Annotated in this window: 127 protein-coding genes, 1 tRNA gene and 1 pseudogene (2 of these 129 only partly in view); 100 read left to right on the top strand and 29 right to left on the bottom strand. The window is 41.8% G+C overall.

Annotation, left to right across the window (positions count from 1 at the left end; all coding sequences use genetic code 11):
- From NYR25_09505 to NYR25_09450, 12 genes are all read right to left on the bottom strand, one after another.
- On the bottom strand, nt 1–625 hold the 5' portion of the coding sequence (locus NYR25_09505; protein UWF33801.1) for a toxin Cry1Ac domain D-VI-related protein. It extends 329 nt beyond the left edge of the window; only the first 625 of its 954 coding nucleotides appear in the window; its start codon is at nt 623–625; its stop codon lies off the left edge, out of view.
- 209 nt (nt 626–834) lie between these two features.
- Nucleotides 835–2148 (bottom strand): FtsX-like permease family protein, encoded by a 1314-nt coding sequence (locus NYR25_09500; GenBank protein ID UWF33800.1) that lies wholly within the window; start codon nt 2146–2148, stop codon nt 835–837.
- Nucleotides 2145–2870: an ABC transporter ATP-binding protein gene (locus NYR25_09495; protein UWF33799.1), complete on the bottom strand. Its 726-nt coding sequence runs from the start codon at nt 2868–2870 to the stop codon at nt 2145–2147. The genes NYR25_09500 and NYR25_09495 overlap by 4 nt, the downstream gene beginning before the upstream one ends.
- Nucleotides 2871–2901: 31 nt before the next feature.
- Nucleotides 2902–3819, bottom strand: coding sequence for a DUF4097 domain-containing protein (locus NYR25_09490; GenBank protein UWF33798.1), 918 nt, complete (start codon nt 3817–3819; stop codon nt 2902–2904).
- A gap of 10 nt (nt 3820–3829) precedes the next feature.
- Nucleotides 3830–4453, bottom strand: coding sequence for a DUF1700 domain-containing protein (locus tag NYR25_09485; protein ID UWF33797.1), 624 nt, complete (start codon nt 4451–4453; stop codon nt 3830–3832).
- Nucleotides 4446–4766, bottom strand: coding sequence for a PadR family transcriptional regulator (locus NYR25_09480; GenBank protein ID UWF33796.1), 321 nt, complete (start codon nt 4764–4766; stop codon nt 4446–4448). Before NYR25_09480 ends, NYR25_09485 begins: the two co-directional genes overlap by 8 nt.
- Nucleotides 4767–4989: 223 nt before the next feature.
- Nucleotides 4990–6177, bottom strand: coding sequence for an acetate kinase (locus NYR25_09475; protein UWF33795.1), 1188 nt, complete (start codon nt 6175–6177; stop codon nt 4990–4992).
- 82 nt (nt 6178–6259) lie between these two features.
- Nucleotides 6260–7630 carry an NAD-dependent succinate-semialdehyde dehydrogenase gene (locus NYR25_09470; protein ID UWF33794.1) on the bottom strand — a complete coding sequence of 457 codons (1371 nt, stop codon included), beginning with the start codon at nt 7628–7630 and terminating at the stop codon, nt 6260–6262.
- Nucleotides 7631–7933: 303 nt separating this feature from the next.
- Entirely contained in the window at nt 7934–8356 is a 423-nt protein-coding gene (mscL, locus tag NYR25_09465) for a large-conductance mechanosensitive channel protein MscL (protein ID UWF33793.1), read from the bottom strand.
- A gap of 194 nt (nt 8357–8550) precedes the next feature.
- Nucleotides 8551–8871, bottom strand: a complete 321-nt coding sequence (locus NYR25_09460; GenBank protein ID UWF33792.1) for a multidrug efflux SMR transporter — start codon at nt 8869–8871, stop codon at nt 8551–8553.
- Between the two features lie 254 nt (nt 8872–9125).
- Nucleotides 9126–9512 carry a DUF805 domain-containing protein gene (locus NYR25_09455; protein ID UWF33791.1) on the bottom strand — a complete coding sequence of 129 codons (387 nt, stop codon included), beginning with the start codon at nt 9510–9512 and terminating at the stop codon, nt 9126–9128.
- Between the two features lie 128 nt (nt 9513–9640).
- Nucleotides 9641–9946 (bottom strand): hypothetical protein, encoded by a 306-nt coding sequence (locus tag NYR25_09450; protein UWF33790.1) that lies wholly within the window; start codon nt 9944–9946, stop codon nt 9641–9643.
- Between the two features lie 433 nt (nt 9947–10379).
- On the opposite strand from NYR25_09450, the gene NYR25_09445 reads away from it, so the two are divergent.
- Genes NYR25_09445 through NYR25_09435 form a run of 3 tightly spaced genes read left to right on the top strand, consistent with a single transcriptional unit; the run spans nt 10380 to nt 12145 of the window.
- Entirely contained in the window at nt 10380–11075 is a 696-nt protein-coding gene (locus NYR25_09445) for an EVE domain-containing protein (protein UWF33789.1), read from the top strand.
- Nucleotides 11068–11616, top strand: a complete 549-nt coding sequence (locus tag NYR25_09440; GenBank protein ID UWF33788.1) for a GrpB family protein — start codon at nt 11068–11070, stop codon at nt 11614–11616. The genes NYR25_09445 and NYR25_09440 overlap by 8 nt, the downstream gene beginning before the upstream one ends.
- 40 nt (nt 11617–11656) lie before the next feature.
- Nucleotides 11657–12145 carry a prolyl-tRNA synthetase associated domain-containing protein gene (locus NYR25_09435; GenBank protein UWF33787.1) on the top strand — a complete coding sequence of 163 codons (489 nt, stop codon included), beginning with the start codon at nt 11657–11659 and terminating at the stop codon, nt 12143–12145.
- A gap of 208 nt (nt 12146–12353) precedes the next feature.
- Here the strand turns inward: NYR25_09435 and NYR25_09430 are convergent, their stop codons facing one another.
- Both NYR25_09430 and NYR25_09425 read right to left on the bottom strand, forming a co-directional pair.
- On the bottom strand, nt 12354–13043 hold the full coding sequence (locus NYR25_09430; GenBank protein UWF33786.1) for a type 1 glutamine amidotransferase domain-containing protein: 690 nt from the start codon (nt 13041–13043) through the stop codon (nt 12354–12356).
- Between the two features lie 2 nt (nt 13044–13045).
- Complete coding sequence (locus tag NYR25_09425) at nt 13046–13375, bottom strand: metalloregulator ArsR/SmtB family transcription factor (GenBank protein UWF33785.1); 330 nt, start codon at nt 13373–13375, stop codon at nt 13046–13048.
- A 172-nt stretch (nt 13376–13547) separates the two neighbouring features.
- On the opposite strand from NYR25_09425, the gene NYR25_09420 reads away from it, so the two are divergent.
- The 3 genes from NYR25_09420 to NYR25_09410 all read left to right on the top strand — a co-directional run bounded on the left by NYR25_09420 (nt 13548) and on the right by NYR25_09410 (nt 16504).
- Nucleotides 13548–14579: an NADP-dependent oxidoreductase gene (locus tag NYR25_09420; protein UWF33784.1), complete on the top strand. Its 1032-nt coding sequence runs from the start codon at nt 13548–13550 to the stop codon at nt 14577–14579.
- Nucleotides 14580–14667: 88 nt separating this feature from the next.
- On the top strand, nt 14668–15339 hold the full coding sequence (locus tag NYR25_09415; GenBank protein UWF33783.1) for a helix-turn-helix domain-containing protein: 672 nt from the start codon (nt 14668–14670) through the stop codon (nt 15337–15339).
- Nucleotides 15340–15793: 454 nt separating this feature from the next.
- Nucleotides 15794–16504, top strand: a complete 711-nt coding sequence (locus NYR25_09410; protein UWF33782.1) for a hypothetical protein — start codon at nt 15794–15796, stop codon at nt 16502–16504.
- A 204-nt stretch (nt 16505–16708) separates the two neighbouring features.
- Here NYR25_09410 and NYR25_09405 read toward each other — a convergent pair whose 3' ends face one another.
- Entirely contained in the window at nt 16709–16870 is a 162-nt protein-coding gene (locus tag NYR25_09405) for a hypothetical protein (GenBank protein UWF33781.1), read from the bottom strand.
- A gap of 407 nt (nt 16871–17277) precedes the next feature.
- On the opposite strand from NYR25_09405, the gene NYR25_09400 reads away from it, so the two are divergent.
- Together NYR25_09400 and NYR25_09395 are read left to right on the top strand one after the other, a co-directional pair.
- Nucleotides 17278–17754 carry a low temperature requirement protein A gene (locus NYR25_09400; GenBank protein ID UWF33780.1) on the top strand — a complete coding sequence of 159 codons (477 nt, stop codon included), beginning with the start codon at nt 17278–17280 and terminating at the stop codon, nt 17752–17754.
- A gap of 26 nt (nt 17755–17780) precedes the next feature.
- Nucleotides 17781–18401, top strand: coding sequence for a low temperature requirement protein A (locus NYR25_09395; GenBank protein ID UWF33779.1), 621 nt, complete (start codon nt 17781–17783; stop codon nt 18399–18401).
- Between the two features lie 30 nt (nt 18402–18431).
- On the opposite strand, the gene NYR25_09390 is transcribed toward NYR25_09395, so the two are convergent.
- Nucleotides 18432–18809: a MerR family transcriptional regulator gene (locus tag NYR25_09390; GenBank protein ID UWF33778.1), complete on the bottom strand. Its 378-nt coding sequence runs from the start codon at nt 18807–18809 to the stop codon at nt 18432–18434.
- Between the two features lie 98 nt (nt 18810–18907).
- On the opposite strand from NYR25_09390, the gene NYR25_09385 reads away from it, so the two are divergent.
- The 3 genes from NYR25_09385 to NYR25_09375 are packed head-to-tail and all read left to right on the top strand — an operon-like array spanning nt 18908 to nt 21462.
- Nucleotides 18908–19825 (top strand): amidohydrolase, encoded by a 918-nt coding sequence (locus tag NYR25_09385; GenBank protein UWF33777.1) that lies wholly within the window; start codon nt 18908–18910, stop codon nt 19823–19825.
- 17 nt (nt 19826–19842) lie between these two features.
- Nucleotides 19843–20850: an aldo/keto reductase gene (locus tag NYR25_09380; GenBank protein ID UWF34738.1), complete on the top strand. Its 1008-nt coding sequence runs from the start codon at nt 19843–19845 to the stop codon at nt 20848–20850.
- Nucleotides 20851–20874: 24 nt separating this feature from the next.
- Complete coding sequence (locus NYR25_09375) at nt 20875–21462, top strand: sugar O-acetyltransferase (GenBank protein ID UWF33776.1); 588 nt, start codon at nt 20875–20877, stop codon at nt 21460–21462.
- 180 nt (nt 21463–21642) lie between these two features.
- Here the strand turns inward: NYR25_09375 and NYR25_09370 are convergent.
- A tRNA-Lys gene (locus NYR25_09370) sits at nt 21643–21715 on the bottom strand.
- A gap of 396 nt (nt 21716–22111) precedes the next feature.
- Between NYR25_09370 and yycF the strand changes: the two genes are divergently transcribed.
- From yycF to wecB, 7 genes are all read left to right on the top strand, one after another.
- Nucleotides 22112–22813, top strand: a complete 702-nt coding sequence (yycF, locus tag NYR25_09365; protein ID UWF33775.1) for a response regulator YycF — start codon at nt 22112–22114, stop codon at nt 22811–22813.
- A 516-nt stretch (nt 22814–23329) separates the two neighbouring features.
- Entirely contained in the window at nt 23330–25177 is a 1848-nt protein-coding gene (walK, locus tag NYR25_09360) for a cell wall metabolism sensor histidine kinase WalK (GenBank protein ID UWF33774.1), read from the top strand.
- Complete coding sequence (yycH, locus tag NYR25_09355; GenBank protein UWF33773.1) at nt 25177–26472, top strand: two-component system activity regulator YycH; 1296 nt, start codon at nt 25177–25179, stop codon at nt 26470–26472. The genes walK and yycH overlap by 1 nt, the downstream gene beginning before the upstream one ends.
- 11 nt (nt 26473–26483) lie before the next feature.
- On the top strand, nt 26484–27407 hold the full coding sequence (locus tag NYR25_09350) for a two-component system regulatory protein YycI (protein ID UWF33772.1): 924 nt from the start codon (nt 26484–26486) through the stop codon (nt 27405–27407).
- Between the two features lie 22 nt (nt 27408–27429).
- A complete protein-coding gene (locus NYR25_09345; GenBank protein UWF33771.1) occupies nt 27430–28233 on the top strand; it encodes an MBL fold metallo-hydrolase in 804 nt (267 codons plus the stop codon).
- A gap of 117 nt (nt 28234–28350) precedes the next feature.
- A complete protein-coding gene (locus tag NYR25_09340; protein ID UWF33770.1) occupies nt 28351–29577 on the top strand; it encodes a trypsin-like peptidase domain-containing protein in 1227 nt (408 codons plus the stop codon).
- Between the two features lie 153 nt (nt 29578–29730).
- Nucleotides 29731–30840, top strand: a complete 1110-nt coding sequence (wecB, locus tag NYR25_09335) for a UDP-N-acetylglucosamine 2-epimerase (non-hydrolyzing) (protein UWF33769.1) — start codon at nt 29731–29733, stop codon at nt 30838–30840.
- A gap of 178 nt (nt 30841–31018) precedes the next feature.
- On the opposite strand, the gene NYR25_09330 is transcribed toward wecB, so the two are convergent.
- Nucleotides 31019–31855 (bottom strand): hypothetical protein, encoded by an 837-nt coding sequence (locus tag NYR25_09330; protein UWF33768.1) that lies wholly within the window; start codon nt 31853–31855, stop codon nt 31019–31021.
- 575 nt (nt 31856–32430) lie between these two features.
- On the opposite strand from NYR25_09330, the gene NYR25_09325 reads away from it, so the two are divergent.
- From NYR25_09325 to NYR25_09300, 6 genes are read left to right on the top strand one after another with little or no spacing between them, the layout of a single operon-like run.
- A complete protein-coding gene (locus NYR25_09325; protein UWF33767.1) occupies nt 32431–33852 on the top strand; it encodes a glycoside-pentoside-hexuronide (GPH):cation symporter in 1422 nt (473 codons plus the stop codon).
- Nucleotides 33853–33873: 21 nt separating this feature from the next.
- Nucleotides 33874–35427: a tagaturonate epimerase family protein gene (locus NYR25_09320; GenBank protein ID UWF33766.1), complete on the top strand. Its 1554-nt coding sequence runs from the start codon at nt 33874–33876 to the stop codon at nt 35425–35427.
- Nucleotides 35428–35450: 23 nt separating this feature from the next.
- Nucleotides 35451–36869: a glucuronate isomerase gene (gene uxaC / locus NYR25_09315; protein ID UWF33765.1), complete on the top strand. Its 1419-nt coding sequence runs from the start codon at nt 35451–35453 to the stop codon at nt 36867–36869.
- Between the two features lie 24 nt (nt 36870–36893).
- On the top strand, nt 36894–38513 hold the full coding sequence (locus NYR25_09310) for a mannitol dehydrogenase family protein (GenBank protein UWF33764.1): 1620 nt from the start codon (nt 36894–36896) through the stop codon (nt 38511–38513).
- Nucleotides 38514–38530: 17 nt separating this feature from the next.
- Nucleotides 38531–39520 carry a D-isomer specific 2-hydroxyacid dehydrogenase family protein gene (locus tag NYR25_09305; protein UWF33763.1) on the top strand — a complete coding sequence of 330 codons (990 nt, stop codon included), beginning with the start codon at nt 38531–38533 and terminating at the stop codon, nt 39518–39520.
- Between the two features lie 19 nt (nt 39521–39539).
- Nucleotides 39540–41084 (top strand): FGGY family carbohydrate kinase, encoded by a 1545-nt coding sequence (locus NYR25_09300; protein UWF33762.1) that lies wholly within the window; start codon nt 39540–39542, stop codon nt 41082–41084.
- Between the two features lie 242 nt (nt 41085–41326).
- Here the strand turns inward: NYR25_09300 and NYR25_09295 are convergent, their stop codons facing one another.
- On the bottom strand, nt 41327–42343 hold the full coding sequence (locus NYR25_09295) for a LacI family transcriptional regulator (protein UWF33761.1): 1017 nt from the start codon (nt 42341–42343) through the stop codon (nt 41327–41329).
- Nucleotides 42344–42516: 173 nt separating this feature from the next.
- Here NYR25_09295 and gnd point away from each other — a divergent pair, with 173 nt between their 5' ends.
- From gnd to NYR25_09280, 3 genes are all read left to right on the top strand, one after another.
- On the top strand, nt 42517–43416 hold the full coding sequence (gene gnd / locus NYR25_09290) for a decarboxylating 6-phosphogluconate dehydrogenase (protein ID UWF33760.1): 900 nt from the start codon (nt 42517–42519) through the stop codon (nt 43414–43416).
- Nucleotides 43417–43859: 443 nt separating this feature from the next.
- Nucleotides 43860–45467: a toxin Cry1Ac domain D-VI-related protein gene (locus NYR25_09285; protein UWF33759.1), complete on the top strand. Its 1608-nt coding sequence runs from the start codon at nt 43860–43862 to the stop codon at nt 45465–45467.
- A 223-nt stretch (nt 45468–45690) separates the two neighbouring features.
- Nucleotides 45691–45885, top strand: a complete 195-nt coding sequence (locus NYR25_09280) for a hypothetical protein (GenBank protein UWF33758.1) — start codon at nt 45691–45693, stop codon at nt 45883–45885.
- A 60-nt stretch (nt 45886–45945) separates the two neighbouring features.
- On the opposite strand, the gene NYR25_09275 is transcribed toward NYR25_09280, so the two are convergent.
- A complete protein-coding gene (locus tag NYR25_09275) occupies nt 45946–46788 on the bottom strand; it encodes a methyltransferase domain-containing protein (protein ID UWF33757.1) in 843 nt (280 codons plus the stop codon).
- 186 nt (nt 46789–46974) lie between these two features.
- Between NYR25_09275 and NYR25_09270 the strand changes: the two genes are divergently transcribed.
- The 3 genes from NYR25_09270 to NYR25_09260 all read left to right on the top strand — a co-directional run bounded on the left by NYR25_09270 (nt 46975) and on the right by NYR25_09260 (nt 51333).
- Nucleotides 46975–47295 carry a metalloregulator ArsR/SmtB family transcription factor gene (locus NYR25_09270; GenBank protein UWF33756.1) on the top strand — a complete coding sequence of 107 codons (321 nt, stop codon included), beginning with the start codon at nt 46975–46977 and terminating at the stop codon, nt 47293–47295.
- Between the two features lie 69 nt (nt 47296–47364).
- Nucleotides 47365–50565: a YhgE/Pip domain-containing protein gene (locus NYR25_09265; GenBank protein ID UWF33755.1), complete on the top strand. Its 3201-nt coding sequence runs from the start codon at nt 47365–47367 to the stop codon at nt 50563–50565.
- Between the two features lie 132 nt (nt 50566–50697).
- Nucleotides 50698–51333 (top strand): DUF4767 domain-containing protein, encoded by a 636-nt coding sequence (locus NYR25_09260; protein UWF33754.1) that lies wholly within the window; start codon nt 50698–50700, stop codon nt 51331–51333.
- A gap of 104 nt (nt 51334–51437) precedes the next feature.
- Here the strand turns inward: NYR25_09260 and NYR25_09255 are convergent, their stop codons facing one another.
- Nucleotides 51438–52151 (bottom strand): GntR family transcriptional regulator, encoded by a 714-nt coding sequence (locus NYR25_09255; GenBank protein ID UWF33753.1) that lies wholly within the window; start codon nt 52149–52151, stop codon nt 51438–51440.
- A 154-nt stretch (nt 52152–52305) separates the two neighbouring features.
- On the opposite strand from NYR25_09255, the gene NYR25_09250 reads away from it, so the two are divergent.
- The 8 genes from NYR25_09250 (at nt 52306) to NYR25_09215 (ending at nt 62579) form a co-directional block, all read left to right on the top strand.
- Nucleotides 52306–53679, top strand: a complete 1374-nt coding sequence (locus tag NYR25_09250) for a glycoside hydrolase family 1 protein (protein ID UWF33752.1) — start codon at nt 52306–52308, stop codon at nt 53677–53679.
- Nucleotides 53680–53703: 24 nt separating this feature from the next.
- Nucleotides 53704–55050 (top strand): PTS transporter subunit EIIC, encoded by a 1347-nt coding sequence (locus NYR25_09245; protein UWF33751.1) that lies wholly within the window; start codon nt 53704–53706, stop codon nt 55048–55050.
- A 222-nt stretch (nt 55051–55272) separates the two neighbouring features.
- Complete coding sequence (locus tag NYR25_09240) at nt 55273–56259, top strand: lipoate--protein ligase (protein UWF33750.1); 987 nt, start codon at nt 55273–55275, stop codon at nt 56257–56259.
- Nucleotides 56260–56270: 11 nt separating this feature from the next.
- Nucleotides 56271–57389 (top strand): thiamine pyrophosphate-dependent dehydrogenase E1 component subunit alpha, encoded by a 1119-nt coding sequence (locus NYR25_09235; protein UWF33749.1) that lies wholly within the window; start codon nt 56271–56273, stop codon nt 57387–57389.
- A 2-nt stretch (nt 57390–57391) separates the two neighbouring features.
- Nucleotides 57392–58372 (top strand): alpha-ketoacid dehydrogenase subunit beta, encoded by a 981-nt coding sequence (locus tag NYR25_09230; protein ID UWF33748.1) that lies wholly within the window; start codon nt 57392–57394, stop codon nt 58370–58372.
- A complete protein-coding gene (locus NYR25_09225; protein ID UWF33747.1) occupies nt 58365–59981 on the top strand; it encodes a 2-oxo acid dehydrogenase subunit E2 in 1617 nt (538 codons plus the stop codon). Before NYR25_09230 ends, NYR25_09225 begins: the two co-directional genes overlap by 8 nt.
- Before the next feature lie 2 nt (nt 59982–59983).
- Entirely contained in the window at nt 59984–61390 is a 1407-nt protein-coding gene (gene lpdA, locus NYR25_09220; protein ID UWF33746.1) for a dihydrolipoyl dehydrogenase, read from the top strand.
- Nucleotides 61391–61553: 163 nt separating this feature from the next.
- Nucleotides 61554–62579, top strand: a complete 1026-nt coding sequence (locus tag NYR25_09215) for a zinc-binding alcohol dehydrogenase family protein (protein UWF33745.1) — start codon at nt 61554–61556, stop codon at nt 62577–62579.
- 229 nt (nt 62580–62808) lie between these two features.
- Here NYR25_09215 and NYR25_09210 read toward each other — a convergent pair whose 3' ends face one another.
- On the bottom strand, nt 62809–63312 hold the full coding sequence (locus NYR25_09210) for a QueT transporter family protein (protein UWF33744.1): 504 nt from the start codon (nt 63310–63312) through the stop codon (nt 62809–62811).
- Nucleotides 63313–63565: 253 nt separating this feature from the next.
- Between NYR25_09210 and NYR25_09205 the strand changes: the two genes are divergently transcribed.
- Both NYR25_09205 and NYR25_09200 read left to right on the top strand, forming a co-directional pair.
- Complete coding sequence (locus tag NYR25_09205) at nt 63566–64444, top strand: aldose 1-epimerase family protein (GenBank protein ID UWF33743.1); 879 nt, start codon at nt 63566–63568, stop codon at nt 64442–64444.
- A 76-nt stretch (nt 64445–64520) separates the two neighbouring features.
- Entirely contained in the window at nt 64521–66029 is a 1509-nt protein-coding gene (locus NYR25_09200; protein UWF33742.1) for a sialate O-acetylesterase, read from the top strand.
- Nucleotides 66030–66271: 242 nt separating this feature from the next.
- Here the strand turns inward: NYR25_09200 and NYR25_09195 are convergent, their stop codons facing one another.
- Complete coding sequence (locus NYR25_09195) at nt 66272–66562, bottom strand: adhesin (protein ID UWF33741.1); 291 nt, start codon at nt 66560–66562, stop codon at nt 66272–66274.
- Between the two features lie 517 nt (nt 66563–67079).
- On the opposite strand from NYR25_09195, the gene NYR25_09190 reads away from it, so the two are divergent.
- Both NYR25_09190 and NYR25_09185 read left to right on the top strand, forming a co-directional pair.
- Nucleotides 67080–67475, top strand: a complete 396-nt coding sequence (locus NYR25_09190) for a PTS sugar transporter (protein ID UWF33740.1) — start codon at nt 67080–67082, stop codon at nt 67473–67475.
- A 5-nt stretch (nt 67476–67480) separates the two neighbouring features.
- Nucleotides 67481–69454: a hypothetical protein gene (locus NYR25_09185; GenBank protein ID UWF33739.1), complete on the top strand. Its 1974-nt coding sequence runs from the start codon at nt 67481–67483 to the stop codon at nt 69452–69454.
- Here NYR25_09185 and NYR25_09180 read toward each other — a convergent pair.
- The 5 genes from NYR25_09180 to NYR25_09160 form a co-directional block, all read right to left on the bottom strand.
- Complete coding sequence (locus tag NYR25_09180) at nt 69358–70437, bottom strand: site-specific integrase (protein UWF33738.1); 1080 nt, start codon at nt 70435–70437, stop codon at nt 69358–69360. The genes NYR25_09185 and NYR25_09180 overlap by 97 nt on opposite strands.
- Before the next feature lie 220 nt (nt 70438–70657).
- Nucleotides 70658–70855, bottom strand: a complete 198-nt coding sequence (locus NYR25_09175) for a hypothetical protein (protein ID UWF33737.1) — start codon at nt 70853–70855, stop codon at nt 70658–70660.
- Nucleotides 70856–71087: 232 nt separating this feature from the next.
- Complete coding sequence (locus NYR25_09170) at nt 71088–71855, bottom strand: DUF4352 domain-containing protein (GenBank protein UWF33736.1); 768 nt, start codon at nt 71853–71855, stop codon at nt 71088–71090.
- A gap of 70 nt (nt 71856–71925) precedes the next feature.
- Nucleotides 71926–72333: an ImmA/IrrE family metallo-endopeptidase gene (locus NYR25_09165; GenBank protein ID UWF33735.1), complete on the bottom strand. Its 408-nt coding sequence runs from the start codon at nt 72331–72333 to the stop codon at nt 71926–71928.
- Between the two features lie 11 nt (nt 72334–72344).
- Nucleotides 72345–72695, bottom strand: coding sequence for a helix-turn-helix domain-containing protein (locus NYR25_09160; protein UWF34737.1), 351 nt, complete (start codon nt 72693–72695; stop codon nt 72345–72347).
- A gap of 271 nt (nt 72696–72966) precedes the next feature.
- On the opposite strand from NYR25_09160, the gene NYR25_09155 reads away from it, so the two are divergent.
- From NYR25_09155 to NYR25_09105, 11 genes are all read left to right on the top strand, one after another.
- On the top strand, nt 72967–73155 hold the full coding sequence (locus NYR25_09155) for a hypothetical protein (protein ID UWF33734.1): 189 nt from the start codon (nt 72967–72969) through the stop codon (nt 73153–73155).
- A gap of 13 nt (nt 73156–73168) precedes the next feature.
- Nucleotides 73169–73372, top strand: a complete 204-nt coding sequence (locus NYR25_09150) for a DUF2829 domain-containing protein (protein ID UWF33733.1) — start codon at nt 73169–73171, stop codon at nt 73370–73372.
- Nucleotides 73373–73432: 60 nt separating this feature from the next.
- Nucleotides 73433–74158: a Rha family transcriptional regulator gene (locus NYR25_09145; GenBank protein UWF33732.1), complete on the top strand. Its 726-nt coding sequence runs from the start codon at nt 73433–73435 to the stop codon at nt 74156–74158.
- Between the two features lie 68 nt (nt 74159–74226).
- Nucleotides 74227–74433, top strand: coding sequence for a hypothetical protein (locus NYR25_09140; GenBank protein UWF33731.1), 207 nt, complete (start codon nt 74227–74229; stop codon nt 74431–74433).
- A 96-nt stretch (nt 74434–74529) separates the two neighbouring features.
- Nucleotides 74530–74847 (top strand): hypothetical protein, encoded by a 318-nt coding sequence (locus NYR25_09135; GenBank protein UWF33730.1) that lies wholly within the window; start codon nt 74530–74532, stop codon nt 74845–74847.
- 80 nt (nt 74848–74927) lie between these two features.
- Entirely contained in the window at nt 74928–75140 is a 213-nt protein-coding gene (locus NYR25_09130; protein ID UWF33729.1) for a hypothetical protein, read from the top strand.
- Between the two features lie 9 nt (nt 75141–75149).
- Nucleotides 75150–75785 (top strand): ERF family protein, encoded by a 636-nt coding sequence (locus NYR25_09125; GenBank protein ID UWF33728.1) that lies wholly within the window; start codon nt 75150–75152, stop codon nt 75783–75785.
- A gap of 2 nt (nt 75786–75787) precedes the next feature.
- Nucleotides 75788–75994, top strand: a complete 207-nt coding sequence (locus NYR25_09120; protein UWF33727.1) for a hypothetical protein — start codon at nt 75788–75790, stop codon at nt 75992–75994.
- The gene (gene ssb / locus NYR25_09115) at nt 75987–76412 is read left to right on the top strand and encodes a single-stranded DNA-binding protein (protein UWF33726.1); all 426 of its coding nucleotides are present in this window, start codon (nt 75987–75989) and stop codon (nt 76410–76412) included. The genes NYR25_09120 and ssb overlap by 8 nt, the downstream gene beginning before the upstream one ends.
- Nucleotides 76413–76423: 11 nt before the next feature.
- Nucleotides 76424–77101 (top strand): putative HNHc nuclease, encoded by a 678-nt coding sequence (locus tag NYR25_09110; protein ID UWF33725.1) that lies wholly within the window; start codon nt 76424–76426, stop codon nt 77099–77101.
- A complete protein-coding gene (locus NYR25_09105) occupies nt 77091–77315 on the top strand; it encodes a hypothetical protein (GenBank protein UWF33724.1) in 225 nt (74 codons plus the stop codon). The genes NYR25_09110 and NYR25_09105 overlap by 11 nt, the downstream gene beginning before the upstream one ends.
- A gap of 3 nt (nt 77316–77318) precedes the next feature.
- On the opposite strand, the gene NYR25_09100 is transcribed toward NYR25_09105, so the two are convergent.
- Nucleotides 77319–77567, bottom strand: a complete 249-nt coding sequence (locus NYR25_09100) for a hypothetical protein (protein UWF33723.1) — start codon at nt 77565–77567, stop codon at nt 77319–77321.
- A 33-nt stretch (nt 77568–77600) separates the two neighbouring features.
- On the opposite strand from NYR25_09100, the gene NYR25_09095 reads away from it, so the two are divergent.
- From NYR25_09095 to nagA, 47 genes and pseudogenes are all read left to right on the top strand, one after another.
- On the top strand, nt 77601–78362 hold the full coding sequence (locus tag NYR25_09095; protein ID UWF33722.1) for a conserved phage C-terminal domain-containing protein: 762 nt from the start codon (nt 77601–77603) through the stop codon (nt 78360–78362).
- Nucleotides 78343–79158, top strand: a complete 816-nt coding sequence (locus NYR25_09090; GenBank protein ID UWF33721.1) for an ATP-binding protein — start codon at nt 78343–78345, stop codon at nt 79156–79158. Before NYR25_09095 ends, NYR25_09090 begins: the two co-directional genes overlap by 20 nt.
- Before the next feature lie 108 nt (nt 79159–79266).
- Nucleotides 79267–79653 carry a hypothetical protein gene (locus tag NYR25_09085; protein ID UWF33720.1) on the top strand — a complete coding sequence of 129 codons (387 nt, stop codon included), beginning with the start codon at nt 79267–79269 and terminating at the stop codon, nt 79651–79653.
- A 36-nt stretch (nt 79654–79689) separates the two neighbouring features.
- A complete protein-coding gene (locus NYR25_09080) occupies nt 79690–79908 on the top strand; it encodes a hypothetical protein (protein ID UWF33719.1) in 219 nt (72 codons plus the stop codon).
- Entirely contained in the window at nt 79889–80290 is a 402-nt protein-coding gene (locus NYR25_09075; GenBank protein UWF33718.1) for a RusA family crossover junction endodeoxyribonuclease, read from the top strand. Before NYR25_09080 ends, NYR25_09075 begins: the two co-directional genes overlap by 20 nt.
- Nucleotides 80287–80436, top strand: coding sequence for a hypothetical protein (locus NYR25_09070; protein UWF33717.1), 150 nt, complete (start codon nt 80287–80289; stop codon nt 80434–80436). Before NYR25_09075 ends, NYR25_09070 begins: the two co-directional genes overlap by 4 nt.
- Nucleotides 80423–80794 (top strand): N-acetylmuramoyl-L-alanine amidase, encoded by a 372-nt coding sequence (locus NYR25_09065; protein UWF33716.1) that lies wholly within the window; start codon nt 80423–80425, stop codon nt 80792–80794. Before NYR25_09070 ends, NYR25_09065 begins: the two co-directional genes overlap by 14 nt.
- Before the next feature lie 166 nt (nt 80795–80960).
- Nucleotides 80961–81254: a hypothetical protein gene (locus NYR25_09060; GenBank protein UWF33715.1), complete on the top strand. Its 294-nt coding sequence runs from the start codon at nt 80961–80963 to the stop codon at nt 81252–81254.
- Nucleotides 81255–81500, top strand: coding sequence for a hypothetical protein (locus NYR25_09055; GenBank protein ID UWF33714.1), 246 nt, complete (start codon nt 81255–81257; stop codon nt 81498–81500).
- Between the two features lie 386 nt (nt 81501–81886).
- Nucleotides 81887–82135: a hypothetical protein gene (locus NYR25_09050; protein ID UWF33713.1), complete on the top strand. Its 249-nt coding sequence runs from the start codon at nt 81887–81889 to the stop codon at nt 82133–82135.
- A 186-nt stretch (nt 82136–82321) separates the two neighbouring features.
- Nucleotides 82322–82510: a hypothetical protein gene (locus NYR25_09045; protein UWF33712.1), complete on the top strand. Its 189-nt coding sequence runs from the start codon at nt 82322–82324 to the stop codon at nt 82508–82510.
- A gap of 199 nt (nt 82511–82709) precedes the next feature.
- Nucleotides 82710–83153 carry a hypothetical protein gene (locus NYR25_09040; protein UWF33711.1) on the top strand — a complete coding sequence of 148 codons (444 nt, stop codon included), beginning with the start codon at nt 82710–82712 and terminating at the stop codon, nt 83151–83153.
- Between the two features lie 508 nt (nt 83154–83661).
- The gene (locus tag NYR25_09035; GenBank protein ID UWF33710.1) at nt 83662–83913 is read left to right on the top strand and encodes a hypothetical protein; all 252 of its coding nucleotides are present in this window, start codon (nt 83662–83664) and stop codon (nt 83911–83913) included.
- Between the two features lie 45 nt (nt 83914–83958).
- Nucleotides 83959–84429: an HNH endonuclease gene (locus NYR25_09030; protein UWF33709.1), complete on the top strand. Its 471-nt coding sequence runs from the start codon at nt 83959–83961 to the stop codon at nt 84427–84429.
- A 97-nt stretch (nt 84430–84526) separates the two neighbouring features.
- Entirely contained in the window at nt 84527–84784 is a 258-nt protein-coding gene (locus tag NYR25_09025) for a hypothetical protein (GenBank protein UWF33708.1), read from the top strand.
- 190 nt (nt 84785–84974) lie between these two features.
- Nucleotides 84975–85433, top strand: a complete 459-nt coding sequence (locus NYR25_09020) for a phage terminase small subunit P27 family (protein ID UWF33707.1) — start codon at nt 84975–84977, stop codon at nt 85431–85433.
- Between the two features lie 2 nt (nt 85434–85435).
- Nucleotides 85436–87334 carry a terminase large subunit gene (locus NYR25_09015; GenBank protein UWF33706.1) on the top strand — a complete coding sequence of 633 codons (1899 nt, stop codon included), beginning with the start codon at nt 85436–85438 and terminating at the stop codon, nt 87332–87334.
- Nucleotides 87324–87518, top strand: coding sequence for a DUF1056 family protein (locus NYR25_09010; protein UWF33705.1), 195 nt, complete (start codon nt 87324–87326; stop codon nt 87516–87518). Before NYR25_09015 ends, NYR25_09010 begins: the two co-directional genes overlap by 11 nt.
- Before the next feature lie 2 nt (nt 87519–87520).
- Nucleotides 87521–88684, top strand: coding sequence for a phage portal protein (locus NYR25_09005; protein UWF33704.1), 1164 nt, complete (start codon nt 87521–87523; stop codon nt 88682–88684).
- The gene (locus tag NYR25_09000; GenBank protein UWF33703.1) at nt 88662–89408 is read left to right on the top strand and encodes a Clp protease ClpP; all 747 of its coding nucleotides are present in this window, start codon (nt 88662–88664) and stop codon (nt 89406–89408) included. The genes NYR25_09005 and NYR25_09000 overlap by 23 nt, the downstream gene beginning before the upstream one ends.
- Nucleotides 89408–90640: a phage major capsid protein gene (locus NYR25_08995; protein ID UWF33702.1), complete on the top strand. Its 1233-nt coding sequence runs from the start codon at nt 89408–89410 to the stop codon at nt 90638–90640. Before NYR25_09000 ends, NYR25_08995 begins: the two co-directional genes overlap by 1 nt.
- A 72-nt stretch (nt 90641–90712) precedes the next feature.
- Nucleotides 90713–91045: a head-tail connector protein gene (locus tag NYR25_08990; GenBank protein ID UWF33701.1), complete on the top strand. Its 333-nt coding sequence runs from the start codon at nt 90713–90715 to the stop codon at nt 91043–91045.
- A complete protein-coding gene (locus NYR25_08985) occupies nt 91035–91382 on the top strand; it encodes a phage head closure protein (GenBank protein ID UWF33700.1) in 348 nt (115 codons plus the stop codon). Before NYR25_08990 ends, NYR25_08985 begins: the two co-directional genes overlap by 11 nt.
- Nucleotides 91383–91384: 2 nt before the next feature.
- Entirely contained in the window at nt 91385–91792 is a 408-nt protein-coding gene (locus NYR25_08980) for an HK97 gp10 family phage protein (protein UWF33699.1), read from the top strand.
- Complete coding sequence (locus tag NYR25_08975) at nt 91792–92172, top strand: DUF806 family protein (protein ID UWF33698.1); 381 nt, start codon at nt 91792–91794, stop codon at nt 92170–92172. Before NYR25_08980 ends, NYR25_08975 begins: the two co-directional genes overlap by 1 nt.
- Nucleotides 92173–92185: 13 nt before the next feature.
- Nucleotides 92186–92872, top strand: a complete 687-nt coding sequence (locus NYR25_08970; protein UWF33697.1) for a phage tail protein — start codon at nt 92186–92188, stop codon at nt 92870–92872.
- A gap of 75 nt (nt 92873–92947) precedes the next feature.
- Nucleotides 92948–93322 (top strand): phage tail assembly chaperone, encoded by a 375-nt coding sequence (locus tag NYR25_08965; GenBank protein ID UWF33696.1) that lies wholly within the window; start codon nt 92948–92950, stop codon nt 93320–93322.
- 257 nt (nt 93323–93579) lie between these two features.
- The gene (locus NYR25_08960) at nt 93580–98124 is read left to right on the top strand and encodes a peptidoglycan DD-metalloendopeptidase family protein (protein UWF33695.1); all 4545 of its coding nucleotides are present in this window, start codon (nt 93580–93582) and stop codon (nt 98122–98124) included.
- A 76-nt stretch (nt 98125–98200) separates the two neighbouring features.
- Nucleotides 98201–99970, top strand: coding sequence for a phage tail family protein (locus NYR25_08955; GenBank protein UWF33694.1), 1770 nt, complete (start codon nt 98201–98203; stop codon nt 99968–99970).
- Nucleotides 99971–99990: 20 nt separating this feature from the next.
- Nucleotides 99991–102375, top strand: a complete 2385-nt coding sequence (locus tag NYR25_08950) for a hypothetical protein (protein ID UWF33693.1) — start codon at nt 99991–99993, stop codon at nt 102373–102375.
- 5 nt (nt 102376–102380) lie between these two features.
- Nucleotides 102381–105674, top strand: coding sequence for a cell envelope integrity protein TolA (locus NYR25_08945; GenBank protein ID UWF33692.1), 3294 nt, complete (start codon nt 102381–102383; stop codon nt 105672–105674).
- The gene (locus NYR25_08940) at nt 105667–105894 is read left to right on the top strand and encodes a hypothetical protein (GenBank protein ID UWF33691.1); all 228 of its coding nucleotides are present in this window, start codon (nt 105667–105669) and stop codon (nt 105892–105894) included. The genes NYR25_08945 and NYR25_08940 overlap by 8 nt, the downstream gene beginning before the upstream one ends.
- On the top strand, nt 105887–106096 hold the full coding sequence (locus NYR25_08935; protein ID UWF33690.1) for a hypothetical protein: 210 nt from the start codon (nt 105887–105889) through the stop codon (nt 106094–106096). Before NYR25_08940 ends, NYR25_08935 begins: the two co-directional genes overlap by 8 nt.
- 41 nt (nt 106097–106137) lie before the next feature.
- Nucleotides 106138–106386, top strand: a complete 249-nt coding sequence (locus NYR25_08930; GenBank protein UWF33689.1) for a hypothetical protein — start codon at nt 106138–106140, stop codon at nt 106384–106386.
- 33 nt (nt 106387–106419) lie between these two features.
- Nucleotides 106420–106983 (top strand): hypothetical protein, encoded by a 564-nt coding sequence (locus tag NYR25_08925; GenBank protein UWF33688.1) that lies wholly within the window; start codon nt 106420–106422, stop codon nt 106981–106983.
- A gap of 5 nt (nt 106984–106988) precedes the next feature.
- Complete coding sequence (locus NYR25_08920; protein ID UWF33687.1) at nt 106989–107468, top strand: hypothetical protein; 480 nt, start codon at nt 106989–106991, stop codon at nt 107466–107468.
- 11 nt (nt 107469–107479) lie between these two features.
- Complete coding sequence (locus tag NYR25_08915; GenBank protein ID UWF33686.1) at nt 107480–108643, top strand: LysM peptidoglycan-binding domain-containing protein; 1164 nt, start codon at nt 107480–107482, stop codon at nt 108641–108643.
- Nucleotides 108643–108906 carry a hemolysin XhlA family protein gene (locus NYR25_08910; protein ID UWF33685.1) on the top strand — a complete coding sequence of 88 codons (264 nt, stop codon included), beginning with the start codon at nt 108643–108645 and terminating at the stop codon, nt 108904–108906. The genes NYR25_08915 and NYR25_08910 overlap by 1 nt, the downstream gene beginning before the upstream one ends.
- 9 nt (nt 108907–108915) lie before the next feature.
- Complete coding sequence (locus NYR25_08905) at nt 108916–109281, top strand: phage holin (protein UWF33684.1); 366 nt, start codon at nt 108916–108918, stop codon at nt 109279–109281.
- A gap of 179 nt (nt 109282–109460) precedes the next feature.
- Nucleotides 109461–109703 (top strand): hypothetical protein, encoded by a 243-nt coding sequence (locus tag NYR25_08900; protein UWF33683.1) that lies wholly within the window; start codon nt 109461–109463, stop codon nt 109701–109703.
- 76 nt (nt 109704–109779) lie between these two features.
- Nucleotides 109780–109920: pseudogene (locus NYR25_08895) on the top strand (N-acetylmuramoyl-L-alanine amidase).
- A gap of 973 nt (nt 109921–110893) precedes the next feature.
- On the top strand, nt 110894–111388 hold the full coding sequence (locus NYR25_08890) for a PTS sugar transporter subunit IIB (GenBank protein UWF33682.1): 495 nt from the start codon (nt 110894–110896) through the stop codon (nt 111386–111388).
- Nucleotides 111389–111408: 20 nt separating this feature from the next.
- The gene (locus NYR25_08885; protein ID UWF33681.1) at nt 111409–112326 is read left to right on the top strand and encodes a PTS sugar transporter subunit IIC; all 918 of its coding nucleotides are present in this window, start codon (nt 111409–111411) and stop codon (nt 112324–112326) included.
- Nucleotides 112310–113140: a PTS system mannose/fructose/sorbose family transporter subunit IID gene (locus NYR25_08880; GenBank protein ID UWF33680.1), complete on the top strand. Its 831-nt coding sequence runs from the start codon at nt 112310–112312 to the stop codon at nt 113138–113140. The genes NYR25_08885 and NYR25_08880 overlap by 17 nt, the downstream gene beginning before the upstream one ends.
- 87 nt (nt 113141–113227) lie before the next feature.
- The gene (locus tag NYR25_08875; protein UWF33679.1) at nt 113228–113962 is read left to right on the top strand and encodes a GntR family transcriptional regulator; all 735 of its coding nucleotides are present in this window, start codon (nt 113228–113230) and stop codon (nt 113960–113962) included.
- 23 nt (nt 113963–113985) lie between these two features.
- A complete protein-coding gene (locus NYR25_08870; GenBank protein UWF33678.1) occupies nt 113986–115161 on the top strand; it encodes an SIS domain-containing protein in 1176 nt (391 codons plus the stop codon).
- 10 nt (nt 115162–115171) lie between these two features.
- Nucleotides 115172–115343: the start of an N-acetylglucosamine-6-phosphate deacetylase gene (gene nagA / locus NYR25_08865; GenBank protein UWF33677.1), read on the top strand. It continues 974 nt past the right edge of the window; the window shows 172 of its 1146 coding nt (coding positions 1–172); the start codon lies at nt 115172–115174; its stop codon lies off the right edge, out of view.

Genomic DNA, 115343 nt, shown 5'->3' with positions numbered 1-115343 from the left:
TAGTGCTTGCTAAGCGACTGTGAGTGTTGTCGGTAAAGAGGGCGTTCACTGCCTTAATTGCACGTTGAACTGCTGGAGAAGTGTTTTCTTGTTGGTTTAGTAGGTCGGCAGCCTTGTGGCAAAGAGCAAGGAGTTCCCGTTGTTTAGCGGCAGGTACGCCTGTGGCAGCAGATAACTCTTCTGCTCGTTGAATTCGCCCAGCAGTGGTGGATGGTGCTAATGAAGTGTGATTTTTATTAGCAAACAAGGCTTCAACTGTAGCAGTAGCTTTTTTTACCGCAGTGTTGGCAGTTTGTTCCTTTAAGAGAGCCGCTGCTTTATCACAAAGTGTGTTTAATTTATTGAAGGCACTGCTATTGGCAGGTACGTTAAGAGCAACCAGTTGTTTAGCGGTGGAGATCCGTTCCTTAGTCGTAGCTTTAGCTAATTGGGTGCAATCGCGATCAGCAAACAAGGCGTTGACCACTTTAACTGCCCGCTGGATAGCTGGGTTAGAATTTTCCGCCGGTGTATTCTGGGAAGGCATGAAAGTGGCCGCATGAATTACAGCCGTGCCCGCGGTAAGTCCTAAAGTAAGGGCGGTCATTGCCACCATGGTGTATTTTGTGTACTTACTAGAATTCATTTAAATTATTTCTCCTTTATGTGCTTGATTATTAAATTCAAGTCTTAAAAGTGTTTTTGAAGTTAATTACGCTTCTAAAATAAGACAGTTAGGGACCCTTTTAAGAGCATATCCAATCTTGTTGATGGTGTCAACTTTACATAGGAGACAATTTAAAAATGAGAACTAGCAGCGCGTTAATTAGCGGGGTCTACGCGGAGCACCAGCTTTTAATTAAGCTTTGGCCGAATACTACCGATTAAAAAAATCAGGATAAATGATAAAAGACCTGCTAAAAACGGCCAATATAAAACGGAACTCCAATTGACTGAAAAATAGGCAACGCCGAATATCTTGGTTTTTATATAGCGAACCGTGGCAAAGAATATTAAATTAAAACCGCCCATTAAAAAGCTAATCGTAAGACTGTACAATAATCCTTCTTGAAGCTGTTCAAAGAATAGGTCGCGAGGAGAATAGCCAAGTATTTTTAATTGAATGAAATCTTGTTTCGCAACGTTTTTTTCCATAATGGTTAACGAAATCATGTTGCCAGCGACGATAATTAAAGTGGGCCCCAAGTAAATGAGTAGGGTGAGGAAAATGGCAATCGGTGTGCGCACTCGTTGCATATTGAGCAGCTCAAGAATCAAATGAATGATTCCCGAAAGAAAAAGTAGCGTGATTAGAATGGGTTTAATGAGGTTGGATAATCGAGAGGGTTGGTTCTTAATGCGGTAAAAAGCCGTAGTTAAGGTACGAAAATTAAAATGATCCAAACCACGATAAACCAAGTACAGGCTAAAGTTAATTAGGTACTTATCAATTAGCCAGATTAATACGGCGGTGAGAATTAAAATGTTTTGGAGCGTATTGACAAGGTTAACGTTTTTGGCAGGAAAATAAATTTGATAGTATTCCCAAAGAATTCCAAGAAAAACTGACGAAGCAGTGGTGATTTGTAAAATGATTTTCCAAATTTTCAACCAATGCCGTTTTTTAGAGGTTTTCATTTTCATTTGATAATGGTAACTGTAAAGAAAACTTGAAACATAGGCAATTAATAACGTAATTCCCAAGACGGTAAAGAGGGCGCTGAGGTGATAATTAACGGAAATTAGGGGAAAGTACTGCTTACCGGCCTCCCTTTGAAAGGAGTGGTAGAGACTTTGAGCTAGGGGGAGTGCCACGAAGTATCCTGAAAAAGTTCCCAAGAAACTTACTAAAACCATTTCTATTGCGGTAATTTGGGCTAATTGAGCGGGAGTAGCACCTAATTGAGTTAACTGCGCATGCTCTTTAGCAAACGCCTTTCCCACGGTGACAATTATCCCACTGATTACTACGGAGAGGGTTACAAGCCCAAAACTAAGTGGAGTGATTGAAATGGCTTTAATAATATTATTATCAAGTTTAGCGGCGATCATAGAAAAATAAATGATTAGACAACAAGAAGTGATTACGCTGGCTGCGATAAACACGACTAACGCTCCCAACCAAGTATTAAGTTGGTAACGAAATTCTTTGATACCAATTTTAATCATGAAGTTTCCTCCTCAAGTTGAAGCAGGTCGGCAAGCGTCGGCTTTAAAATGCTATGGGTGATACGGCCGTCGTTTAAAATAACTGCGCGAACACTTTGTGCGGCAAGCTCTAGGTTGTGGGTGACCATTACAAGAGTGGTACCTTGTTGAACTAATTTTTGGAGAAGTTGCATTACCACGGATCCGGACTTGGAATCGAGGGCACCAGTCGGTTCGTCGGCAAAAATGACGCTAGCCTTTGAAAGAATCGTCCGAGCAATTGCTATCTTTTGCTGTTCACCCCCGGATAGATCAGTGACGTTACCAAATAAGTCACCGTTTAACTTCATTTCGGCCATCAGGGCAGTGACGCGGTGCTGGTCAATGGAATCATGGGCAAGTCGCAATGGTAATACGGCATTTTCGTAAGGGGAGAGATAGGGGACGAGGTTGTACTGCTGGAAGATGATCCCTACGGTTGTCCGCCGAAACTGGGCTAACTTGCAAGGCTTAAGCTTAAATGGATCCCTGCCGCTAATGTTAACGGTACCTGTTGAAGGAGGTAATAAGCCAGCAATACATTTAATTAACGTAGTTTTACCGCTCCCTGAAGGGCCTACAATGCTCAAAAATTCCCCGGGTTTCACCGATAAATTGACGTTGTTTAAAACGGAGTTTTGTTGGGAATGTTTACCATAGTAATAGTACTTACATAAATGGTTAACTTTGATGATGGGTTGCATAACGTTCACCGTCCAATCTGTTAAAACGTGGTTATTCAATATGGATATCGCCATCGCCAGTACTAAAGGTGTACTTGGTTGCTAAATTGCCATCGCGAAAATGGCGTTGAGAACGACCAAAAATCGTAACTTTTCCGTCATCCGTAGTGGCGGAGACGGCAAGGTCCTTGGTTGAATTTAAAACAGCATGAATGTCACCATCGGTCGTCCGAACGGCAAGGTCGTGGGTGGCTTGAAGTTCATTTAAGTTAATATCGCCGTCAGATGAAGTTAAACTAGCGCGGTTAAGTTTGCTATTAGTAACGGAAATGTCATCAGTATTAGAAATCGTGGTGGGGTTCTTTTGGAAATTACAGTTTTGAATAATCACCTCGCCGTCCCCGTTGATGTCCAGGGTGTCGGCAGTTACGTTATTTAAGTTCACGTCGGCTTCACCACTAATATTCAAAGTATCGTTTACCTTCATTTTATTTAAATGAACTTCATCCGTGCTACGTAAACGGAGTTGGTCAATGTTTAAGGTAGATAAAGTAAGCTCTCCAGTGGTGCTGCCTTTGATCGATTGCAAAATAGTTTGGCGCGGAACCTTAATTAAAATTGGGTCAGATTGGTTATAGTCGCTTAGAAATGAAGTTAATAAACGGTTTATTCTGGCTGTTCCAATGTTTAATTGTTGAGAACTAGATTGGTAATGGATTTGGTTTATCGACGCGGGCGTGGTGATCTTTATTGATTTACCATCGTAAGCTTCGACTGTGACGTCGTTCAATGTTTTAAGCTGGATGGAGCGAACCCGACGATAGGATTTAGTGATGGAATGGCTGCCCGCGAAATGGAATCGCTCGTTTAGTTTCGGCAGGTCGTAAAAGGCATTATTGAGGGAAGCAATCGTGATAAAGATAATTCCAAGTAAGGTTAATAAAATACCGGCGATAAAAGTCTTCTTCATGGATTTGTACCTACTTTCCGAAACGAGTTTTTTGGCTGATAGAGGCGTACAATTTCTGGAACAATTGGGAAGTGAGGTGGATGCCGTTCACAATGATCCAGTGGGCTATCGGGAGGAGAATTAAAAATAGTCCTAGGAAAGTGAAGCCGGTACCTAAAATTGAAAAACCCGCCCAGAAGGAGGAAAAAATTATGTAACCACCCGCGCCGATTAAGATTACGCCCGCCAACAGCAAGCTTAGAAAGAGGGCCCCTATCGAGACTACTACGGAAAAAACAATACTGAATGGAATCACACAAATGGCGATGAGTATGGCGGGGATGATCAGACCCATTGGCGTAGCAAAGGAAAGGAGCGCCAAAATAATGAGCCAGATTGTGCGAACGTCGCGTTGGGGTTGTTTAGAATGGGTTTGCGTACCAGTGTCGTTCATGGTTTGGCTTGCCTTGATCGAATAATCAGCAAGTACTTTTCTCGCCAACTGAACCGGCGTGCCGAGCTTGTCAACGGCTGCAGCATAAGTTTTGATTCCGGCATCTTCAAGGTATTCCGTATAAAAATTGATTACGTCTGACTGTTCTTCGGTAGTTAGTTCGGTTAAGTGGGACTTTAATTCATCGATGTATTCATTCATCTGGTTCAACTCCTCCAAGTAATTGGTCAATTTGTTTTTTAAAAGTTAGCCATTCTTGCTGAACTTCAGTTAACTGCTTTTGACCTTCAGCGGTGATGTGGTAATAGCGACGGTTCCGGCCCTGGTAAGGTTCGTCGTAGGTGGTAAGTAGATTAGCCTTTTTCAGCCGCCTTAAAACGGGATACATGGTGGATTCAGAAACGGGAGTGTGTTCCTGGACTTTCTGGGTCAGGGCGTACCCGTAATAATCACCCCGACTTAAAATGCCGAGTACACACCCGTCGAGTAAAGCGGTGGGTATTTGGATTGCCACTAAATCCCTCCTCATACTATATGACATATAATATTGCTTTAGCCACATTATGAAGTTAAAGGAATTGAAAGTCAATGGGGAATATAAAATAATTTTTTACAAAATAAAAAGACCGGAAATTTTTTCCGGTCTTTAGAACTAGCCTTGATGGTTAGAGAACCAATTGAATTTTTTGCTAATGTTTGAACGAACACGTGCGCCTGCCGCACAAAATTCAAATAAATTAATTTGCCAAACGCTGAACGTCTCGGACAATCATCAGTTCCTCATTGGTTGGAACGACCAATACATCTACCTTAGCTTCGTCGGGGCTGATTTTTTGTTCCTTACCCCGTACGTCATTGCGCGCGTCGTCAACTGCTAAGCCAAAGTAGCCGAGTTGGTCAGCAATTTTTTTTCGTACCTCAATGGCGTTTTCGCCGCAACCGGCGGTGAAGACGATGGCATCTAAGCCCCCTAGTTCGGCAACGTAGCTACCAATAAAACGCACAACCCGGTTAACGAACATATCCAGTGCTAACTGAGCTTGGGGATTTGTCGGCGCAGCTTCTTCAAGATCTCGCTGATCGGGTGAAAGCTGGGAAATACCCAATAAACCAGATTTCTGGTTGAGGATATCCACCACTTCTTCGACGCTAATCTCTAATTTTTTAGCTAGGAAGGCCACGAGGGAGGCGTCTAAATCGCCCGACCGCGTTGCCATCATTACGCCACCCAACGGCGTGAAGCCCATCGAGGTATCAATTACCCGTCCATGGTCAAACGCGGTGATTGACGAACCAGAACCCAAGTGACAGGTGATTAGCTTAAGCTCTTCTAACGGTCGTCCGAGTAATTCAGCCGTCCGGTGGGCAACGTACCGGTGACTAGTACCGTGTGCCCCGTATTTCCGCACACCGTATTCCGTATAGTATTCGTAAGGAATGGGGTAGAGGTAGTTAACTTTAGGCATCTCCGCGTACAATGAGGTATCGAAGACGGCTACTTGCCGTGCTTTGGGTAGTAATTGCATAAAGATCTCAATGTAGCGCGCTTCGATCGGGTTATGCAGTGGTGCATATTGGGCAAGTTCGTTAATTTGGTCCAAAACTTCGTGGTCCACCAAAACGGAATCCTTAAAGTATTCACCGCCCGCTACGACGCGGTGACCAATTCCACTAATTTCGTGAAGATGTTCCACGACACCTTGATCTTTTAGGTACGAGAGCACCATGGTGGCTGCTAAATCGTAGGTAATATTATCTTGGGTAATGCGATACTTCTCCTGCCCGGGTTGTTGAGCGGTAAATACAGAGGCGGGTAAATCGATCCGATCAACCAAGCCACTTGCTAAAATTTGCTCATCCGGCATGGAAAATAATTTCCATTTCAAAGTTGAACTACCAGCATTGATTACTAATTCTTTTAACATAGGTCATTCCTCACTAACTCCGACAATTTTAAACGAACTTATGAATCCGCTTACATTTAAATAATAAACGATTTAACGATTTTTATCCATCAATAATCGTCTTAGCGTTAACAAATTCGCGAATTCCCATGTCACTTAATTCCCGGCCGTAGCCCGAAAGTTTCACCCCACCAAATGGAAGGTTTGCGTGAGAAGTTAGCATCTGGTTAATGGCAACTTGTCCAGTTTCAATTTGGGAAGCGAGTTTTTCAGCACGATCTAAATCACCCGCAAAGACGGTCCCACCTAGGCCGTGTTGTGACGCATTGGCAAGGGCGATGGCTTCTTCGTCGTCGGCAACTTTGTAAACTTGTGCAACTGGACCAAAGAGCTCTTGATCATACATCGGATTGTCTGGTTGCATTCCGCTTAGGATTAACGGATGGAAACTAGCACCAGGACCTTCAAACGGCGTATTGTCGCCCCAGAGTAACTTAGCACCGCCCGCAATTGCCATATCAACCTGCTTTTGTAGTTTTTCTTGGGCAGATTTGGAAGAAAGTGGTGCTAAAGTTGTCTTAGGATCTTGTGGGTCACCAATTTTTCGTTTGGCAAATTCTGCAATAAGCCCGTCTAAGAATTGGTCATAAACTTTTGCGTTAATGATAAAACGTTTTGCGGAAGTGCAAACTTGTCCAGCATTAGTTAACCGGGCTTTTGCACCTACCTTAATTGCCTGGTCAAGATCGGCATCGTCGGTAACGATAAACACGTCGGTGCCACCTAATTCCATCGTAGATTTCTTTAAATTAGCGCCTGCTTCAGCCGCAATCTTTTTACCAGCACCTTCCGAACCAGTTAGAGCGACGCCTTGAACTCGTGGATCAGCAATGATGGTGTTGACTTGGTCATAGTTAATCAACAGGTTTTTAAAAGCTCCGGTAGGGATGCCGGCTTTTTGGGTAACCGTGGCAAACGCGTCGGAGCAGTCGGGAATCATGCTTGGATCCTTCAATAAAACGGGATTGCCGACCATGAAGTTAGGGGCAAAAACCCGCATAATTTGGGTATATGGGAAATTCCAAGGTTCCACTAATAGAATCGTTCCAATGGACTGGTATTTAACATGAGCACGGACGCCGGGAACCTCGTTGTAAGGTTTATCTTCCAACAGTTTAGCGGCGTTTTGGGCGTAATATTCCGCAAACTCAATGGTTTTTTGTACTTCCGCTTGGGCTTCGGTGAAAAGCATGCCCATGTTAGTAGTGATTAGGCGGGCATAATCATCAAGATTCTCCCGGAAAGTGTCCGCAATCAGTTGTAATTTTTCAGCTCGCTTTTCGATAGGTTGGGTTTTGGCAAATTGGTAAAATTCATCGGCATTTTTTAGAGCAACTTCGACTTCTTGGTCGGTAGTGCTAGGATATGTCTGGATTAATTTTCCAGTGTATGGATTTACAGATTGGTATGCCATAAAAAAATCAGCTCCTTTTTCGTTATGGTTCTATTGTGCAAAAGAATGCGCTTACATTCAAGTGATATCGCTTATTTGTTAAAAAATAAATTTTGGGATTTTAGTGGAGGAAGGAAAATGTAATTTTTGGTATAGCCCAAAAACCCGGTTGGGGTTCGCCGTTTTTGCGGAGGATTTAGACACCTTTTAATTAGTTAGTTGAACTTAAATTTAAGTTCAAGATTGCCGGCTTAATGGCATTTAAAAACGAGACCCCATTATTTCTAAGGTCTCGTTATGAAGGTGAATTAAGTTAATCGGGGGTTATTGATGATTGTTCTCCGATTGGTTGCGAAGTTTGTCGACGAGCTCTGGATTCTGAACCAACGCGTCGCGAATTTCTTTCAAATAAAGTTCACTATTGTCGGTTTCATCAGTCTGGTCTTCTTCGTCAGCTTTTTTGGGCACAAATTTATTAACGGTTTTAACGATAATAAAGACCACGAAGGCAATGATCAAAAAGTTGATGACGGCGTTGACGAAACTTCCAAATTTAAACGTGGCGCCGGCAACTTTAAGGGACCAGTCTGAAAAATCAATTCCCCCGACGAAGAGCCCAATCAGCGGGTTAATTAAATAATTAACCAAGGCCTTTACGATGGAAGTAAAAGCGCCCCCAATGATAACCCCGACGGCCAGGTCGAGGACGTTTCCACGTGAAACAAATTCTTTAAATTCTTTAAGCATCCGTAGTTACACTCCCTATTTATGAAGTCCCCTTGCTATTTGCTAAGGAGCCAACAATAATTTAATCTTCGATAATAGCCTAGCTAATTACCATTTCCAGTTTAACATGGTTAGTTGCAATTTAAGTCGATGACGACTAGTAATTAAACCAATAAAAAAGGCTGGAAAATTAATTTTCCAGCCTAGCGATAGTTCTAATTTTCGCCGTAGTAACTGAGGATGACCACGCCTACAATGATGAAAAGGATTCCCAAGATGTTACCCAAATTAATTGGTTCCTTCCAAAAGAGAAACGCAATCACGGCAGTTAGCAAAATTCCAATGCCAGCCCACACTGCGTACGCAATGTTTAAGTTAATCGTTTTTAATGAAAGCGAGAAGAAATAAAAGCAGATTCCATACGAAAGCAACGCCGAAACGCCGTAAACCGGTCGGGTAAAACCAGCCGATGCTTTTAATAAATTATCTCCAATTAATTCACCAACGATGGCGAATGATAAATACATATACCCCATATCCTTAACCTCTAATTCTGATTTAACCCCTTCATCATAACAGAATTGGTAAATAAAGTGTTAGTAATGAAAAATTTAGCGGGTGAAAGTTCAAGCTGGTTGGTGGTTAGATGGTCAAGAATAAGAAACTACATAATTTAGTTTTTATTTTCAGTATTTGTATCTGTGAATGTGACTATGACAGTGTAGTTTAAAAAACGAGGCCCGAGAAATATTCCCGGAGCCTCGTTTTAATGTGGAATAATGAAGTTCAATTAAGCGTGTTGGCCGTGATGACCATCCCAACGGTTAGGCTTGGATGGCAAAATCATCAAGATGAAGAACCAGATCGTTCCAATTAGCGGAATGAGGTCAATTAAGACCCACCAACCCGAACGGTCGGTATCATGCAAACGGCGGAACTTAAGTGATAAAGTACCTACCCAAACGATTAGAGTAACAATTTGCACTACCAAATTAGTGCTTAGGTCTTGCCAATTGTAAATATCATCGATAGGGTGACCCATTAAATTAGTAATAATACCAACTGCTAGACCGCCAATAATGTAGTTAATGATTACTGGCCACCAGTATTCGGGGCGATTTGCAGTGCCGGAAAAGTCAAATAAATTATTCCAAAACTTCTTATATGCAGCTACCATAAAAACTCTCCTCCCTTATAGCAAAATTGATTTATAAATTGGGTTACCGTAAAACAATTAGCTAGTAACCCTTCTAAAATCGTGACCGGGCTTTTTACGTCTTCAGGTCATTGGACGGGTTGGCTTAATTAAAAACCGTTAAAAACAATCGGGTTAGTCCCTGATAGATTAAGGCCGTACAGAAATAAAATGAGTCCATTAATAACTAAGGACATAATGATAATTCCGTAACGAATCGTTAGATAACTAAATCCTGCCGGCCGCCAAGCAGTAAAGCGTGGTCCCCGGTAGCCAATTGCAATTAATAGTAAGCCTGCCGTGATAATTAATTGGATAACGGCGCCCACTACGTAAATGGCGTTACTAGGGTGATTTAATTGAATAAAATAGGTTCCAAGTGCTAAAAAATCTAGAAAACATGCAAATAATGGCATAAGCTTCTCCTTAATTTAACTTAATGATTAAGTACAATTGAAGTTCATAAAAGTTTATCATTTCTATTATTGCATTAGTGAGTTTAACTTTAAAGAAATATGATATCCATGGGATTTTATCAATTATAAAGGGTATTAACTTAAATAGCTATCTTTATGCTTGAAATTATTAATTGAGAAGTAAAATTTCGTAAAGTTAATTTTGGGAAGGAGAACTTTAGGGTGGAATTTTTAAGCGTAAGCAGAGCTTTTAAAAGGCGCGTTGACGAATTAATTTGAAAAATACTAGCTGTGTACTTGTCTTTATAGCAAAGAAAAAAATCATTTATTTTTTATGATTCGTTAGTTGATTTTCCTAGGCTGATAACTTCTTTTTCGGGCAGTTTGTGTTAAATTGTTCTTGAAGAATAGCAGTTAAAGGTGGGAAATTCGCTTGGAAATTGAAGATGAAATTTTAGGAAATCTAAAGCCCGTCAAAAGCCGGCTGTTGAAGTTCGGTTTTCAAGAAAAAGGGCTCCAGCTAGTTTTTACCAAAAAAATTATTGGCGGAGATTTTTCGGTGGAAATTACGGTGGCGCCTGATGGCCAAGTTACGGGTCGGGTGTTTGATTTGGCATTTGGGGATGAATACACCAATTTTCGAGCAAAATACGTAGCTGGAAAATTTGCGGGGAAGGTTCGCAATGCTTATGTAACGCTGTTAAAGTCAATTGCCGACCAGTGTTTTACGTTTGATGATCACGCTCACGTGGGGCAAAAGTGGATTGTTCCTGCCAATCCCAAGTATTTCGACGTGGATCAAGCCTTTCGTGAAAATACCACGATCATCTGGAAGCAAACCAGCAACATTAAGGTCAACGACCTGGTATACCTTTACGTTACATCGCCAATCTCGGCAATTAGGTACAAGTGTTTGGCTGTGGAAGTAAACATTCCGCAAAATTACCGGGATGCCAATATTAAAATGAACAAGGCAATGCGGATTCATTTGATAAAAAAGTATGACAAAACCCAATTCGCACTCCCTGTTTTAAAACAATACGGGGTTACCACGGTGCGGGGACCACGGCACATGCCCGAGCAGTTGGCGCATTACATGCAAGTACAGGAGGGCGATGGCGATGAGTGATTCGCTATCCGATTTATCGTTAGAAGAATTGTGGCAGCTTTTTCCCATTCAGCTGGTTGCTCCTCAACCAGGATGGCAATCTTGGTATGCAGATGAAGAGCGGCGCTTAAAGCGGTTGCTGCCCATCAACGTAGCGATTAACCATATTGGAAGTACGGCAATTGATAATATTTGGGCCAAGCCCATTGTCGATATTTTAGTAGAAGCTCCTCACGCCAGTCATGCAGCGATTAAAGAAATTTTGGAACAAAACGACTACATTTGTATGGCTCAGCAAACAAATCGAATTGATTTTAATAAGGGGTACTTGCCCCAAGGATTTGCTGAGCGAGTTTTTCACCTTCATTTGCGGGTGCCTGGAGATAATGATGAAATATATTTTCGGGATTATCTAAATAATCATCCCGAAATTGCCCACCAGTATGAAGAATTAAAACTGACGCTTTGGAAGCCTTATGAGCACGATCGTGACGGCTATACGGCCGCCAAGACTGAATTCGTAAAGAAGTATACGCAGCTAGCTAGAAGGGGCAAAGTTTAAGAAGTTATTTAGCTTTAGGTTAAAAATAGGAGGTCTATCAATGGAAGCAAGTCAGCTAGTCCAATCCAAGTTAACCGAACTCAACATTCCGTTTGAAATTGTCAATCATCCGCCGGCAACGACCACCGCAGAAGCGGATAGTTATATTAAGGGAATTTCGGGAGTTCGCACGAAATCGATGTTTTTAACTAATCGACGAAAAACCGCGTACTATTTACTAATTATGGATGATCAAAAGTACTTAGACATGCATAAGTTTGCGGAAATTGTGGATGAAAAACGTCTGCACCTTGCTTCGTCCGCTAGTTTAATGAAAAAAATGAAGCTGGCTCCCGGGATAGTTTCTCCGTTTGGCTTATTAAATAACGTTGAAAGGGATGTACGGGTTTACTTTGATAAGGACATTATCGATGAGCAACGGATGAGTTTTCATCCCAATACCAACGAACAGACCATTTTTTTATCCACTACCGACTTGTTTAAGTTTATTGAAGCGGTTGGGTTTGAGTACCGGGTGGTGGAATTGTAATAACGGCAAGAATAGTGGGACAAAAATTAAGCAGTTTTTGAGAATTAACAAAAATTGACCATTATGCCTGGATTTGACACAATGGTCGATTTGGGGTTAAGCAGACAGAGCTGAATTTTAGCTCCATTAAACTCAACACACTAAAATGAATTTTCAAAAAATTTCCGTTTTTAAAACGGATTTTTTAGTTTCCACTTTATTTACCCGTTTATAAAGTAGCGGAGTTTTTCAGCGCAGCAATCAGTTTCTTGGCTACCGCTCGGACAGAAAACGGATTTTGTCCGGTAATTAAGCGACCATCTTGGATCGCGTACTTTCGGTAAGCTAACTTTTGGCGAAAATGGGCGCCGTGATCTTCGGCCGCCTTTTTATTAAGGAAGGGGACTACGGATTTTTTTCCAGCAAGGATTTCTTCGCTGGTTGTAAAGCCGGTAATGTTTTTCCCGCTAATCAAGTATTGACCATCTTCCTTAAGGTTGAGTAACCCTGCAATTCCGTGACAAACGGAGCTGATGTAGCCATGGTGATGGTAAATTGCCATGGCTATTTTCTGAAGTTCAGAATTATTTGGGAAGTCCCACATCACGCCATGACCGCCGGTGTAATAAATTGCAGAATAATCAGCAGGGTTAACGTCTTGAGGGGCTAGGGATGCCGACAACGCCCGTTTTTTAAAATCTGCCGATTCGTAGATTTTTAGAATTGCAGAGTCGGCATACTTCATGCTTCGCGGATCAAGCGGAACAAATCCACCTTGCGGACTGACGTAATCCACCTCAATGCCTGCCTGCGTCATTTCATCAACAAATTCTGCAGCTTCTCCTAGCCAAAGTCCCGTAAGGTCAGTGGTTCCCTGGTAATGATCAACGTTGGTAAGTACTACTAAAACTTTCTGCATAATTAATCTCCTTCATTAATACAATCGTTGATGTGGGTCAGTAAATTTTGTAACTGCTCAATTTCCTTAATTTCGTGTGATAAATAATAATAATTCTTCGTGCCTACCCGCTGGTACTTAATTAAATGGGCTTCCCGGAGGATTTTAAGGTGGTGCGAAACTGCGGGGCGGGAGAGCTTTGTCACCGAGGTTAATTCACTTGCGCGTAACCCCTGGCAGGCATTTTCGGCAAGTAAAGCCATAATAATGGCCTGCCGTTTTTCGTCGCCGATCGCAATTAAGAAGTCACTTAAATCAGAAAACTCCATTTTAATTTGGGTTAAATTATTCATTTTATGTAAAGCCTCGCTAATGGTTTATATTTTTAAACCATTTAACCATTCATAGTACATGAAGTCAAATGATCAGCAAATGAGCGAGGCTTGACGACTAGGAAAAAGCAGAGTAAGATACTGCAAAAAGTAATGGTTTAAAAATTTAAACCAAAACGGGAGAGTTAAAATTATGAAAAAACAAAACTTAGTAGCAGAAATTAACCAATACGGGCAATCCGAAGTAAATCTTGTTGAACGCGCAATTCCTGAAGTTCAGAATAACGACGTATTGGTCGAGGTAGCTGCCGCCAGCGTCAACCCAGTCGATTTAAAGATAATTGAAGGTAAATTGAAGTTAATTCTGAAGTACAAAATGCCGTTGAAAGTTGGTAGTGATTTTTCCGGGGAAGTGGTTAAAGTGGGTTCAAATGTTAAAAACTACCAAGTGGGGGATTACGTTTACGGTAGGGTGCAAAAGGACCGGTTGGGGACTTTTACGAACTACCTGGTGGTCAATGAAGATGACCTTGCCTTAAAACCGCAGAATTTAACTTTTGAAGAGGCGGCTAGCCTGCCTTTAGTGGCGTTGACTAGCTACCAAGTGCTGCATGAAGCAATGCAAATTAAGCCTGGCGACCGGATTTTAATTCAAGCTGGTTCTGGCGGAATTGGCACGGTAGCAATTCAGTTAGCCAAACTAGCTGGTGCGGAAGTTGCAACTACTACCAGTACCAAAAACGTCACGTTTGTTAAGGGGCTCGGCGCAGATCACGTGATTGATTATCGTAAGGAAAACTTTGCAGAGAAGTTAAGGGATTATGATTACGTTTTTGATACGTTGGGTGGGCAGAATTTGGAGAATGCTTTTAAGGTGGTTAAACCAGGCGGTAAAGTGGTCACAATTTCGGGAATTCCAGATGCTAAATTTGCCCGTAGTTACGGATTACCGCGTTGGAAGCAGGCGTTGTTTGCGATTGCTTCTCACAAAATAACTAAACTAGCGCGCCAGGCGAAGGCGGATTACAGCTTTTGGTTTATGCGCCCGGATGGCAAAATGTTAGCCCAAATCACCCAGTTAGTGGAAGAAAACAAATTGAAACCCATTATTGACTCAACTTTTACCTTTAAACAGACTCAAGCAGCTTTGGATTATTCTAGAAAAGGACATGCACGGGGAAAAATTGTTATTGATATTAATCAGGATTTAAGCAAGAAAAAATAATAATTAGGGCTAGAAGCGGCAGATGTAACACGATAATCGCGTTACATTTGGCGCTTTCTTTATTAATCTGGAAATAAAGGAGGTTGCGATGGAATTTTCGAAGGTATTGAAAAAACGTAGAAAGGAACTTCAAATTACTCAACAGACTTTAGCGGACCGATTGTTTGTTACACGACAGACGGTTTCGAGGTGGGAGAATGGATTAAGTTATCCCAACTTGGATGTTCTAGTAAAAGTTAGCGAATGCCTGGAAATAACGCTAGACGAACTTTTGAAGGGAGAAGGGATGACGGTGGTCAATAAAATTAGTGAGGACGTAAGATTAAAGGAAAAATATCGCCGGGCTTTGATAATGGTTTCGTTAATTATAGGTGTTTCGGTAACGCTATTAGTAGTACTGGGTTACGGGCGAGTGACCCAAAATACTACGATTGATCGATTAAATCCTTTTTTGACCACGAAAATAGGCTATGGGGTGTTGCCACAAGGAAAGAAAATGTCCGTGGATACATTTATTTCGGACGACCCGTTTGGCAATGGAGAGTGGCTTAAGTTTAAAGCGGGACAACATACCACTAAGGATAAATGGGTGATGGTTTCGCATCGGGGCTCTTACGTGTCTAATGTACGATTAATTACTTACGAGGAAGTTCCTACGACGTTTAGGACACAAGTTGGAACCGACTATTTTAAGTATAGGCAAAAAACTATGGGCCCTCGAGTTTCCAAGAAGTGGGGCTGGTTGCCGTTTGGGGGATGAAAAAAGGGCTTTATCTTCGTACTTTATGTGGAAGATATAGCCCTTTTTTATAAAGTTAAGTGACTAGAAAATAGTTGGCAATTATTTTTGTCTTAATAAACGGCCAGACAAGGCGCAGTTTACAATTGATTGTTGAATTCATTGTACCATAAACGGTACAATGTAAAAGAAAGCTAATCAACTATAGCGATTATTTAAAGCTAACGATTGGGGTGAAATAAAAAATAAGGTCTTGTATTTTAACTAAAATGCTAGTTAGGGACTAAAAATACCGTACTAACCAGTGATTTGAGTTTTTAAAAAATTAAATGGGGGGCGAAATTTTACCAATTTAAATTAAATTTTTAGATGATATGTTAACGGTTATTCACTTAGAAACTTATTATTGGAACTGTGAATGATTAAGAATTATTAAATGTAAGAAGATAGAAAAATAAGAAATGAGAGTTTTAAAATGGACATGCTAAATTTAGATAATAATGATAGTAAATTGAAAGTTGGTCAATTCAGCATAGATAAAAATATATTGCAGGTTGCAGATTTTAATCTACATATTCAAAATATTGCATATTTTTATACTGGAAAAATATTAGTTACGTATCCAATCGGATTATATATTTTAATGGGAATTATAGGACTTGCATTGTTGACATTAATGCCTTTATTAGGGATTGTAGTCTTAATTGCTCTCGGCGTAATGATTTATATGAAATACCGTGAGAAGTTAAATAGTAGTTCTTATATATCTATAGTGATGAATAATAACTATACATATAGAATTTTAGTGCAAGATAGGGACTTTATGAAAAAAGTAGTAGAAACTATACAAAAAAGTATCAACGGAAAGTCAGAGAAATATATTGTGAATATTGAAAATCAACAAATTAACAATGGTAACATGGGCGGTGGAATGTCGATTAATGATAATTCAAACCATATAAACATTGACTTCAAACAATTAAACGAAGAAATAAAGCAAGCAAAGACTGAATACACAGAAAATAGTATTGAATTTAAAATGCTTTCTCAAATGGAAGAAGCTGCCAATACTGAGAATACAAGTAAATTAAGGAAGATTCTAAAATCCATTAAAGAATTAGCACCAGGTTTTATCAAAGACACCTTTTCACAAGTGGTAGCAGGCATGCTAATTAACTTGATGTAGTTATACTATGTATTTTCGTGTTAACCGGACAAATTAATAATTTAAAAACCACTATTAAGCACAGGAATGAGTGTTTCTGTTTAATAGTGGTTTTTATTTATAGTCCTATTATATTGTTAAAAAACAATTCGTCGTCAAACGAAATGTTTTCCTTGATAACCCTCATGCATAAATGCTAAATAGAAGGTTTTAAAAGTTTATTTTTTAATACTTCTTATCTAAGTTAATCTCCTGAACGCTCTTAATTGCGGACATGTCAAAGCCTGCCATATCCTCGACGAAGACCTTGCTGTCCATATATTCTTTATTCTGTGCGCTGAGATCCCCCAGCAGAAGAAACCAAGGCGAAAATTCGGCATTCCCCATTGGCGCTGGCTTCTTTGTGCACATTGCGAACGGTGATGCCGTATTTAGGAAGGCTCACTAGGTGTCTCTTCCAATGCTTATTTAAATAAATAACTGCGTTTTCGTTGTTGTTAATTGTGTAAATTCTAAGCTGAAACATCGTACACCCTCTCCTTCATGAAGTGGAGTTATTATACGCTTTAAAAATTTTTATTTCAAAGGGAAATACCAAAATTTAGCTAACTATTTTTATAAAGTATTTGATCGTTTTTGATATCTACATAGCAATTAATAAAAATACCCTTAAGGAGGTTCGTCTTCATTATCCTATTAGAACATGCCCATTATTATGGGAAATTAAGCGCACTAAATGTTTAGGATATAATGGTAAATGCTAACAAAAGACGAAAGGACAATCTTAAAGAACAATGAATGATTTAGTTACTAAAAAAGTATCATTAATTGAGCTCTTTTATGACTTGGTTTTTGTATACATGATATCGCAAGCCACAGGTCTAATTCATCATTTACATAATGGAGTAATTGGATTAAGCACTTTTTCTATTTTTGCTTTAGTGGTAATTTTATTTATCAATTCTTGGATGATTCAAACTGTCTTTATCAACCGTTATGGCAACGATTCTTGGTCAAATAAATTATTTATTTTTATTAATATGGCCGTGGTTTTGTATATGTCAAACTCTTTTTCAAGTACGTTTAATCATCAACTGACACCTTTTTTTGGCGCAGCTGCGTTGTTGTCTTTGACCCAAACCATGCAATACGTAATTGTGTATTTAAAAACGACTCAGAATGCAGATAAACAAATTACCTTAGCCTTCAGCGGAATCTTAGCTACGAGGACCTTAGCGTTAACCATCGGGCTGCTGTTCAAAACCAACTAGGACTACTGGCCGCGTTACTGGGAATCATGATTAGTTGGATTGCACCAAGCTTTACTGGTAAATTAACCGTACACCGACCAATTATTTTTTCGCACTTACTTGAACGAGTCACGGCTTTAATTATTATTATGTTCGGAGAAATGATTGTAGGAATAGCAGAATATTTCACCCAACGGACGGTTTCGCCTTATTCACTCTTATTATTTGTGCTAGTGGCACTACTTTTCATGACATATGCTACAGAATTTAGCGATCTAATTGAAGAAAAGCAAGGTAGGGAAACGGGGAATCGATTAATTTACCTACATTACTTCATTTTATTTGGGTTAAGTTTAATTACGGTGGCAATTAAGTTTATCCATAGCACTAATGCTAACCTAATTTTTAGCGTTGGATGCCTATATACGGGATTATTGCTGTTTTACGTTGGAATCCTCCTAGGCGGTATTTACAACGAAGTAAGCTTTAAGATTGGAAGTAGACGGGTGTGCTGGATAATAGGCTTTACCTTGCTAGGTTGGGGGGGCACATTGCAGTTGAAAAATTCTACCGAAATAATATTCATTACGGTAGTGGTTGCTCTATTAAATCTACTGATATTAGCTAGGATTGGGCAGAATGGTACTTCTAGGCAAAAAATACAATAAATTTAAAACCTCAGAAATTATAGCCATGACTTAATTTCTGAGGTTTTGTTTATCTGCAGTTGCCGACAAATTTTGAACATCTACAATCTTATCTTTTAGATGGTCAATGGATTGTTGAAGTGTGCGTAATTGCTTTTCGGACTTGGATAACTGTCTTTTTAAGATGGCTAGACGGCTGGGGATGGTTTCGTTTCCCCTTTGGTAAAGTTGAATAAAGTTTTTAATTTCAGTAATGGTCATTCCGCAATTTTTAGTGCAAATAATGAAATCCAGTCTTTCTAAATCTTTTTTGGTAAATTCTCGAACGCCATTAACGCGATTAATTGGACCGAGTAGTCCCTCGCTTTCGTAATAACGCAGGGTGGAAGTGGGAACGTTAAACATTTTAGCAACTTCATTAATTTTCATGGAAAATCCTCCTTGACTTAAAGTGTACTTTAAGCAGTAGAATTGTCAACAATCGCAGAGGGATGGTGTCTAGCGAAGTTATTAAAGGAGGCATTTCGATGGTCGATGTATATGCGCATGTTTTAACGCCTAACTACCTTGCTGAGATATTGAAAATTGCGCCGAATGCTTTAAAAAATAACGAATGGATGCAAAATCCATTATTAACGGATATTAAAAAGCGAGTAAAGACAATGACAGAAGACCAGCAAGAAATCATCTCAATGGTTAACCTGAATCCTGAAGATTGGGTTGCCCCCAATTTAGCGGCTTCCCTGTGTCAATCTGCCAATGCCGAACTTATAGAAATGGTTAAAGCGCAACCGAGGCATTTTGTGGGCGCCGTAGCGATGTTACCGATGAATAACATTCCTGCAGCGTTATCAATAATTGATCAACAGGTGGCTAACAATAAAGCGTTGGTGGGCGCGCAACTGTTTACTAGAGCAATGAAAAAGCCCATCACAGATCCAAAATATGAGCCGATTTTTGAAAAAATGGCAGGCTTAGGAAAGCCAATTTGGTTGCATCCCGTTTTTGATGAACGCAAATCAGATAATAACCTAACTTTTAGCTGGGAATATGAACAAACAATTGCTATGAATAATATAGTGAATAACGGTTACTTTGAGAAATATCCTAATTTAAAAATAATCGTTCACCATGCCGGAGCAATGGTGCCATATTTTGCGCAGCGGATTTATTACATTCAAGGAAAGCATAACTATGAAGATTTCAAAAAATTTTATGTAGATACAGCTCTATTGGGTAATCCAAAGGCCTTAGAGATGGCTGTAGAATTCTTTGGGGAACGGCATGTATTATTTGGTACAGATACTCCTCTTGGAGTCAAACCGGATGGTCCTACTCAAATTATTAAACAAGCAATCCAGACAAGCAGTTTAACTAAACAACAAAAAAGAAACATCTTCGTTGAAAACTGGCAAGATTTAATAATTAACAAACTGAAAGGATGAGTTCAATGAATAAAGATATGCAATATACAACGTTGGGAAAGACTGATATAGCAGTTTCAAAGATGTGTGTAGGCGCAATGAGTTTTGGCAAACCAGGGAGTATGCACGATTGGACACTCGATTATTCAGACAGTGAAAAAGTGATCCGCCACGCCCTTGGTTTGGGGGTCAATTTCTTTGATACGGCAAACTCTTATTCTGAAGGAACTAGCGAAGAATACCTGGGACGCGCGCTTAAAGAGAATAAAATTCCTCGTGATCAAGTAGTTTTAGCTTCTAAAGTTTATTTTAACCCGGGACGGTTGTCTAAAGCGGCGATTCATCGAGAAATTGAGGGCTCTTTACGACGCTTGAACACGGATTATTTAGATTTATATATTATTCATCGATTTGATTATGAAACACCAATTGAAGAAACAATGGAAGCTTTAAATGATTTAGTAAAGGCTGGTAAAGTACGTGCGATTGGTGCTTCAGCAATGTATGGCTATCAATTTTATAATATGCAGCAAATTGCCAAGGAACACGGCTGGGCGCAATTTCAAACTATGGAGAACCACTACAATCTTCTTTACCGGGAAGATGAACGTGAATTAATTCCAATTTGTAACCAGATGCAAGTGTCATTAATGCCATATAGCCCGTTAGCAGCGGGACATTTAAGTCATAAGGCTTGGCAAACGAACACTTTACGTAGTCAAACCGACCGAGTAGCACGCGGAAAATACGATGATTATCGTTTGGAAGACCAAGAAATTGTTGACCGAGTATCCGAACTAGCTGAAAAGTATGGTGTTTCGATGAGTCAAATAGCCTTGGCTTGGCAATGGAAAAAAGGCGTAGCTGCACCAATTATCGGCTCAACTAAGATGAAACATCTTGATGAAGCAGCTGCTGCGTTATCGATTGACTTATCAGCAGAGGATGTTAATTACTTAGAAGAATTATATGTACCACATAAGATAATTGGAGCGCTTGACGAAAATCCGGCTGAAGGAACCGTCCTAATTGACGAGAAAAAATAATGGTTTTGTTAGGAGAGTGTACACATGCTAAGCGAACATGAAAAATTATTAGCGGGAAAAGACTATGATTACCGGGATCCCGAAATTCAAACAATGATCCAGAATGCCCAGAATGTGACGAAAGAAATTAATCAGACTCAGGATTTTAGTAAAAGAATGGTATTGTTTAAGAAACTATTTGCAGACGTGGGCGAAAATATAACCATAATGAGTCCTTTTCGAGTTACGTACGGAAAACATATGCGACTGGGAAATGATGTATTAATAAACGCTAATGCCAATTTTTTGGATGCTAATTTGGTCACCATTGGTGATCGGGTGTTAATTGGACCGGACGTTAAGTTTTATTGTGGTGAGCATTCGATTGATGCAAGCAAACGTTTTGGAAAGCGCTCAGATGGGAGTTCCTACGTTATTTCCACTACCAGACCTATTGAGGTTGGAAATGATGTGTGGATTGGAGGAAACGTCACTATTCTTCCTGGGGTAAAAATTGGCAACAATACAATTATTGCGGCCGGAGCCGTAGTCAATAAGGACGTCCCTGATAATGCTATCTTTGGCGGAGTGCCAGCAAAGAAGATCAAAGATTTGCCAGTACTTGATCGCTAGTGATTTAGAAATCTAAAACTCTATAAATAAAATAGAGATATAGTCCAAAAAAATTTGAGCACAAAAAAACCAGCACTCATTTAATTGCTGGTTTTTTGTTAAAGAGAAAAATGTAGACAACAAAAAAATCAGCAACCACGGCTTGACGCAGCGTGATTGCTGATTAGTGTGTCTATGTAATGGGTGGTCAGGGGATCGAACCCTGGACCCACGGATTAAGAGTCCGTTGCTCTGCCAGCTGAGCTAACCACCCATGTGATTGATGTCCTCATCAACTCGACTTAAATATAGTAGCATGAAAAAAAAATCATGACAACACTTTTTTTGGATTTTTTTCAAAAAAAGTTAAAAAAAGTGAAATTTTAGCTAATATGGGGTTACGAGAGCGTTATCATTCAAATTTGAGCGCATGTGGTATAATTGACAGAAACGAATGGGATAGACCTTTGCCAGAAAATTGGCAAAAAATCCGCAACTTTTTTTGAATTTGTATTTAAATAGACAAAATTAGATTAACAAATTTGGTTGACGGTAGCTTAGAAGAAAAATTTATGTGCTAAGCCAGTGACCAAACGTTTTGAAACTAAATTAAGTGTCTGTCCCAACTTCTTACAACTAATGGCAGATATATCTTCTGAGGAGGGCAAACATGCCAAAAATTTTAGTAGTAGATGATGAAAAACCAATTTCCGACATCGTCAAATTTAATTTAGATAAGGAAGGTTACGACGTGGTAACTGCTTATGATGGCGAAGAAGCGCTGGAAAAAGTGGAATCCGAAGAACCTGATTTGATCTTATTAGATTTAATGTTGCCAAAAATTGATGGGTTGGAAGTTGCTCGCCAAGTGCGGGCCAAACATAACATCCCGATTATTATGGTAACCGCTAAGGATTCGGAATTGGATAAAGTCGTCGGATTGGAACTTGGTGCGGACGACTACGTTACCAAGCCGTTTTCCAACCGGGAACTCGTAGCGCGGGTAAAGGCTAACTTACGGCGCCAAGACCAGTTCCAACAAAGTAACGAAGAAGTAAAAAATAACATTAAGATTGGTCCGTTGGTAATTAATTCAGATTCATACTCGGTAACTCGGGACGGTGCGCAACTAGATTTGACGCATCGTGAATTTGAATTGCTACATTATTTAGCACAACATACGGACCAAGTAATGACCCGGGAACACTTGTTACAAACGGTTTGGGGTTACGATTACTTTGGAGACGTGCGGACGGTCGATGTAACGGTGCGGCGGTTGCGTGAAAAGATTGAAGAAACGCCAAGTAATCCCCAAATCTTGGTAACGCGCCGGGGAGTAGGATATTATTTGAGAAATCCGGAAACGGATTAGAGTGTTCAATTCTCCCGGGTAGCCTTTGAGGATTAACTGGATTTTAGACTTAATTGCGATTAGCGATTGAGTCTAAAATTTGGTTAACCGCAGAAGGTTGGGAGACTTGAACACGTTTCGGCCATGCTGCAGTGGAGTTTGGTTAACCGGAAAGAGCTGAGGGCTGGAGCTCGTTTCGGCTACACAGCAGTGAAATTTGGTTAACCGCAGGGTTGGAACACGTTTCAACCAATTTAACAAAAAATACGGTCGCTACCACCATTACCACCTAAAAGGCGGGTAGCGCCCGTTTAACTATGGAATGGGTTAAACTCCTAATTTAGCCGATTTAACCGGTTTAAACGCCGAATAAATAGTTTTTAAAGCGCACCACGATTAACAGTAATTGACCAGTAAAACTTAGTTGCCGGAGTTCGGTAAGATCCCCACATGGCTAAGCAGGCTGGCTTATTTTAGGCACGCGATTGCCGATTTGTTTCCTTAACTAATCAATTAGTTAGAACTCGGGGAGTTTAAATGAATAAGCGAACAAATTTTTTTAAATCAATCAATTTTAAAATAGCTCTAGTGTTTGCAATGTTACTAGTAGTGACGTTGGAAGTCGTTGGAGTTATTTTTGTGCGTCAATTGGAGACGCAAAACTTAAGCCAATTCAAGTCGCAAGTCCAACTCCAACCGTACGTGGAAAATGAAATTAGCGCGCAACTTGAGCGTAGTAACACGAAAAAGGCAAACGACCAAATTGCGGACATAATTGGCAATATCAACAACCAAAACATTACGGAAATTCGGGTGATCGACGCTAAGGGAGTCATCCGTGGTACTAGTAGTAATGCTGACCGGAGTACGGTAGGACAAAAAACTACCGATCGAAACGTTAAGGACGTTATTTATAACACCCGTAGCTACCAGCAAGTTTCCTATAATAAAACCAATAACACGCGTTACTTTATTTCAATTGTTCCCCTCATTAATACGTCGGGAGCTACTAATAATTTGACGGGTGTTGTTTACATTCGGGCTAATTTGGAATCGGTCTACCAAAACGTGAATAACATTACGCTTATTTTCGTAGTGGCGGCTTTAATTGCGATCACGATTGGACTCTTCCTCGCGGTGCTGATTGCGCGGGCGATTACGCGACCGATTGAAGAAATGCGACAACGGACCATGCAAATTGCGCGAGGCGACTACTCGGGGCAAGTACAAATCTACGGGGATGATGAGTTAGGACAACTTGCCGCGGCCGTTAACGACTTGTCGGTTCGGGTTGAAGAATCCCAAGAATTGACCGAATCTGAACGCCGACGGCTAGATTCAGTTCTGGGTTATATGACCGACGGGGTGTTGGCAACGGACCGGCGCGGTCGGATCACGATTGTCAACGAAATGGCGACCGACTTTTTGAACCTGGAAAACGATCAAATTGTAGGTAAGTCAATCCTGGATATTTTAGACTTACGGGGCTCGGTAACGCTCCGTGATCTATTGGAAAACCAGGATCCCGAAGTTCTCGATTTGTCTACCGATGAACAGGATTTGATTTTGCACGCGTCCTTTGCGCTAATACAGCGAGAATCTGGCTTTATTAGCGGGCTGGTTTGCGTCCTTCACGACGTTACTGAACAACAAAAGATTGACCAGGATCGTAAACGCTTTGTATCGAACGTTTCACACGAATTACGGACGCCGTTAACCAGTATGAAGAGCTACATCGAAGCGTTAGTTGACGGGGCTTGGAAAGATCCAAGCGTCGCGCCTAATTTCTTAAAGGTCACCCAGGAAGAAACTGATCGGATGATGCGGATGATCAACGACCTGCTAAACTTGTCTCGGATGGATTTGGGAACCGCACGGCTAGATAAAGAATACGTTAATTTAAACGAGTTGTTTAACCACATCCTAGACCGGTTTGATATGATTTTGAAGAATGGGGAAAAATCGTCCAAGAACTACACCATTAAACGTGATTTCACCCGGCGGGACATCTGGGTTGAAGTTGATACCGATAAGATCCAACAAGTTTTGGATAACATTATGAATAACGCCATCAAGTATTCTCCAGATGGTGGGGTAATTACTTGTCGGTTGATTGAAACCCATAACCACGTCATCATGAGTGTTACTGACCAAGGTCTCGGGATTCCGAAAGAAGCACTTAACCACGTCTTTGACCGGTTCTACCGGGTGGATAAGGCCCGTTCGAGAGCACAGGGCGGAACTGGATTAGGGTTAGCGATTTCCAAAGAAGTAGTTCAGATGCATGGCGGCCGAATTTGGGTAGAAAGTCGCGAAGGAGAAGGTTCGACCTTCTACATTTCACTACCATACGAACCGTTTGAGGAAGGGGATGCTTGGGAATAATGAAGGATACGAAGACCAGGCGCGTTATTCGCCACACGCTCTTAGCAATCTTGGCAATTGCCAGCATTAGCCTTTCATGGTTGATTTGGACGAATCCGGCCCGGTACGGCGGTTCGCACCAGGTCGCAAACGAAAAGGTCCAGTCTAACCAGGTTAAGCGGGACATGAGTGACGTGATTTTACCTACGCAAATTATTTATACTAATCATGACAAACAACAATTAGTCAATAACTCCAAGATAAATCTACCTAAAACAATCGTTGGTGAAATTAGTAAGTGGCGGTTAGAAAGTTCTACTCGCGTATCGCGTGGAAACAAGGAGCGCTTCATGGACTACGCGACCATGGACCGGAGCGTAATGTTGAAGTACCCAAGCAACATTACTGCCCAGATTTTTAATGGGGTCTACGACCAGAAACTCAGTTCAAATTACGAAATTAGCCAAGTGGTAATTAATTTAGATAAACGAAACGAGTTCTTTCTCCTTGATGACAAAACCTACGACGTTTACCAAATCAAAGTTAGCAAGCAGAACTTAAAGCGTCTGCGACAACTGGTGGAGGGCAACGATCAGGTTTATGCGGTGAAAGAGACCATCATAAACCACCACTTGATCAACGATTACTATAAAAGCCCGGCAGTACCGTATAACAGCTTTTTGATTAACAAGGAAAGCAGCAGTATATTTACGGCCAACTTGTTAACTAATACGGATGCGGAATCGATTGATACTAAAAAGACCAAGGATGGGGTCGCGTACGTGACTAACGACAACACGAAGCGGATCCTTGTCCGCAATAATGGTCTGGTAACCTTCAACAATGCTAGCGGTAACGCGGGCGGAAACGGCTTAAATAATAACATCGAGAAAAGTTTCTTACAGATGAAGCAGCTCGGGGTGCAAGCTGACACCAACGTTCGCTACTTTGATTTTCAATTGGCTAAGCGTCAGGCGGAATTTCGTGATTATGTCGGTGGTTTCCCCATTTTTAACGAGGATGGTTTGGGAACGATTAAGGTGGCCCGCCAATCCAACGAATTGACGACAACTTTCTCGATTTATAACCTACAAGTGCCGGTGCCCGCCGAAAAGGGGACTAAGCAGTTACCAACGACTGAGGAAGTGTTGAACCAGCTTAGCTACCAAGGGATTAATACTAAAGAAATCAAGGGCATTGACATTGGTTACCAGTGGTCAGGCAAGGTGGCGGCGAACACCACGGTGGACCTTGAACCAACTTGGTACGTTAATTACCGCGGAAAATGGACGGCCTACCAAAATTTGGTTAGCTAAGGAGGAACGAAATGGATTTTAGGAGAATTGAAGTTATCTTCATCGTGGTTTTTGCCATCTTAAACGCCTATTTATTCGGTTCCTACTGGCAGTACCAAATGGAATCGGGAACGGTCACGTCTTCGAATGCGAGCGCGAGCACATCCATTTTAAAAGAGATGCGTAACGATCAAATTACGTACATGCCGCTTTCAAATAAGAAAAAAGAGGGATATTACGCGCAAAGCAAGGTGGACACCTCTCTTAAGAGTGGAATCAAACACCTTACTGGCCAAAATGCGCGGGTTTCGGACAACAAGCTGTATAGCTCAGTCACCGATCCGTTTACAATCGATCCAAAGGATCCGCAAAGGGCGCTAGATCGTTTTGTGAAGGATCGTGAAAACGTGATTGACGGAACGCAATACCAATACAATGCCAACTTGAGTAACGACACACAGGTGGTTTATACGCAGGTAATTGACCATCGACCGGTCTATTCCAAGGATGGGCAGATTATTTTCTACGTAAACGCAAGCAACCAAGTTACCGGATACGTCCAAGGACATTTGGTGGGTAAAAAGCAGTTGCGCGAGGAAAGTGAATTAATCAGCCAATCCCGGGCGGTGACCCTGCTTTACCAATACAACGAAATTCCAAATAACTCGAAAATCGAGTGGGCTGATTTGGGATATACTAATCTATTAAGTACGGAAGAAGGGGCCGTTTACGTACCTACTTGGGTAATTGGCATTAAGAGCAAAAACAGTACCAATGTTGAAGTTAAACGAATTAACGCCTTTTCAGGAGTACTGATTAAAAAAGATGGCCAAACTCCAGCTAAGAAGGCCAAAGTGGCAGATAAGGATTCTACCACGGATACTAACGAAACCAGTGCTGCGTCTACAGATAGCAGTTCTGCGGGGTTAAATAGCCCAAATACGAATACAGAATAAATTTAAGTAGGAAGGTCAAAAGATGAGCGAAGAGGGTTTGAAAGTTAGTGTTCTTTCCAGTGGAAGCACTGGAAACGTTACTTACATTGAAACACCCGAACATAAGGTGCTGGTAGATGCAGGTTTAAGCGGTAAAAAGATTGCCGGTTTAATGGAAAGTGTTGGACGGGATATTCAGGAGGTTGACTCTTTATTTGTTACCCACGAGCATTCTGACCACATTCAAAGTGTCGGGGTGTTAGCCCGTAAGTATGGGATTAACGTTTATGCAAACCGGGGTACTTGGGACGCCATTAAAAATAAAGTTGGAAAAATTCCTACCGAACAGAAGTATATTTTTGATCCCAACACGACTAAATCATTAGATGATTTAGATATTGAAAGCTTTGCGGTATCACACGACGCCGCCGAACCACAATTTTACGAATTTCACCACGCAGGAAAATCGTTTGTGATTTTAACGGATACGGGATACGTGTCAGACCGGGTTGCGGGCACGATTCGTAACGCCGACGGCTACTTGTTTGAAGTAAACCACGATACGGAAATGCTGCGAATGGGCGGCTATCCGTGGCCGCTTAAGCAACGAATCATGGGTGATCATGGCCATTTATCAAATGAAGACGGGGCCAACGCGCTCATGGACGTGATTGGCAACCGTACTAAGAAAATTTACTTAGGCCACTTAAGTTTGCATAACAACATGAAGGAGTTGGCTCACTTAACGGTTAGTTCCATGATGCAAAACCATGATTTAGCAGTGGGCCACGATTTCGAAATTTTGGATACTGACCACGAAAAGGCGGATCCGCTAACTTTAATTTAATCTGAAACCTTTTAGGAAATTTACCGAGTAAATTCATACAAATAACATAAATTACAGGCTATAATAGGCCGTAACGGGAATATTGTATGAGGAGGGAGCGGGAATCCGCGACGTGTTATGAAAAATAATAAAATTATTATCACGGCTGCCATTGCAGGTTTGCTTGGCGGTGGAGTTGCCTATGGTGGGGCGAGCTTTGTACAAAATCGAATGGAAGCCACTACCACGGCGGTACCAACTGGCTCAAACAAATCAGGGGAAACCCAAACAAGCAATGTGAAGGTTAACGTTAGCAGTCAATCTTCAAAGGCATTTTCTACGGTAAAAGATTCCGTAGTTTCCGTAATTAATTTACAAAAAGAGAATAACAATGATCCTGATAACATTTTAAATTCAATTTTTGGGGACAGTGAATCGTCATCCTCAAAGAAGTCTTCTTCTGACAAACTCCAGACAGCTTCGGAAGGTTCTGGGGTGATTTACAAGAAGAGTGGCGACGCAGCTTACATTGTTACCAACAACCACGTGGTTAGCGGGTCAAACTCGTTGGAAGTAATCATGAGCAACGGAAAGAAACTACCCGCTAAGATTGTGGGAACCGATAGCGTAACGGATCTAGCAGTCCTTAAAATTAATTCGGCTCCAGTAACTACCGTGGCAAGTTTTGGTGACTCAGACAACATCAAGGTTGGGGAAACCGCCTTGGCAATTGGATCGCCGTTAGGTTCTGAATACGCAACTTCCTTGACGCAGGGGATTATTTCAGCGAAGAAACGGACCATCGAAACTTCTAATAGTAACGGACAAGGTACTGGCGAAGCAACGGTTATCCAAACGGATGCCGCAATTAATGCTGGTAACTCCGGTGGGCCGTTAATTAACTTAGCTGGTCAAGTCATTGGAATTAATTCGATGAAACTTTCTTCGAGCGGTAATTCGACTTCGGTAGAAGGGATGGGCTTTGCCATTCCATCGAACGAAGTGGTTTCCGTAATTGACCAGTTAGTGAAGAATGGTAAAATTGATCGTCCAGCATTAGGAGTAACACTGGTAGATTTGACGGCAATCTCTTCAGACCAACAAAAATCCATTCTAAAATTGCCTAGCAGTGTAACTGGCGGATCGGTAATTATGTCGGTAAATGCAGGACCTGCAAAATCAGCGGGCTTAAAGAAATACGACGTGGTTACGAAGGTTGATGGAAAGTCAGTTAAAGACACGGCAGAACTCCGTGAAGCACTTTATAAACATAAAGTTGGTGACACTATTAAAGTGGGTTACTATCATAATGGAAAATACAAGACCACGGACGTTAAGTTAACTAAAACAGCTAGCACTAACTAAATTTAGATAAGGTTGCGATTACTGAAGAAGAGGGTGTTTTAGACACCCTCTTTTTTATTAGCTTGAAATTAGGGATAGATTAAAAAGGTTAAGTTACTAAAACGAAAAGTGATAAATGGTAAAATTTAGATGGTAACCAAGGAGGAAGGATTTATGAAGAAGATTAAGGTGATGAGCATTTTCGGAACTCGGCCAGAAGCAATTAAAATGGCTCCCGTAGTTAAAGCGATGAGCCATGACGAGCGATTCGCCCCCATTACGGTAGTTACTGGGCAGCACCGAGAAATGCTGGATCAAGTCTTGCAGATTTTTAAAATCAAGCCGGATTATGATTTGAATATCATGCAAAAGGACCAAACTTTAAGCAGCATCACTAGCAAGGTTCTCTTAGGAATGGATAAAATTTTGCGGGAGGATCGACCGGATTTGATTTTGGTCCACGGGGACACCACCACTACATTTTCTGCGGGACTAAGTGCTTTTTATCACCAGATTCCGGTAGGACATGTGGAAGCTGGATTGAGAACTTGGAATAAGTATTCGCCATTTCCTGAAGAATTGAACCGCCAGATGACGGACGTGTTGACGGATCTTTATTTTGCACCAACTACTACTAGTCGGGATAATTTACTCCAAGAAAATCACCCCGAAAAGCAAATTTTTGTTACTGGGAATACCGCGATTGACGCTCTTAAGGACACCGTCAGCGAAGTTTACCATAACGAAATTTTAGAAGAAATCGGTAAAGATCATCGAATTATCTTGGTTACCATGCACCGTCGTGAAAATCAAGGGGCGCCGATGCAACGAGTTTTCAAAGCCATCCGGCAGGTAGTGGATGAAACTCCGGATGTAGAAGTTATTTTTCCAGTTCATTTGAACCCGAAAGTACAACAAATGGCGGAGGCTGAGCTGGGCGATGATCCGCGCATTAAGCTGGTTGCACCGTTAGATGTCCTTGATTTTCATAATATTGCTGCCCGTAGTTATTTAATTATGACTGATTCAGGCGGTGTTCAAGAAGAAGCACCTTCGCTAGGAAAACCAGTCTTAGTATTACGGGACACGACGGAGCGACCAGAGGGGGTTGCGGCTGGAACGTTGAAACTAGTGGGAACTGATCCACAAGCGGTTAAGAAGCAAATGAGTGACCTTTTAAATGATCCGGCAAAATACGCAGAAATGGCCCAAGCCCAAAATCCGTACGGCGATGGTCACGCAGCAGCCCGGATTTTAGAAGCGATTGCTGAAACGATTAAATAATATATACCTAGTACTGTAAATTAGCTTTTAAAAATTAATTGGAAACAACAAATAAAACCATTTTCTAGGGTAACTCTCCTGGAAAATGGTTTTTAAAATAAGTACTGAACTAAAAAAGAATGCCTTGAATAATTTTAGAGGCATTCTTCACCGATTAAATCCGTGTCTTCAGTTGGTTTTAAAAAATGTGGAAAGGTGTGAAAGTTAATAATTCCGTACTTTGAGTTTCGCCATCCTTTTGAACAGAGACGGTATATTTTTCGTTCTTCAAACTACCCTCTGGTTGGATGAAGAGAAAATCATTCATAGCGAAGGTATGCACCTCATTCCCTTCGGCATCAGTTGTTTTATACGTGTAACCTGTATCGTAACCAGGATTAATATAAATACCGATAGCATTAGTTAAAGTAGTGATTTGATTCCCTAATGTATGATCAGCCCTAATAGGACCAGATAAATATTTGTCAAAGCTCGCGGTGGTAGTAACGGTACTCATATCAATGAAGTTGGTATTTACATCAATTTGTCCTAAATCTGTAGCATTGCGAATCTTATCCTTGATTTCAGCATTGTCAATAGGGACGAATTCTTGCTCAGCAGTGTTTGTGTTGATTGAATTAAATTTCAATGTATCGGCAATTTCGTTGCGTTCTTCCTTAGTGGTGTACCTAGCAAGCTCATCAAGATTAATATCGTAACCAGTGTAATCACCGTTAGAGTCAAAGACATCTTGTCCGCCAGCGATGCTGTCTATGGCCGTTCCTGGCCCATATCCTACTGCAATTACATTATCTTTAGAGCTAATTGGTGTTTGATATTCCATGCGTACCGTATTGTAGTGAACCATGTATACTCTGGAAATGACTGGATGAGCAACTTCCTTAACTTGGTGTGTAGCAGTAATATGGATATCATTGCTGCCAGTGTTCGTGTCTGCTAGTGCACCTGCAGATGAGATGCTAGCTAGCATGGTGCAGGTTAGTAAACTAATTCCAATTTTCTTGAATGATTGCATAATAAGTTTCCCCCTAAGATAAATAAAGTATGGTAAAAATTCAGTTGCTTTGTGTTTGTTTTTACAAGCGCAATGTTAACGAATACCTTTTAAAAGGTCAAACAAAAAGACTCGTAACCGGTAAAAAAATAAATGAAGACTGATTAAGCAAGGGTTGTGGAGTCTGTCTAGGGATGCAGTCGATGAGTTATTAATTGCTAAAAAGAATAGATTCCGCTTCGGTAAGAATAGAATTAAGGTGGTTAAAATTATTTTCGGTAATGAATTTTTATGTGGATAGGTAAATGCAATTTTGGAAAGCTTGAATTAAGTGCTGTTAGGAGCTTTGACTTTTTTATACATGAATGCCACGACGATAGTATGGAATTTTTTATCTTTAAAAACGGTAGCGCTTTCATAACCGGTGTGTTAACATAACCGTGTAAGGAAGTCGGCTAACTTTTACGTAAATTTACGTTACATAAATTTTTGACGTTGTTGGAATACGGGTTTGAATTTTTAATTTAACGTGGTTGTTAAGCAAAAATGTTCACGCGAACATTTTTGGCCAGCAACTAATTACGGAGGTAAAAAATATGGCGGACAGTGTACATTCGAGCGCGCCAGATCGTGAAGTTTTACTTAACGACTCCACCAAGCGAATCCCGAAATCACAGCAAATTGCCTACGGATTTGGTGACATGGGGAACGGCTTCATGTTTGACCTTGGACAAGCTTATTTAACTAAGTTTTGGATTGACGGAACTGGAATTGCTGCCGGAATCGTTGGAGCAATTTTTGCGTTCACCAAAATTTTTGACGCGGTGATGGACCCAATCGTAGGTGCGGCAATTGACAACCGTAAGCGTGGTAAGCACGGTAAATTCCGGCCGATCATGATGGGATCGGCAGTAATTTTAGCAATTATGACGGTGATCACCTTTACCATGCCAAGCGGGTTAACCATGACCCAAAAGATCACCTACGCTTTAGTAACGTACATGATTTGGGGCGTCTTTTACTCCTTAACTAACGACCCCTATGGATCGCTAGCTTCGGTAATGAGCCGGAACTTGGAAGATCGTAGTTTTATGTCTACGACCCGGCAAATTGGTTCGGTAGCGGCCCAATTAATTGCCGGGGTGGCTTTTATTCCATTAATGCAATTGACTAGTGGAGGGCACCCGTTGCACGGCTATACCATTTCCGCAGCCATTTTTGGCGTAATGGGGGTACTGGGTTTCTTAGTATGCTTCCTGGGTACGCGCGAAAACCTACATATCAAACGCGACGAGGATGCCAAAAAGGAAGGCATGAAGGACTACTTTAAGGTGGTTTTCACTAACGGACCGTTGGGCGCGCTAGTTTTAATGACGCTGTTTACGATTTCGGCAATGAACACTAATAACCAAATGATGGTCTTTTACGCACAGTACAACCTGGGCAATATCGGTTTGCAACCGGTAATTAACTTCATCATGATGGGCAGTTCGGTTGCCGGGGTCTTCATGGTTCCGTACTTAACCAAACATTTCGGGCAAAAGAAAACTGCCATCGTGAGCTTATTTATCGGGGCGGTGGCTAACGCAATCAACTTCTTCTTGCCGACGAATTTGTACACCTTCATCCTGTTCGTGACGATTGGTTACGTAGCGTTAGCGATCCCGAACGGAATTACTTGGGCAATGGTTTCTAACGTCATCGATTATGGTGAATGGCATACCGGCACTCGTAAAGAGGGGATCACGTACGCCGCGTTTAACTTCTCGCGGAAAATCGCCCAATCAATTGCGGCGTTAGTTTCTTCGGGATTGTTGGCAATTACGGGTTACGTGGCTAACCACACACAAACTGGTTCTGCGCTCAACGGAATCAAGATTGCGATGACTTTATACCCGGCAATTTGTTTGGCACTGGCTGGAGTGATTTTACTGTTCTTGTTTAAGTTGGATGACGATAAGTTTAACCGGATTTCTAATGACCTGGACCATGGCCGTTGGGAAAAGGGCACTTTGTGATTTAAGAAAGAGGTAATTGGAATGGCTTTAGAAAATTTACTATTGGATGTTAAAAAATTGATTGAAAATCCGGACGCGGACGTTGACGCGGGAATTTACCGTCCTTCAGTACAAATTGACCGGCGCAACGTTTACTTTATCTATCGCGAAGGAATTAAGAAGAGCCTGGTAGTTTACGAAGATGCCCGCAAAGCTCGCGATTTCCAAGCTGACGAGACCTTAGTTGATGACGACTACGTTTTATTAAAGGGCCCGCTGAACTTTTTCAATAACCAAGCGCTGGCAAAACGGTTTGCCTGGATTAAACCGTCTTCCCGGCACGGTCACAAGTACACGCTTGGCTTAGGCGACCGGCTTGGAATTGCATCTAACGCGCATTTGAAATTGTTAAAGGGTCGCGGAATTTTCCCCGTACTCGCCCAACAATCAATTCGGGAATTGTTATTGAGTAACCGGACCTTCACTGACGTAATTGAAGCAGCATCGTGGTCAGTTTTTGAAGAAGGCTACCGTGACGGCTGGGGTGCAGATGGCGACCACGTTAAAAATGCGTACGAAATTGATTACGCGGTACGTTCGGGCGCAACGATGATCACGTTAGACCTCACCGAAAAGACCCATACCGAATACTTAGCTTATTCAGATGAAGATTTGGACGCGAAGTATAACGAATTAGCCCCTGAAATTCGCGAAAAGTTTGAAAAGAAGTACCTCAACCACCGTTTTGAATTAGGCAACGGCGACGTGGTCGAATTTAGCCCACGGGACTTGAAGGAAGCGGTTTTGGCCTTTAACGAAGGCGTCCTCTTCGCGGAATGGGTCAACGAAAAGTTTGTTAAGCCATACGCCTTGGATTTTGAAGTTTCGGTTGACGAGACGCCGGTTTCTACAACTCCTGCACAACACTACTTTTTCGCCAATGAATTGGCCGATGCCGGGATTACTCCCGAAACCTTGGCTCCCCGTTTCTACGGTGAATTCCAAAAGGCGATTGACTACATTGGCGACCTTGACCGGTTTGAAAAAGACTTTGGTGAACACGAAGCGATTGCCGAGAAGTTTGGCTACAAACTTAGTGTACATTCCGGCTCCGATAAACTTTCGGCTTATCCAGTAATTGCGCGCTTGGCTAACCAGCACGGTTGGCACGTTAAGACGGCGGGAACCAACTGGCTTGAGGCGCTCCGGGTGGTTGCTCACGAAGATCCTCAATTCATGCTGGAACTTTACAAGTTTAGCTATGACAACCTCGATGACGTCAAGGCCTTCTACGTCTTCAACGCGCAAACTGATGGCAAGGCACCCAAGCCTGAAAACCTCACCGAAAAAGACGTCAACATGTTGCTCGTGGACGACGACGCACGGCAAGTTTTGCACACGATGTACGGATCGATCCTCGGGTACACCGAAAATTACCAATATGTATACCGGGACCGTTTGTTTGATATTTTGCTTCATCACGCTGACGAATACGACAAGTACTTGAGCTTGCACATGGCGGAACACGTTGACCTATTACAAGGAATCGAAACCACGAAACAAGCTGTTTTAGATAAATACGAACCCAAAGACTAAATCAATAAAGGAAGGTAGCAGTCATGAAATTACTTGATAAAGACTTTTTGCTAGAAAACGAAATGGCGAAGACCCTTTTCCACGATTACGCAGAAAAGATGCCGATTATTGATTATCACTGCCATTTAAGTCCCCAAGCAATTTACGAAAATAAAAACTATCCCAACATTAGCCGCATCTGGCTAAACGAAGGCACCTACGGAGACCACTACAAGTGGCGCTTAATGCGGGCCAACGGGGTTAGCGAGGACTTAATTACCGGCGACGGTGACGAATACCAAAAATTTCTGGCATGGGCGGATACCATTGAACATGCGTATGGTAACCCACTTTACGAATGGACCCACTTGGAATTACGGCGGTTCTTTGGCATCAATGAACCACTTACCGTTAAATCCGCTCCCCAAATTTGGGAGAAGGCCAACCAATTATTAGCGACCACCGATTTCAAACCCCGCAACTTGATTAAAAATTCCAACGTTAAGCTAGTAGCGACAACTGACGATCCGGCTTCGGATTTGCACTATCACAAACTTTTACAAGACGAAGAGGCGGAATCCGGCTTCAAGACGGTTCCCGCAATGCGGCCGGATAAACTAATGCAGATTGAAAAACCTGGATTTGGCGAATACTTGCAAACCCTCGCAAAGGCCGCTGGGGTAACCATCAATTCCTTCCAAGATTTAGCGAAGGCGTTACGGCAGCGGTTTGAATTCTTTAAGGACATGGGAAGCCGTTTGTCCGACCACTCGTTGCCGTCCTATCACTTTGTAGAGTTATCTGAAGCAGAACTAGACCAGATTTTAACCAAGGCGGCCGATGGAGCAACCCTGACGGAACGCGAACGTGACGGTTACACAACCGCATTGTTGGAAATTTTAATGAAACTCAACAACGAATTTGACTGGGTAATGCAATTCCACATCAATTCTTTGCGGGACGCTAACAAACCAATGTACGAAAAACTAGGTCCGGATACCGGTTTTGACTCAATGGGGACCCAACCAGACATCGTCGACGGCATTCAAAAATTAATGACCAAGATGTCGGCAGAGGGCGTGGTTCCTAAGATGATTTTCTACTCCCTTAACCCAAACGATTGGATGGAATTGGCCACGCTCATGCAATCCTTCCAAGGCCAAACCAAACAACGGATTCAACTTGGAGCGGCCTGGTGGTTTAACGACACTGCCGAAGGAATGGACGAACAGCTTCGGGTCTTTGCCCAACAAAGTCTTTTACCAAACTTCGTCGGAATGCTGACCGACTCCCGGAGTTTCTTATCATATCCGCGGCACGAATACTTCCGGCGAGTATTGTGCAACTTCTTTGGCCGCTTGGTAGCGCAAGGCCGGGTTCCTGACGACCCCGAGATTTTGGGTAAGGTGGTTCAAAACATTGCTTATAACAATGCACACGAATACTTTGGCTTCTTCGATTAAAGCAAATTGAGGTGAAAAATAGAAATGGTTAAGCTATCTGATAATTACATTACTCACCGGGCTGAGTTTGAAAAGGCCGGAATTAAGGTTCCCACTTACGACCACGATGGCGTTGCACAAAAAGGAGTGTCCCAACCCCGTTGGATTCACTTTGGGGGAGGTAACCTCTTCCGGGCGTTTCATGCGGCCATTGCGGATGAGTTGATTGAACAAGGGGAGTTAGATGCTGGTTTACTAGTAGTCGATACCTTTAGCAAGGAAGTTGTTGAAAGGGTTTACCACGATAATAATAACCAGGTTTTGCGGGTCGTTACCAAAGCGGACGGCACGTTAGAATCCGCGGTCTTTGGCTCGGTTGCGGACGCAGTTTTTGATTCTGCAGAGGCGCCTAGCCAAGAACTACGCAAGGCGTTTGAAAACCAGTCGTTACAACTAGTTACGTTCTCAATTACCGAAAAGGGCTATGCCTTAACGGATGGGGAAGGCAACCTCACTGCTAGCGTAGCAAAGGACGTCGCAGCGGGTCCTGAAAATCCGGTAAATAACATTGCCCGCCTTACTAGTTTGCTTTACGACCGCTTCAAGCACGGCCAGCTACCGTTGGCATTACTAAGTACCGACAACTTTTCCCAAAACGGGGACCGGTTGAAGAAGTCGGTCTTAACGATTGCTAAAGGCTGGGCGGCAAATCAGCTGGTCGAAGGCGAATTCTTAGATTATTTGCAAAACCCCGACAAGGTTAGTTTCCCATTATCCATGATCGATCGGATCACCCCAAACCCTGCTAAAGCAGTGGGGGAAAGCTTAGAGGCTAAGGGCGTTGAAAATATGACCCCGTTTAAAGCCTCGTACGGTGCGATGTTAGCTTCCTTTGCTAACACGGAGGAAGCCCATTATCTGGTTGTTGAAGACGCCTTTCCAAACGGTCGTCCAGCACTTGAAAAGGCTGGAGTAATCGTAACGGACCGGGCGACGGTTAACGACGTCGATGAAATGAAGGTTACAACTTGTTTGAACCCGTTGCACACGGCCTTAGCAATTTTCGGCTCGTTGTTGGATTATCACTCGATTTCCGAAGAAATGAAGAATGCCGACTTAGTGAGCTTAATTAAACAAATCGGTTACGTAGAAGGATTGCCGGTGGTGAAGGATCCGAAGGTAATCAACCCGAAAGCCTTCATTGACGAAGTGGTTGAAAAACGGTTGCCTAATCCATACATTCCCGATACTCCACAACGCATTGCGACCGACACATCGCAAAAAATGGCGGTACGCTATGGCGTAACTATCCAACATTATTTGGCAGATTCAACTTTAAAGGTTACCGATTTGAAATTTATTCCGTTAACCATTGCCGCATGGCTGCGTTATCTATTAGCGATTGACGATAAGGGGCAGGTTTTTGAACCTAGTCCGGATCCGTTAATGGACTACTTAAAAGAACAGCTTCAAGGAATTCAACTAGGCGAAAATCCAAACCTCCAAGCCCAAATTAAATCGATTTTGGCTAACCAGAAGCTATTCGGCGTTGACCTGGTAGAAGCTGGTTTGGCGGAACTAATTGAAGCTGACCTAGCGGAAATGCTGCAGGGACCAGGCGCAGTTGCCCAAACCCTCCACCAAAAATTAAATCAAGCAAACTAAACAGAGGAGAATGAGAAATGACAAAATATCGGATTGCGGTCGTCAACTCAAGTAGTTTCGGACAAGTTTTTAAAGAACATTGGCAAGCCCTCGAAGAGATTGGGGAAGTTACACGGTTTATGCTGCCGACGGATATCGATGGTAAATCGTTGGCAGAAAAGCTACAAGGGTTCAACGTGGTGGTCGCTAGTGTAACCCCGAACTTCAACCAAGAGTTCTTTGACAACAAGGATGAGCTATTGTTAATCTCACGCCATGGAATTGGTTATAACAACGTTGATCTAGCGGCAGCAAAGGCGCACGGCACGAAGGTCACCATCGTTTCACCGCTAGTAGAAAGGAATGCCGTTGCGGAAAACGTATTGGCAAACTTAATGGCACTCGTTCGACAGACGGTTCCAGCTGGGGACGCAATTAAGGCCGACCATTATGAAGACCGGGCCCGTTTCATGGGCAATCAATTTTCTGGCAAAACTTTCGGAATAATTGGCGCCGGAAACATTGGCAGCCGGGTAGCGGAACTATTTGGGATTTTCGGCGGACCCGTTTTAATTAACGATCCCGACCCGAAGGCCCCCGAAGGTTGGCTAGAAAACAATAACGTACAAAGGGTGAGCTTGGATGAACTTTTGGAACGGGCCGACTACATTTCGTTGAACGCCTCCTTAAACGACGATGATTATCACCTAATTGACGCGGCCGCTTTAAAGAAGGTCAAAAAGGGCGTTTACTTTGTTAACCACGCGCGGGGAGCGTTGATCGACGAGAACGCCATGTTAGCCGCGGTAGAAGCGGGCCAAGTTGGTGGCTACGCAGCCGACACCATGGAAGTTGAACCAGTGCGGGCGGATCATCCGTTCTTGAAGAACGAACACTTTTTGATTACGCCGCACACCTCTGCTTACACTTACGAATGCTTGCACGGAATGGGTGAAAAATGCGTATCCGATGTGCAAAACATCGTTAACGAACGCCCATTGGTACGGGAATTAACGGCAAAACTTTAATTGAAGGGTAGTATTAATCATGAAATATATCATTGGAATGGATATTGGAACCACTAGTACGAAGGCGGTACTGTTTGACCTAAAGGGTCGGATTGTGCAAGTTGCTCACCAACTTTATCCAATTATTCGCGAAAATGTGGACTCCGCCGAGGAAGATCCGGACGTGATTTACGACGCGACGGTGGCCGTTTTACAACAGGTTATCCAAGAAGCGCATTTTGACACTACTCGAGATCAGCTTTTGGCAATTTCGTTAAGTGCACAGCAACATTCCATCATGGGGGTTGATGACGAATTTAACCCGGTGACTAAACTCGCAATTTGGGCGGACAACCGGGCTGAAAAGTATGCCGACCAAGCCAAACGGGACGGTTCGGGACTGGCACTTTACCAACGGACGGGCGTGCCCACCCATCCCATGGCGCCTTACTACAAATTACAATGGTATAAACATGAAGCACCCGCGCGGTTTAAACAAGCTAAGTACTGGCTAGGAATTAAATCGTACATTATTTGGAAATACTTTGGCCAATTTTTGGAGGAGCAACCGATGGCGGCGGCCACGGGATTATTTAATACCCGGGAAATGCAGTGGGACGTGGCAGCTTTGCAGCAACTAGGCTTGCAAGCCTCCCAATTACCTCAAGTAGTGGAAGCCACGCACCAAGTCCACGGTTTAAATCCGCAATTAGCAAAACAAATTGGAATCCCTGCGGAAACCCCCTTTGTAATGGGATCTTCGGATGGCGTTGCGACCACAATTGGGGTTGGCGCGGTTCGGAAGGGGCAAATTGCGATTGATATTGGAACTTCGGCCGCGGTACGAACCATGGTCGACGAACCCCAATTTGATCCGAAAGGCCGGATTTACTGCTATCCGGTTTTGCCGGGTAAATGGATTATTGGCGGGCCGATTAACAATGGTGGGGTAGTACTTCGCTGGGCCCGCGACCAGTTTTTCAACGCCGAAAAAAGTACCGCGGAGCTCCTTAACCAAGATCCGTACGACCTGTTGACTAAGATTGCGGGCGAGGTACCAGCCGGGTCCAAAGGCTTACTATTCCATCCTTTCCTAGGTGGCGAACGGGCCCCGATTTGGTCTGGAAATGCGCGGGGATCCTTCTTTGGTTTGACGCAAACCCATACACGAGCACACATGTTGCGAGCCATTTTGGAAGGAATCGTCTACAACTTGTTCACGGTTAACTTAGCGTTAGAAGAAGTTATGCCGGAAGGTGACCGACAAATTTTGGCGACCGGTGGCTTTGCTCATTCAGAACTATGGAAACATATTTTGGCCGACGTATTTGAGGAACCAGTGAAGGTCCCTAAGTCGGTTGAGGGGGGCTGCATGGGTGCGATGGTAATCGCCCAAATTAGCTTAGGTTTGGCAAAGGATTTGACGAAGGTCGAAGACTTTTTGGTAAAAGATGCGGTAAATACGTACGAGCCCAACCCAGCAAACTTTAGGGCGTACCGTGACTTGATGCCAATCTATATTAGGCTGTCGAGAGAGTTGGCAGGTGAATACGATAGTATAGCGGAGTATCAGAGAGCGCATTAGAGTGTGGAAGCCCTCGGGTAAAGATCGAGAATTAACAGAATAAGAGCACTGATCGCGGGTTTGGCGATTAGTGCTTTTATTTGGTTAATCGGAGAGCTTTGAGGGCTGGAACACGTTTTGGCAAAATAGCAGTGGAGCGTAAGGGAATTAATCGCGAACTTTGCGAGTCTTCTAATTTGGAAAGCTATCCTGAAAACAAAAAAATGCCGCCAACCGGCTTTAACCATGTTGGCAGCATTTTTTTATTTGCGCAACGAATCCCGATAAATAATCGGCATTTTAAAGCATTTTTTCAACGGGATGTGGTCGTCGAGTTCATCGTTGGTTAATAAATGTTTCAAAGTCGCGATCCCGAGCGCAGTCATTTCGGTGATCGGGCTGTGGACGGTGGTCAGGGATGGTGAAGTATAGGTGGCAATATCCATGTCATCAAACCCGGAAACACTAACCGGATGCTTGAGATCAGGGTGTGCATTGAGGGCGTGAAGTGCACCGATGGCCATATCATCATTTTCAATAAAAACGTAGTCTGGGAAGTTAGGCCGTGCCAACAAAGTTTCCATTGCCCGGCAACCACCCTTAGCCGTATATTCCCCTTCAATTGGAGGATGGGCAAACAGCTTGGTTGGATGGGCTGTGTCCCAATCGTGAATTGCGGCGAAGTAGCCTTGGGAGCGTTCCTGAGTGGAGGCGTAATCTAAAGATCCCCGGATCAAAGCTAAATTGCGATGTCCGGCCGCTAACGCATGCGTTGTCATTTCATAAGCCGCTGAATAATTATCTAGCCAATAGTTATAAACCGGTTGAACCTGTGTTTGCCGGTTGAGCACCACGACGGGAATTTTCATTTGTACTAAATTATTAATAAACTCTTCATCCTTGACGGACTGACTGACCACCACTACGCCATCAAAAAAACTTAGTCGGTCATGATCGTTAATCGAATTGATCGACAAGACGTAGTTTTCGGGTAATTGCTCACGAATATTTAAAATGATACTAGTTAAAAAGAGTCCCGAGGTACCGTTTTTTAAGTCAGTAAAAAATAGCCCAATTGTGTAGGTCCGCCCCTGGTTAAGCCCGCGGGCGTTTTGGTTGGGGACGTAGCCCAGCTGGTGAGCGGCCTCCACGATTTTCCGCCGGGTAGTTTCCTTCACCTTAGGGCTTCCATTTAACGCCCGGGAGACGGTAGTGTGTGAAATGCCTAGGTGATTAGCAATATCAATAATCGTGGTCCGTTTTGAAGAATTATTTGTCATAGGATGCTCCTTTTAAATTACTCAAGCATAGCAGCTCCAATTATACAACAAAAATGAGAACTAATAATAATTTATGAAAACGGTTGTACAAAACGGGGACCGTGCTATAATTTAATTGTAAGGTTTCACGTGAACATTTGCAATTTAATCAAATATTAAGCGGGGTATCGATAATGGAAATCGGATTAGTTGGTTTGGGAAAAATGGGCATCAATTTAGCCCAAAACATGTTGCGCCACCAGCACAAAGTGGTCGGATTTGATTTGAATAGCGCGTTGGTTGAAAAGGCAGTCGGTTATGGAGCAATCGGAGCGGCGTCTTTAGCCGAAATGGTGCAAAAAATGACGGCTCCACGGGTGATTTGGGTAATGGTGCCGGCGGGCAAGCCGACCGATGCGACGATTGCCCAACTAGGCGACCTGTTAGAGACAGGGGACTACCTAATTGACGGCGGGAACACCTTCTGGAAGGACAGTTTGCGCCACAACCAGTTAATTTCGGAAAAGGGCATCCATTATTTCGACGCCGGTTCGTCAGGTGGTTGGCGTGGAGCACTTAACGGTGGCAACTTCATGATTGGTGGCGATGATGCCGCAGCCTTCGAAACCATTCGTCCGTTGTTCGAAGATATCTCTCAAAAGGACGGCTACCTCTACACCGGTAAGGCTGGTTCAGGGCATTACCTGAAAATGGTCCACAATGGAATTGAATACGGAATGATGGCCGCGATTGGGGAAGGTTTTGAAGTACTTGAAGCTTCCCAGTTTGATTACGACAATGAAGCGGTTGCTAAATTGTGGAATCACGGCTCCGTTGTTCGAAGCTGGTTGATCGAACTTGCTCAAGATGCCTTCAGTAAAGACCCTCATCTAGCTGAAATTGCGGGACGGATGCATTCCAACGGCGAAGGTCAGTGGACAGTAGAAGAAGCCATGGATCAGCGCGTTCCTACACCCGTTATTTACGCAGCGGTCGCGGAGCGCTATCGCTCAATGCAAGACGATACCTTTACTGGTAAAGTGGTAGCCGCGCTTCGAAACGAATTTGGCGGGCACGCGGTTGACAAAAAGTGAAGTTTTATTAACAAATAGTTAGTGGGTTATCAATCCTTGATAAAGACGTTAATTTTTGCGCCGTTATCAAGGATTTTTTGTTGTTCTAGGTTCTTGAACGGGTATTTAAAAATGAAACCATGGTGAGCAAAATTAGGGCCCTAAAATTAACATGTGACATTTACAGGGAAAGTGAAACAATTATTTAGGGTGTTTAAAATTAAATTTGAAATCATCGAAAAATAAAGTTCAAATCTATCTAGACCGCTTAACGACCAGCTTCTTAATTGGTTAAAAAAATAAAAATAGTTCTGGTTAAAGAAATAATCCACGAAAAATTGTTCGATTGCTAACAGTATTGGAGATGGTGTGGACCGGTTGATGCCCTTTTACGTTGACCCCATTAACTGTAATGGGTATAATTCCTGAAGATAAAAAAACATTTTTTTGAAAGGATTTTGTCTATGAAATATACAAAGTATACATTATTAGCAATGTCAGCTTTGGCATTGGGAACTGTAGGGACTAAAGCACCGCACTTAGCGAGCGCTAATCAATCGGTGGTGGCTACGGATAAAGCCCATACTGCTGACATCACTGCAGCTGCAAACGCAGTTAGTGATCTTTTTGCAAACGGTACCCACACTAAGTTAGCTAAGGGAGTTACCGTAAAGAAGATTGCGGCAGCTGAAAAATTAGTCGCGAAGATTCCAACTTCAAACCCTAATTATGCTCGGTTACATAAGCTATGCAACCAAGCTAAGGAGTTGCTGGGAATTACCGACAATAAGGATGTTAAAGCAGCAACCAAGGCAGTTGACGCATTATTTGCTGATAAAGAACATACTAAGTTGGCAACGGGGGTTACTGAAGAAAAAGTTGCTGCGGCTCAAGAGTTAGTTGCGAAGATTTCCACCACTCCTAACTATAATAACTTACGGAGCTTGTGCATTACGGCGAATAACTTACTAAAAAATTCAATTAAAGATGATGTTGCTACGACAGCTAAAACAGTTGGAGCGCTTTTTGCAAACGGTACCCATACCAAGTTAGCAGCAGGCGTAACTGCGGAAAAGATCGCTGCAGCCGAAAAATTAGTTGCGAAGATCCCAACTTCAAACCCTAACTATGCTAGATTACATAATCTATGTGCTAAAGCTAAGGAACTGTTGGACGACTCAAACAATAATAACAACGGTAACGATGATAACGATAGCAACAACAATAATGATATTAAGGCAGCGACTCAAGCAGTTAATGCATTGTTTACGGACGGAACGCACACTAAATTAGCGGTGGGCGTAACTGCGGAAAAGATTGCCGCAGCCCAAAAATTGGTTGAAAAGAACGTTCCCCAAAGCAACAGCAACTACCAAAAATTAATGCAGTTATGTCGCAAAGCAAAAACTTTACTTGATAAGGAAAGTACCGAAAGCAAAATTAAAGACGCTACCGACGCAGTTTACGCGTTGTTTGCGGATCCGTACCAAAATACCTTAGCAGATAGCACTAATAGCGCTAAGATTAAGGCTGCTAAGGAATTAGTTAAGACAAACGTTCCAATAACGGACTATCGCTTTAACACCTTATGGAAATTATGTTTGAAGGCGGAACGGTTAATTAATGAATCCGATATAATTCGTCCCGCAAGCAGCGAAGGCGAACAAAAAGCTATCGATGCAATTAAAGCATTGTTCAGCGACGACACTTACACAAAATTATCCGACCAAGCGAACACCGCGATGCTTAAAAAGGCGCACGATTTATTTGTTAAGTACGTTAAGGTAGATAACAGTAATTACCTCGTTTTGTATAACTTATACAAGAAGGCTGAAAATTTACTATCACGTTCTGACGACCTGCGCCCAGCTGGCAGCCAAGAAGAGCAAGCGGTAATTGACGCGGTTAACGCATTGTTTACGGACAACACCCACACTAAACTAGCTGCTGGGGTGGACCGCGATAAGATAAATGAAGTAAAGGATATGATTACTAAATACCTTACTTTTGATAATCCTAATACAATGATTCTTTATAAACTTTGTATCAAAGCATTGGAATTATTACCTTAATTAAGTAGAAAATAAAATGGCCAACTGCCAGATTTACAATCGCTAATTGCGTAATATTATAGGAACAGTTTCGACGATGAGTATTCAGTTGAAACTGTTTTTTTTACACAATTGTGGCAATTTGCCTAAATGATTTACGGGGTATACTTAATACTGCTTAAAGTGTATAATTTAGGTGATTTTAAATAAGTATCAACGTGGATTATAAGGGGAGTGAAACCGAATGAAAAACTTTTTACGTGGGCAGGTTACGCGTGGGGACTTGATTGCGATTGGGTTATCTGTTTTGACCATGTTCTTTGTCGGTAAGATTAGTTTTATGAGTAACCATTCGGGACGCCAATTCTTGGTAACAATTGTTGTTTTCATAATTTTAGACACGATTTGCAATCCGGTCGATTATCGAAGACAGCGTTAAATAAGAAAACCCCAGACGGCCTATGCGGTGTCTGAGGCTTTGTTTGTGCAGGTTTAACTGCTAAATTGGCGTTACCGTAGCGATTTCGAATTCTGCCGTAATGGAAGCTAACGGGTGTTGAAGAAGTTCTGCCCGGTTTTTCTGCGCTTTCCAAGTTAAGGGTGTCATATTGAATAACGCCGTAAACAGCGTTTGGTCAAGCGGAAATTCGTACCTAATGGTGGAGAATTTCGCTTGGGGATAGTGTTCGATAAAATGATTCTTAACTGGCGCATTATTATAGGTAGCGTGTGGTCCATCTGGATAAACTAAGTGACGAAGCTCCTGCAAATAATGATTGCCGGGAATTACCTTAGTTAACACGCCACCTTGTGCTAAGGTGCGGTCAAATTCTTGGTAATTAGCGGGCGATAGAATGTTGACGATTGCAGATAAACGGTGGTCAGCAAATGGTAGTTGCGCTAGGTCACCAACCATGAAGAGTGGTTGGTTTTCTAAAGCAATTCCTGTGCTCGCGATGTTGATCGCTGGTTTGGAAATATCCAAGCCAACCAAGTTACCGTTAGAATGATTTGCAAGCCATTTGGTGGTGGTCCCTTCGCCACAGCCGGCATCTAAAATGAGACCGTCCGCAAGCGTTTCTTGCACGCGAGTCAGCATGGGATCAAAGAAACCCGCCGTTAAGAATTGGTGACGGTAACGCAGCATTTCGTCGGTATATTCGGTTTTGACCGGGTGGCTGAGGAAAAAGAGGCTGCCTTTTTTGGCGACGTTAAACGTGTGGCGGTTTTCGCAAATAACGGCGCCGCTTTCCGCAGAGATAAAGTTTCCTTGACAGACCGGACATTGCAATTGATTTAAATGTTGTTGGATAAATTGACTGGTTAATTCGATTTTGTTCAAAATATGACCTCGTTATTTTTGTAATTAAATTAATTCTACCACGGGATCAAAGCGGGTCGGAGGCAATTTAGAACAAGCAAAATTGAAGAAAAATTGAATTGAACTTAAAGGTTGAATTAAAATATAATTCGCGGTAAAATACCTCCTGTATTTAAATATTCGAATGTTTGAATGGAGGACAGCCTGATGGTGGAGCATAGCAAGGCACTCGCAGCTTTTAAGAAGAATATCCCCTTGCTGGACGCGCTTTCCGACGAGCGACGTCAGCAAATTATGATTACTTTAGGGGAAAGTGAAAAAGGGCTAACGGTTGGGGAGCTGACCAAGATTATTGGTCTTTCCCAACCCGCAGTATCGCATCATTTAAAGCAATTAAAAGATTTGAAGTTAGTTTCGGTTAGAAAAAAAGGTACGAGCAACATCTATCAATTAACGATCGGACAAGCTCTCGATCAAGTGCAAAAGTTGGTTGATATTTTGCGGAACGATAAGAAGCTATTTAATTAAGTCGGGATTGTCTGATTGTTCATTCATTGGATCGAATATTAAAAAATTATTGTTGAGAAGGAGAAAAGCATGGTTCGCAAAGAGTGGAAATTTATTAGAAATAATAAGTTAATTTTAATCTCCGTGCTGGCAATTATTTTCATTCCTTTCCTATATAGTATTTTCTTCTTGAAATCGGTATGGGATCCATATGGGGATACGAAAAATTTACCAGTCGCAGTCGTTAACTTAGATCAACCCGTTAAGTACCAAGGTCAACGACTTGCGGTCGGTGATGAAATGGTCGATAACTTAAAGCATAACCATCAGTTGGGATGGCATTTCGTATCGGCTAAAAAGGCTAAAGAAGGAATGAAGGATAAGAAATACTACACGGTAGTTACGATCCCGAAGGACTTCTCAGCTAACGCCGCAACGGTTACGGATAAAAATCCTAAGAAGATGGAGTTGAAGTATTCGACAAACGCTTCGTTAAACTACATCGGAAAAGTTATTAGTGACGTGGGTACGGAACAACTTAATTCAGAAGTTCGTAAACAAGTTACGAAATCTTACGCTACGGCGATGTTTGACCAAGTTAAAACTGCCGGAAAAGGTTTCAAGGATGCTTCTGATGGAGCCAAGAAACTTAAGGATGGCGCGGTTCAATTGAACGACGGTACCAAGACTTATACGGCAGGGGTTTCCCAATTGCACGACGGGATTGCTACCATGGCTGTATCAGTTAAGCCATTACAAGCGGGCGTTGCTCAATTAGCAGATGGCTCTAGCCAACTAACGAATGGCTTGGACCAACTGAACGGAAAGACTGGGGCATTGTCTTCAGGAGTTTCCCAATTAGCAAACGGTTCTGGTCAAGTAACCACTGGTGCGGTTGCCTTGAGTAAGGGCTTGAACGAGTTGCAACAAAAGAGTGGCGCACTCGTTACTGGAGTTTCCCAACTAAACAACGGTGCCTTACAGTTGAAGGTTAAGGTTCCTCAATACGTCAACGGGGTTTACCAACTTAACGATGGGGTGCAAGAACTTAACGCGAAGACTGGTGAATTAGTTGGCGGAATCAAGCAATTGTCAAGTGGAGCTGGTGCTTTAAGTGCTGGAGTTAAGCAATACACAGACGGTGTATCGGCTGGTGCAGGGCAATTGCAAGGTGGCGTAGCTAAGTTAGCTAATGACACTAAGGATATGCCAGATAGCATTAACGCCTTACACAAGGGAATTGCTGATATTGCCACAAGTTCAAAACAATTAGCAGATGCTAATGGCAAGATTTCAACCGGCCTTGGCCAGGTTGCTGATCAAGTAAGTGCAAACGATATTAATAAGCAAGCGGCTGCTTTGAAGCAACAAATGGCTTCTATTCAAACACAATTAGTTGCGTTGAATAAGGCAGTTGGCAATACTCAAACGAATGGCGGTAACACCGCTCAATCAATTAATGGGCAACTTTCAAAGATTAAGTCTGATGTAGGAAGTTTAACTAGTGCAAGCAAGACTACAACTAGCACTAATGGCGGAGTTTCTCAAGCAACTATCAACGCTAAGATTGATGGTGCAGGATTAAGCGCAGAAGACGCAGCTAAAGCGAAGAGTGCTCTAGCAGGTGTTGCTAACGGCAGTCAAAGTAAGACTACTACACAAACTGTTGATGCAAACAAGGTTAAGGAAATTCAATCTGAAGTTACTAACGTACAAGGTGAAGTAACTAAGTTAAATAACTTAGCAAATGAACAAGCGAAGATTAGTAAGCAAGTGGCTGAATTAACAGCTTCCTTCCAGAAGTTGGCAGCCGGCGCAAACGAATTAACTGGCAACAGTGACGACATGAAACAATTGGCAACTACTTTGAAGAAATTAGCTGCTGGTTCACAAGAAGTTACAACTAACTTACAAGCTCTTTCAACTGGTTCAAATACGGTAGCTGGTAAAGTCGGCGAATTTGCCGGTTCAGCTTCTGAATTAACTAAGGGTGTTGCTCAATTAGACAGTGGTGCTAAGAGCCTTGCAAGTCAAACTAACAAGAATTCGAAGGACGTTAAGAAACTAGTTAGTGGTTCTCAAGAATTAAGTTCAAGCTTGGCAATGCTAGACAAGCAAACCCCAACTCTCCAATCCAAGATTGGTCAGTTGGCTGCTGGTAGCAACCAAATCAGTGCCGGTACTGGTGCTTTAGCTGGTGGTATTAACCAATTAAGCAACGGTATCAGCGCAGCTAGTTCACAAATGCCAACCTTGGTAAGTGGCGTTAGCCTACTTGCTAACGGTGGTAACCAATTGGCAGCTGGTTCTTCTCAAGTTACTGGCGGATTGAACACCTTAAACGGTCAAGTACCAGCGTTAGTTTCTGGCGTTGCGCAACTTGATAATGGTGGTCACCAATTGAACACTGGTATCCAAACGCTTAATAGCAGTACCGGAACGTTGATCGACGGAGTTAACCAATTGAACACTGGAGCTGCTGAATTAGATGCTAACTCAGGTGCTTTGTTAGACGCTACTAAGCAAATCAGCGCCGGCAATGGTGAGTTATCAAGCAAGTTAGCTGATGGTGCAAAACAAGTTAACAGCGTGCCACTCACTAACAAGACGGCCGATATGTTTGCGGCACCAACGAAGATGAAACACACTAACTACAGTTACGTACCAAACTACGGACATGCGTTAGCACCATACGTGCTTTCACTAGCACTTTACGTTGGGGCAATCGTCTTCAACTTTGCTTACCCAATTCGGAAGGTTTCCGAACGCGGTGGTACTCCAACCCAATGGTTCTTGAGTAAAGTTTCCGTTGGTACGGTAGTCGCTCTAGGAATGGCGTTAGTTGAAACCACAATCATGATGATTGCTGGTATTCACGTAGATCACGTTGGACAATTCTACATGACCGCGATTATGATCTCGCTGGCGTCGATGTACATCGTCATGTTCTTGTCGATGGCCTTCGACAACCCAGGACGGTTTGTAGCGATGATTCTCCTGATGCTTCAATTAGGTGGATCAGGTGGTACCTTCCCAATGGAAGTAACTAACCACTTCTACAACGTAATTCATCCGTTCTTGCCATTGACTTACTCCATCCTATCGTTCCGTCAGGCAATCACGTCTGGTCTCGGCGACGGTACCTTTGAACAAGCAATGGGCGCATTACTCTTGTTTGCAGTGATTGCTTTAGCATTGCTATGGTTCAGTATGAATCAATTGCAAAAGCATCATTTGGAAAACAAGTCGCAATTAGATGACAACCAAAAGCTCCAAGAAGTCGAAAGATAATTTAATCGCAGAGAGGGGCCGGAAATTTCCGGCCCCTTTTTGTATACATAAGACAGATTTAACGGGGGTTTTAGGCGTGGTCTCCCACGAAAGGCTAGCTTCCTGTATAATAAGTGGAAATGAGGTGATTAAATGAAGCACATGAAAAAAGGCTCCCGTTGGCCGGTAAGCCCGGTTGTGTGGGTCATTGTGGCGCTATTGGTTATTTTGGGTGGGTATAAATTTTTCTATCCTAACCATGTCGAACCGGAACACACCACGGCACGGCAATCAAGCAGTACTAAGGTGATTGATGTTGAAGAAGGCGCTTCGTCTGCTAAAAAATCGAAAACTAAACATAAATCAAGCAAAGAGAAGCTTTGGACCAAAAAACAGGACGCGAAGCTTGCGGCGTTTATTAGTGATTGGCAACAGACAATGGGGCAAACGTATACCGGAACTAACGCAGGTAACTCGGTGACTTTCCAAGGTGTAACGCTCCCCGATTACTTATCAACGGGGACGGTTTACGTAAACCAACAGCCAGTAACGATGAAATGGACGACTAACAAAAAAGATGACAGCGATTATCAAGTGGTCGCAGCTTATGCCGGTGCCCAATACCTATACTTGTTTACTTTCCACCAACAAGCTCCGGAAGTCTTGGTCACTTCCCAAGCAGCTAGTGATGGAGTTAACTTTAAGGTAACGGAAAATGCTCAGCTAGTTAGTGGTTTCCAAAACATTGCGAATGGACAAAGTGAATCAACGAATTCATCACAACAATAGAATAATAAAAATGGGAGGTTTCAGATTAAAATTCTGAAACCTCCCATTTTTTGTTCTAAAAGAAAATTCAATTCAAAAACAGGGTCGCGTTGCCTTAAAAATTTTTAGTGTTCTAATTTTATATCCGCCGATACCACGCTATTTTGGTACGGAAAATGAGATTCGGAGTATTCAAAAGGGGTACCATCGATTAAATAGTTAACTTGGCTAATTACTAAGATAGGATCCCCCTTCTTTTCGCCGAGAAACCGGGCGTCTTCATCCGAGACTTTGCGCGCCATAATTTGGCGATGGGATCCCGCGAATTCAAGATGGTGCTCCTTTTGTAAATATTCATAAATCGATTTTTGCAAAATTTCTTCCGTGATGGTCGCAATTTTAGTTGGCATAATCGTTTGTTCGTAGCTGAACGGTTTGCCATCAATTAATCGGGTTCGCTTAATTACGTAGACGGTCTCCCCGTCTTCCAACAATAAATGTTCCTGTTCATCCTTAGTGGCAATCCGGGCAGTTAAATGAATATGCTTGCTAGTGACCTTTTTATTAGGGTGGGTCATGGTCGTCCCCAGCGGTTTGTCAACGTCCGTATTAAAGTCGTTATTAAATTGAACATCTTTACGGACAAACGTGCCCGCGCCCCGTTTGCTATAAACCAACCCTTCGATAATCAAGATTTGGATCGCTTTACTAATGGTGATGCGGGTGGTGTTAAATTCCTTTGCCAACTGGTTTTGGTCCGGCAACATGACTCCCGGCTGTAATTCGTGGTTCATAATTTTCTTACGTAAAGTTTGCGAAATCTTCTCGTATTTATACATTTATCTGACACCATCCTTAATCATCGTTAATTTTAGCCCATCTTATTAGTATTCACAAATTTAAAAAAGTATATACTTTTTAAATAAAAGAGTTTACTTTTATAAAAGTGGTGATTATAATGAAACCGGATACAAACGAAAGGTGGTCATAATTGTGGAAGCAAAATTACCGGATAATTTTTTGTGGGGAAATTCAACATCCAGTATGCAGACGGAAGGAGGTGCACACGAGGGCGGTAAAGGGCCGTCCGTTTACGACACGTATAAAGCAACCGCGGAGACTTCGGATTGGGACGTGGCAATTGATAATTATCACCATTATAAAGAAGACTTGGATTTAATGGCTCAGCAGGGGATGAACTGCTATCGTTTTCAGATTTCTTGGAGCCGGGTCAATCCGCGAGGCGACGGAGAATTTAATGAAGAGGGAATCCGTTACTACGATAACTTGATCAATGCATTACTGAAGCGGGGCATCCAGCCGATGATTTGCTTGTATCATTTTGACATGCCACTGCATTTGGCAAAACAATATAACGGCTTTTTGAGTCGCCACGTGGTGGATGCTTTCGTCCGTTTTGGCAAGGAGATGATTGATCGATTCAGTGACCGGGTCAAATTATGGATTACGTTTAACGAACAAAACCTATATTCACAATCTGAGGCCTTTCGGATTGCTGGTTATTTGAACGGAGACCGCACCGATGAGGAATTGCAAAGGATTGCTCATCACGTAATGGCGGCTCACGCCCAGGTTGCTAATTATTTACACGCTCATAGCAATGCTAAAATTGGCGGAATGTTAGCGTTTGTGGAAACCTACCCACATAGCAGTTTGCCAGAGGACGCTTTTGCTGCGCGACGGATTGACGAGTACTTGAATCGTAATTTATTAGATGTTTGGGTTAACGGCCACTATTCAACAGAAGTATCCACCTACATTGAACGGCACCACTTTGATATTGACTTTACGGATCAGGACCGCCAAGAATTTGCCAAATTAAAGAGTGATTTTATTGCCTTTAGTTATTACGCAAGCAACGTGGTTGATGCAACTAAAATTCCAGCAGGAACGATGCCAAATCGTTATTTGGACTATGGTACGGTGGACAATCCACACTTAACAGCAACGGAATGGGGTTGGAACATTGACCCACTAGGTTTTCGTGATGTCTTAACGAAGACTTACAACGCCTATGGGGTGCCGATGTTTCCGATTGAAAATGGAATTGGACATCGGGAAGAATTTCATGGACAAACTATTCAAGATGACTACCGAATTGCTTATCACCGGGACCATTTGCGAGCATTAATGGCGGCAGTGAATGAAGACGGGGTTGCTGTATTAGGGTATTTAGGCTGGGGATTGATCGATATCCCCAGTTCGGCAGGCAATATGGAAAAACGTTACGGAATGGTCTACGTTAACCGGGGCAATCACGAATTACGCGATCTTAAACGTGTTCCTAAAAAGAGTTACTACTGGTTTGCAAAAGTCATTAAATCTAACGGTACTGATTTAGCTTAAAAATTTTTAACGGGAGGGATTTTTATGGGCGATTCGAAAAGCGGATCAATTAATGATCGAATGCAGAACTCGAAGTTCATTGCCAAATTTACGGAAATTTCGGTAAAGGTCGGTAACTGGGTTTACTTACGGTCCTTGCGGGATGCTTTCGCGGTTATTCTGCCAATGTTTATCGTGGCCGGCATTGGAGTTTTGCTAAATAACGTAGTGTTTACTTGGTTTTTGAAGGGAGACCTACTAGCGAAGTTCCAAGTTGTTGGTAATGCAATTGTCAACGGGACTTTAAATGTAGCCGGGATTTTAGTTGCCCCAATGATTGGCTATATGTTGGCTAAGAATAAGGGCTTCAATAACCCGATTGCAGCGGCAGCCATGTCGTTAGCGAGCATATTTATTTTGATGCCTAACAGCATTCAACTGGGGACGGTAGCATCGGGAGGTGCAAAGATGGCAACCGTTACTGGCGGGTTGAGCTACTTAAATACCGGAACCCAGGGAATGTTTGGGGGAATCTTTGTTGGACTAATCGCCACGGGTATTTTCATTAAATTAGCGTCGGTTAAACGATTGCAAATTCATTTAGGGGAAAACGTTCCACCAGCAGTAGCAGCGTCTTTTAGTGTTTTACTTCCAGCTATTCTATTAATGTCATTTTTTGCAATTATCGCTGCCTTACTGGCTGGATTTTTCAACGCGGACCTCATTAATCTGATTAAAACTTGGATTCAAGAACCATTGCGGGGCTTTAACACCAGCATTGTTGGGTACTGTGTAATTTACACCCTGGCTAACTTCCTGTTTGGTTTAGGGATTCATCAAACCGTCCTTTCAGGAACCTTGCTAGATCCCCTTGTATTGGTCAATATGAATGAAAATATGACGGCTTACGCGCATCATCAAGAAATTCCCAACATTATCACGACTTCCTTTGTTAGCAACTACACCTTAGTTGGTGGCTCGGGAAGTACCATCGCGTTAATTATTGCAATTTTGATTTTTAGTAAAGTAAAATCATCACGGCAAATTGCCGGATTGTCGTTGGCTCCCGGGATTTTTAACATCAACGAACCGATGATCTTTGGTTTTCCTATCGTCTTCAACCTTCCAATGATCGTTCCATTCGTATTGTTCCCCACCATCGGTAGCTTAATTGGTTACTTTGCAACTTTATGGGGTTGGGTAAGTCGGACGGTCGTGCTAGTTCCTTGGACTACCCCACCGTTAATTGGGCCATATTTATCCACCGCTGGAGATTGGCGTTCGGTTATCCTGCAATTAATTGTGATTATTATTGGCGTTTTCTTATACTTACCATTCTTGAAAATCAGTGAACAAGTGGCACGAATTCAAGCAGAGGAAAACCGTGAATAAAACCTTCGACCTAGGATTAAGTTAGTGAATCCTAGGTCTTTTTTATCGCGATAGTGTATATACCAATTTATATTTGTACCCCTTAAAAAGTCGATTTCGCGGAACAAACCTTGTTATTTAAACATTTTAATTCGGAAAAATCATCCACAAAATGGTGAATGTGTGTTATTATGGGGTTGTAACAGAAACCGCTTACAAAGCCGATACGAGGGGGTTTACATTGTGCGTTATGTCACATATTTGGGGACAGATGCTTACACGAATATCGCAACTGATACATGGATCTTGAACAACCTTCATGCAGATGAACCAATATTCGCGCTTTGGCAAAATAATAATGCTGTCATTGTAGGAAAAAACCAAAATACATTTGGCGAAGTTAACCAAGAATTTATCGATCAACATCAAATTGAAGTTGTTCGGCGAGTTACTGGAGGTGGGGCAGTTTATCACGATTTAGGGAATTTAAACTTTACGTTATTTGTACCACTGGATTCATCAGCTAACACGGATTTTAAGCAATTTTCTGAGCCAGTTTTGAAGGCGTTACATAACTTAGGAATTCCAGCAGAAGCTACGGGACGCAACGACTTGGTTGTTAACGGCAAAAAGATTTCAGGGGTGGCCCAACGTTACGCAAAGGGTTACTTGATGCACCACGGAACGTTACTATTTGATAGCAACGTTGATACAATGGTGCGGGCTTTGAACGTGGCGGACGAAAAGTTCATTTCAAAAGCTGCTAAGTCAGTACGCAGCCGTGTTGGGATGATCAAGGAAGCCGCGCCAGAAGGGCTAACATTGCAGGACTTCTGGGAAGCCGTACAATACGAGTTAACTGACCACGGACGTGATTCCGAGATTCTGTTGACTCCTGAGCAAAAACAAGAAATTATTCGGTTGACTGCAGATCAATTCTCAACTTGGGACTGGAACTATGGTCAATCGCCGAACTTTAATTTTAAGAATCACGCGAAGTACGATGGCGGGATCATTGAAGTCCAGGTTCAAGTTGAGGGTGGTGTCATTCAAGATATTAACTTTACCGGAGATTTCTTGATGCTGCGTGACTGGCGGGACATCAAAGATCAGTTCATTGGTTTACCGTTTGAAGCGGACCAAATCAGACCAGTCTTTGAGAAAAACCAGGATCAGCAGTACTTTGGTACCATCAGCGTCGATGAATTAACACAATTATTTGAAGCCTAGGAGGGGTAGTTATGGCTATAAAAGATGACAATAAAAAGATTTTAGATTTCGACCTTCAAATGGAAGATCAAGACCAAAGCTTTCCAATGCTCCAAGTCTTGAATAACGATGGCGAAATCGTAGATGAGGACGCCCTTAAAAGAGCGGGGTTAAGTGATGATCAAATGGTTGAAATCATGAAGGAAATGGTATTCAGCCGGATCTTGCACGAACGTTCATCAAAATTATCTAAACAAGGACGGTTAGGTTTCTATGCACCAACCATTGGTGAAGAAGCTTCCCAAATTGCTTCAAACTATGCCTTTGAAAAGGGTGACTGGTTATTCCCTGGTTACCGTGATATTCCACAATTGATCATGAAGGGATGGCCAATTTACAAAGCATTCTTATGGTCACGTGGACACTACGAAGGTAACGAATTCGAAGACGTTAACGGATGGTTCCCACAAATCATTATTGGTGCCCAATATGTTGAAGCAGCTGGTGCAGCTTTAGGTTTGAAGAAACGGAATAAACCAAACGTTGCTTACGCATATACTGGTGATGGTGGTACTTCGCAAGGTGACTTCTATGAAGGAATGAACTTTGCCGGTGCTTACCATGCTCCAGCAGTCTTCTTCGCACAAAACAACGGCTACGCAATTTCCACCCCTCGGAGCGTACAAACGAAAGCTCCACACCTTGCAGCTAAAGGTTGGGCAGCTGGTTTACCAAGCTTCGTAGTTGATGGGATGGACCCAATTGCAATGTATCTCGCAGCTAAGGAAGCTCGTAAGTGGGCCGTAGATGGCAATGGACCGGTCTTCATTGAAACCATCACTAACCGTTTAGGACCGCACTCAATGTCAGGTGATGATCCACTTCGTTACCGGACACAAGAAGACATTGATAACTGGGCTAAACGTGAACCATTGATTCGGTTCCGTAAGTACCTTACTGATCGTGATTTATGGTCAGAAGACATCGAAAACGATTGGTCAGATATTGTTAACTCACAAATTGATGATGCTGTAAAACAAGCTGATAGCATTGCTAAACAAAAGATCTCAGACTTTATTGAACAAACCCTAGAAGTTCCGGGACAGGCAGCGCAAGATCAGATCAACAAATTTAGAGGGGAGGGCAAGTAATCATGGCTAAAAAAACATATATCCAAGCGATTACAGAAGCTCAAGACTTGGCGCTTGCTAATGACGAAAACGTTATAATTTTTGGTGAAGATGTTGGTAAAAATGGTGGTGTATTTAGAGCTACCGATGGTCTTCAAGAAAAATATGGTGAAGATCGGGTGTTCAACACTCCATTAGCAGAAAGTGGAATTGGTGGTTTGGCAATTGGTTTAACCACCCAGGATTACCGTCCAATTATGGAAATCCAATTCTTTGGATTCGTTTACGAAGTAATGGATTCCATCGCTGGACAAATGGCCCGGGGACGTTTCCGTTTCCACGGCACTCGTAAATTCCCAATCGTAGTTCGTTCACCTTATGGTGGGGGAACTAAGACCCCTGAAATGCATGCGGATTCTCTAGAAGGATTGGTAGCACAAACCCCTGGTTTACGGGTAGTTATGCCAGCAACCCCAGCAGATGCAAAAGGTTTGTTGCTTTCTTCAATTGAAAGCGACGACCCGGTAATCTTCCTCGAAAACTTGCGTTTGTATCGTTCAATTCGTGGCGAAGTTCCAGAAGGCTACTACACCACCCCTCTCGACAAAGCAAACGTAATACGTGAAGGTAAAGACGTTACCGTTGTTACCTACGGCGGCATGGTACACACCAGTCTAGCGGCTGCAGAAGACCTTGCTAAAGAAGGCATTGACGTTGAAGTGATCGACCTACGGACCGTAAGCCCACTCGATCTTGACACCATTGGCAAGAGTATCGAAAAGACCGGCCGGGTGGTAGTTGCTCAAGAAGCACAACGTCAAGCTGGTATTGGAGCAATGGTAATGAGTGAAATTAGTGAACGTTTCATTATGAGTTTAGATGCTCCAATTGGTCGGGTAGCCGCTCCGGATTCAGTTTACCCATTTGCGTTAGCTGAAAACGAATGGTTACCAAAAGAAGACGATGTAATTGATAAGATCAAGGAGGTCGTAAACTTTGACTGAAATATTTAAAATGCCAGACATCGGCGAAGGTATGGCAGAAGGCGAAATTGCCAACTGGTTGGTAAAAGTAGGCGATGATGTCAAAGCCGACGACGCGGTGGCTGAAGTTCAAAATGATAAATTATTGCAAGAAATCCTTTCACCATATTCCGGAAAGGTTACTAAACTATTTGTAGATGCGGGAACCGTAGTTAAGGTTGGCGAACCGCTCATCGAATTTGATGGCGACGGAACTGGCGGCGGTGATGACAGCAAGGATGATGCTGCCGCTGCACCAGCAGCTGACAAGGGCAGTGATAACGCCCCTAGCGGTGATGCAGAAATCTTCAATATGCCTGACATTGGTGAAGGTATGGCAGAAGGTGAAATTGCGAACTGGTTAGTTAAGGTTGGCGATGAAGTTAAGGAAGACGATCCCGTTGCCGAAGTACAAAACGACAAGTTAATGCAAGAAATCCTTTCACCATATTCTGGAAAGGTTACTAAGTTATTCGTTGACGCGGGAACCGTGGTTAAGGTTGGTGAACCACTCATCGAATTTAACGGTGACGGTAGCGGTGCTGGTAGTGGAAATGCTGCTCCAGCAGCAAGTGCCGCTCCTGCTAAGGAAAATGCCGCACCAGCTAATAATGATGAACCTACTAAAGTTGGAACGGCAGTGGCTTCTAACGGCCAAGTTTTGGCAATGCCATCGGTTCGTGAATACGCACGGAAACACGACATTGACTTAATGCAAGTTCCTGCAACGGGTCGTCACGGTCACATTACCATGGCAGACGTGAAGAACTTTAACGGTGGCGCTGCTCCAGCTGCTCCAAAGGCTGCTGAAAAAGCCGCACCAGCTCCTAGCGCTGCTCCAGCTGCAGAAGCTCCAAAACCAGCTCCTGCAAAACCAGCCCCAGTTAAGGCTGGTCGGGTACCACTTTCACCAATCCGTAAGGCAATTTCACGGAACCTAACCCAACGCGTCCAAACTGTTCCACATGTAACGATTATGGACGAAGTGGAAGTATCCAAGTTAATGGAACTCCGTGATCAATTTAAGGAACAAACTAAGGCAAAGGGCTACAAGTTGACTTACATGCCATTTGTTGCCAAAGCATTGGCAGCGGCAGCACGTAAGTACCCAGAATTGAGCGCAACAATTGATGACGAAACCCAAGAAATCGTCTACTATGAAGAAACTAACGTTGGCTTCGCGGTAGATACTGATCAAGGACTTTTCGTACCAAACGTTAAGAACACCGCTTCGAAGTCAATTATGCAAGTTGCTCAAGAAATTGATGACTTGGCAATCCGCGGCCGGGATGGCAAATTGAAACCTGCTGAATTACAAGGCGGAACCGTTACAATTTCTAACATTGGTTCTGAAAGTGGCAGTGGCTTCTTCACCCCAATCACTAACCCAGGTGAAAGCTCAATTCTTGGAATTGGCCGCATTCGCAAGACTCCAATTGTTAACGAAGATGGTGAGTTAGCAGTTGGAAATACTCTTAAACTATCACTTAGCTTCGACCACCGTTTGATTGACGGTGCCCTAGCACAAAAAATTATGAACGAGCTGAAGGCACTCTTAGGTAACCCTGCCTACATGCTTATGGAGGTGTAGTCATGGTTGTTGGCACACAAGCAATCGATGTTGATACGTTAATTATTGGTTCAGGCCCAGGTGGCTACGTTGCCGCAATTCGGGCAGCTGAATTGGGCCAAAAAGTAGTCATTGTAGAACGTGACTTTATTGGTGGAATTTGCTTAAACGTGGGCTGTATCCCATCGAAAGCTTTGATTCAAGCAGGACATTTATACGCGACCTTACAACACGGCAATCCATTTGGGGTTACCGTGGGTGAATCCAAGCTTGATTTTGCAAAAACCCAAGACTGGAAACAACACCAAGTAGTTGAAAAATTAACTGGTGGAGTTGAAATGCTGTTAAAGAAGCACAAGGTTGAAATTGTGCGTGGGGAAGCGTACTTCAACGATAACGAAACGGTTAACGTAATTAGCGGGGATGATTCCCACATTTATCGCTTCAAGAAGGCTTTAATTGCGACTGGATCTCGTCCGGTAGAAATCCCACACTTTAAATTTAGTGGTCGAGTTATTGACTCGACAGGTGCCTTGAACTTGAAGAGCGTTCCTGAACATCTCATCATTATTGGTGGTGGGGTAATCGGTGCAGAATTAGCTGGCGCCTACATGAACCTCGGTTCTAAGATCACCATTATTGAAGGCCTTGACCACATTTTGAATGGCTTTGATGGCGAATTGATTCAACCAGTTTTGAACAACTTCAAGAAGAACGGCGTGGATATTATCACGGAAGCAACTGCAGTGGAAGCTAACCAAACTGATAAAGACGTTACCGTTACTTATGAAGTTGACGGAACCACTAAGAAAGTTACCGGAGATTACTGCCTGGTATCAGTTGGACGCCGGCCAAACACCGACCAAATCGGCTTGAATAATACGGACGTTAAACTGGACAAACGGGGATTAATTGAAGTTAGCGACTCTATGCAAACTTCAGTAAAACACATTTACGCAATTGGAGACGTAGTTGCGGGACCTGCGTTGGCTCATAAAGCTAGCTATGAAGCAAAAGTTGCTGCAGCAGCAATGAGCGGTGAAGACGCACACGACAAGCATTACGTAATTCCTGCGGTTGCGTACACTAATATCGAAGTAGCGACGGTTGGGGAAACCCCACAAACGGTTGCGGAAAAGAAACTGGATGCTAAATCCAGCAAGTTCCCATTTGCCGCAAGTGGTCGGGCGATGACGATGGACCAGACGGAAGGTTTCATTCGTTTAGTTACTGACAACCCTACTGGTGCGATTATTGGTGCCCAAATTGTAGGTCCAGAAGCATCAGACTTGATTTCAGAATTAACCTTAGCGATTGAAAATGGAATCACCATTCGGGATATCGAATTGACGATCCATCCACATCCAACCCTTGGTGAAGAAATCATGGATGCTGCTGAAGTGGCTGCTGGTTTGCCAATCCACATTTAGTTAAGCTAAAAACAACAAATACCAATCTGAATAAACCGTTTCTCAGAGCCTAGAGCAGGGCGAAGGGGAGCGGTTTTTTGTGGTGGTAATCTAAAGAGAACAATTAGTTTACTTTCCAACTAAATAAGCATATATTCTACTTAAAAAGAGGAGGCTGAGCTTTATGAATGAGAAAATGTGGGCAATTGGTTTTAAAGAATCGTTACCAATTGAAGCCGCGGATAGTTTGGTGGAGTTTACTACTAACCGCCCTGAACCAAGCGGACACGATTTGTTAGTTAAGGTGAGTGCTGTTTCGGTAAACCCGATCGATATAGCAGTACGAAAGGGGCAATCCGAACCGTTGCAAGAACCGCAAGTGTTGGGCTTTGATGCAGTTGGAACGGTGGTGTCTAAAGGTAAAGAAGTTACTTTGTTTGAAAATGGCGATCGCGTTTTTTATGCTGGTTCGTTTAAACGAGCAGGTAGCGATAGCGAATATCAATTGGTCGACGAGCGAATTGTCGGGCACGCTCCGCAACAATTAGATGATGTTCATGCAGCAGCCATGCCACTTACGTCCCTAACGGCGTGGGAAGCGTTGTTTGAACAACTTCAGATTAATCCAGAAGACCCAAAGAAAAATGCGGGAAAAACCCTCTTGATCATTAATGGTGCGGGCGGTGTAGGCTCCGTGGCAACCCAACTTGCACATTTGGCAGGTTTACGCGTGATTGCTTCCGCATCGCGTCCAGAGACAGTTCAGTGGTGTTTAGACCACGGTGCAGATCAAACGGTTAATCATCGTAAGGATTTGGTTACGGAAGTGCGCAATTTAGGAGTCCAACATGTGGACTATATTCTGGAATTGCATAACATTGACGCTCAGTGGGAAGCGATGGTGGAATTAATTAAGCCAGGTGGCCGGATTACTTCAATCACTTCCACGCAAAAACCGGTAAATCTAACTGATTTAAAGAGAAAGAGCGTTACCTTTGCTTGGGAATGGATGTTTGCGAAATCTTATTATGGAACGGAAGATCTTGTATCCCAACACGAAAATCTAGAAAAGATTGCTAAGTTATTGGATGAAGGAAAATTGAAGTCCACGATGACAAAGGAACTCCACCCAATTAACGTAGAAAACATAAAAAAGGCCCATCAATTGGTAGAAAGCCAAAAAATGATGGGTAAGGTGGTAATTAAGTAGCGCGTTTTGCCCCCGAGCAGTTCCTGAGGACTAATGGAATAAGGCATTAATCGCGGTTAGGGCGATTGAGGTCCAAATTTGGTTAATCGGAGAAGATGGCGATGGAAACTCGTTTTGTCCATGCGGCAGCGAACTGTAAGAATGGGTTTTAGTGACATAAAAAAATAAAAGACAACAAAAAACGAAGGGCCTTGAAAAAGTCCTTCGTTTTTTATTCTACATATTTTAGTTATCTACGTTTATCAAGTGAAAGATCCACGCTTTGTCCAAGCGCGTACATCACAAAAGCTCCAATGAACATTACGCCGAATTCGCCTAGGCTAACCGTTCCCCAAGTGTAGAAGAAGGGAACTTTTAAAATATAGGTAAGTTCCAAGGCTACTAAAAAGCCCATTAGAATGGTTGTAATAATCACGGCGAGGGCTAATTTAACCCGGTTGTCAGTTAATTTTTGGATGGCAATGATGACCACGCTCAAAGTAATTAGGGTGGTTAAAGTCCCCCAAGTGATGTCAATGATTCCTAAAGAAGATTGTAAATTAGCAATTAAAACCCCCAAAGAGACACCCCAAATATAACGACGGTCATAAACTACCAGGCAATTCAAAATTTCAGCGACCCGAAATTGTAGGGGACCGAAACTAACTGCTGAAAAAACAAAGGTAATAGCAACGTATAAAGCAGCGACAATTGCCGAAATGACAATCTCGCGGACATTCATCTTAGTTGACATAAGTATTCTCCTTTATAACTTAATTAGTTACTAAATGACGATGACCAAAGGAACCCAAAAACTTGGGGAAGTGCCATCGGTGGAAAAAATTTCCAACGTTTCTATCATACCAGTTCCCCCGTCTTTTCTAAAGACTAGGCTTAACAAAACCTCGCGAAAAATAGTTGTTTTAATAACAAAGAAAGCCTTTACATTTCGCTGGAAATGAATCATGCTAATAGTAGAGGAACTCAAAAGAAAGGGTGTAAATTAGATGATTAAGTTAAAGAATCAGCACTTGACGGTTGAAATCGACAATATGGGTGCCCAGTTGACGCACGTAATTGACCAGCAAAGTGGGTACGACTATATTTGGAATGGTCAAGCTTGGCAACGGCACGCACCGATCCTGTTCCCAGCAATTGGTAAATCTAATCAAGACAGTTATTTATTAGAAGGCCAAACTTACCCCATGCCTCAACACGGTTTTGCGCGTGACTTTGATTGGCAAAAGGTTGCCCAAAGCGAAACAGCGGTAAAACTAGAATTGAAGGCTAACGAACAAACAAAACGCATGTTTCCATTTGATTTTACGCTTCAGGTTGAGTATCAGTTGAAAAATGATCAGTTAATTACCACTTATTACGTTATTAACCAGGACAAACGGCGAATGCCGTACGCGTTAGGCTCACATCCGGCATTTAACGTGCCAATTGATGATGATGGTGTTTTTGAAAATTATCGGTTAACGTTTAGTCCGCATCAAAAACAAGTTCAACGTTTAGGTGTCCGGCCAGTGCCGTTCCGCGATGGTAAAAAAGCTCCGTGGGACGCTATCAAAGACAGCCAATTGGCGTTAAACCATGAAATGTTTAATGACGGTTTGATTATCTTAGATGCAAAAAAGGTGGACAGTGTGTCCCTAACTTCTCCAGAGACTGCTCATGAAGTTAAATTGAACTTCAAGGACTTTCCATACCTCACCTTATGGACGATGGAAAATCGCACGGAGCCGTTCTTATGTATAGAACCATTTGCTGGTTTACCTGATGAAGCTGCAGAAACGCCTACCGACTGGAAGAATAAAAAGGGCAATAATCTGTTGGAACCCCAGGAAACCCAAACGTTTACGTATACGATCGAATTTAAATAACGGAGTAGGGCGCGGTGAGGAAGAAACCCCAACAGCGCCCTTTACTTCGCTTAAAATAACTAAGTGAGGATTTTACATGCAAGATTATCAGTTACAAGTGGACCAAATATTTTCTGATAATATGATGTTGCCCTTCGGCAAGCCATTTCAAATTAGCGGATTGGCCTCTGTAGGAGCAACGGTCAAAACCACCATTGGGGCTCGAGTTGCACGGGCAATCGTAAGAAAGGATGGCACGTGGAATTGCCAATTTGGACCTTTTGACGATTGTCGAACTTCATTTGAAGTTAAAATTGAAGTTCAAAATCAGCGGTTGAAGTTGAAAAATGTCCGCTTTGGCCGAGTTTTACTGGTGGCGGGGCAATCTAACGTGGGATTTCGGATGTCCCAAGACCAAGATTTTGCGCAAGCTCAAGCCACAATTCCGGCGACCCCGATTACCTATTACAACGTTCCCCAGCCTGCGTTTGTCTATGAAAACGGTGAAGTTAAGGAATATCAATCACGAGCGACCCACTGGCACCAAGTTAAGAAATCTAATTTAGGACACGTTTCGGCGGTGGGCTACTATGCTGCCCAAGAAATGGTACGTCAGAACCCTAAAATTCCGGTCGGCATTGTTTGCTGTACGCGGGACGGGGCCTCTGCTGGTACTTGGATATCCGAGACGTCTTTGCGTAAGGATGCGCAATTGGCAGAAAGGGTTGTAAAGCCGTTCCTAAGCCATATTGAAAAGATTACGGATGCTGATTTTAAAGCGGATATTGCGCGTTATCACCAAACTGTTAAGCGGCATAACCGGCTGATGTATAACTTTATGAAAAGCAACCCCGACGTTCCAATCGGGGAAGCCTTGAATATCGTCGGGCAAACGCCTTGGCCACCACCTAAAACACCAGATAGTTACTTGCGGCCGGGGGCGCTCTTTAACGCAATGGTCAAAAAAATCCGCCATTTTCGTTTCAGTCAGCTGGTCTGGTACCAAGGCGAGACCGATACGGATCACCCCGAAATTTACGATCGCCTTTTACAAACGTTAATTAACGACTGGCGGTCAACGTTTGCGGATGTTTCGCTGCCGGTGTACGTAATTCAACTGCCAAAATATGCGGATGTAAACCGGCACGCGTGGGCAAAAATTAGGCAACAACAGCTCAAAGTGGTGCAGCGACTGGCTAATACTCACCTAATTTCCATTGCGGACACGGGCGAGTACTATAACCCCCATCCAACCGCGAAACGGCTGGCAGGTCAACGTGTGGGTCGTATTTTAGCTGGCAAAGGCTACCAAGCGACCCCCCAATTAGGATGGCTTAACACGGAAGGTGCGCAAACCTGCTTTCACTTTTGGTTTGTTAAAGAACTACAAGTTACTCAACCACCGTTAATTGAAGGGTTTGTGCAACAAAAATGGCAGGCGGTACCAGCAAAAATTGAGGGTGCTAGTCTAAAAGTTCATTTTCCACTAGGGACGACGCAAGCGCGGTACGGATATAGCAACGCACCGACCTTGACGCTGTTCAATGAAGTCGGTGATCCTGTTAGCCCCTTTGTGGTGGATTTGACTACGCAAGATTTAATCTAGGGTTAAAAATGGAGCGAATGAGACCAAAGTCGATAGTTTGTGAACATTAACTAAAAATCGATCATTATGCCTAAGCTTGGCTAATGATCGATTTTTGAGTTAAGCGAAAGAAACTAACTTTTGGCGCTATATAAAGGCACCCGCTAAAAATGATTCACCAAAAAATTTTCACCCGCGAAAATAATTTTTTAGCTTTTTGTAGTTCCTCCATTTTAGTTCGATAACGGGTGACGCTGGCAAAATTAATCTGAAAAGTGATAATCGACATCCTGCCCATTGTATTCCACAGTTAAGTCATGGGTATCCACAATCCATTCGTTACCAGATTCGATGTAAAAAGTAATGTCATCGACAACCGTCTTAGCGGTTGATTCGTCATCCTTGTCTCCGGGCGCGATACCCAAGAAAAAGCTTGGATAAACCGTAGGGATTCCCCCATAAATTTTGGTGAATATTTTTACCGCCCCGCCCGGTTTCAAATCTAATTCCTTGATAAACCACTTGGCTGCGTCGTTAGTTACGGAAAATTTCATTTTGGTTTGCTTCCCTTCTTTATTGGTAATTATGCTTATTTATTTTAAATATCTAAAACCCTTTCACTACTAATCCTACCATAAAGAAACCGTTTACAAAAAGTAATTGGATGTTTTCCGGAAAAAGTGGGTAGAGTGACTTGAAAGGAAAATCTCAGCGTTCGCTTAAGTGGTTTTGTGTCCAGTGCCCGTGAATTAATGTACTTTAAGTAAACATTTTGTCGTCATTTTACGGATAAAAACGTTAGTAAAACGTTTTAAAACCGCTTTCTTGATTTTTTTAGACAGAAGCCGTAATATCGGGAAAAATTCGCCAAAACGTGGACTATACCAAAATGACTAAGCAAGCAAAATGCCGTGATATCAAGGTTTAGCATGCTCGGTTAACGTTTGACATACTGGTACCAACTAGTCATAATATGAATTGGAGCTGAGGAATTCAGCCATTTATTTTACTGGAATTTGGAAGCGGATACAGTAAACGGTTTCAAATTTCGAGGATGTGGAGAAACGTGTTATGAGATTACTGTTGATGAGTCATGGAAATATGGCAATTGAAACGTTGAAAAGCGCAGAAATGATTTTAGGCCATATTGACAACATGAAGGCAATTGGTTTGCAGCCAAACCAAGGTCCGGAAGATTTACAAAAGGCTGCCGAAGAGTTTATCAATGACAACCCTAATCAAGACAAGACGATGGTTGCAGTTGATTTGCTCGGTGGAACCCCATCAAATGTGGTTGTACGCTTGATGGCTAAGTACCCAGACTTAGAAGTGGTTAGTGGATTGAATCTGCCAATGGTGATTGGATTTGCAAACCAAGTAATGATGGGAATGGACGTTGACAAGCAATCATTGATTAGTGAGGCACAAAACGGCGTTGTTGATGTAAATGCTAAATTGAATGGATAAAGCCAATGGCAAAAACATACCAATATTCATTAAGATTTGCGATTGATCCCAACAATTGGGACACCGTAAAAGAAGTGAAGTTAATTAATTTTTGCAGACAGGGGCAAATTGATAACGTGGTGTTTTTCATTAACCCCGAAGAACTTAACCAAGGGCACCCTACGCTCGCGCAAATTCAAGAGCACTGGTTGCCAACAATTAAGTCAGTTGCAGAACGTTTGGCGAAAATGGGCGTCACGACTAGCTTGAATCCTTGGACGACTTTGATGCACAGTGATCGAGGACATCATGTTCCCTCAGAGCTCGGTTTTGATACGATGGTCGACTATCTGGGGCACGTTTCAGCTTCAATTGCATGTCCGCAAGACGACCGCTGGGTGAATTATATCACCGCGGTTTACGCGGAGTACGCAAAGTTAAAACCTAAGGAACTGTGGCTAGAAGACGATTTTCGCCACTATAACCATACGCCGATCAAGTTAGCGTGTTTTTGTGATCGGCACATGGCGCTTTACAGTAAAATGTTGGAGAAACCGGTCAGTCGGGAAGCATTCGTGGAAAAGATGTTACAGCCGGGTGAACCGACACCGGAACGGATTGTTTATTTAAGTGTGGCACGTGCTGAAATGAAACGGGTGGCTGCCAAAATCGCGGCGGCAGTTCACCGAGTTTCACCAGCCACTCGCCTTGGTTTAATGAGCTCGTTTCCCGAATGGCACGCCGTAGAAGGACGAGATTGGGACGGGTTATTAGACAACCTTGCCGATGGACATCCCCGAGTAAGTCGACCGCATTTGCCAGCGTATAACGAAATCTCTCCCTTGAAGTATGCGCGGACTTTTGAACGATTTACCCGGGTTACCACCGAGTTGGTTGGCGAAAGTTCTGACATTTATCCAGAGTTAGAGAGTTATATGTACTCGCCATTTGTAAAATCTAAAGCGTTTACAAAGTTACAACTCGAAAGCACTCAAATGGTGGGTGCTTCTGGAATCTTATTAAACTTATTTGACATGATGGGCAACGGGATTGACGAAACGTATGATTACGCGCGTCTTTTAGCGGAATCCAAACCCTTAATGAATTTAGGTATGCAACATCGCTTGAAGCAAAATCATTTAGCAGGTGTAAAGGCCCTCTTTTCGCCGGACGCAGTTTTTAACCTTAAAACCACGGTCGGTAGGGATCCCGAAGAGTTGCTTCCCCAAGAATACTCTTGGCTAGAATTATTCGGGACCTTCGGAATTGCTTGCAAGCCCGAAAAGTGGACGTTACAAAGTCATTTTACCGAAGAAGTATTAGCCGTTAGTGGCCAGTTCTTCAATAACTTGACCGACCGGCAGATTACCGAATTGTTGGAAAATAACGTGGTGTTAATTGATGGTCCGAGTGCTCAAATCTTAATTGAACGGGGACTGGGAAAATTAATTCACGCCCGGCAGGTGGAATTGAAAAAAGTACGGACCGGTTATCAATCGTATGAGCAAATTGATGGAATGACCATCGACGGAATTCAAAATCCGCGGGTAACGATGCTCCAGCACACTGGCGATTATTATCAAATTGATTATGAGCCAGCTGCGCCGGTACAAACAATTTCAAACGCATACAATGAAAACGCAAAGAAATTAGGGCCGGCCATGGCGTTAGTCAACCAGCGTACCCTAATTTTACCAATGAACACTGATCCAAAATATGGTTGGGAATCGCAATTTTATTCAATCAAAGAGAAATTATTCAAACGTATTTTAAATCAGATCACGGACTTGGATTACGTCATTGATATGCCGGGGACGAAATTGACGGCCGTTACCGACCAAATTGTTTTATCAAACTTTACGATTGATGATCAATTATTTATTGTTTTGCAACCCTTGATTTATCAAGGGGTTTGGCTTCTTTTGGGGACATTTGGGGACATTGATAAGATTTTCATTGCTCTTTCTTGCTCTCTTTGTTTTTCTTCCTTGAGCATATGAGCATATACCCTTTGAGTAATTGAGACATTAGCATGTCCTAAGCGTGCGGAAACATAATTAATTGATATACCTCTATACAACAAATAAGAGGCGTGTGAGTGTCTTAAACCGTGTGTAGTGATAGGGGTTAGATTTAGTAGTTCAATAATTTCATCTAAGTTCCTTCGGATTGTATCTGAAGACACATTGAATATTCTACTTTCGTGATACCCATAAGATTCAATTACATTGGCTAATTCTTTAGTTATTTTTATTGTCCTGATTGAATGTTTATTTTTAGGAGGTGTTATCTTACTAGTGGCATGAGATAATGATTTGTTTATAACGATTGTTTGAAAAGCAGCGGAAACGTCTTTCGAATTAAGGGCAAGTATTTCGCCAATTCTCATTCCGGTTTCAAGGGCAACTAGAATAGCGCCGTTCACTAAATTATTTTGGTAATTTTGATAAAGATAATTTTGTAGTTTTTCAAACTCTGTAGCAGATAAAACATTAGCCTTTTTATCAACTCGGATACCATGTGGTTTTAATCTTGAATAAATGTCGGATTTAATATACTGTTCATATTTCGCTTCTTTCAATGATGCACGGATCTTAATTACTAAATTTGCAACAGATCCTTGCTTTTTCTTTTTTCCAATTTTGTCTAATGTAGATTGAAGTAATGGGTATGTTAATTCAGCTAAAGTAGTATTCCCAAAACATTTTGAAATTACGTTGTAATCACTTTTATAAGCAGCGTAAGTAGATTCTCTAACTTCGCTCTTCTTATAATTTTCCATCCACATCTTAAACCAATCTGCAAAGGTCATTGAAGAGGCAATAATTTTTTTATTCTGAAACTTATCGGCTTCCATAATGGTAGCCCACTCAGTCGCTTCTTTTTTGGTGGGGAAGGTCTTGGAAACCTTTCTACGTACGCCGTTATCCATTACTGATACAACAGCTCTATATTTCTTTCCACGTTTTTCAAATGACGCCATAACGCGAACCTCCGTTCTCTTTTCTGGAGGCAGTCCAACATGCTAAAATAGACAGCGAAGGGGTACTGCCCCTATGTAGTAGTTCAGTTATAGTCACATCCCAAACTTTGGTCGGTGGGGGATGTGGCTTTTTTGTTGTGTAGTTAAATCTATTAAGTTAACTACTATTTCCCACATACAGAGTCGGACTGTATCTAGTCACCGGAGTGGAAAGAGGATATCATCTAAGCTGAGGGCTACCAAGTATGATTAAAAATAAGCCAATGCAGGTAAAGATAATTCCCCAAAACATCTGCGTAAACATACTACGATCACCAAAAAAGAAACGTAAGATAGTTAAAGTTCGACCAAGAGATATTATTAATGCTCCAATAAAAAATATAATTATTCCAATGATAGCCATAATACTCGTTTCCATAAACTATTCGCTCCTTTGTAAATAAAGTATTAATGTAACGCGGTATAGAATGTAAAAAATCCTAAGAAAATACCAGGGATGTTAGCTGCAATGATCGGCCAATCACGTTCTAACATCTTACTTGGCGGTTAGGGGATGTGGCTTTTTTGTGGTTATTACGTATATTGTAATAACCACTATTCCCACCAACGGAATCGAACCGCTGCGAGTCGCCAGAGTGGGAAGTGGTGTTTTACTGTAAATTGACAGTCACGTCGTATGAGTGATCAGAGTTATCATCATCGTAATCGTCCGTATCATAGCTTGAATCAAATTTAAGGCGTAGTGTATGTAAATCACTAACTGAGCCTAGTTTAGGAAGCAGGAAGTAGACATCACCGTTAGCATTTGCTCCGGAGTTTAAATCACCGTCAAAATCATCACTATCATAACCATCTGCTTCTACTTGTTGACCGTCGTTAGTATTTAAAGTGGCTTGTGAGGCATATATTGAAATATCTCGGCCTGCTTTGATGTCAAAATGAACTTTAACTACACCATTGAATTTGCCGTCATCCCCGTCGGAATATTCCCCATCTGTTTTGTAAACAGTAACTTTATCAATTTTAACTGTAGTACCAGCCCAAGATGAATCAGAATATGTAGTTGAATATTCCTTTGAGTCTTTGATGTCTATCTTGTCATCGTCTAATTCAATTTGGTTTTTATTATCAGTTTTGCCTGAACTTTCGTCAGAATAATCATCGCTGTCAGTATTTTTAGCTGATTTAGCTTTTGTAGAATTACTGATGTTTGATAATGTTTTATCAATTTCATTTGAAACTGTCACACCACCAACTAAGCTAACTACAAGGATAATTAATGAAATGATTGAAAAAATTGTGGGAGCTTTTTTAGGTTTCTTTTTAATCCAATTAATAATTAGCCAAATTAAACCGATAATAAATGCAATAATTGCAATTATAAAAATAGTTTGTAACGCAATACTGAGTTGTATCATTGTATTTCCTCCAAAAAAATCAGCTTTTATAGTCATCAGGATTTGGACAATTTTATAGTTTTATATCTAATTAATTAGTAGGTAATCCGTATGTTACTTCTAGTTCACGAATTGTATGAGGCAAACGATCGTATTCTTCCACATAAAATAAAGCTAAAAGGCCACTAGCAAATTCGTTTGCTTGATTCTCAAATTCATCATATCCAAAGCGGACGCCTGTATAATACCCTGCCAGTCCTTCGTGCATAAAATAGTGACCAAGCTCGTGCGCAAGTGTGAAGTACTTTTGTGGCGAATCACGTAGAGAGTTGTTTAATATTATGATTGTTCCTTTATCGTCATAGTTCGTTTTCCCCAGAGGCATACGTCCTAAATAGCAATAACGTACATCTATATTTAGTATTTCGGCAATTTTAAAAGGATCGGCAGTATTGTATCTTTTTTGAACATTTTGTATAAAGTCCTTAACTATAGACATAAAATAACCACCTAGTCATGTTTGTGACGATCCCAAAAAATCTGAGTCATCGCAATTTTTAATTTTTGCTTCTCATCCTCGGTTAAATCATCTCCTCCATAAGTGAATGTCCCATCGTTGTCTTCAAGAAATTTCTTTAAATCGGTAGTGTCCCTTTCGTTTGCCCATTCAGGAGTTTCATTTTTACCTAACAAATAATCTACAGATACACCTAGAACTTTTGCAACCGATTCAACTTTATCTATAGATGGAGTTTTTGTTTTCCATGAATATATAACATTTGGTTTAAATCCTGCCTTTTCATTTAATTGTGCAAGACTTAATCCTCTTTTTTTTGAAATTTTTTTTACCCTGTCAAACATCGTCATAATAGCGTTTCTCCCATGTTTGATGAATAAAAAATAAACTTTAGTTATAAAAACACTTGCATTAATTAAACTATAGTTATATTATTAATTCATCAAGTAATCAGGCAATAAAAAACACACCCAATAATGGCAACAACTTTGGCGAGGAATTGCATTGGTAGTGGGTTTTGAATTGCTTATTTAACATGGCTTCATATTAAACTATAGTTTAAAAAAAGTCAACGATACTTGATAAATCACTTGAAAAAATAAGGGGGCGTTTTTATTGATAGGAACAGAACCAGGTCGTGAAGCTGTCAAAAAGTATATGAAAGAAAACCACATTACCTATCGCATGGCTGGGGTATTGTTTGGCTCAAGTGCTTCATGGATTCAACAAGTGCTCAGCGGCAAAGCTAAAGGGCCAGAAGCAACAAAATTAATTATTAGCATGATTAATGAATTTGGAATCTAGGAAGGAAAACAATATGAACATTCAAGAAGCAGTAAAAGAGGCTGGTAAACAAAAAAGAGGAATTACCCCTAAATCATGGGGACCAAACCCCATTTGGATAATTCCTACTGATACTACTAGCGGAATGATTGTTGCTAATCGTAAGGATGAATTGATAGCGAAGTGGCAACCAATTGCTTCGGATCTACTAGCAAATGATTGGACTATCTACGGCTAAAATCATCCATCATTATCACCACCTTGTAAAACAATTATACACACGAAAGAAGAGAACAATATGAATGAATTAGTAATTATGAAAGACCAACAAGCAGTAACAACCAGTTTACAAGTAGCAGAAGTGTTTGGAAAGCGACATGATCATATTTTGCGGGATATTTCTCAGATGAAACAAGATGTCCCCAATTTTGGGGAGATGTTTTCGGAAGGCACTGAACCAGATTCTTATGGGCGCGATCGAAAAGTGGTCTATATGAACCGAGATGGGTTCACGTTGTTGGCAATGGGATTCACTGGTAAAAAGGCCTTAGGATTCAAACTTAAATACATTGAAGCTTTCAACCAGATGGAAAAAACCATTAAGGCGGAACGTATTCAATTACCCAAAACGCCAATGGAAGCATTGAAATTGATGTTTGATGCAACAGAAGAAACCAATAACAAGGTAAACCGAATCGGTAGTGACGTTAAGTATTTGAAGGATAATCAGCGCTTGGATGTGGGCGAATATGGATACATCTCACGCCGTGTTTCGGAGAAAGTTAACGAATATATCAAAATTCACGGACTAACGTTAACAGCTGCGCAACGTAGCAAGTTGTTTAAGGACATCAACCGCGGTCTAAACGAAGTAACCGGGATTAAGACACGTTCGCAGCTTCGACAAAAGGACTTTGATAAAGCCGATGAATATATCAGTAACTGGCAACCATCTACTGCAACGGTACAAATTATTAAAGAGATGAGTAAAGTGCCAGCGGGGCAAACAACGCTAGGAGAGTAGTTATGAGAGACGCAAAGTCATGCAACAGTATCAAAAAAGGTGGAGCAACTAGATAGGAGGTGATAAAGATGGCGGACAAGGAACGTTTGAGCGACGATAAGTTTCCGTTGCTCATGGATCGAAAAACGGTTGCTGAATATCTAGGATTTTCAGTGGCAACGATAGACAAGGCAGTTGAATACGGTGGGCTAGACGAGGCTGTAATTAGTCCGTCTTATCTCAATCGAACATATTACATTAAGCCGAAAGTAAACAAATGGGTGGAGGGGTTGTAATGAGAGTCGCAATAGCAGTGTTGGTAATAGCAGGGATGGCCTACGCATTTGGTCGTTTTGGATTTAATTCATTTTTCGAGTAAGGGGTGAACAGTAATGAAGTTAGCAAAGATTAGAGAAGATGTGTATATAAATCCATGTAATATTACGTCTATTGAATTTGATGACGAATATAATACAACACTCATAACAATGGTTAATGAAGACGTATTTAGCTTAAAGCTACCAATCAAAAAAGCACTCGACACTATTTGCGGTAGCGAGGAGCACTTAGAAGATAGTGATAATAAATATAATATCAGCGTTACTACTGATAATACTGGCATTAATAAAATTGGAACTAAGTCAGATGTTTTAAGTTTACTAAATGAATTGAAAACTGACGAAACGTTAACAATAAAACGGACAAAATAAAAAGCCCGCTACGGCAATAGCAGGCTCAATAAAAAATTTAACAAACAAATTATACCACAGAAAGTAAGGAGGCTTTAATCATGAACGGATTTGAGCGTGCGCAAAAAGCTTATGAAGAAGAATTGCCTAGCTATTTCGATTCTGTAGAACGGACAGATGATGAGTTAGAAGACGACATGTTAGAAAAGCTAGATGACATGAACGAAGACGACATGCGCGAGCTACTGTATTCATTTGCTTTGGACGAGAAAATCAGCCTTGACGCAAGGCGTAAAACGTTCGGATTAGATTAGGAGGAAAGCATGATTCAGCAAAACATTGATATTTCACCAACACCAAAATTAAATCAAGCCTTGTACGCGACCCAGAAAATACTAGAACAGCCACAGAAAAATAAACAAGCTCACTATGGCAAATATGCCGATCTAAGAGCTATTGATAGAGCCATCCGAAAAGCTATTAACACAGCCGATTCAGGTATTAGCTTCTCACAAGGTGTCATCGATGATACTAACGCTAATGGCAAAGTATCGCACAAGATCTATACAGTTATTCGCCATATTAGCGGCGAGGAGAAAATCATCTATGGTGATTCATTCCCAGATGATTCTAATATGCAAAAACAAGGTGCGAATGAAACTTACGCTAAGCGGACTAGCTTGTGTCTAGCCTTCGGAATTGTTGCTGACGATGATGACGACGGTCAAGGTGCTTCATTGCTCGAACAGTATCAACGTAAGGAAGAGGAAACCAAAGTTAAGGTTACCGCTTATTTAAAAGACAACATCAAAAAAGTTGATAAAAACGTTTCGGAACGAGTTTTTGCGGTATTGGGTAAGAAAGATAAAACTCTCGATCATCTAAGCTATCGTCAAGCCTTGATTCTAAGTGGGGCACTGATGTACGAACTCGCCAGAGAGAACAAGATGGAGGAATAGTGATGAATGAAAATTATGAATTAGGTTACGAAAATGGACAGGTTGCAATGCTAGACGCGTTAAACCAGAAATTGACTAATATTAGCGAGCCACTATACAGAAAATTGTTAAAAGACGGAAAGCTAGATTCAGCAGGAAACGCACAATTAGACGTGCTTAATAGCATTCGTGATTGGCAAATAGAAAGGATTGAGGAACTCCATGATTAATCGAACAGTACTAATAGGACGCCTAACTAAAGATGTTGAGCTTCGCCACACGGCTAAAGGCGATGCGGTAGCTAGTTTTACCGTGGCAGTTAACCGACAGTTTACCAACTCACAGGGTGAACGCGAAGCGGATTTCATCAACTGTGTAATGTGGCGTAAGGCAGCAGAAAACTTTGCCAAGTACACACAAAAAGGTTCGTTGGTAGGCATTGACGGTCGAATTCAAACCCGTTCGTACGAAAACCAACAAGGACAACGAGTTTATGTAACTGAGGTTGTAGCTGATAACTTCTCGTTGCTAGATTCAAAACCAAAAGGCAACCAGCAAAATAACGCACGGCAAGCATCAACGCCGGGAGATCCATTCGCCAATGGCGGACAGTCAATTGATATTAGTGACGACGATTTACCGTTCTAGGAATGATTTAGATGCAAAGAGCAAGAGCGGAACAACGAGGCAGAGATTTGGTAATTCATCTTGATAGACCACTGAATCAAGACCATTTGGAAACTGTTAGCGGTGGGCAAGGTGAGTTTTACGTTGATTTCGAAGTAGCAGACCCAAGAAAAGTAAGAGTAAAGCAACGAAGATTATTCTTCGCATTGCTCCATGACATTGAAGCTTACTTCGTAGTGCCGAGTGAATTTTTAAAATCGATGTTCTATACGCAGTACGAATATTACACGGCCGGTAAGTCTATCAGCTTATCAGACCACACAGAATCGTCTGTGAGTGATGCCAATCAATTGTTAGACCTAGTTATCGATTTCATGTTCGAGTGGCACGTTCCGTTTAAAAAAGGGTACGAGTTGATACCACGAGAAGAACAGTATTTTATCTACCAATGCTGTAGACATCGGGTCTGTCTCGTTTGTGGGGAATATGCTGATATTCATCACGTCGACGTGGTTGGACGAACGAACCGAAACAAGATTGACCATTCAAAACGGCATGTACTACCACTATGCAGAGTGCATCATGGCGAAATTGAAAGTATTACGCCAGCTAAGTTTGCCACTAAGTATCACGTGCCAGTAAACGGTATCAAATTGAGTATTGAAGATTTAAAGCAATTAAAAATAAGGGGGAATTACGATGAAGCTTAGTGAAAAACCACTAAATACAGAAATAGATCAACATATGCAAAATATTTACAAATTAAAGGGGCAGAACCTTTTAATACTGGAGCAATCCTTAAAACTTGCAAATGAAATAGTTGAAGAAATGCAGAAAAAAGGAGCTTCTTATCTTGAAATACAAGAAGCCCTGATATTAGTTGACAATTGGCTTTATTTAAAAGCAATCAATCAGAAGTTATAGGAATTAAAACGAAATATCACCGTAGCTTGTCCCACCCTCTTCTTTAGCATCTTTGAACGAATAGGATTCGAACACATCTTTAGATGCGCCGATGATGATATAAGAAGTTGTGGCGTTGCCTTCATATCGGTCCCATTGGCTATCAGAAACGATATTCAAAATCTTCCAGCCGTGTTGTAACAACAGGTTAACTAATTCCGAGCTACCGTCAACTTTAATCTCTTCAACATGATATATGTTTTCAAATTTCATAACTCTAAACTCCTTCAAAAATGAGGTGATTAAATGCAAACATTGCTAATTAATGAGCCACCCCTGCAAGTTTTACCATCACTAGCTAAAAAACTAAACAGTGTTGATAAGGCTATTATACTTCAACAAATGCACTACTGGCTTATGAAATCCACAAATGTTAAAGAAGGGCATCGTTGGATTTATAACAGTGCTACTAAGTGGCATGAACAGTTTCCGTGGCTATCGGAAAAAACAATCCAGCGTTACTTAAAAGACCTAGAAAAAAAGAAAATATTAATTACTGGGAACTATAACAAAGCAAAATTTGACCGAACAAAGTGGTACAGAATCGATTATGACGCATTGGACAATTTGGGGTCAGCATTGGGACTGACAGTACCAACGATAGGGACTGACAATCCCAATGGAATGGGACTGGGAGTACCAACCAATACCAATAGACTACCAGAGACTACTACAGAGACTAACAATAATACGTCGGACAAGTCCGACAATATCCAATACAAACAAATAATCGACTATCTAAATGAAAAAGCTGGTAAGCATTTTAGAAACGTCGAATCTAACAAGAAACTGATTCGTGCTAGATGGCATGAAGGTTATCGCTTAGACGATTTTAAGAAGGTAATTGATAACAAGGTACTAGACGCAAACGATGCTAACTCATTCTTTACAGCTAAATATTTACAGCCAAGCACTTTATTTGGAAACAAGTTCGATCAGTATTTAAACCAACAAATTAAACCAAAGGCAGAGAAAGGGACGCAATCTTATGGCGGGGTTGAATTTTGAGTTACTAAAGCATGTGAAGAAAACAAATGAATACTGCCAAATTCATCCAGAACAAAAGTTATTAATGTTGGCTAACCATGAGCCTTTCTGTCCTAAATGCGTTGAGGAGAAGCGTAGACATAAAAATAACGAGTTAGTCACGATAGGTGCATTGCGGAACTACAAACGGGGCTTTTATGAAGTCCTAAAAAAGGACTCGATTGTTGATGATGAGGACTTGTGGCAAGCAAGTTTTGATAACTATGAGGTTGAAGCTGGTAGTGAAGCGGAAATGAACCTGAAAAAGGCTAAGCGAATCGTATACAGGTACATGGATCGCAACTACCAGGCTAACACAATCATTACTGGTAAGCCGGGGGTCGGTAAGTCGCACTTAGCAATTTCGATGCTAAAAGGGGTCAATGAAAACATCAAGCCTAACGCTTCCTGCTTGTTCATTTCGATAAACGAGATGATGCGGAAAATTAAGGATTCGTTCGAGCATCGGGATAGCTACTACACTGAATCTCGCATGGTGGACTTGCTCAGTAAGGTTAGCTTGCTTGTATTGGACGATTTGGGCAGTGAGGCGTCGTTTAGGCGCGAATCAAGAGAAGCGAGTGAATATGTACAGCAGGTGCTGTTTGGTGTCTTAAACAAGCGGAGCCGGACAATTATCACTACTAATTTGGGCAGTAAAGAACTATCGGAAATATATAACCCAAAATTATTAAGTCGGATGTACAAAGGTGTCGTTAAGAACGACGCGGTTATCAAATTTGAAAAGACAGAAGATAAAAGGATGGCGATTTTCTAATGTGTAAATTATGTGGCGGTACGCAAATTGTGTACCAAGCAAATGGCGCAATTATGCAGGTGATGCCCTGCCCGAATTGCAATGTAGAATACCGAAAAGCAAAGGAGTGTGAAGCTAATGTGGCAATTGGTCGGGGTTAACAGTAAAGAGGTGTATGGAGAAAGCGAGCATAAGTCGGACTTGCACAAGTGGTTACTTAATACCTACACAAAATATGATGGTGATCGTAAAGATGGCATCTATATGGACATGCCAGAACCGATGCGCTATGTAAGGGTTGGCACGGCTGTTAAGCAATCCGATATTGAGCAGGAATTGTTAGATCGTGGTGACTACGAAGGTTTCCGCAGAGCACGTGGGTTAAGCATCTCAAAAATTAAAAAGCGTAAGTATATTGGCGAGATTAGCATGACTCGGCACAAGATGAAGGTTGCCCGGCAGAGCCTACTTCCAGAAATGCTTGATAGGAACCTTAGTTATGCAGATATTGCTTGAAAACTGGGCGTAGAGGTTCAAACGATCTATTCAGATTTGCGAGAACTCGGGATCGAAATCAAAAAGGGCAAGAACAAGAGGACTCCTAAGAAGTGGACTAAAAAGGAAAATGCGTTTCTAATTGCCGAAAGAAGCAAGGGTGCAAAGTTTGATGAAATTGCCGAAAAATTAGGCATGGCAAGCTATAACGTTGCTAGCCACTGGTACAAAGTATGTAAAAAGAAGGTGTCCTCAAGTGATCAAGCTAGTAATTGACGGCGAGCCAGTAGCCGCTAGTAGACCAAGGGTGACGCGGAAAGGCTGGGCGTACATTGCCCCGAAATACAAAGCTTATAAAGATAGAGCTCACTTAATTGTTAGAAATCAATACAAAGGCGAACCACTAATGGGCGCACTGAAAGTTAAGACTACGTTTTATCGCTCCGTTCAGAAAAGTGTGTCAAAAGCCGAACGTAACAGAAGACTTTCTAACGAGCATAGACCCATCTTTAAGCCCGACATAGATAACTTATTTAAAGCGGTGACAGACGCGTGCACAGGCGTTGTATGGCACGATGATAATCAGATTGTGAGCGTGGAGATGGAAAAGATGTATGCCGAAGAGCCTAGAGTTGAAATGGAGGTTGAAGAGTTATGACGGCAGAGGAAATTGTTAGAGAAATCTACGGCAATAATTACACGATTGATGATTTAAAACGTATTGAAAAAGCCGTAGTCGACGAACAGGAACATTGGCGGAAAAAGAAATTTAAAAAGGAGAATGAAAAAAATGTACGTAATTAAGAACACAGCAACTAATAGATATTATCGTAGGTTAGGAGGCCAAGCCCACCAATATGTGGGCATTGAAGATGCTACGCCGTTCAGAAAATGGAAACGGGCAAAACAGAAGGCGGACATTTTACATGCGGCTATTAGTCCGATCGGTGAGCAGGTCAACTTCGAAGTGAAGCAACACAATTTTTATGTGCTGAAAAACAAGCATGATAAAGGTTATATGAATCAAATCTCATGGACAGCACCGAAAGAAGAAGCTAAACTGTTTGCTGAAAAAGAAGCAGCGCTGAAGGAAGCCGAAGAAATTGCGATTGGCATGGCGAAGGTAGGCATTGATGTGGAATTTGAACCGGAGGAAGTCTAATTATGTTCATGCTGTGGTATTTCTCATGCGTTTTTTGGCTATTGCCAGCAGTGTTAATCGGGCATGTGTTGCATAGTGGATTGATTGGCGTAGCAATCTTTATAGCGGCGATTATTTTACAGACGTGGATTAGCGGGATCACTTATCTGATTAGGGGGATAAAAAAATGATTATCAAAATTAACGAAGATTACCAGATTAAAATCGAGAGCCACAACAATCACACCTTGATGAAGTTCATCAGAGATGATTCTGGAGCGATTAAGTTAGACAAGGACAATTTACCTGTCATGAAGCAACTTGGTTTCTATCCGAGTGTCAGGTACGCTCTTAACGCCGCTATTCATTTAATGATCCGTGACAATAATGATGTGATGGAATTAACACAATATCTTGACGAGTTGGACCGATTGGAAGATCAATTTAAGCCGGTATTAGAAAGATTCAAGGAGGGCGACTAGATGACTAAAGAAGAATATGTAAAAACATTTGAAAAACCAAGACGTGTAGTTAAGTTAAAAGGGATACACGGTCTTCGGAAGTATGTTAGATTAGATGATGAAGGGAAGGTAATCTTAGGCCTTACAGGCAGTGACGGAATTACGGGTGGTGCTCTTACAGAGGAGGAAGTTAAAGAAAAGTGGCCCGAATACGATGCTTACAACAATGCTGGACTGCTTGAGTTTGTGGAGGTAGAAGATGATTAAAGATGTTTTGTTTGGAATCCTTGCTCTTATATTAATTCCAATTATATTCATAATGTCGTTTTATCTTTGCTATAAGGATTAGGTACCTGTTGAAAAGAACTTAGCTGAATGGAATGAATGTCCTTACGACATGACTTACTGGGAAGTGTGGCGGAAAAATATAGCTAATATATATTGGAAAGAATCGCTTGGTGAAAATTTATAAAGAGGTAGAAGATGAGTAAAATTATAAGTTCGCTTCATGAACATGCCTACATAGTGATGATGGCATTTACGATTTTCGGAACATACCGCAACGATGTAGCCAGCACATTATTATTTTTGGGCATAACACTGCTGATTTATCCATATTGGAATGATTAGGCAGAAAAATTGGAGGACAACCAATGCTAAAAGAATATCGCAAAATAGCAACTATCAAGGCTGAACAGTTTGATGGCTCGGATGAAATGATTGATAAATATGGGATTGTGAAAGAAAACTTTGTAATTGATGGTTGGGATCCTACGTTTTCAATACCAACCCTTGAAGGCGATTTGGCTATCAATATAGGTGATTGGATTGCTACGGGTGTTGAGGGTGAGCATTGGGCAATCGCTGACGACATTTTCAGGAAAACTTATGAAGAGGTGTAATAACGGTGAGATTATTCTGTAAGCATGATTGGGTATTTCTGCGTGTGGCAAATGTCCCATCAGATATATCGGGTGTATGGCACAAAGAAGTAGTTGCCGGTTGCCCTAAGTGCTATAAAATTAAAAGATTTGATACTACGAAGTGGGCATTAATTAGTGGTAATTATTAAAGGAGGATGATTAAGTATGGAAAACATTTACATAGTTAAGTTAGGGAATTTATACCTAAAAGAATCAGTATCTGCATCACAAATGGTTTATACATTTGCAAATTCCATAAATGGCGCAACGTTTTACAATGAAGATTACGCAAAAGAATTAGCGAAACAAACTGGTGGCAAGGTTTACAAAATCAATCTAGAAGAGGTGGAATAATGAAAAAATCAAACTTGTTGATATTGAAACGAATGAAGAAGAAGTAGAGTTTGAAACATGTGAACTATGTTTTAGTACAGGTTTAAAGAAAATGTGGAATGAATTCGACGATGAATGATGGTAATAAAAAAGAGCACCTCATAGACGTGCCCTCGATCTAATAATCTCAACAACATTATTATAACAGGAGTGACGGGGCATGACATTATTACCAGAATTAGATAAAGAGCAGACCAAGTATAACGCAAGAAAAATATTGTCTAAATACCGTAAGTACAAAGCTTACATCAATGCTCCGGTTAACCCGAAAGTTACCGTCAGCTTTGGTGATGGGGCACCAAGTGCAACGGCACCCGCTCCAGAATATGTTGAACAAAGAATGATTAATGCCGAAAAAGGTAAAGTGTTCTGTAAATGGGTAGATTGGGCAATCAACAGTTGTAGAAAGTACCATTATCGTGAACTCCTAAAGATTGTCTATTGTGAAGGATACGAGGAAGACCACGGCTACTACATGGACGTATTAATGCAACGATTGCCCGACAGGTATTACAATATGTCATCGACTACTTATTTCAACTGGCATGAAGCGGCACTATTAGATGTAGCTGAAAGGCTGGAGTGCCAAGCTTTTGTAAAATAAAAAAGTGGAGTAAATCTGGAGTAAATTTGGAGTAAAACTTGAGTACTTTTGGAGTTATCATCCGTTATATTGGTAGTATCGAAAGATGTAGGGCAGATGGTTCGGCAGATTTCCGTTTCAACAAATCCAATCAGGGAAAGGCATGTTACGTTTGTCGCAAGGTTCGATTCCTTGCTGTCTTATAACCGGTGTGTTTGACGTAGTTGGTAGCTACGGAAAGGCAAACATAAAAGAAGTCTGGTGGAGATACATGAAAGGCCAGCATAAGTCCTACTTGGAAACCATCGGGGACAACTACCAGGTGAGATGTGGCGGAATAGGTAGACGCTATCCGAAGCTAAGGTTGAAAGAAGCCAAGAACAAGTAGGAGAGTACAAAATCCAGTATATGTAAGGTGTAAATCCTTACCATCTCATAGTTATAACGCTAAGGTCACATGGCACAATCGCCGTGTGGCTTTTTATTATGTAGTGGTTATTGAATAAGAGCAACTTGAAAGGATAAGGAAATGAAAGTTCTTGTCGTAGGTTATACAAAAAATGATGCTTATAACGAATTGAAACTGTATGGTAATGGAAAGCCTAATTACAATAGACAGCAATTAATTACGGAACCTAACGTAACAATAGATTGGGTATCTTTGAAACAACACATTAAAGATGGCTTTCAGTACGATGAAGTACACGTCTCTTCATTAGCATTGAAGCATATGAAACCATCTGATTTAGAGTGGATTCAATCATTAACTATGAAGGTGTAGACAATGCCAAGAGTTAGAAGATGCCGCTATCCTAACTGCCATGCGATGGTTACTTTCCCTAACCACTATTGCCAGCAACACTATGAGCATGAAGCTGAGTACCTAGCTAGTCGGCAACGTTGGGCACGCAGCAATGATAAACAATACACACACAAGTACAATACTATTACTCGCTATCGCAACGAAGACAAGCGTCAGCAATACAACTTCTATCGTACAAGGCAATGGTCACACCTAAGGCAACAAGTCTTGGAACGCGACCATTACTTGTGTGCTTACTGCAAAGTGCAAGGCGTTATCACACCTGCTAAAACGGTTGATCACGTTATACCGATTGAGTTTGACGAAACATTGAAAGCTAACGTTGATAACTTAGCCGTTATCTGTGGGAGTTGCCATCATTCTAAGACGGAATGGGAACAAGCACACTATGGCACAGGGCAAGGCAACGAGTTAAAAAATGTAGAACCGATTAATGATGTATCGGCAATCGTTGTGTTAATGAATGAGGAGTGAAGATATTGAAGCCATACATTGATACTGATAAACAATCAGAGTTAAAGAACGAACACCTTAGTCAGATGCTAAGGCAATAGAAAGGATAGTGGCAGTTATGAAGAACAGATATGATAAGATTCCTGGTTACAAAGTAATTAAATCAGCAATGCAACAAGGACTAACTGATAAACAAATTGAGTATGTTGCAACTGAAATTAAAAAAGCTGCTCTTGAAAATAAGCACGAAGTTTGCATTGTCCTTGACAGCTTTAATCCCAACCAAAAGAGAAAATTGAAACAGATGCTAAGAAGCAAAGGTTATCAGATTAAAAAAAATCCAAACTTGCATTGGTCAATCGCCATCTCTTTATAGGCACCTGTCGTGCGATTTAAGCGACTTTAAACTTTTTGAGTATAATTGGTCGCAATGGTAATTAAAACAACCCCCGCCCCCTAACACATCCCAGGAAGAGCACACACATAGCCATCATCTTGTGATAGAAACAATTTTTTAAAATTTTTAGTTAGGGGGGGTCGCCGGATGATGAAAGGAGGCATATAAAATGAAAAAAGTGGATAAAGACGTCAACGGCGGGAAATTATCACGTACACCACCAGCTTACTTAGGCCGGCAAGCTAAGGTCGTTTGGCGTCGATTAGTGCCTTTTTTAGAAGACAATACCCCAGTTAAGCGCATTGATAGCGGGCTGGTAGAGCAATATGCTTCCCAATATGAGATTTATCGCAATGCGTATAAACACATTCAGGAAAACGGTGAAGTCCAAGCAATCTATAAGACGTTGCAAGATCAGACTGGTAAAAAAATCGGTCGAGACTTCGTGGGCTACAAGCGAAACCCGATGACACAAATTTACGATTCAGCAGTCAAGAATCTGACGAAGTTAGGCGCTGAATTGGGCTTGTCGCCAAAATCGCGCAGTGATTTACTCAAGTTAAACTTAGATGACCGCAAAGACGAGCGAAGCGTCGCTGATCGAATGAAAGAATTTCTGGGAGGGTAATAATGAAGATTGATTTAACCCAAACACATGATGTTATTGGAGCTTATCAAGCATTAGACTGCTCAGCGCTTCGTCAGCAATACACTGACCCAGGTACAAAGTATGCTTTTGATGTTCTCGATGAGAAGGTGACTACTGGCTATCTGATTAAGTTAGCGGCTTTTCGCCATATTCGAGACTTGCAACGACAAGGTAGCGTTGAATTTCCATTTACTTATTCGGTTAAGAAAGTAGACCAAGTGCTTAAATTCGCTGCCATCTGTCCGAACGTTGATACGGGCGAACCAACTAAGCTTATGCTGTGGCAGAAATTTATTATGGCGATGCTAATTGGCTGGCGCAATGATGACGGTGGCAAGCGTTTTTCACGGGCTATCGTTTCAGTTGCACGTGGCCAAGGTAAAACTTACCTCATGGCGATTATTACCGCTTACAGTTTTTTAATTGAATCATTGGGACTATCTAACCAAGACTATTTAGTTTCATCAATTAATTACAAACAAACGAGCAAGATTCTGGGCTACATTAAATCGATGCTAGCCAAGATTGCAACGATTGAACCATTTAAGTCGTTGATTGCTGATAGTGGGCTAGATACTCGTACATTATCGTCTCAATCTGATCAAGTTGTTATGAGTAGCAATAACAATAAACTGCGAGCAATCAGTCATGAAGCCGGCCAGTACGATAGTTTCCACTTTACAACGGCGATTTTTGATGAAATTGGTGAAATTAAGACACGACAAAAGATTTCTAAGATTGTGTCAGGCCAAGTTAAGGTACGTAATAAGCAATTTATTCAAATTTCAACGGCGTATCCTGATCCCACTGTTCCGTTTCACGATGATGAGCGTATGATTCAGCAAGCTATGGAACAAGATTATTTGCGCGATGCTGATACATATTTGGGACTTATTTGGTCGCAGGATAATCTGAATGAAACTTACAAGCCCGATATGTGGGTAAAAAGTAATCCCTTGCTAGATTTACCGAACCAACGTGAAGTGTTACTGAACGGCTTGACCGATAAGCGTGATTCTGACGCTTTGTCAGGCACACTCAACGATTTCCAAAATAAAAACCTTAACTTGTGGTTAGAACAATCAGTGGACAGCTTTCTGAAACTGCCTGACGTTGAAAAAGCCATTGTGCCATCGTTTAGTTTCGATGATCGCCAAGTTTATATTGGCTTTGATTACTCGATGTTTAGTGATAACACGGCACTGGCATTTGTATTTCCTTATCGTGATAATAATGGCAAGCCACGATGGTTTATTTATCAGCACAGCTTTATTCCTTGGCAGAAAGCCGGTTCAATTGAAGCTAAAGAAAAGCAAGACGGTATTAATTATCGTGACTTAGCTAAAAAAGGATTTTGCACAATTACTAGTCATCCCCAAGGGCTAATTAATGACGAGCAAGTTTATCAGTGGTTACTTAACTTTGTTGAGCAGCATCGACTGGAAGTTGTTTTCTTTGGCTATGATTCGTTTGGGCTAACACCTACAATCAAGCAACTGGAATTAAATTCTGGGTGGCCATTGCAAGCCATTCGGCAGCGGACTAGTGAATTGAAAGATCCAACTAAGTTCCTGCAGACGATGTTTGTTGAAGGGTCGGTAGATCGCTTGGATGATCGGATTATGGAAAAGGCATTGCTAAATGCTGAAATTTATGAAGACAAAATTGGCATTCAAGTCGATAAAGCTAAGGCTACGTTGAAGATTGATGTGGTCGACGCGTTAATTGATGCCTTATTCCAAGCCATGTATCACTTTGAAGACTTCTCAGACGTAAACAATCCGGATAAACAGGTCGAACGTATGAACGAAAAACAAGTTCTTGAATGGTTTAATAACCCGGAATCGGGATTGCTAGGAGATGATATTGATGATTTTTAGACAATTTTTTGCAACTGTATGGCGTTACTTTGACGTGTTGTGTTTTATTCTAGGCATAATTGCTGGAGTATATGCAGCCTTTTTATTTGGAAAAGCTCAAGGCGTTTTAGCAATTGCTGTAGCTTTATTTTTGGTTGGCTGGCTTTCGGAAGTCGTAACAGCTGGCCAAAAAGGAGGTGATTAATAATGCCTTTTTTTAAGCCACCAAAAGCAATAAATAATTCAGTTAGTATTCAAAGTGTGCCAGTAGAAGACGATAATATCGTTAGCTTTCTGTCACCAACTGGCGATAATGAGTACGTCAGTGCCAAAGAAGCTTTGAAAAATTCAGATATTTATTCAGCAGTTAATCAAATATCTGGAGACCTAGCCACAGTGCAATTAACGGCCAATATGCCACGAGCACAAGGGATTTTAAACAATCCTAGCACGACAACTAACGGTCACACGTTTTGGCAGTCGATGTATGCACAATTGCTATTGGGTGGCGAATGCTTTGCATACCGTTGGCGCAATCCTAACGGTTTAGATTTACGCTGGGAATATTTGCGACCTAGCCAAGTACAAACCTACTTATTAGATGATGGCAGCGGCTTAACCTATACGGTTACCTTTGACGAGCCTAATTTAGGCGTGCTTCAAAATGTACCGCAGTCTGACATGATTCATATTCGATGGGCTAGTACCGATGGCGGTATGACGGGTAATAGTCCTTTAAAAGCATTATCGAATGAGTTACAAGTCAAAAATTCATCTAACAATTTAACGTTGGCTGCACTAGCACGGTCAATTAGCGCGCCGGGCGTCCTATCTATTCAGCATGGCGGATTGTTAAGTGAGAAGATGAAGGCCAGCCGTTCACGTAACTTCATGAAACAGGTAAACAATTCCAACGGTGGCCCGGTAGTTATTGACCAACTTGAAGATTACAAGCCACTCGAAATGAAAGCCGATGTTACTAAGCTGTTAAGCCAAACAGATTGGACGAGTAAGCAAATCGCTAAAGTTTTCGGCATTCCTGATAGCTATTTAAACGGCCAAGGCGACCAGCAAAGTAATATTGACCAAATTAAGGGTATGTACACCAATGCCCTTAATCGCTACTTACAGGCGATTATAGCCGAGTTGGATAATAAGCTTAATGCTAAGATTACAGCCAATATGCGAACTGCTGTAGACCCATTGGGAGACTCATTTGCAACTACCCTAGCAGGGCTAACTAAAAATGGCGCAATTGCCAATAATCAAGCAACTTGGTTACTACAACAGACTGGTTATTTACCAGATGAAATGCCTGAGGCTAAATCAGAAAAAGGAGGTGATAATGATGACAAAGAAAGTAATGATTAAAGGCGATATTGTTGATGATCAAACAGCCGGTTTCTATCAGTTCTTTGGAATGCCAGCAGTATCACCTTCGGGTGTTGCTGACATTTTAAATGATGATGACGACGATGATGGTGATGATGAAGCACTTGAAGTTGACATTGCTTCCAACGGTGGTGATGTTTTCGCAGCTAGTGAGATTTACACCATGTTAAAGAATTATGCTGGCAATGTAACAGTTAACATTCAAGGCTTAGCCGCTAGTGCGGCAAGCGTGATTGCTATGGCTGGCGATCATATCAACATTTCACCAACTGCCCAAATTATGATTCATAAAGCATGGTCACAACCAGCTGGTAATGCTGACGATTTAGAGCATGAAGCCAGTATTTTAAATGGCATTGATCAATCAATTGCCAGTGCTTATGAAACAAAAACCGGCATGGATCAAGCCGATTTGCTACAACTAATGGCAAACGAAACATGGTTAACCGCTAGTGATGCCGTCGATAAAGGTTTCGCTGACGAAATTATGTTTGCTAATGATCAACAATTACAACCGGTGAACGCCATTTCACATATTCCACCTAAATCTGCAGTTAACAAATTGATGAACTTAATTTACAAGGCGGATAAGGATAAAGCTAAGCCGGTTAAAGAAGAAAATACTACTAATAGTCAATCTGCTGAATTACGAAACAGCAAATTGACTATTTTATTTGGAAAAAATGAAAAGGAGGCCAACTAATGGCTAATATTAATACAATCAATGATGCTTGGATTGCCCAAGGGCAAAAGGTGTCAGACTTAAACGACAAATTAAACGCAGCTGTCCTTGACGACAGTTTTGATCAAGAAAAATTTAAAGCAATGAAACAAGAACGCGACAATGCGGTTGCCCGTCGTGATGCTTTACATGAACAATTGGAAGAAGAACGCAAGGCACAAGAAATTGCCAACATGAATGACAAGGACAAGACCCCACTTGATGATAAAGAAAAAGACATCAAAGCTGAGTTCATTAAGAACTTCCAAGGCATGATTAAAGGTGACCCTAAAGTTATGAACTTGGTAACTTCTTCTACCGATGAAGATGGTAACGCAATCGGTTTGACTATTCCTCAAGATATTCAAACAGCAATTAATGCGCTCGTTCGTCAATACGATTCATTGGAACAGTATGTTAATCGGGAAGCTGTTACAACTCAAACTGGGTCGCGTGTTTACGAAAAATGGACTGACGTTACTCCGTTAGCTGATTTAGATGATGAAACAGCTACCATTGGTGATAATGATGATCCTAAGCTATCCATTATCAAATATACAATCCATCGGTATGCTGGCATTACCACTGCCACTAATTCGTTACTAAAAGATACAGTTGACAACATCATGACTTGGCTGTCTCAATGGATTGCTAAGAAGGTTGTTGTTACTCGTAACACTCGAATCATTGCGGCAATGAACAACGCACCTAAGAAGCCTAACTTATCTAAGTTCGATGACATTATTACGATGATTAACACTGCCGTTGACCCTGCTATTAAGTCCACATCATTCTTAATGACCAATACGTCAGGTTTAAATGTGCTTTCCGAGGTTAAGGATGCTATGGGACGTTACTTACTGCAACCTGATCCAACACAACCTGATCAATATTTAATCCATGGCAAGCGAGTTGTAGAGGTAGCTGATAAGTGGTTGCCTAATGTTGGGACTGCATCAGCACCGGCTTATCCACTTTACTATGGCGATTTGTCGCAAGCGGTAACTTTGTTTGACCGAGAAAACATGTCCTTATTGACTACCAATATTGGCGGTGGTGCATTTGAAAAAGATCAAACCAAGATTCGTGTGATTGATCGCTTTGATGTTGAAGCTACTGATAAGGACGCCTTTGTTGCAGGATCATTCAGTGCAATTGCTGACCAACCGGCCAACTTTGCAGCGAGTGCTACTTCAATGACCCCTGCTAAGTAATTAGCCACCTATGTCGCCAATAAATAAACAGTGCAGTAACAATCTGGGCGGCTAAGTAAGGATGTGATTTAAGTGGCAGCCAATTTAGAAACATTAAAATCATCTTTGCGAATTGATGGCGATGATGATGACAAGCTGCTAACAGGCTATTTGTCTGCAGCCACTAGCTACATTAAACAGGCCATTGGGGACGACAATAGCGTTCCGAATTTCTATGAAATGGAAGGTGTGAGTGACTTGTTTGAAACGGCTGTTTACGCCTTAGCTGGTTCATACTGGTATTATCGGACATCAATCACTTCAAACGCTGTTAATCCAGTTGACTTAGTTGTTGATTCAATCATTGGCCAATTACGAGGCCTGTATAGTCAAAAGCAAGATGAGGTGAACGGCAATGGCAACTAATAGGTTAACTCCAGTTGACTTTAACCAACGTATAGAGATTGGCACTGTTAAAACTGTTCAAAATCCTATTAATGGAACTAGTAAACAGACATTTGTTAGTCAGTTTAGTTTATACTGTGCACCCTATACACGATCGATTGCATCTTCGTATCAACTAACAGCTGAACAACTAGAGCAAGTAGTGGTTATTATTAGGCATAATCCTAAAGTTCACGAAGGCATTAGATGTAAGTATAAAGGTAAGCTTTACGATGTCATCAATGACAGCATAGATGATTCTAGTAATTATCTGTCTTGCGATTATTTGACGCTCAAACAGGTTACTAAGGGGGTCTAGCTATGGCATACGATGATATGGCCGATCAACTAGAAAAATGGCTTAAAGACGTCAAAAAGCTAATCCCTAACGAAGCTGAACAAGAGAAGATAACCGCGGCCGGCGCTAAGAAGCTAGCTGATAACTTGACGGAAGCCACGCGAAAGAAACACTACAGCTCACATAAAGACGAAACGTACGGACACATGGCTGACCACATAAGCTATAACGCTAACGATATAGACGGTGAACATGATGGTAGATCAATTGTCGGCTGGACTAATAAGTACCATGATATGAATGCCAGACGTTTAAATGATGGGACTAAACATATTAGGGCTGATCACTTTGTTGACCAGAACCTAGACGACTCACAAGATGATGTTTTTAACGCCATGCTAGATGAGTACAAGAAGGGGGACGATGACTAGTGTTATTACCAGTATCACAGGTAGCCAGCCTAGTTGATTCCCTCAATCTAACGTGGCTTGATAAAGTCTATCTGAATGAAATACCGAATGAAGATTTAGACAACACTACTAGTACAGTCATGCTATTGCAAGAAACCGATTCAAGCCCGGCCTATCTTGCAAACAGCACGTTTAAAGGCCTAGCCATGGGTGTTGAGATTCAAATCTTCTACAAGATTGACCTAGCCGATGACTTTAATCCATTGGAAGCTGAGATAGCTTTGATGAAAAGCCTTAAAGAGGCTGGCTGGTTAATTGTATCTAGTCAACATCATTCGATAGACCCAGATACCAACCAAGTAACGAAAACAATTTATGTAACTAAAAATGAAATGATTTAAAGGAGAGATTTAAATGTCAAAACATAATATTGTAAAAGCAACTTTTGCTTTACTAGACGATAACGGAGACCTAATTAAAGACGCTACAAAAGGTCTATCTGCTGACGGAATCTATGTTGCCGATCATAATGGCGAAGGCTTCAGTCAAATTAACGTGACTGCGATTGAAGCGGCCGGAACGCCTGGCTGGGGAAATGGACAAATCAAGCGTACGGCTTATGGTAAGTCTATGCCTACATTGGCTTTAACCGCTTTGGACTTGGATTTTCGGATTAACCAAATGCTAAAGGGATACACACAAAACCCTAACACGGGTGCTTGGGTTCGTCAGTTACCTAAGCCTCATGTGGCGATGATTGCCGAATCTCAATCACTAGATGGTGACATCTCAATTTATGAATGCTTTAATAACATTGAATTCGTTGAAGAAGCATCTAACAACTCAACTGATACCAACAATGAAGCAGCTTACTCAACGGTTCTAAATGGTACTGTTTTAACACCATTGAAGCCAGACATTTTCTTAGCTGCCAATGGGGTACAACAACCTTATATGATTGCCAAGTCAAATGACCCTAACTTCAACTTAGATAAGCTATATGCTGAAACATTTGGTGGTTATACCAAGCCAGCAAGCGGTGCAACCGGTAGTACAGCTAGTACAACCACTGTAGTTCCCGGCAGTGCAGCTAGCCACTAGCAGCAATTAAAAGGCTTCCCTTAATTGGGTGGCCTTTTAATACATACAAAATTAAATAAAGGGGTGCAAATCACTATGAAAATTAATGCAAAAAATTACTTTAGAATCAACAAAACGGCCAATGTAACACCAACTAACAATATTATTCGGTTGGCTACCAAGGTTCAAATTGGCATGCTGGAGTCACAAGACACTGAAAAAGAGATTGCTGAACTAGACGCCATGAAAAACGGCCTAGAATTGCAGGACGATATGGCCGATTTTGTACAACGAGTAATGGGCTATACTGATCAGCAGATGGAAACGATTAACGATACTGTCTCAATTGAGCGTTTTGGCGAAGGTGTTGGTTACTTGATTATGCGCCTAAATGGTATTTCAGACGCTGATATTAAGTTGTCTGAACAGAAGCAACGTAAAGCTATCAAAGACGCGAAGTCGTCAAAATAAGCCGGCACAAGCGTAACAGTGAGATTAAGCGAGAAGTTTTAAAGTTAAAAAACCAACAGGAAGACTTCAACCTGCTAGCTCAACAATTATTAACCGAGGGGTTATCACCGAAAGAATTCGATGATAGTCCCTTTTTTAGTATGTTAGAAACTTTAAACGCTCGTAAAAAGGAAGACCGTGCTGAACTGGTTGACCCACTAGAGGCCATTAATCAAACGTATGGTTTATAGCGCTTGTGCCAAAAAGGAGGCTAAAGAATGGCAAAAAAAGTAGTTGGCCGTGAGATGACCAGTAGGGTTGGCCTAGATTCAGCAGAAGCTGTTAAATCGCTCAAGCAGTTAACCGCTGAGGTTAGAGCTAACACTAGTGGCTGGAAAGCCCAAGAGACGGCCTTGAAATCAGCTGGTGAATATCAAAAAGCTGCCGCCGCTAGGGTAGATGGCTTAGCCAAATCAATGGAGCTGCAAAAGGCTAAGATTGACGAGTTAAAGTCCCGTCAATCAGGCCTAAACAGAGATACCAAAAGCGGTGAAGAGCAATATTTAAAACTAGCTGACCAAATTAACAAAGCTAGCCGGTCATATGACAGTATGGGTGGCCAGTTAGATCGGGCTAAGTCTAAATTACAGTATTACAATTCAGGTTTAGCCGACTTACAAAAGGGCTATAAACAGAGTACAGCTTTAAGCGAATCCTATGTGAAGCGCCTAGAAGCCGAAGGTAGGTCGGCCGAAGCTAACAAGGCCAAATTGAGTGGCTTAAAGCAGGCCTATTCTAACATGGAGGCTCAGTATAAGGCTCAAACTAGAGAACTGGAACGGATTAAGAATGCCAGTGGTGCTACTAGTGACGCTTATAAACGTCAGCAAGTGCGTGTTAATGAGACTGCCACTAGCATGGCTAAGCTCAAAAGTGAGACTAATGAGTTAGATTCAGCCATGAATAAGGCTAAACCAACGGCCTTTACCCGAATGCTCGATTCTGCCAAGTCTAAATTAGGCTTAGTTCGAGAAGAAGAAAAGAAAACTAAGGACGAAACTAAACACTTTGCCATTGGGGCTGCTATTGGTAACACAATTAGTAACGCCGCATCTAGTGCAATAGGCTATATTAAAGGAGTTACCAAACAAGGTTATGAACTAGCCGAAGCAGGGGCTACGATTAAGAAGCAGTGGACTAATTTAGGTCTGTCAGACAGTGAAGCAACCAAGATGACAAAGCAGATTGGTGACATTCGTTCTAAGGCTAACATGTCCGGCGGAGCTATTGATGCCATGCAGAAGAAATTCTTTGCTATAACCAACAGTACCTCCAAAGCCCGCGACATGACCGAGGTATTAGCTAGCTATGGTTCAGCAGCTGGGAAATCAGGCGACCAGATAGTTAGCCTTACTCAAGGGATTGCTAGACTAACTGGTAGTACTAAAGTAACCGCCAGTTTATTTAAACGTACCTTTAGCCAAGTGCCTGAGCTTCAAAAGGCCATCATTAAAGCTAGTGGTATGTCAACAGATGCTTTTAACAAGCAGCTGGCAACTGGTAAGATAACCGGCTCGCAATTGCAAGGCTATATGGTTAAGGCTGCTAAAACAAGCGGCAAAGCATGGGAAGAGTTCGGCGATACAACTAAGGGTAAGATGGCCGCTATTCAAGGTACTTACACCAATTTGAAAGTAGCCTTTGCCAAGCCCTTAGTTGCTGGTGTCGAAAAGGCCATTGATGGAATTTCCGAAAAAAAGGGTGCTTTAGATAATGTTAAGAAGTCTTTAAGTGACTTAGTTGGCGCGCTTGGTAAGAAAACTGGCCAGTATGTCGGTAATGTTATCAGCTTTCTAGTCAAGAATGAAAAGCCAATCGAGAAGATGGGCGGCACCTTTGCTAGCATTGTTGGCAGTTTAGCTAAGGGTGCATGGTCAGCTGTAGCTGGTGCTTTAAAGCTAATTGGTGGACATTCTAAAGATGCCTCAAAAGGCATGAATGGAGTGGCTGACGCTACTGCCGCTATTGCCAAGCATAAAGGTGCCATTGAAACCATAGGCAAAGGCATTGTAACCTATTTTGCCATTTCTAAACTAGCAGGTATTGGTAGGGCATTCCTAGGGATTGCTAGTGGTATTGGTAAAACAATTGGATTTATTAGGTCACTAAGCACGGCTCAAAGGCTAGCCGCTAAAGCTAGTGGTGAAGAAACAGCCGCTCAATGGTTACTCAACGCGGCCATGGACGCTAACCCGATTGGCATTGCTGTGGTTGCCTTAGCGGGCTTAACCGCTGGACTAGTGTTAGCATACAAGCACATTAAGCCGTTTCGTGACTGGGTAAATAATGCGTTTAAATCAGTGGCTAACTTAGGAAAAGGTATTGCTAAATGGGGTTCAAATGTCGGTAAGTCGGTAGGTCAAGCACTAGGCAACATGTCTAAAAAATGGAACGGCTTTAAGAAGAGTTTTGGAAAGAGTTGGAACGAACACTGGTCGAACAATGGTAAGGCACTTAAAAGAAGCTGGAACAGTTCCGTTAAGAACACTAGGGGTTTCTTTAGCACCGTTGGCAAGAATTGGGGTAGCTGGAAGTCTAGCTTTAGAAAGAGCTGGTCAACACACTGGAATAACACAACTAGCAACTTGCATAGTTCATGGAATAAATCCTATAAGCATACCAGAGACTTCTTTAGTAGTATGGGATCCAGATGGGTTGGCTGGAAGAAAAGCTGGTCACATTCATGGAATAACCATTGGGACACCATGAGAGCTAACTTGCATAGTTACTGGAATAAAGACTTGAGCCATACTAGAGTGTTCGGCCATTCAATGGGTGACTGGCTATCAGCCTTTAAAAAGTCCTTTGGATCAGGTTGGTCTAGTTTAGGTAGGGGCGTTGAGAATATCTTTAAAAACCTTTGGAAAGATTTAAAGAGCCTAGCTAGAGACGGCATGAACGATGTCATCGACCTTATCAATGGCGGTATCAATGCGGTTGATAGTGTTATTCACATGTTTGGTGGTAAAAGGAAGACTATCGCCGATTTAGGCCATGTTCACTTTGCCACTGGTACTGGTGTGTTTAGTGGATCACGGAATCCGATTACACGGCCTACTATGGCAGTGCTTAATGATGGTAACGACAGTCCCCAAACTGGTAACAAAGAAATGGTTGTACTACCTAATGGCGATTCAGGCATTGTTCAAGGACGTAACACTAAGATGATGTTACCCGCTGGATCAGAAGTGCTGAGCGCTAGTGAGACAGCCATGTTAATGAGTATGCAAGGCGTGACTAAGTATGCAAAGGGTACTGGCTTCTTTGGTGATATTCTAAACAGTGTCACTAGTGGTATCTCAGGAGTCACTAGCTGGGTCGGTAAGAAGGTTGGCAGCTTAGAGAAGTTCTTTAAGACCGCTACTAACATTATTGCTCACCCGATTAAGTCACTCGAAAACCTGTTTAGCTGGTCTTCTAAGGGCGTTGCAGGTGTCATGAGCAACATTGGTCATGGCCTATTTAATGGCGTTGAGAAACAAGCTAAGACGTGGTGGTCAACACTTTGGTCAATGGTTGATTTAAGTGGTGGCGGTTCATATGGTGGTGGCTGGCAATCACCAGGTAGTGGCTGGACGCACACTGATGGATTTGGCTCACCTCGTGGTGGTGGCGTCCATGATGGTAATGACTTCTCCGCAAGAGTGGGAACTCCATTCCATGCTATGCACGGTGGTACGGTTATCCGCGTTGGCAATCCTCCCGCTGGCTGGGGAGCCGTTGGATATAACATTGTTACTCGTGATTCAACTGGTAAAGAAATTATTTACCAAGAATTTGGTAACGCAAAAGATGTTAGAGTTCATACAGGGCAGCATGTTAAGACTGGTGATACACTGGGCGTTCTAGGACATTCAGGGCTTGGAACTGGGCCTCACTTACACGTTGGTTTAACAAACGGTGGTTCAGTTTGGAGCAGAAATGGTATGAGTACTGCCGGCTGGCTGGATATTACTAAACAGCATGGTAAAGATAAAGGTTCCGATGCCGACAGTGATACTAATAATTCACTTCAAAAGATGATTAAGAAGCAAGTTGGTGGCGGATTCTGGAAGTTTATCAGTAAGTTAGCTGATATGTTTGGTGACAGCGGTAGTGGTGACCCCGGTGGTTCAGGTGTACAGCGTTGGAGATCTGACGTTAAACGTGCATTAAGCGAACTTGGACTTTCAACCAGTGAAAACATGGTTAGCCGAGTGCTACGACAGATTAATACTGAATCTGGTGGTAACCCTAAGGCGATGGGTGGCACAGACGGTTTAGCTGACGGGCATGCAGAAGGTTTGATGCAAGTTAAACCGGGGACATTTAGTGCCTATCATTTACCTGGACATAACAATATTTGGAATGGATACGACAATCTTTTAGCCGGCTTAAACTACGCAAAACATCGTTATGGTAGCGGATTGAGTTTCCTCGGTAACGGACATGGCTACGAAAACGGTGGAATTATCGGTAGCCACGGATTATACGAAATTGCTGAACATAACAAACCTGAAATGGTATTGCCGTTGACTAATAAATCACGGGCTAACCAGCTAATTACACAGGCTAGTCAAATGGTAAATGGCAACAATGGTAGTCAGGTTGTGCTAACAGACAGTGAAAGTAATAAGAAGCTTGATAAACTAATCAGCTTAATGTCCGCCATTTTAGGCAACATGGGTAATGTACAAGCCGTTATTGCTAAATCTGACGTGGTCAATGCCGTTAAATCGGACAATAAGACAGCTTCACAATACTCCCAAATGATGGGGTACTAATATCCTAATCAACCAAAGGGTCGTCCTTAATTGGGCGCCCTTTTTACATAGTTAAATTTAAAAAGGAGGTTAAATCGTGACCTTACAACGAGATGATTTTGAATATGCTGGCTTAAATAGCCGGGACGATTTACAAGTTGAGATGGGTAACGTGGTATTGCCTAGTGCCCCTGCTATGGCTGAACAGGTGACTGATATACCGGCCATGTATGGTAACCAGTTCAATGGCACGGATTTTACTAGCCGGACAATTAATATTCCGGTATCAATCTACTGTGCTGATAACCAAGACAGATTTAATCAGGTGATGCACAATTTAAGCGGTTTACTACTAAGCGATGACCCTAGCGATAATGGTAAAGAATACCCACTAGTATTTGGCTTTGAACCTAAGGTGACGTATTGGGGGCATATTACCGCAATTAGTGATCCAGCCCCGATTAACCCGGGTATGTATGACATGACGCTTACGATTACCTTTGTACAGTCAGACCCACGGGCAACTCTGCCACAGGTTGAGAAGCCTTTGAATAATGGTTTAAACACGATTACTGTTGATGGTACTGCACGAACAGCCCCAGTTATTCAGGTCATACCTAAACGTCCATTAAAATACATTGGTTTTAATCTTAATGGTGGTCAATTTGGTTTAGGGCCTGAGTCACCGGAAGACCAAGCTACTGCTGTTCAACCCGACATTAGTGTGATTAATGACCCTATTGCTAGTATGGGGATGTGGACTAGCGATCCCAATGCCGTTGGTGGTATCAAGACCGATGGTAAGTACAAGTATCAAGGTAGCGCTGAGATTGATAGCAATACAACAGTCATGAAAGTGGCAATTGTGAATGGTAAAAAAGACTTTGGGGCGATGCCAACTAATCCACTTGATACTGCTTGGTTAGGCCCTACTTATCGGTATACTGGGATGACCGAGGCGTTAACCAACTATCGCGTTCGCGCTGGATTACATCATATGCGATACTCAGGCACTCATAATGGACGGGCAATGGGAAAAGCACAATTTTCATTGCTCGATGCCAGTGGTAATACGATTGGCCGGTTTGTCATCGGCGACCATATGCAAGGTGGCAAAACCTATGTGGCACTACAGCTATGCAAGCCGGGAAGCACATTTGATGACGATAATCACCAGACACTTTACTGGGGATATGGCCCTAGCGGTGCATTTGCCAATAAAAGAGACGAAAAAGTTAAGATTAAAACTGAAACAGCCACTAAAACAGTGACTAAAACTAGCAGGTCTAAGAGAGGCAAGGTAACGAAGAAAACAATCAAAGAGACCGTGGATAAGTATGTGACAACTATTAACAAAGAAGAAAGAAACTGCTTAACCAATGCTTGGGTATTTATGGACTTGACAAAGTCCGGCAACGTTTATACGTGGGAATTGCATCAATATAGTCTCTATGATGGCCACCCTTATCGCAATACGAATAGGTATTTAATTGCCCGTGGCCGCTGGGTAGATACTAACAATGAATATGAGTCAGCCTTAGGCGGGTTTGGTCAAACATTCCTCAAGCACACCATCACGGAAGACTTTAACAATGTACAATACATGGCACCTTACATGACCCTCACCGACTTACAAGTCTGGAAACACACCCAGCCACAACCGAATGAACCTACTTATATTGCTAATGCAGGGGAAGAGATTGTTATGGACTGTGAGACTGATACCGTAACCGTCAATGGACGTTTGGCATCGCCGGTGTGGTCAACCGATTATCCGCAATTAAAACCGGGTGTAAACGGGCTAACTATGGTGGGCGACCTAGATGACGCTAAAATGACGCTTAGATATCTACCAAAACTATTATAGCAACACAAGGAGGTTAAGCGATGGCTTTAACCAATCAATATTTAATTCTAAATCCGAGTTTGAAACGGATTGGCACCCTAACTATTGATGGTGCCACTAAATTTTCAAACGACAGCGTCAAAATTCAACTAGCCGATGCCGACACAACTAGTACCTCCTACGATGATGACGTCAATGTAGGCACTAAGGATAGCTACACCGGCACCATCAACCTAAATGCCCAATCTAAGAAGTTCGACCATCAAGGTTCATTAGACGTGCTTCAAGGTCAGCCTGATTCAGACAAAGTAGTCGCTGGCAACAATCTCGCTTATTATGATGCCTTGTCGGGACACTGGTATGTTATGCACATATACAGCGTGGAAGAAAGTAATACTGCTGCTGTTAAACATGTAACAACGGCTAACTTTACTAATTTGTGTCTATTCACGTTGGCTCATCATTATCCAGTTGCTATGGCTGAGTCAGATACAGATATTAAGACCGCCTTTACGAGAGTGTTCAGTGATACGGGCTGGACACTTAAATTTAATACAGCTAATGCAATGACTCCACATATTTCAATTGATGGAAAGACTAAAGCATCATCACTATTACAAACGTTGTTGCAGACCTATAACGTGGAAGTTGATTGTTACGTTGAAATTGACTCACAAGGCAATGTTCAATCGAAGACTTGTGAAATTGTCGACCAGTTGAATTCCGATAAGGTGTACAACGAAGCAATCTTCGGCAAAAATATCACTAGCATAAAACGTACGACCGTTTCAACACCGATTACCAAGCTGATTCCTTATGGTTATAACGGTAATACCATAGCTGCTGCCAATGATGGAAAAAATTACATTGTTGATGATGAAGCTAATCAGAAATATAACCCTGATTGGCAAAGCGGACTTTATTACGAAGGTGTTATTACTGCTAATACAATTGAACATGCGGCTGGTTTAAAGTCGTGGGCTGAGCAGATGTTGCAACTTTTCAATCATCCTAGGACATATTATGAGGTTAATGTGACACCAACTTTTAACCCACCATTAGGTGCCACGATTAGGTTTAAAGATGAGTTAATCAAGCCGGTATTAGACGCTAGTGGCCGAGTCATTCAACGGACAATCTCCTTTGCCAATCCTTATGGCAACACCGTTGGCTTTGGTGAATACGTCACGGTACCTGTTGCCACACCGGCCTGGATGCAAGGTTATCAAAGCGCTATTAATAGTGCCCTCGAAAAGGCAAAGGAGGACGCTAGTTCGGTTAAGCCAGTTGCTTTAACTCCTGACGGCAACAACTTCACTGATACCACGCAAACCAAGCGGCTAATCTTACAGGCTTGGGAAGGTAATACTAATATTTCAGCCTATGTTGATAACAAAGGATTTATTTGGCACCGTTATAATACGGACGGTTCGATTGACAATAGCTTTAACCAAACTGGCTATTTAGTACAAGCACCCTATAGTGCCGTTGGCACACTGCGCGGGGTCATCGAAACCAGTTACATTCAAAACGAACCAGAAATCAAGCTACAAACTAATGCTATTCGTAATTTGGGCAGTTTTGACCCAGACGACAGTACACTAGGAATAACTGACGCGGCACAATATATGTGTCCTTTGAGCAACGGTCAGTATATAACTAGCCGGGCGATTAATCAAAGTACAACCGGCGATGTAATGTTTGTATTACATGACACAGATTTCAAGCCAATTAGCAAGATGATTATTTCACATGGCGGGCATGGCTCTAGCTTTTCAATCGAAGAGATAAATGGGGCTATTTACATTTGGTCCGCAACCAAGCTTAATTTAAACGTTAACGAATATGCAATTAGTCGCATACCATACCTTGCTAACGTGACCCTAAGCAATGATGATGATCGTATTACACGTTTCTGCACTGTCAATCGTTATATACGAGTCAGCGTTGATTTCAAACATGGTTACTTACTGTGTGGCTACTTTAATGGAAAACAGGATGTACTGCGGCTCGATGATGTTAAACAAGGCAATTACAATGTGCTATATAGTTTTAATGTTACCAACTATGGGTTTAACCTGGCCCAGCAAACCTACCAATCACAAGGCATTGACTTTCCATATGTGTACTTTCACTCGGGTGATTACAACATGAAAGACCCTCGTATGGTGTACGCAGTTAATGTTGTTCATGGTGGGCAAGAATTTGCCTCTAACTATTTACTGGATATGGATTTAAGATTAACCGATGATGTTGTTGAGCCTGAAACCTGCAACGTTATCTATAATAGCCAGACTAACCAGCCGGAACTATTGGTTACCTTCAATTGTAGACACCAAGGCAATGCTTTAGAACGTGTCTTTGTAATACCAATCAAAGAACGTTTGCCAATGCCTACGATTAGCAATGATGAAGAAGGGAGGTGAATTAAATGGCAGAATCTAATCCAACGCAGGTCATTCTAACAGATGATGGCCTCAAAATTATCAAGGCTCAAAACACGGCTAATGTAGCGGCTGGTAATGTTAACGATATTAACAGCGACAATAAGCTGACCCCTACTGAAAAGCTAAAATTAAAGCAGGAATATGATAAAGATGTTGAGCTTTATAACATTGATATTGAACAACTAAAATCCGTTGATTTACCTACAGCCGAACTAGAAACCGCTATGAGTAATTTGACGAATTTTGTAACTCCACTGTTCAAAGAAATGAATAGAACTTCAAACGTTGATAGAAACGCTCTAGATGGAGTATTTACAGCTTTTGCTACAGCAGATAAGAACGCCTCTCAAGCCTTTGTTAATATGGTTCAACAAGTAGCAGACGAGGCTAAAAAAGCTGGAGATGATGCAAAAGAAGCCGGCGAGAAAGCACAAGAAGCTGGAGAAGAAGCTAAAGCATCAGCCACCCAAGCAAAAGCAGATGCCACTCAAGCAAAAGCAGACGCAGCTACTGCTCAACAGAAAGCTCAATCCAGTATTGACCAACTTAATGCTCACTTGCCAGATATTGATGAAGCATTAAGCACGGCAAACTTAGTCAAACAAAATGTTACTAAACTAAGTAATACCACAGAACAATATCACAATGAATATACTACAGGGATTCAAAACGTTATCAAAACGATTGATGATATTACAGTTGGTGGGACTAACTTAATCAAAAATAGTAAGTTTGATGACAAGATGAATAACTGGCGTATCTGGTGCCCGCAAGGTATGGGGACAAGTACAGTTCAAGTTAATGAAACTGGCGGAGGCGGTGATTGGCCAAGACAAGCTATCTATTTAGCTAAGATTGTTAATACAGAAGCTGATAAAAACAACCAGTTTGGTATTGCACAGGATAATGTTCCAGTAGAGCCAAGTACAGAATATGTATTGCAACTTTTTAATGATGGGTCAGATCCAATCACTCTACAACATGGTAGTGGGACAGGAGATCCATTTGTTAGACAAGTTGTTAGTGACCATAAAGCGGTCTGGAAGTTTAAAACGCCAGCTGATATTTATAACACTAATATCTATATTGGTTTTAATTCAGGGCAATCGGGTACGGCTTGGATATCTTTAACAAAACTTGAAAAAGGTAATAAACCGACCGATTGGAGTTTATCTCCGTTTGATACAGCTACAAGTACGGAAATTGATCAGTTGAATAATGCAATTAAGTTGAAAGCTGACTCGGCCGATGTAACATCGCAAATCACGGTAGCTACTCAAGGCATTCAAAGTGAAGTAGATAATAAAGTTACTGATTTAAATACAGAAATTAGTCAAACATCAGATGCGGTTCAAATTTTAGCTAGTACAGTGGGCAGTAAAAACCTTGTATATAATGCAACATTTGAACAAATGACAAATGGTTTTCCTACCGGTTGGACCAAGATTGGTAATGCTTCTAATGAGACAGGATATGTTTCAAGTGTTCCAGTGTCTTCATATCAGGGTAGGCCTTCGATTGGGATAAACACCTCAAAAGAAATGGGCTGGTTAATGTTTGCACAATCAGACCCACAACCATTACCGGTTGATAATAGTACAGATGCTACAAACAATGTTTATAGTGCTTCAATGATGGTTAAGGTATACGGTGATGGCGGAGCTAAACCAAATGGACGTGTTGATGTTGTTTTAGCTTTCTTTGATGCTAACAAAAAGCGTATTGATAGCAATATTAAAACTGCTTGGTCACAAACCGCAACCGATAGTAAAGAACAGTGGCAATTAGTTAAAGTTGAAAACTTAGCTCCTGTAGCAAGTGCACAATATGTAGGCATTCAAGCATTTACTTATGGTGTGCCGACACATGCAATGATTAACCAGCCGATGATTAATATTGGAGCAACGGTACAACCTTTCAAACCTGATATGGTCAGCCAAGCTTCTATTACAGCGTCAATTAATAATATTAATTTAAAGGTTTCAAACTCAGATGGTTCTTCATCACAAGTAAATATCAACGACAATACGATTTTATTAGATGCTAATAAAATTGTCTTTAATGGTAATACAAGCATTCAAGATGGAACTATTGGTACAGCTAAGATTGCCAATGCGGCTATCAATACAGCACAGATTGCAGATGGAGCAATTAACAACGCTAAGATTGCGAACGCAGCTATTGATGATGCCAAAATATCGAACCTGAATGGCAATAAGATTATTGCTCGAAGTGTTACTGCCAGTCAAATTAATGTTGACGACTTAATTGCTAACGGTATTAATACTAAAACCTTAACGTCGGTTACCTTGAACACAAGTACGTTGACAACTCCTAAACTTGATCTTGGATTTAATGGAACATTTACCGAAGACTTCGATTACACGCAAGATGCATCGAAGTTCTTACCAAAGAAGAATAAAGGAACATTGACTTTTAATCATGGCGTTTTGCAATCCGAAGGTAATATGCAAACCTATGTTAATGGTCAATGGGGCGGCATGAATGACAACCTAGTATTTCAATCTGGAATCGCTAATGCACAATGGACGGAAGTTGCACCAGGCTATATGAAGATGGATCTGTACAAACAGGATGGTACATCCGTAGCACAGCGTACTTATTCCGATCCGACCGGTTTTTATTACACTTCTATGTTAGGCGATAAATCTTATTTAGGTAACGTTTTGCAAACTGCACAAGTTCAAACTCCTAGTGTGCTCACTAAATATATTGGGCTAAGTGGGGGGCAAAACCTTCTACAGATTGGTAGTAATGGTAATCATTACGGATTACAAGTAGGTTCATATGCAGGTGCAGAAGCGGTGTTAAGTGATTTTATTTATGATTTCACATCGAGTGCTTCAGCTAATGTACGTATTACTGACAGTGGTCATCTTGCTAGAACAACTTCGGCTTCAAAGTATAAGTACAACATTAAAAATCCGGATATTGAAACAACTCTGGGTGATAGATTGTTAAATGTCCACATGGCAACATGGAATGACAAACATGCAGTCGATACGTATGCAGAGCAACTAACCACTGGAGAAACTAAAGAAAAGCTTTCTATCAAAGAACATTATGGCTTAATTGCTGAACAGATGCGTGATGCGGGATTAGACATGTTTATTGATTACGGTAGAAACCATGAAATAGAGGGTATTCAATATGATAGAGCATGGGTTCCACTTTTATCTGTCATTAGAAGACTAAACGACAAAGTAAATGAATACGAATTAAGATTAAGTAAATTGGAGGGAAAAATCAATGAATGACTTTCAAATAACTAACATTACTATTGCCAATAGTGATGATTTAGGAAGAGGAACGACTATGCGTAAGATAGGCTATTCTGGAACATTTTCGGATAGCTCACACATAGAAGGATTCGTCATGATGAGCGAAGACAAATTTATGACAATTAATTACGCAGATCTAAAAAACATTGTAGCAACTCAAATTATTAAGAATTTAGGGGGTAGCAAAGATGAGTAATAAAGTTAAGGAAGTAGTTGAAGAAACGGAACCAGCTAACAATTCTAATGAAGAAAAGATTACCGAGTTAAATAATAAGATTGCACAACTGGAAAGGACTAATCAAGTCTTATCTCAATTAAGTAATGATCGTAATGAGAGAATCAGCCAATTAGAAATTGAGGTTGCAACATATAAAACAATCAATAGTAAGACTGTCTAAAATAGACAGTTTTTTATTACAAAAATTTAGGAGGAATAAACATGGCATTATCAACTAGTCAAAGTATCTCATTAAGTGGTGTATCAACGATTAATGGTGTACAGGTGGCAACATTTTCAACTGTAGTATCTAAAGGACTATCATATACAACGGTATCAACACAAATTACAGACCAAGACTTATACGAAAATAATAAGGCTGAAGTACGCAAAGATCGGAATGATTTCCAAACGGTAGCCGATAACTTATCTGATAGCCTAGAATCAGGTTCTGTTACAAGCACTGAATAACTAATCTAACAATTTGAAAGGAGGCACTTAGAGATGGCGAAAACGCTTAGTTTTACCGATACTTCACCACAAACGGTTAAAATTGGCGATACCACTACAAGCTTCACACTAGTATGTGGCAATGATAATGTGGCCACGGACTTAACTAATGCCACTTCAATTACCGTTAAATTGGGCAATGATAGTGGTTATCTTAAATCGGCTACAGTTGACCCAGCTAGTTTAACCGACCCAACGACTGGTCAAATTACCGTTACCTTTACTGCTGACTTGATGACTAACTTGCCAGCTGGTAGCTATGCAATTGAAGTATGGGTGGTTGATAGTACCGGAACGTCAATCTACCCTAGTGATGGGTCAACCGGTTTTACCATTACCAACAACATTCAGAGCACAAATGGCAGCACGATTACTACCATTACTTTTGATGATTTCGTTGCAGCAATGCATAAAGTCGCAAGTACAATTGCTAAGGGTGATAAAGGTGATCCTGGGCCACAAGGTCCCGCAGGTAAAGACGCAGTAATTAATGTAGTCACCCAAGCACAGTATGATGCACTGACTGACAAAACTGGCCTATATGTGATTCAGGGGTGATTTAAATGGCAAATATAACACATGGTACGTGGATTAAAGATTGCAAGGCAATTGATGCTGCTTATCAGGACGGTGTTAAGGTGTATGGTCGGAACCTAGCACTAAGAACAGCAACACCATTCACAATGATTGGTGAGAACAAAGATAACCAAGGACAAATTGGTTATGAATTTTCAAGAGTTATTCCACGTGGGACTGTGGTAGCCATATCTTATGATATAACATCTTCTACTGGTGTTGGTGTTTCATCAATGATGTTTTCTGGCCTTGACTCTGGAAGTACCTGGCAAAATATTTATTATAGTATTAACTTATCCAGCGGAACAAAGCACGTGTTTGTTACTCTTACAACTGATAGTGACCATTTACACATGACTTTAAGGTTAGATAATGCAACTGGAACAGTAACTATTTCCAACTTTATTATTTCAGAGTCTTCAACAGAGGTAGCTTGGTCGCCAGCACCGGAAGATATTTTAAATTAGGAGGCAGACAATTGAATAAGTGTAAATTAAAGGCACTCGTCTTAATGATGGGCGCTATTTTTATGGCCTTTTTTATGGTCAATACTACGAGCCATGCTGCACGCATGGATATGGTCGACGTGTCGAATAACAACGGCTACATGTCAACAGCAGAGTACGTTTCCATGCGTAACGAGTTCGGCGTTAAGGCTGTTACGGTCAAGATCAGTGAAGGCGGTACATACAGGGATCCGTATGCTGCCAGCAACATTGCAAACGTCCAAGCAGCAGGAATGTATATCAATGGTTACCATTTTGCACGCTACGCCACTAAGGCTCAAGCGATTGCCGAAGCTGACTACGCCGGTAGAACGGCTAAATTGGCAGGGTTGCCAGTTGGCGCGGTACTAGCGACCGACGTCGAAGCTCAGGAACAAAATTACCAATCCAAAGCAACTAACGACCGCAACAACACGGCATTTATGAAAGAGATTCAGAAGTTTGGCTATCGGGCTGATATTTACACTTCCGGATCGTGGGTTAATAGCAAGATGACCATTAAGGGTGGAACCGGCTGGATTGCTGCCTACCCGTATGTGGTTAGCGGTAAGAACTGGTATTCAAATAACCACGCATGGCAATGGTCATCAACGGCTAAATTCCGTATTAGTTATGGGGGATTTGACGTCAGCCAATTAAATGATAACTATTACACGGCTGGGCTGAAATCAACAGTTAAGCCGACTAATAAAGGCGCAGTTAAGAACAACAACGAAAAAGCCAACAAACACATTTCCAAGCCTGCTACTTCAGCCAAGTGGGTCAAGGAAAAGAAGACCTACACACTCAAGACGGCGGTTAAGCTGCGCACAGGCGCTTCAACGTCATCAAGCACGATCGCTATTTTACCAGCTGGAACTACGGTAAAGACTGATCAAGCCATTATTAAGGACGGGTATCGCTGGGTACGTCAGCCACGTTTTTATGGCTATGGCTATCTAGCAACCGGTCCAACAAGCAATACGCTGGAATATGTAAAGAGTGGTACAACTCACACGTATTACACTGTTAAGCCTGGTGACAGCTGGTGGACAATCGCACAACGCACCGGCCTAAGCATGACTGCGTTAGCTAGTCGAAACGGCAAGTCGATTTACACCACTATCTATCCTGGCCAGCGATTGGTGGTGCGGTAATGGTGCAATACGACGACACGACTAAGTTACTAATGGATATCCAAAAGGACGTGACCACCACCAAAACGAAAGTTGAGAACATCGAAGAAAAGTTAAATCAAGTTGACGATATTGGCAACAAAGCAGAAAAGGCACTAGCCAAATCAATTGAGGTCGAACATGAGATAGGACGGATTACTCAGATTCAGAATTGGGTTATCGGTGTCTTGATTAGTGGCGTGCTCGTCACGTTAGTTATTTATATCGCAGAGAAATTTTTATAGGAGGATATTATGAAAAAAATTAGTTTTAAGAATGCTGATGGAAGTTTAAATGGTAAATTAATTGCTGGAATTATTTCATTATTGATTGTGTTAATTCAGCAAGTGTTGGCTGCATTTGGTATTAAGTTTACCGGTGACTGGTCAGCCATTGCAGGAATTATTAACACGGTTCTAACTATCCTTGGTATGCTGGGAGTTGTTACTGACGTTCAAACAGTGACATCACCAACAGTTAAAAGTGACGAGGAAAGGCAAATTGAAGCGACGGCTAATAAGGTTGCTGACGAATTGCAAACACCAACATCCGCAGCTACTACAGTGAATAGTTCTGCAGCTTCTGAAACTGAATCCACCTCACAAGCAAGTCAAAAATAGTATAATTAATCCCCTGCGCTTCGGCGTGGGGGACTTTTTTTGTGTTTAACCATTGACAAGTGTCATATATAATATTACATTATGGTCATAAGTTAAAGGAGCAGTTTGAATATTAGCCGCAATAATAAAACGGAATACCAACAATTTCAGAGTCTGATAAATAAGGGAGACAATGTTAAATGTTTGGAAGTTTATTACAATTACTAGGTTTAAGTCGTTGGTATCACCATGAGCAACATGCAGATAGGTCAAACGCCCGTAAAGCTAGTGGTCAATCAGCCTTTAGTTATGATGATTTCAAAGGATTACGCAAGTTTGCATTCTGGTTATTCGTGTTCAGCATAGTTTTAAATTGGGGCTTTGTTGGTGCAGTTAGTTTGATTGCATGGTTAGCCATGTGGGTTGTTAGCCTGCTGTTTTAAACAGCGTTAATTAAATGTCGTCCCGTAACTCGCCAAAGTTACATTCGGGGGGTTTATTGATAGGAACAGAACCGGGTCGCAAACTACACAACGTGCTGGTTATCTCGGTACCTGTGCCGACAATGGTTCGGTAGCTGGTTACGACAGTTGGGCAGGTATGTACGGTGAACCGCTGGATCGGTTACAAATTAGCATTAATGACCATAGTAATTTTTAAGCTTATTAAAATTAGGAAGTAATTAGTTAGCCTCTGTCTTCGGATGGAGGCTTTTTTGTTGTCTGGGCAGGTTGTTTTAAAGTGTATTTGGGTGTAGGATTACCATTAGTAGGAGAATTAGTTTAAGGGTTAAAGGGGGAGTAGGCTCTTGAATTAAGTTCTCCTATTTTTTATTGAAATGACATCATTATTCTCCAACGTAGGAAGAAAACTTATCCACGCCAATTATTTCGGAAAAATAACTTAAAATACAGAAAAAGTCCACTCGACCAATAATTGGTTAAGTGGGCTTTCCTTAATACAAATAAAGTATTACAATGAAGCTGCAAGCTAGGTTCCTCCAAAGAATATCAGGCTTGCCAAGGAATCACCAGCCTATGAATAGGCTGCGTGATTTTTTGTTTGTATATCTTATTTCTATATTTTGAAAATGCAAGTATATAGCTAAGGGGGGAGATCCTCAAAATACGAAATGAGATACAAATTCTATTGTAAACTAATCTAGAAGTATTTCAAATAAAATGCAAGGATATGCACACTGAAGTTATTGGCAAGGTATGCTAATAAGCAGTATAAAGCCGCTCGAAATTAATCGAACGGTTTTTATCTTGTCTATTTTAGATGAAGTTGCCTCTTTTTTAATTGGGGACTGTGGGGACATCTTGGGGACATACCCACGTTTTTTTATTGCTTTTTATGTTTTTTTATTTTTTAAAAATGGCTATATAAAGCCATTTGCAACATTTTGAATAATAAAAACAATTGATGAACAACCACAGATTCAAGTACACCTTACTAAAGCAAAGGCGAACCAACACTGGAAGCTCTACTTCCACGAAGGGGCGCAGTTGCAAAGCATGCCGGTGACTGCCCAACCGGACCAAAACGGAGTGTTAACCATTCCGTACCGCCTCAAGGGCTTAGAAACAGTAATTTTATTAACAGAGTTTTAAAAAATAAAGGAGTGAGTAGGATGGCAATTACAGCAGTACGAATTGACGGACGTTTAATTCACGGCCAAGTTGCAAACTTGTGGACTACCAAATTAGGCGTTACACGGATTATGGTAATTGACGATCAAGTTGCAGCTAGTGACATTGAAAAGGCGGGATTAAAATTAGCCCGTCCTGCAGGAGTAGATTTAAGTGTGCTTCCTGAAAAGGTAGCGGCTGACCATATTAACCGGGGTGGCTACGATTCCCAAAAGGTATTTATCGTGGTTAAGCGCCCACAAATCTTGTTAGATTTAGTTAATGATGGGGTAAAGCTCGAAGCCATTAACGTGGGTAACATGTCCCAAACTGACGAAACTACCCAATTGACTAACTCCATTAACGTTGTACAAGAAGACGTGGATGCATTCAACGCGTTGCACGAAAAGGGAATTAAGCTTACTCAACAAATGGTTCCCGGTGACCAAGCAAACGACTTTATGGAAATTCTCAAGAAATTTAAACCAAAAAACTAATTAAATAAGGAGGGATTCTCATGGGTTCAGGTATTGCAATTTGGCAAGTTATTATATTAACGATTTATTCAATGTGGCAAATCATGGATGAATTGACCGTTCAAACCAGTTTGAGCCAACCAATTTGGGCTGGAATCGTCGCTGGTTTAGTAATGGGCGATTTAAAAACCGGTTTGTTAATCGGTGGTAGTTTACAATTGACCGTTTTAGGTGTCGGAACTTTTGGTGGCGCTTCCAAGATTGACGCCAACTCCGGAACTGTTTTAGCAACCGCGTTTGCGATTGGTACCGGAATGAAAGCAGAAGTTGCCGTAGCAGCTTTAGGGGTTCCGGTAGCTAGTTTGATGATCCAAACCGATATTCTCGCACGGTTTGCGAACACCTTCTTCCAGCACAGAATTGATAAGATGATCGACGAAGAAAACTATAAGGGAATTGAACGGAACTTCCTTTATGGTTACCTTCCATGGACGTTATCACGTGGTATTCCAGTATTCTTAGCACTTGCATTTGGTGGTCCATTCGTACGGACAGCCGTAGATTACATGAACACCAACCTTTTGTGGTTAAGTAACGGTTTGGCAACCGCCGGAGCATTACTTCCAGCAGTTGGTTTCGCAATCTTACTTCGTTACCTACCAGTTAAGAAACATTGGCCATACCTCATTTTAGGTTTCGTAATTACTGCAATGCTTTCAACGCTTTACACCAACATTTCTACTTTGGGAACGACCATTGCGGGCATGAATGCTAAGTTCACTACCGTATTTGCAAACTTACCAATGTTGGGAATTGCCTTGATTGGATTTGCTCTTGCAGCAATGCAATACAACCGTTCGGTAAAGAAACAAAATATGGTTGCTGCAGCACCGAAGTCAGCTGGTAACGCGACAGATTTAGATGAACAGGATGGTGAGATTCATGGCGACGAACTCTAAAAACAAAGTAGCTTATAAACTAAACGATAAAGACTTCAAACAAATGAACATCCGGAACATTCTTTTCAACCAAGTTGGATGGAACTACGAACGGATGCAAGGTTCATCATACTTGTACCTAATCTTGCCGCAATTGCGGAAGATGTATGGTGACCATACTCCTGAATTGAAAAAAATGATGAAGATGCAAAACCAATTCTTCAACACCAGTAACTTCTTTAACACCATTATCGAAGGAATCGATATGGCTTTGGAAGAAAAAGAAGGGGTTGACTCACTCGAAACCGTTGCTGGTATTAAAGCTGGTTTAATGGGTCCGTTTGCCGCAATTGGGGACTCAATTTTCGCAGCCCTCATTCCCGCAATTATGGGTGCGATTGCCGCAAATATGGCGGTTCAAGGAAATGCCTTCGGAGCAATCTTATGGATGCTGGTTAACTTCGTCATCATGTGGTTCCGGTGGATCCAATTGAAGTTTGCTTACAAACAAGGGGTTAGCTTGGTTAACGAAATGCAAGGCCAATTAAACGCATTGACTGACGCAGCAACCCTCCTCGGGGTTTACGTTGTGGGTGCCTTAGCAGCTACCATGGTTAACACCCAAGTTACCCTCGTGGCGCACTTAGGAAAGATGACGGTTAACTTCCAAGATAAGATTGACATGATCATGCCAAAATTAGTTCCTGCATTAATTGTTGGCGCAATCTACTGGATGCTTGGTAAGAAACGGATGACTTCCACCAAGGCAATCTTTATCGTAATTATCGTGGCAGTGGTACTATCTGCACTAGGTGTAATCGGAAAAGCAGCTTAATTTATTTGCACTTTTAGTATCCGACTTTCATGAATCTGGTGTATCATATTGTCATTATGAAACCGGTTTAGAAAGAGCGGAATGATTATGGAATTTAAATACAACGAAAAACGTCCCGTGTACAGTCAACTCGTGGACGTTTTGCGAAAAGAGATTAAAAATAACTACCAGCCCAACGATAAGTTGCTGTCCGAACGCGAGATTATGCGTAAATACGCGGTTAGTCGCAATACGGTTCGGGAGGCGTTATCGGAGCTAGAAAACATCGGCTATATTTACCGGCAGCGCGGTAAGGGAACTTTCGTGGCCAACATGATTGATTACACGCAAAAAATTGGTGACGAATACAGCTTTACCGAGCAAATGAAGTCGATGGGACGCAAGCCCGAAACCCGGATTTTGGAAATGTACCAGCGGGATGCGGACGAGTACTTTAGTCAAAAGCTAAAGGTACCGGTGGGGTCCTGTTTGATTAAGCTGAAACGTTTGCGTTTAGCAGATGGGCAGCCGATTATGATCGATCGAACTTACCTTCCGCAAGCTAAGTTTCCAAATTTAAGCCGGGATGATCTTGAGCTTAAGCAACGTTCACTGTACGCAATCTTTTTGGAGGATTACGGTGAAAAAGTAAAAGTTGCTGACGAACGTTTGTCAGTGGGGATTATCAGTGATGAGGATGCTAAACTACTGAACGTTGCTTCCAACACTGCCGGATTTTTAGCGCGACGAACGACGTATAATCACAAGAATGAAATTATCGAGTACACCATTAGCAGTGCTCGGGGCGATCAGTTCGTCTACAATATCAAGTATCGACACTGAAGGATTGAGAGGAGAATTACTTTATGTTTAACAAGACAGATGATGAGTTAACCAAGATGGGAGCGGTGATTACCACTCGTGAAATTCAACAAGAACCGGAATTATGGGAAGAAGCTTGGCAAAATTACCAATCCGCGAAGACGGATATTACGGAATTTTTGACGAAAATTGAAAACGAATTCAACGAACCAGTCCGGGTGATTTTCACCGGTGCGGGCTCATCTGCTTACGTTGGGGATACGGCGGCACCATACTTAACTGAAAATGGTGACCGAAAGCACTTCCGTTTTGAAGCGATTGACACGACCAAAATTGTGTCGACCCCTAAACAATACCTTGAAAAAGATACTCCGACGCTGTTAGTTTCCTTTGCGCGGAGTGGAAACAGTCCTGAAAGTGTCGCAACGGTCGATATTGCTGAAAAGTACGTTCGTCACCTTTATCAACTAACGATCACCTGTGCACCAGAAGGAAAATTAGCCCAACATGCACAAAGTGATGAAAATAACCTAGTCTTAATGCAACCTGCGCGTTCAAACGATAAGGGCTTTGCCATGACCGGCAGTTTTAGTTGCATGCTATTGACCACGTTGTTAGTTTTTGATGTGCAACATACGGATGCGCAAAAAGAGGCTTACGTGAAGGCTATCAGCAAGATGGGCCACGAAGTCATCGATCGGGTAGATGAAATTCAAAAAATCGTTGATACTGATTTTGACCGGATCGTTTACCTTGGATCTGGGGCGCTTGGCGGATTGACTCGGGAAACTCAACTTAAAGTTTTGGAACTCACGGCTGGTCAAAAGGCCACCGTCTTCGATACTTCCATGGGCTTCCGTCACGGTCCAAAGTCATTTGTGAATGACAAGACCCTCCTTTTTGACTTCGTCAGCAACGAAGCCTATACGCGACAATACGACGTTGATATTTTAGACGAAGTAGCCGGCGACGAAATTGCACCAGTCGTGATGGGAGTTGGCGTAAATTCCGACAATAATTTTGCCGGAGCAAACTTCACCTTTGCTAACGGGAACGACCAAATTCCGGATGGATACATGGCTTTTCCTGACGTAATGTTTGGACAAACGGTAGCGTTGTTGTCGTCAGTTAAGGTTAACAACACTCCAGACACACCTTCAGCAACTGGGACAGTTAACCGGGTAGTTAAGGGTGTAACCATTCACGATTTTAAGGATTAGGAGCGATATTTTGGAATACTATATTCATGCAGCAAAATTTTTCTTAGGTAGTAATGTCGAAATGGGCGGCTATTTACCAGTAATTGATGGCAAATTTGGTCGTTATCAGAAGGAAAAGCCTACCGGTAAGATTGTGGATTATGGTGATCAATGGGTAGCTCCCGGATTGGTTGACACCCATA

The sequence above is a fragment of the Pediococcus acidilactici genome (assembly GCA_024970065.1).
GTDB lineage: Bacteria > Bacillota > Bacilli > Lactobacillales > Lactobacillaceae > Pediococcus > Pediococcus acidilactici_A.
This window is presented reverse-complemented; position numbering and strand designations above follow the sequence as displayed.

What these genes read in the sequence shown, in the direction of transcription:
- NYR25_09500 (UWF33800.1), bottom strand. Translation starts at nt 2,148, where the DNA reads ATGATTAAAATTGGTATCAAAGAATTTCGTTACCAACTTAATACTTGG.
- NYR25_09495 (UWF33799.1), bottom strand. Translation starts at nt 2,870, where the DNA reads ATGCAACCCATCATCAAAGTTAACCATTTATGTAAGTACTATTACTAT.
- NYR25_09490 (UWF33798.1), bottom strand. Translation starts at nt 3,819, where the DNA reads ATGAAGAAGACTTTTATCGCCGGTATTTTATTAACCTTACTTGGAATT.
- NYR25_09485 (UWF33797.1), bottom strand. Translation starts at nt 4,453, where the DNA reads ATGAATGAATACATCGATGAATTAAAGTCCCACTTAACCGAACTAACT.
- NYR25_09475 (UWF33795.1), bottom strand. Translation starts at nt 6,177, where the DNA reads ATGTTAAAAGAATTAGTAATCAATGCTGGTAGTTCAACTTTGAAATGG.
- NYR25_09470 (UWF33794.1), bottom strand. Translation starts at nt 7,630, where the DNA reads ATGGCATACCAATCTGTAAATCCATACACTGGAAAATTAATCCAGACA.
- mscL (UWF33793.1), bottom strand. Translation starts at nt 8,356, where the DNA reads ATGCTTAAAGAATTTAAAGAATTTGTTTCACGTGGAAACGTCCTCGAC.
- NYR25_09460 (UWF33792.1), bottom strand. Translation starts at nt 8,871, where the DNA reads ATGGGGTATATGTATTTATCATTCGCCATCGTTGGTGAATTAATTGGA.
- NYR25_09455 (UWF33791.1), bottom strand. Translation starts at nt 9,512, where the DNA reads ATGGTAGCTGCATATAAGAAGTTTTGGAATAATTTATTTGACTTTTCC.
- NYR25_09450 (UWF33790.1), bottom strand. Translation starts at nt 9,946, where the DNA reads ATGCCATTATTTGCATGTTTTCTAGATTTTTTAGCACTTGGAACCTAT.
- NYR25_09440 (UWF33788.1), top strand. Translation starts at nt 11,068, where the DNA reads ATGAGTGATTCGCTATCCGATTTATCGTTAGAAGAATTGTGGCAGCTT.
- NYR25_09435 (UWF33787.1), top strand. Translation starts at nt 11,657, where the DNA reads ATGGAAGCAAGTCAGCTAGTCCAATCCAAGTTAACCGAACTCAACATT.
- NYR25_09430 (UWF33786.1), bottom strand. Translation starts at nt 13,043, where the DNA reads ATGCAGAAAGTTTTAGTAGTACTTACCAACGTTGATCATTACCAGGGA.
- NYR25_09425 (UWF33785.1), bottom strand. Translation starts at nt 13,375, where the DNA reads ATGAATAATTTAACCCAAATTAAAATGGAGTTTTCTGATTTAAGTGAC.
- NYR25_09420 (UWF33784.1), top strand. Translation starts at nt 13,548, where the DNA reads ATGAAAAAACAAAACTTAGTAGCAGAAATTAACCAATACGGGCAATCC.
- NYR25_09415 (UWF33783.1), top strand. Translation starts at nt 14,668, where the DNA reads ATGGAATTTTCGAAGGTATTGAAAAAACGTAGAAAGGAACTTCAAATT.
- NYR25_09410 (UWF33782.1), top strand. Translation starts at nt 15,794, where the DNA reads ATGGACATGCTAAATTTAGATAATAATGATAGTAAATTGAAAGTTGGT.
- NYR25_09405 (UWF33781.1), bottom strand. Translation starts at nt 16,870, where the DNA reads ATGGGGAATGCCGAATTTTCGCCTTGGTTTCTTCTGCTGGGGGATCTC.
- NYR25_09400 (UWF33780.1), top strand. Translation starts at nt 17,278, where the DNA reads ATGAATGATTTAGTTACTAAAAAAGTATCATTAATTGAGCTCTTTTAT.
- NYR25_09395 (UWF33779.1), top strand. Translation starts at nt 17,781, where the DNA reads ATGATTAGTTGGATTGCACCAAGCTTTACTGGTAAATTAACCGTACAC.
- NYR25_09390 (UWF33778.1), bottom strand. Translation starts at nt 18,809, where the DNA reads ATGAAAATTAATGAAGTTGCTAAAATGTTTAACGTTCCCACTTCCACC.
- NYR25_09385 (UWF33777.1), top strand. Translation starts at nt 18,908, where the DNA reads ATGGTCGATGTATATGCGCATGTTTTAACGCCTAACTACCTTGCTGAG.
- NYR25_09380 (UWF34738.1), top strand. Translation starts at nt 19,843, where the DNA reads ATGCAATATACAACGTTGGGAAAGACTGATATAGCAGTTTCAAAGATG.
- NYR25_09375 (UWF33776.1), top strand. Translation starts at nt 20,875, where the DNA reads ATGCTAAGCGAACATGAAAAATTATTAGCGGGAAAAGACTATGATTAC.
- yycF (UWF33775.1), top strand. Translation starts at nt 22,112, where the DNA reads ATGCCAAAAATTTTAGTAGTAGATGATGAAAAACCAATTTCCGACATC.
- walK (UWF33774.1), top strand. Translation starts at nt 23,330, where the DNA reads ATGAATAAGCGAACAAATTTTTTTAAATCAATCAATTTTAAAATAGCT.
- yycH (UWF33773.1), top strand. Translation starts at nt 25,177, where the DNA reads ATGAAGGATACGAAGACCAGGCGCGTTATTCGCCACACGCTCTTAGCA.
- NYR25_09350 (UWF33772.1), top strand. Translation starts at nt 26,484, where the DNA reads ATGGATTTTAGGAGAATTGAAGTTATCTTCATCGTGGTTTTTGCCATC.
- NYR25_09345 (UWF33771.1), top strand. Translation starts at nt 27,430, where the DNA reads ATGAGCGAAGAGGGTTTGAAAGTTAGTGTTCTTTCCAGTGGAAGCACT.
- NYR25_09340 (UWF33770.1), top strand. Translation starts at nt 28,351, where the DNA reads ATGAAAAATAATAAAATTATTATCACGGCTGCCATTGCAGGTTTGCTT.
- wecB (UWF33769.1), top strand. Translation starts at nt 29,731, where the DNA reads ATGAAGAAGATTAAGGTGATGAGCATTTTCGGAACTCGGCCAGAAGCA.
- NYR25_09330 (UWF33768.1), bottom strand. Translation starts at nt 31,855, where the DNA reads ATGCAATCATTCAAGAAAATTGGAATTAGTTTACTAACCTGCACCATG.
- NYR25_09325 (UWF33767.1), top strand. Translation starts at nt 32,431, where the DNA reads ATGGCGGACAGTGTACATTCGAGCGCGCCAGATCGTGAAGTTTTACTT.
- NYR25_09320 (UWF33766.1), top strand. Translation starts at nt 33,874, where the DNA reads ATGGCTTTAGAAAATTTACTATTGGATGTTAAAAAATTGATTGAAAAT.
- uxaC (UWF33765.1), top strand. Translation starts at nt 35,451, where the DNA reads ATGAAATTACTTGATAAAGACTTTTTGCTAGAAAACGAAATGGCGAAG.
- NYR25_09310 (UWF33764.1), top strand. Translation starts at nt 36,894, where the DNA reads ATGGTTAAGCTATCTGATAATTACATTACTCACCGGGCTGAGTTTGAA.
- NYR25_09305 (UWF33763.1), top strand. Translation starts at nt 38,531, where the DNA reads ATGACAAAATATCGGATTGCGGTCGTCAACTCAAGTAGTTTCGGACAA.
- NYR25_09300 (UWF33762.1), top strand. Translation starts at nt 39,540, where the DNA reads ATGAAATATATCATTGGAATGGATATTGGAACCACTAGTACGAAGGCG.
- NYR25_09295 (UWF33761.1), bottom strand. Translation starts at nt 42,343, where the DNA reads ATGACAAATAATTCTTCAAAACGGACCACGATTATTGATATTGCTAAT.
- gnd (UWF33760.1), top strand. Translation starts at nt 42,517, where the DNA reads ATGGAAATCGGATTAGTTGGTTTGGGAAAAATGGGCATCAATTTAGCC.
- NYR25_09285 (UWF33759.1), top strand. Translation starts at nt 43,860, where the DNA reads ATGAAATATACAAAGTATACATTATTAGCAATGTCAGCTTTGGCATTG.
- NYR25_09280 (UWF33758.1), top strand. Translation starts at nt 45,691, where the DNA reads ATGAAAAACTTTTTACGTGGGCAGGTTACGCGTGGGGACTTGATTGCG.
- NYR25_09270 (UWF33756.1), top strand. Translation starts at nt 46,975, where the DNA reads ATGGTGGAGCATAGCAAGGCACTCGCAGCTTTTAAGAAGAATATCCCC.
- NYR25_09265 (UWF33755.1), top strand. Translation starts at nt 47,365, where the DNA reads ATGGTTCGCAAAGAGTGGAAATTTATTAGAAATAATAAGTTAATTTTA.
- NYR25_09260 (UWF33754.1), top strand. Translation starts at nt 50,698, where the DNA reads ATGAAGCACATGAAAAAAGGCTCCCGTTGGCCGGTAAGCCCGGTTGTG.
- NYR25_09255 (UWF33753.1), bottom strand. Translation starts at nt 52,151, where the DNA reads ATGTATAAATACGAGAAGATTTCGCAAACTTTACGTAAGAAAATTATG.
- NYR25_09245 (UWF33751.1), top strand. Translation starts at nt 53,704, where the DNA reads ATGGGCGATTCGAAAAGCGGATCAATTAATGATCGAATGCAGAACTCG.
- NYR25_09235 (UWF33749.1), top strand. Translation starts at nt 56,271, where the DNA reads ATGGCTATAAAAGATGACAATAAAAAGATTTTAGATTTCGACCTTCAA.
- NYR25_09230 (UWF33748.1), top strand. Translation starts at nt 57,392, where the DNA reads ATGGCTAAAAAAACATATATCCAAGCGATTACAGAAGCTCAAGACTTG.
- lpdA (UWF33746.1), top strand. Translation starts at nt 59,984, where the DNA reads ATGGTTGTTGGCACACAAGCAATCGATGTTGATACGTTAATTATTGGT.
- NYR25_09215 (UWF33745.1), top strand. Translation starts at nt 61,554, where the DNA reads ATGAATGAGAAAATGTGGGCAATTGGTTTTAAAGAATCGTTACCAATT.
- NYR25_09210 (UWF33744.1), bottom strand. Translation starts at nt 63,312, where the DNA reads ATGTCAACTAAGATGAATGTCCGCGAGATTGTCATTTCGGCAATTGTC.
- NYR25_09205 (UWF33743.1), top strand. Translation starts at nt 63,566, where the DNA reads ATGATTAAGTTAAAGAATCAGCACTTGACGGTTGAAATCGACAATATG.
- NYR25_09200 (UWF33742.1), top strand. Translation starts at nt 64,521, where the DNA reads ATGCAAGATTATCAGTTACAAGTGGACCAAATATTTTCTGATAATATG.
- NYR25_09195 (UWF33741.1), bottom strand. Translation starts at nt 66,562, where the DNA reads ATGAAATTTTCCGTAACTAACGACGCAGCCAAGTGGTTTATCAAGGAA.
- NYR25_09190 (UWF33740.1), top strand. Translation starts at nt 67,080, where the DNA reads ATGAGATTACTGTTGATGAGTCATGGAAATATGGCAATTGAAACGTTG.
- NYR25_09185 (UWF33739.1), top strand. Translation starts at nt 67,481, where the DNA reads ATGGCAAAAACATACCAATATTCATTAAGATTTGCGATTGATCCCAAC.
- NYR25_09180 (UWF33738.1), bottom strand. Translation starts at nt 70,437, where the DNA reads ATGGCGTCATTTGAAAAACGTGGAAAGAAATATAGAGCTGTTGTATCA.
- NYR25_09175 (UWF33737.1), bottom strand. Translation starts at nt 70,855, where the DNA reads ATGGAAACGAGTATTATGGCTATCATTGGAATAATTATATTTTTTATT.
- NYR25_09170 (UWF33736.1), bottom strand. Translation starts at nt 71,855, where the DNA reads ATGATACAACTCAGTATTGCGTTACAAACTATTTTTATAATTGCAATT.
- NYR25_09165 (UWF33735.1), bottom strand. Translation starts at nt 72,333, where the DNA reads ATGTCTATAGTTAAGGACTTTATACAAAATGTTCAAAAAAGATACAAT.
- NYR25_09160 (UWF34737.1), bottom strand. Translation starts at nt 72,695, where the DNA reads ATGTTTGACAGGGTAAAAAAAATTTCAAAAAAAAGAGGATTAAGTCTT.
- NYR25_09150 (UWF33733.1), top strand. Translation starts at nt 73,169, where the DNA reads ATGAACATTCAAGAAGCAGTAAAAGAGGCTGGTAAACAAAAAAGAGGA.
- NYR25_09145 (UWF33732.1), top strand. Translation starts at nt 73,433, where the DNA reads ATGAATGAATTAGTAATTATGAAAGACCAACAAGCAGTAACAACCAGT.
- NYR25_09140 (UWF33731.1), top strand. Translation starts at nt 74,227, where the DNA reads ATGGCGGACAAGGAACGTTTGAGCGACGATAAGTTTCCGTTGCTCATG.
- NYR25_09135 (UWF33730.1), top strand. Translation starts at nt 74,530, where the DNA reads ATGAAGTTAGCAAAGATTAGAGAAGATGTGTATATAAATCCATGTAAT.
- NYR25_09130 (UWF33729.1), top strand. Translation starts at nt 74,928, where the DNA reads ATGAACGGATTTGAGCGTGCGCAAAAAGCTTATGAAGAAGAATTGCCT.
- NYR25_09125 (UWF33728.1), top strand. Translation starts at nt 75,150, where the DNA reads ATGATTCAGCAAAACATTGATATTTCACCAACACCAAAATTAAATCAA.
- NYR25_09120 (UWF33727.1), top strand. Translation starts at nt 75,788, where the DNA reads ATGAATGAAAATTATGAATTAGGTTACGAAAATGGACAGGTTGCAATG.
- ssb (UWF33726.1), top strand. Translation starts at nt 75,987, where the DNA reads ATGATTAATCGAACAGTACTAATAGGACGCCTAACTAAAGATGTTGAG.
- NYR25_09110 (UWF33725.1), top strand. Translation starts at nt 76,424, where the DNA reads ATGCAAAGAGCAAGAGCGGAACAACGAGGCAGAGATTTGGTAATTCAT.
- NYR25_09105 (UWF33724.1), top strand. Translation starts at nt 77,091, where the DNA reads ATGAAGCTTAGTGAAAAACCACTAAATACAGAAATAGATCAACATATG.
- NYR25_09100 (UWF33723.1), bottom strand. Translation starts at nt 77,567, where the DNA reads ATGAAATTTGAAAACATATATCATGTTGAAGAGATTAAAGTTGACGGT.
- NYR25_09095 (UWF33722.1), top strand. Translation starts at nt 77,601, where the DNA reads ATGCAAACATTGCTAATTAATGAGCCACCCCTGCAAGTTTTACCATCA.
- NYR25_09090 (UWF33721.1), top strand. Translation starts at nt 78,343, where the DNA reads ATGGCGGGGTTGAATTTTGAGTTACTAAAGCATGTGAAGAAAACAAAT.
- NYR25_09070 (UWF33717.1), top strand. Translation starts at nt 80,287, where the DNA reads ATGACGGCAGAGGAAATTGTTAGAGAAATCTACGGCAATAATTACACG.
- NYR25_09065 (UWF33716.1), top strand. Translation starts at nt 80,423, where the DNA reads ATGTACGTAATTAAGAACACAGCAACTAATAGATATTATCGTAGGTTA.
- NYR25_09060 (UWF33715.1), top strand. Translation starts at nt 80,961, where the DNA reads ATGATTATCAAAATTAACGAAGATTACCAGATTAAAATCGAGAGCCAC.
- NYR25_09055 (UWF33714.1), top strand. Translation starts at nt 81,255, where the DNA reads ATGACTAAAGAAGAATATGTAAAAACATTTGAAAAACCAAGACGTGTA.
- NYR25_09050 (UWF33713.1), top strand. Translation starts at nt 81,887, where the DNA reads ATGCTAAAAGAATATCGCAAAATAGCAACTATCAAGGCTGAACAGTTT.
- NYR25_09045 (UWF33712.1), top strand. Translation starts at nt 82,322, where the DNA reads ATGGAAAACATTTACATAGTTAAGTTAGGGAATTTATACCTAAAAGAA.
- NYR25_09040 (UWF33711.1), top strand. Translation starts at nt 82,710, where the DNA reads ATGACATTATTACCAGAATTAGATAAAGAGCAGACCAAGTATAACGCA.
- NYR25_09035 (UWF33710.1), top strand. Translation starts at nt 83,662, where the DNA reads ATGAAAGTTCTTGTCGTAGGTTATACAAAAAATGATGCTTATAACGAA.
- NYR25_09030 (UWF33709.1), top strand. Translation starts at nt 83,959, where the DNA reads ATGGTTACTTTCCCTAACCACTATTGCCAGCAACACTATGAGCATGAA.
- NYR25_09025 (UWF33708.1), top strand. Translation starts at nt 84,527, where the DNA reads ATGAAGAACAGATATGATAAGATTCCTGGTTACAAAGTAATTAAATCA.
- NYR25_09020 (UWF33707.1), top strand. Translation starts at nt 84,975, where the DNA reads ATGAAAAAAGTGGATAAAGACGTCAACGGCGGGAAATTATCACGTACA.
- NYR25_09015 (UWF33706.1), top strand. Translation starts at nt 85,436, where the DNA reads ATGAAGATTGATTTAACCCAAACACATGATGTTATTGGAGCTTATCAA.
- NYR25_09010 (UWF33705.1), top strand. Translation starts at nt 87,324, where the DNA reads ATGATTTTTAGACAATTTTTTGCAACTGTATGGCGTTACTTTGACGTG.
- NYR25_09005 (UWF33704.1), top strand. Translation starts at nt 87,521, where the DNA reads ATGCCTTTTTTTAAGCCACCAAAAGCAATAAATAATTCAGTTAGTATT.
- NYR25_09000 (UWF33703.1), top strand. Translation starts at nt 88,662, where the DNA reads ATGACAAAGAAAGTAATGATTAAAGGCGATATTGTTGATGATCAAACA.
- NYR25_08995 (UWF33702.1), top strand. Translation starts at nt 89,408, where the DNA reads ATGGCTAATATTAATACAATCAATGATGCTTGGATTGCCCAAGGGCAA.
- NYR25_08985 (UWF33700.1), top strand. Translation starts at nt 91,035, where the DNA reads ATGGCAACTAATAGGTTAACTCCAGTTGACTTTAACCAACGTATAGAG.
- NYR25_08980 (UWF33699.1), top strand. Translation starts at nt 91,385, where the DNA reads ATGGCATACGATGATATGGCCGATCAACTAGAAAAATGGCTTAAAGAC.
- NYR25_08970 (UWF33697.1), top strand. Translation starts at nt 92,186, where the DNA reads ATGTCAAAACATAATATTGTAAAAGCAACTTTTGCTTTACTAGACGAT.
- NYR25_08965 (UWF33696.1), top strand. Translation starts at nt 92,948, where the DNA reads ATGAAAATTAATGCAAAAAATTACTTTAGAATCAACAAAACGGCCAAT.
- NYR25_08960 (UWF33695.1), top strand. Translation starts at nt 93,580, where the DNA reads ATGGCAAAAAAAGTAGTTGGCCGTGAGATGACCAGTAGGGTTGGCCTA.
- NYR25_08950 (UWF33693.1), top strand. Translation starts at nt 99,991, where the DNA reads ATGGCTTTAACCAATCAATATTTAATTCTAAATCCGAGTTTGAAACGG.
- NYR25_08945 (UWF33692.1), top strand. Translation starts at nt 102,381, where the DNA reads ATGGCAGAATCTAATCCAACGCAGGTCATTCTAACAGATGATGGCCTC.
- NYR25_08940 (UWF33691.1), top strand. Translation starts at nt 105,667, where the DNA reads ATGAATGACTTTCAAATAACTAACATTACTATTGCCAATAGTGATGAT.
- NYR25_08935 (UWF33690.1), top strand. Translation starts at nt 105,887, where the DNA reads ATGAGTAATAAAGTTAAGGAAGTAGTTGAAGAAACGGAACCAGCTAAC.
- NYR25_08930 (UWF33689.1), top strand. Translation starts at nt 106,138, where the DNA reads ATGGCATTATCAACTAGTCAAAGTATCTCATTAAGTGGTGTATCAACG.
- NYR25_08925 (UWF33688.1), top strand. Translation starts at nt 106,420, where the DNA reads ATGGCGAAAACGCTTAGTTTTACCGATACTTCACCACAAACGGTTAAA.
- NYR25_08920 (UWF33687.1), top strand. Translation starts at nt 106,989, where the DNA reads ATGGCAAATATAACACATGGTACGTGGATTAAAGATTGCAAGGCAATT.
- NYR25_08910 (UWF33685.1), top strand. Translation starts at nt 108,643, where the DNA reads ATGGTGCAATACGACGACACGACTAAGTTACTAATGGATATCCAAAAG.
- NYR25_08905 (UWF33684.1), top strand. Translation starts at nt 108,916, where the DNA reads ATGAAAAAAATTAGTTTTAAGAATGCTGATGGAAGTTTAAATGGTAAA.
- NYR25_08900 (UWF33683.1), top strand. Translation starts at nt 109,461, where the DNA reads ATGTTTGGAAGTTTATTACAATTACTAGGTTTAAGTCGTTGGTATCAC.
- NYR25_08890 (UWF33682.1), top strand. Translation starts at nt 110,894, where the DNA reads ATGGCAATTACAGCAGTACGAATTGACGGACGTTTAATTCACGGCCAA.
- NYR25_08885 (UWF33681.1), top strand. Translation starts at nt 111,409, where the DNA reads ATGGGTTCAGGTATTGCAATTTGGCAAGTTATTATATTAACGATTTAT.
- NYR25_08880 (UWF33680.1), top strand. Translation starts at nt 112,310, where the DNA reads ATGGCGACGAACTCTAAAAACAAAGTAGCTTATAAACTAAACGATAAA.
- NYR25_08875 (UWF33679.1), top strand. Translation starts at nt 113,228, where the DNA reads ATGGAATTTAAATACAACGAAAAACGTCCCGTGTACAGTCAACTCGTG.
- NYR25_08870 (UWF33678.1), top strand. Translation starts at nt 113,986, where the DNA reads ATGTTTAACAAGACAGATGATGAGTTAACCAAGATGGGAGCGGTGATT.